This window comes from [Leptolyngbya] sp. PCC 7376 (assembly GCF_000316605.1).
Taxonomy (GTDB): domain Bacteria; phylum Cyanobacteriota; class Cyanobacteriia; order Cyanobacteriales; family MRBY01; genus MRBY01.
The window spans coordinates 3,168,628-3,283,970 of the sequence record NC_019683.1 but is presented as its reverse complement, the minus strand read 5'-3'; the positions used below and the strand labels follow the sequence as shown (position 1 = coordinate 3,283,970).

Sequence of the window (115,343 nt, the reverse complement as noted above, 5' to 3'; positions counted from 1 at the left end):
GTAAAACCCGCAGCTATCCCCTCCGCAATGGCGATGTCGTTTACCTAGCTCCTCCAGAACTCGCCCAGGCCATTAAACTGACCTATCGCTATAAACCACCCATTTGGGTACAACTGATTCGTTACGGGCTGATGGGCACAGGCGGTTTTATCGGTTTTATCTGTCTGCTGTTGGCATGGCAATGGTCAAAATTTCCGCTCAACCCTCTGCCCGCTGGCGTGACTGGTCCCGTTGTGATTTTTGCCAACGATGGTGAGACAGCCATTAATCCAGTCACCACCGATAGCCATCGCGAAATTCAACGACTGAAAGATTTTTCCCCCTATCTGCGCCAAGGCGTTTTAGCTTCCGAGGATGCCCGTTTTTATTGGCATGTGGGCGTTGATCCGATTGGCATTGCCAGAGCCGTCAAAGTTGCCCTCAGCAAAGGGAATGTTTCCCAAGGCGCAAGTACGATTACCCAGCAAGTTGCCCGTAGTTTATTTCCTGCAGTGGGTACAGAGAAAACGGCCAGTCGCAAGCTCCGGGAAATGATTGTTGCCCTCAAGATGGAAACCTTTTTCAGTAAAAATGAGATTTTATCGCTCTATCTGAATAAGGTTTATCTGGGCGTTGGCCAATCGGGTTTTGAAGACGCAGCACAATTTTATTTCGATAAATCTGCTCGCAATATTGATTTGGTTGAGTCGGCAACCTTGATCGCTATGCTGCCTGCTCCCAATGCCTTTAATCCGATTGTGAACCCCGAAAAATCCCGTGAACAACGTAATCTCGTAATCGACCGGATGCATAAACTTGGGATGATCACAGATCAAGAGCAACGCCAAGCAAAGTTAACGCCTATCGAAGATCGCCTCAGTGAGGATGCTCGCCGTGCGTTGTCGAATAATGCCGCCCCCTACTTTTACAGTTATGTGCAACAAGAACTAACGGAATTGCTTGGAGAAGATGCCCTCAAAATGGGCAATCTCTACATCGAGACAGGCCTAGATTTGCAGATGCAGCGCACAGCGGCAAAAGCACTTGAAGATTCCATTGACACAGACGGGGCAAAAGTCGGGTATTCCCAAGGGGCGATCGCCACCCTCAATAGTGACACAGGTGAATTACTTGCAATGGTCGGCGGTAAAAATTATGCCGAAAGCCAATTTAATCGGGCAGTGCAAGCTAAACGCCAACCCGGTTCTACCTTTAAAGTGTTTGGCTATGGGGCGGCGATCGCTGAAGGCATTTCCCCATTCACATCCTTCTCCTGTAGCCCTCTCAATTGGCAGGGACAACAATATCGTGGCTGTGAACGGACTAGCACAGGAACAACTGATATGTTTCGAGGTATTGCCCAATCTGAAAATGCGATCGCCCTCCGAGTAGCTAAAGAAGTCGGCTTAAAAAATGTAATCAGCTTTGCTCAACAACTAGGTATCGAATCAGACCTAAACGCTGCACCCGGTCTGGTTCTAGGAGAAAGCGAAGTTACCGTCCTAGAAATGAGCGGTGCCTACGCCACCTTCGCCAATGGTGGCACATGGCATAAGCCCCATGCCATTCGCAAAATTTATGACAGCAGTGACTGCAAAGGAGCAACTATCGACAGCTGCTACCTGCTCTATGACTTCAGCAAACGTTCTGACTTTCGGCGCGAACAAGTAATTTCCCAGAGCACAGCCCAAACCATGACCCAAATGATGCAGGGGGTTATCCAGAGCGGCACAGCTAAAGTCGCACGTCTTGGACTTGATGAGGCAGGAAAAACAGGCACCACCAATCGCAATGTCGATATGTGGTTTGTCGGCTATGTTCCGTCACAGAAACTCGTTACCGCAGTTTGGCTCGGCAATGACGATAACACGCCAACCCAAGGCAGTAGCTACTATGCTGCAAAACTATGGGGAGCCTATACAAACGCCTCGTTTTGAATGTTTCACTCAATTTAAAGAGAGTTAGCGTTTACCTGTGAAATCTATTCTTCTTCAGACCCTGGCGAAGTATCTAGGAGCTGAGTGGAAACATCATCATTATCATTCCCCGTGTCAACATCCCCAATGGCTCCTCCTAAAGTCATATCTTCATCAATCATCGCTGGGTCGATGAGCGTGATATCAAAAGGATCTTCTTCCTTCGCTATTTTTCCGTAGGAGGCCATCTCACCAACCTCACGGTAACGATAAACGGCATAAACTTGGGGGCCAAAAATGATCTTATCGTCGTGCTTTAGTTCATAAGCAGTCACTTTCTTACCATTGACGATAATGCCATTTGCACTGGTCTGCTGGTACCCATCGCCATCTAGTAAACGGTAGTAAGATTGACCATCATTGTGGAGACAACGCAGGAGTGTCGCATGCAAACGCGAAACAAAATGAGAATCAAGAGCAATACTGCAGTCACTCTTTCGCCCCAAGGTGTATTTTGATTCGGTCAAAGTATATTCCCGCTCACCTTGATCATCATTAACAATGAGGTAGTGGTTATATTTCCGTGAGTTTGAGGCTACGACCATAGGTCAAATTGCGAGAAGGAAGAAAAAAAGTTGTCTTGTCTGAAAAAGCTGACTATAGCAGCCAACTTAAATTGTATTCGACCACGAATCAAATAAATTTTCAGATGTTATTAGGTTTAATCTTACCGGATCTTTAGGGTCCTACCCGCAATATCACAGCAAATAAAGGGTGATCGCAGTTAATATCCCGCCAGTTACCCTAAGCCTCTAAATACACAAAAAATCTGCAACGTACTGATAAATCAACATTGCAGACTAGGTCATTACATAAATATTCAATATCTGACCAACTAACAATACTTGAAGTGATCCCTATCCAAAACGACCGCTAACGTATTCTTGTGTGGCTTGTTCGCGAGGATTCTGGAAAATCACCTCTGTGCGATCGCATTCACCGAGATAACCTTGGCGAGTGCCATCCTCATTGGTCTTCACGTTAAAGAATGCCGTAATATCAGCAACGCGTGATGCCTGCTGCATATTGTGCGTCACGATTACGATAGTGTATTTTTCCTTCAACTGATGAATCAGTTCTTCAATTTTTAATGTTGAAATAGGATCTAATGCCGAACAAGGTTCGTCCATTAGGACAACTTCTGGTTGAATCGCAATGGTACGGGCGATACAAAGGCGCTGTTGTTGACCGCCGGAGAGGGCTAAACCACTTTGGCGGAGTTTATCTTTGACTTCATCCCAGAGAGCAGCTTGACGGAGAGATTGCTCAACAAGCTCATCCATATTGCCTTTATAGCCATTAATCCTAGCGCCGTAGGCAATGTTGTCATAGATCGATTTTGGGAAGGGATTAGGTTTCTGGAAAACCATTCCGATACGACGGCGAACTTCAACTGGATCAACATCTGCGGAGTAGAGGCTGCTGCCATGGTAAGCAATGTCGCCATCTATTTTGAAAGACGAAATCAAATCATTGAGGCGGTTATAGCAACGTAATAGGGTACTCTTACCGCAACCAGAAGGACCAATAAAAGCTGTAACTTGGTTTTTGGGTATGTCTAGATAGACACCTTTAATAGCCAGAAAATTACCATAATAGACGCTTACATTCTGGGTTTGTAGAATATAATCTGTATCGTTTTGCTGATTTGTATTAGTCATTAGGAAGGATTTTGGGTCGTAAAATCTAGAGCGAAAGAATAGATCAAGATGACGGTGCCTGGATTACTAGCAATTGAATGCGGGGAATGAAACGAGTTGCCACAGATATGTTGAGTGTTACTCTCCCGTTTAGATTCAGAACAAATGAAAGCAATATACGAGAAATTTACACTATTAGGTGTATAAATTTTCAGCACATGTATCCTAACAGTGATGAAGCACTACAGACTTTAAGAATAGGTAAATGTACCTTTGAAACTAACTCTTTTTTTATTCTTTGTTAATCAGTTGGTTGACGATCGCCTTTCATCTCGATAGAGAGTGGAAGAAAAGGGCGATCGCCATATCTTTCTGTCAGAGGGTAGGCGAAGAATATTAAAATAAATATAGTTTCTAGAAATTAATGGACGTTTCATGACTGACGTTGCTGTCTCTCGCATCCGAAATTTTTCAATCATTGCCCACATCGACCACGGTAAATCGACCCTTGCGGATCGGATGTTGCAGGATACGCGTACCGTTGCTGTGCGGGACATGAAAGAGCAGTTTCTAGACAATATGGAGCTAGAGCGGGAGCGGGGTATTACCATCAAACTCCAAGCTGCTCGGATGCAATACACCGCTAGAGACGGCAACGAATATATTCTCAACTTGATTGACACCCCCGGTCACGTCGATTTTTCCTACGAGGTATCGCGATCGCTCGCTGCTTGTGAAGGCGCATTATTGGTAGTAGATGCTTCCCAAGGCGTTGAAGCCCAGACCCTTGCGAATGTTTACCTTGCCCTCGACAATGATCTCGAAATTATTCCGGTTCTCAACAAGATTGACCTTCCCGGTGCTGAACCGGATCGTGTTTCCGAAGAAATTGAAGAAGTTGTTGGCCTTGATTGCACAGATATTATTCAAGCCTCTGCGAAAGCTGGGATTGGGATTGAGGACATTCTCGAATCTGTGGTGCAACAAGTGCCGCCGCCAGAAGACACCATCGACAAACCGCTCCGAGCACTTATTTTCGATAGTTATTACGATCCCTATCGCGGTGTAATTGTCTATTTCCGAGTGATGGACGGTGAAATCAAAAAAGGCGACAAAGTCCTTTTGATGGCGTCAAAAAAAGAATATGAAATTGACGAACTAGGTATTTTAGCCCCGAATGAAATTCACGTCGATAGCCTTCACGCCGGAGAAGTAGGTTATTTTGCTGCCTCAATTAAATCTGTAGAAGATGCCCGTGTTGGTGACACAATCACCGCCGCTGTTGAAAAAGCAGAGGAGCCTTTGCCAGGTTATACGGAAGCGAAACCCATGGTTTTTTGTGGGCTATTCCCCACGGATGCGGATCAATATCCTGACCTGCGCGACGCTCTCGACAAACTCAAATTGAACGACGCGGCATTATCTTTTGAACCGGAAACATCGACTGCAATGGGCTTCGGTTTTAGATGTGGCTTTTTGGGCTTACTCCACCTCGAAATTGTGCAAGAGCGTTTGGAGCGTGAATACAATCTCGATCTGATTACGACAGCGCCATCGGTAATTTATCGGGTAACGACCACTGATGGGCAGGTGGTTGAAATTGATAATCCTAGCCAATTGCCTGACCCTCAGAAGCGCGAACAAATTGAAGAGCCTTACATCAAAGTTGATGTGATTACGCCGGAAGAATTCGTCGGGACAATCATGGATCTTTGCCAAACTCGTCGTGGTGTCTTCAAGGATATGAAGTACTTTACAGAGAGTCGCACTAATATTATTTACGAGTTGCCTTTAGCGGAAGTGGTAACAGATTTCTTTGATCAGCTCAAATCCAGAACCCGTGGCTACGCAAGTATGGAATACCAATTGATTGGGTATCGTAAGGGTGAGCTAGTGCGTCTTGATCTGATGGTGAATAAGGATCCTGTCGATTCGCTTGCGATGATTGTCCACCGTGATAAGGCATATTATGTGGGTCGGGCAATGGCTGAAAAGCTTAAAGAACTTATTCCTCGTCACCAATTTAAGATTCCTATTCAGGCGGCGATCGGTTCCAAAATTATTGCGAGTGAACATATTCCAGCGTTGCGCAAAGACGTTCTCGCTAAATGTTATGGCGGTGATATTTCCCGTAAGAAAAAACTGCTCCAGAAGCAGGCAAAGGGTAAGAAACGGATGAAGGCAATTGGTACGGTTGATGTACCTCAAGAAGCGTTTATGGCTGTACTCAAACTCGACCAGTAAAAACCACACAATCATTATTGGTAGTTCGATAAGAAAAGGGGGCGGCGATCGCCTCTTTTTAATATCTATAGTGCATCCCAAGTATCGAAATAATTCTGTTAGAGTAGTGAAGCGATTTTCAATATGAAGTTTTATGTCTAGCTGGCTCGAACACAGTGTACAGATCGAAGTAAATGCCCCCATCGAAACGGTTTGGGGACTTTGGTCTGACCTTGAGCAGATGCCAAAATGGATGAAATGGATTGAGTCAGTTGAGATTTTGGATGAGAATTCAGAGTTATCCCGCTGGAAATTAGCGAGTGGCTCGTTTGAGTTTAAATGGCTCTCCAAAACTCTCAAGGTAGTGCCAAATCAAATTATTCAGTGGGAATCTATCGATGGCCTGCCGAATCGCGGTGCTGTACGTTTTTATGACCGTAAAGCCAGTAGCATTGTTCGACTGAGTATTGCTTACGATATCCCTGGTGTTTTAGGACAGGTGATGGATAATTTGTTTCTCGGAAAAGTTGTTGAGTCAACAATTCAGGCTGATCTCGAAAGATTTAGAGAGTATCTCGAACAAGTGGATGTTCAGTCTGAATCTCTCTCTCTGTAATTGGTTGCTGATCAAAGATTGTCTTGGGAGCATTGCAGAATAGAAGTATGAATTGAGGATGCTAACCCAATGAAATGTCCGGAATGTCAATCTACTCATATCCGTAAGAACACGTGAGTTCGGGATAAGGAATCAAGGTTCTAATCAAGTTTTAGAGAAGGTTTCTTGGGCTGATGACAATAGGCAATGAGACCACAAAGTAGATTGACACAAAAATTGGCGGGAATGCTCAATCTGAGAAATATTCTTCAGGTACGAGCCAGAACTTTGTCACGCCAAAGAAGCATCAGGCGATCGCCTTATCTGCCAGAAATTTATATCGCTACAATTCCAGTGATAGTGATTGTGCTGTTGTATTAATTGGCAAAGATGGTGGCACAAAACTACGCAGCTCTACTCTAATTAATCTAAATCCTATCTTTTCTGAAATTGACTCCATACCAATGCGCCAAAAGGAAATGGGAGAGCATTTGACAAAGATTTATTGATAAATCTAAATTTTTCCGAGATCTTTGCATCTCATGATCGACAGAAAACATATGATTTCTACGTCAATTATGTATTTATTGAAGTGAGTGTTATGCAAGGGAAAAAGCTGCATTTTATAGTCGTTGGTTTATTAGCCGCAACCATGGTTCTTATTCTGTCTATCTTTCCAGATGTTTCTTTTGCCCAGAAAGTGGGTGTAGCTAATAACTACACTGTTACTCGGATAGATGATGGTCCACAGGGTCAGCAGCGAGTTCGTCTCACGTCTTCTTCTAATAAAAAGGATCAAACCAAAACCGCTCAAGTGGGGAATAAGGAAAGGCTGGCTGTTACTCGCAAGTTAGAAGGTAATGGAGATCTTCATATTCCTGATTTTGGAATGTATGCGACAAATCAAGAATGGATTTGTGACTATAAAGAGTATCAAGATGGCTATGACTATGTTGGAGAATTCACTAACTGTACAATGACTATACAGATTCGCGTTTAGTTTAATTCGAGATGCTTAATATTTTAGTTCTGCTTCCATACGAATTGGATTACATATGAAATTAATGGAACTGATCATTTATATCTTTGCTATTTAAGAAATCGCTCCATAAGTTAGCATAGGGAATCAGTTGAATAATCTTTTGTTGAGTCTAGAGATGGAACATATTATCTCTAGGCTTTTTACTTTGCATATGATGTGTTGGGTTAAGTCATTAAACAGTTTGGAGAGGAGTAAATACGGTTAATCCTTTTGGGACACAAGTGAATTCGATGGGGTTTGCTTCTAAGATTTCCCCATCGACGACAAGTTGCTGTGGTGGATCAGTCGTAACTTTGACGCGATCTGTGCGGATACAAATCAAAGCTTCATCTTCAACTTTAGTCTTTACGAGAGCTGAAGCTAATAGCGTTAGAGATGAGTTGAGACCTTGTAAGAGGTTATTGGAAGCCGGGATTGTGACTTCCAGCAGGCCATCATCCGGAATTACGCTCCCAAATCCTTGCGCCATTACCGATGTGGATGGAGCCGCATTTGCCACGGTCACTGCCCCAGTTTTAATATCTAAAACTTCACCGTCTAATTCGATAGTTGCATTGAAATCTTCCTGCGTGAAAAATTGCTGTGCTCCCGACAAAATATAGGCGAGACTACCCAAACGATTTTTGAGTTCGCGGTTGGCATTATTCACCATCCCTGCCTCAAATCCCACGCCTGCCAACAACACCATCGGAATGTCATTACAATAAGCCGCATCCACCTTGCGTGTATTTCCGGCAGCAATGGTTTCACAGGCGCGCTTTAGATTTGTGGGTAAACCCAACGCCACAGCAAAAGCATTAGCCGTCCCGCGCGGTATCACTCCCAAAGGAATGTCTGTCTCTATGGTCACCCCGGCGATCGCCGATACAGTCCCATCACCACCGGAGGCAATAATGCAACCTTGATCATTATTGGCTTGAAGTTTTTGGATAGCTGCAACCGCTTCCTTTGCCTGGTCAACAGGATCAATATCAGGCTTTGTGAAAATCACATGGAGATTAACTTGAGGCTCCAAAATATTGCGAATCTGTGCCAAATCTTGATCTGGATTGCCCTGTCCTGCCACTGGATTGAAAATCAAATATGCTTCCCGACGTTTGGCGATCGCCTGAATCGATAATTCCGCAATAGAAAGGTTTGTGGCGAGGGGAATGTCATAGAGATTGCAAACCCGAATCAAAGCTTGGAGATCCGGCTCATAGGGCTGCGGCGTAAGCGCATCCATCAGAAAAATAACGCCCGCAATTTCCCCAGAAACCACCTTGGCCGCAATCTGCAACACACCACCATTGACCGCAGTGGCTAAACATTCAACTTCTAAACCTGTGGCATTGAGAATCTGTTCCCCAGTATTACCCGTGGCAACAAGTCTGTAACGCCCAAGAATAGACTCATACTTTTTCGCCAGTCCCACCATGTCATTTTTCTTGCTGTCATGGGCAATTAGCGCAACACATATCGACATAAATGCTCTCCTGAATTCTCCCTAGAAAAACATTTTGCGTAGCTTCTGTAATGAATACATGTAGGCATCAGGATGAGAATAGGGAATCGTTAAACCTTTACGATCAAATTCCTTTTTCACCTGTTCATTAATCTCAGCACGAACTTTACCATAGTTATAGTTGTCCACCCAGACTTTTACTTTAAATTCCACGCCGCGATTGGATAATTCTGTAACAACGCATTTTGATTTAGGCTCTTTTAAAATTCGATTCTCTTTTGCAATTACATCCGCAAAAATTTGTTTAGCCTTATCGATACTATCGTCGTAGCTAATCGTAAATTTAAAATCGATACGACTCGTGGGATAAGCAGAGAAATTAATAATATTGTCGTTATAAATCTTGCTATTTGGAATGATAATTTTGCGATTATCTGAGGCCGTTAATGAGGTCGTTAATAAAGATATTTCTTCAACTTCTCCTTCTACTCCTCCGGCTTCAATGCGATCGCCAATCTTAAAGGGACGAAAGATTACTAGCAAAAATCCAGAGGCGAAATTACTGAGGGAACCCTGCATCGCCAAACCGAGCGCTAGACCAGCAGCACCCAAAACAGCGACAAAGGAGGTGGTTGCAATGCCAATTTGTTCTAGAACGACGACGACAAGTAAAGCAATGCAGGCAATATAGGTCAGATTTCCAACAAAGTTGGTAATCGTCATGTCAACTTTTGCCTTCGACATGATTGCTTTAATGAGATTGCGTAGTACTTTGGCAACCAGTAAGCCAATGGCTAAGACAATTAGGGCAACGAGAAAGCGAATGCCGAAATCCATACCATATTTGATGGCTATATCAAGATATTTTTCCACGGTAGTCAGACAATAGGTCGTCCCTAGATTTTACGGGAATGACCAGAGCATAGCGAAAATATTATTTGCAGGACTAATCATATAGTAGATGTCCTAAAATCTAGGTGGCGATCGCCCTCAGCTATAAATAAGCTATGGATATCGTGATAGACAAACATCTTGAATACCAAGAACTAGAGCTTTTTCTCAGAAACAAATTTCCTACTTTGAATTTTTTTCTTCTATATGAAGGTTTGAATGATTGGGATGATGCAGCAGTAGAACAAAGTATTTTTCAATATTCTGAAAATACTGATTTAGATCAAGGCTTAAAATACTGTCTGAGCATATATGTCAAAATCGAACCTTTATTACCACTAATTGAAAACTTAGCTGCAGACATATCACGCCATTTTTATTGTTCTACTGTTTGTGATGCTTCAAGAGTAGTTTTAAAAGAACGAAATGTATTTTATTCTTTACTTTTTGAAAATGGACAAGTGTTTCTAGTGGATGACTATATCTACGAAGAAACAGGACAAGTGACAAAAATCATTGAACTGAACTATCGTCGCCCAGCTATAAATTTCACCTGATCCTGATTAATTTGCTGTATTAAAGAAAAGTTTATGCCGACTCATCTGGCACTAAACCCAGTTGCTGCATCACTTCCAGTAAATTACAGTCATACCACCATTCTGAAATTTTCCCACCAGAAAGACTGAGTAGTGTAAAGTCATGGATTTCCACAACTTTTCCTGTCGGTGGCACACCTAAAAAAGAACCTGTATTTGTGCCTTTTAAAGTTGAGTGATAAACAACCTTATTGCCTTCCACAATCACATCGTGAATAGCATTATGGAGATCTGGAAAACCTTGGAATAAATCAGTATTAAATTCTTTATTCGCTTCCAAACCAACAATTGGCTCTGCTGAACTATTGAAGTGATACACCACATCATCTGCCATTAGCTCATCCCAAACTTCTCGCCAGTTAGGACTTGTCCCCCAACCCTCTGTTGCAAATCGAAGGGCGATCATCCGATTTTGTTCGATAGACATAGCATTCTCTCCTTGATGATTAACGTTGATTGATACGAGCTGATGATTAGGAATAGGGCTGGCGATCGCTGGCACACTCCAGCTGCAGACAAAAGCGACACATATTGCGTAAGCAAAACTAATAAAACCTATATTTCTGAAATGCGCTTTTAGAGCACTATAAAGCCTGTAAATCCAATGTTTTTGACTAAAAATATTCATGCCTGCTTTCTCAATACGCTACCGTATGGCTATAGACTAATAGCTCTGTCGACGAATGTCAATACGCTGCCGTATGGTCAAAAAAAAAGAGAATTCTAAACTTGGTAAGCAAGACTGGATTAACTTGGGATTGAAGGTTCTATCCGAAAGTGGAGTTGCTGCCGTGCGAGTTGAACCCCTTGCGAAGTTACTAGAGGTAACGAAAGGGAGTTTCTACTGGCATTTCAAAAATCGTGCAGAGCTTCTGGATGCGCTTATTGATGCTTGGATTGCGAATGATACGGATGGAATTATTGAACAGGTTGAGCGAGAAAAAGGTGATGCTTCTGCCAAGCTATTACGCCTATTTGAATTGGCTGTCCAAGATGACGGTCAGGTAGAAAATGCAATACGGGCTTGGGCAAGGAATGAACCACAAGTGGCTGTGGTTCTTAAGGATGTCGATCAACGGCGTTTTGATTACACAAAAAATCTTTTCTTAGAACTTGATTTTACTCCCTTTGAAGCAACCACACGTGCTCGCATGGTTTATTATTCTTTAGTTGGAGAATTTACCTTAGGGGCTCGAACTAATCAAGAAGAAAGATTAGCTGAAATTCGATTGCAACATAAAATTCTGACACATAGAGATTTAGATTAAAAAAGTAAAAATTAATTCAAGATTAATAGTCTATTTTTCAAAAAAAGCTCTCTGGAATCAAACTTCCAGAGAGCTTTTAAATGATTGATTTTATCTGTGATGCCAATCTTTTAGAAATTGGTATGGTTGGTGTTAGCTTCTACTAAACGCTGGGTCACTTCAGCCATCGGTAATGCACCAAGTTCTCCCGATGCACGAGTACGAATACTCAAGCTATTCGCTTCTAATTCTTTTGCCCCAGCTACTGCCATGACAGGAATCTTCTGTTTCTCAGCATTACGGACTAATTTGCCGAGGCGATCGCCAGATGTATCAGCCATCGCACGAATACCGAGGGCTTGAAGTTCAGCTGCTTTTTCTTTGGCATAGGGAAGGAAATCGTCACCTACCGCTAAGATTCGAACTTGCTCCGGTGCGAGCCACAGTGGGAAATCTCCTGCATATTCCTCGATGAGAATACCGATGAGACGCTCCAAAGAGCCAAAGGGCGCACGGTGAATCATCACAGGACGTTGGCGATCGCCATCCTCAGAGACATATTCCAGCTCGAACCGTTCGGGGAGATTATAGTCAACCTGCACCGTCCCGAGTTGCCATTCCCGCTCTAGGACATCCTGGAAAATAAAGTCGAGTTTCGGACCATAGAATGCGGCCTCTCCCTCAGCCTCAAAATGCTCCATATCAAGACTAGTCACCGCATTACGGATTGCGCTCTGAGCCTTTTCCCAAACCTCATCCGAACCAATATATTTGTCAGAGTTGGGGTCACGGAAACTCAAACGCGCTTTGAAATTCTTGAGTTGCAGACTCTTAAAGACTGTCAAAATCAAATCGACAACATTAAAAAATTCTTTTTCGAGCTGGTCGGGTGTCACAAACAAGTGCGAATCATCCACTGTAAAACCGCGCACCCGCGTTAGACCACCCAATTCACCGGATTGTTCATACCGATAAACCGTGCCAAATTCCGCCAAACGCATCGGCAAATCACGGTAGGAACGCAATTGATCCTTATAGATTTGGATGTGGAAAGGACAGTTCATAGGCTTCATCACAAAGCCCTGTTCCATTGCCCGCGCTTCATCGTCTTCCGCCATCATAGGGAACATATCTTCGCGATAGTTTTGCCAGTGACCAGACACTTTAAAGAGATCAACCCGTGCAATATGAGGCGTGACAACCCCTTGATAACCGCGCTTAGTTTGCTCGCCCTTGAGGAAATTTTCCAGAGTAGAACGAATTAAGGTTCCTTTCGGAGTCCAAAGAGGAAGACCCGGGCCAACTTGATCAGAAAAAACAAACAGACCGAGATCTTTACCTAGTTTGCGGTGATCACGCTTGAGGGCTTCCTCCTTACGGCGTTTATATTCTTTGAGCTGTTCAGGGGTTTCCCAAGCTGTGCCATAGATGCGCTGCAGCTGTTGATTATTTTCATCACCACGCCAGTATGCACCCGCCACAGACTCTAGGGCGATCGCCTTAGGATTTAGCTCACCAGTCGTTTCTACGTGGGGGCCAGCACAAAGATCCCACCACTTATCTTCGAGATGATAAAGCGTAATTGGCGCTTCCAAACCCTCAAGAATTTCTAGTTTGTACGGCTCATTAATTGCTTTGATACGCTTTTCCGCTTCCTCACGGGAAACCTCTTCGCGCACCACAGGATATTTCTTCTTAATGATCTTGACCATCTCTTTCTTGATGGTTTTGAGATCTTTGTCCGTAAAGGGTTCCTCTTTATCAAAGTCGTAGTAAAAACCGTTCTCTGTCCAAGGACCAATGGTCACCTGCGCATCAGGAAAAATCGTCTGTACCGCCATAGCCATCACGTGGGATGCTGTGTGACGAATACGCTTAAGATTCTCCGACTCACTGGTTTTCGGAAGTTTCATGGGTTCATGTTGATCACCATTCGCTTCAGCCATGCTCGCTTTCACTCCTTGGATATTGGGTCAATATTGTTTTGCAACTTATCCATGGTATCTGCTCGGTGTGCTCTCTACCCAAGATCGTTGCTGTTTTTCCAAGTATTGACTGAAGCTCTAATGATTAGTGTCCCAAGATTCGCCAACGAATCCGATTGAGACGAGAAAGACCTAACGCCGAGACTGCGACCAAAGGACTGTAGAATGTTCTTGAAAAAATCATCAGTCCCACAACGTAGAAATGGTAGTAGACGCTAAGGCACAGGGATTTTCTCTGGAACGGTATCTCAAGGAAAAAAAGGCGATCGTTGAAACCGCCCTCGATCAATCAATCGTGACCGCAGAGCCCGTCACTGTCTACGAAGCGATGCGCTATTCCCTATTGGCAGGTGGAAAACGGCTCAGACCAATTTTGTGTTTAGCGGCCTGCAATATGTTGGGGGGCACAACCGAAATGGCGATGAATACTGCCTGTGCCCTGGAGATGATTCACACCATGTCCCTTATCCATGATGATTTACCCTCCATGGATAATGACGATCTCCGACGTGGCAAACCGACCAACCATAAAGTTTATGGTGAAGATATTGCAATTTTGGCTGGTGATGGCCTTCTCTCCTACGCTTTCGAATATGTCGCTCGTACCCAAGGCGTTCCCGCAGACCGACTCCTACAAGTGGTTATTCGTTTGGGACAGGCTGTTGGTGCAGAGGGTCTTGTTGGTGGTCAAGTTGTTGATCTTCAATCTGAAGGAAAAACGGATGTTTCCATCGAAACGCTGAATTTCATTCATACTCACAAAACAGGTGCACTGCTTGAGGTTTGTGTGACATCCGGCGCAATTCTGGCGGGAGCGGAAAATGCAAAAATTCAGAAGCTACAAAAATACGCTCAGAATATCGGTCTAACGTTCCAAATTATTGATGATATTCTCGACATTACAGCGACTCAAGAGGAGCTTGGTAAAACAGCTGGCAAAGATCTAGATGCTCAGAAAGTGACTTACCCAAGTTTGTGGGGCTTAGAAAAATCTCGTTCGGAAGCACAACGACTAACTGATGAGGCGATCGCCTCCCTAGAAGACTACGGAGCAAGCGCTGCACCCTTAAAAGCCCTTGCTGAATACATTATTAACCGCAAAAATTGAGCCTTACTACCGTTAAAGCACCATGCAAGAACTCAGCTCCGTTTTTCATAACCAGATTTTGATCGTGGCACTGGCTGCCTGTATCAGCGCCCAAATGTTAAAAATTCCTATCGACTTAATTCGCTATAAAAAAGCGGATCTTCGGTCTCTTTTTAGTGCTGGAGGAATGCCTAGTGCGCATTCCGCTCTCGTTGGTGCTCTAGCGACTAGCGTGGGTCAAACAAAAGGGTGGGATAGCGCCGAGTTTGCGATCGCCTGTTTGTTTGCCGTGATCGTTATGTATGATGCCGCTGGAGTCCGCCAGGCCGCGGGGAAACAAGCCCGTATTCTGAATCAGATCATCGAAGACATGTTCCAAGAGCAGGAATTTAAAGAAGAAAAACTCAAGGAGCTTTTAGGCCATACACCAGTACAAGTGCTTGTGGGACTTTCTCTCGGTATTTCTATTGCTTTTCTTGCGAACACCCAGTTTGTGTAGGGCAATTTATTGCTGAAATGCAGGGCTTCTCACTGATTTTAGGATTGTATTTTTGGAAGTTGCAAAGAGGGAAATTGCAAAGACGGAACTATAACTAATATTTTCAACCTGGCATCATCTTTTATTCTTCCGACGAATTTTTTTCTATGAAATACTCTGCGACTGTTTGCCCGAGGGATGATAAACAGGTTAGAAAGTATTCTGGAACTAGGATAGAGCGATGAAGCCTCTGTGGAAATAGAGCCACTTATGAGGTTTAGTGGCAATTAAGTGATGAGTCAAGTCTGTTAAAAGTGGATGAATATATTGGTATCCGTAGCGAGCTAATCCAAGAGTAAAAGAACTATGACGAGGATTAGAGCGCCGTTGTTCCGAAGCAAAGCATACAAGGTAAGGTTTCCAACAGCTATCGTGAAGAAGATTGTCTGTAATAGGGGCTAGGCTATAGCAGCGAAGGAGAAGGTTAGGACATAGAACAGAAGGCTATTCTGATGGCATCGAACAAATCCTCAGTCTTCTTGATGAGCTTACTTATCTCCTTCTTTAACCTCCCCCAAAACTTCTCTATCTTGTTCAGGTGTGGTGAGTAGGGTGGCAAAAATATCACTTCACATCCTGCCTTCGCCACCAATGTTTGTATTCTTTCCTTTGGATGAACACTGGCATTATCCAGAATAATAATTTGACCCGGAATCAACTCTGGCACTAAGCAATCCTCTACCCATTGGCAAACTAAGGCGCTGTTGGCATAGCCCTCAAATACCATCGGTGCTATCTGCCTCTCCCTCTCGCCATCCTCCAATCACGCTAACTCGTTCTGTACGATGACCTAACTTCTCTGCGATAAACCTCTCTGACTTATGGCAGTAGCCATACCCATAATCTAAGGTATTATCAAATCCACTTTCATCGATATATACGAGTCGTTCTTGGACATACTGCTTCAGTTGTGCCACAAATGCTTTTTCTAATTCTTTATCTCTCTCTTGATATCGATAGGCTTTTTTTTCGAGTAAATTCAATTTTCCGTAGAGCTTCACGTCTGGATGCATCACTAATAGACTCTGGCCATTTCTCCGCCATTTCCTTCTGGGTTAGATGCCCATATTTCTCTGCAAAAGCACGAAAAGCATCTAGATCATTAATCTTCGGTTGAGGGCCTCGACGGTAATCTGTCTTCGGAGCGACTGAACCGATTTTCTCTCGTTGTTTCAGCCACAGGTCTAGCGTATTTCGGCTAATACCAAAGAAGCGACAGATATCACTTTTTCGTTCACCTTTATCGAAGGCGGCAACAGCTTTTAGGCGTAAATCAAGACTATGGGGAGCAGGCATGGCATCTATATTTATTGCTTCTATCCTATTCTGTCTTAACCCACTCCTTGCCTGCTATATAAGCCATCACGACCAGTAGAAATATAGCCAAAAATCTGGGTAGGTTGACCCGACTAGCTCAGGGGATGACAAGGAGTTTAAAAGATGTTCTATAGGTGGGATAGAGCAGTGAATCCTTTCTGAAAAGAGAGCCAATTGTGAGGCTTGGTTGCCATTGATTGAACCACAAGGTCGGCTAAAAGTGAATGGAGATATGGAGAACAATAGCGGGCTAATCCAAGAGTAAAAGAACTGTAATGAGAATGAAGTCGTAGCTTTTCTGGAGCTGAACGTACAAAGTAAGGCTTCAAAGAGCTTTTCTCAAGGAGATAACCCGTGAGAGTCGCCAAACTATAGCAGTGGTCAAAAGAGTTAAGACAAGCATCACGAAGAGTCATATCCATCGCATCTCTGAGAGATGGACAGTGTTTGAGCTGCTTTCGAATGCGGCACTATCTCGCTCGACTTCATCGAAAAACTTGATGTTATTCAAAGTCTCTGGAAATGTTAGAGCATTCGATTTGATTGCTGATTCATGACCTCAAATTCGAGGATTTTCCTGTCTCCCAACGCTCATAGATTCATTCCTCTATTCTGCAACGCCGCTTTGGGAAATATTTGATAGTCGCAGTGTCTTTGTCTTCCGGATTACAAGTGACAAATAAATCTGGATAGTAATATAACAATTTTTCCGCTCAACCCGCATCTTGACATCGGCGAAATACACGCTGTAATCAGAATCTCGCAGATGATTCCGGAGCAATAAATATAAATTACCAATGATTACATTGTGTTCGTCGGTCGTTCCGTCCATTGCATAGGCTCCACCATTGATATATTCGTGTTTGATGGAGCTTTCCGCTTCCCATGTCAAATATTCTTCGGGAGTAAGATACTGAAAATCTTTCAGAGCGACCATAGCAAAACTGGGTTTTTCATGTTGCTTTGATTTTAACGGGTGAATCCACAGGATTTTCCTAGATGGCCGCCAATACAGCTCTCTTACTTGCCTATAATATTTAAGAACTTTTAAGCAGTAATGGCGATCGCCCCAATGAGCAAGTCCGATCAAATCCGCATCCGTGGCGCAAGGCAGCACAACTTAAAAAATGTGGATCTTGATTTACCTCGTAACCAGTTAATTGTGTTCACTGGGGTGTCAGGTTCGGGTAAGTCGTCGCTGGCATTTGACACAATTTTTGCGGAGGGACAACGGCGTTATGTAGAGTCCCTCAGTGCCTACGCGCGGCAATTTTTAGGACAACTGGATAAGCCCGATGTCGATGCCATTGAAGGCTTGAGTCCGGCGATCTCCATCGACCAAAAATCAACCTCCCACAATCCCCGCTCTACGGTGGGCACAGTCACCGAAATTGCGGATTATTTACGTTTGTTGTTTGGACGAGCAGGTGAACCCCACTGTCCTAAGTGCGATCGCCCCATTGCTCCCCAAACTATCGATGAAATGTGTGATCGCGTTTTAGGATTGCCTGATAAAACAAAATTTCAATTACTTGCACCTATCGTTCGCCATCAAAAAGGAACCCACAAAAAGACCCTTTCGAGTATTGCTTCAGAAGGTTTTGCCCGCGTACGAGTAAATGGTGAAACCCGTGAATTGAGTGACAGTATCAAACTCGATAAAAATCAACACCACAATATTGAAATTGTTGTTGATCGTCTCGTAAAAAAAGATGGCATTGAAGAACGTTTAGCCGATTCTCTCGCCACTTGCTTAAAGCATTCCGAAGGCACAGCGATTGTCGATTTAGTTGGCACAGATGAGCAAATTATTTTCTCCGAGAATTTCGCTTGTCCCGAACATGGTGCGGTGATCGAAGAGTTATCACCTCGGCTCTTTTCCTTTAATTCCCCCTATGGTGCTTGTTCAGCCTGCCATGGTTTGGGGAGCCACCGACGTTTTTCTGCTGACCTCGTTATTCCCGATCCAAAACAACCCCTCTACGCGGCGATCGCCCCATGGTCTGAAAAAGAAAATACCTATTACTTATCGCTACTTTATAACCTCGGTCAAAACTTTGGCTTTGAGATCCAAACTCCGTGGGAAAAACTCAGCGAAGAGCATCGCGAAATTTTGCTGAATGGTTCCGAAGAATCGATTTGGTTTGAGGAAGAATCTCGTTACGGTTCAGGCAAAGGTTATTATCGCCATTATTCTGGCATTCTCAAGCTCCTAGACCGTAACTATAAAGACACCAGTTCCGATGCAATTAAATCGAAGCTCGAAAAATATTTAGTTAACCAGCCCTGCGAAGTGTGCCATGGTAAGCGGCTAAAACCCGAGGCCTTATCTGTTCGATTAGGACAATACAACATTGATGAGTTAACCAGTGTCTCCATTCGAGATTGTCTCAAACACGTCGATGAACTGGAATTAAGCGATCGCCAAAAATTAATTGGTGAGCTTGCCTTAAAAGAAATCCGTGCCCGCCTGAAGTTTTTACTAGATGTTGGTCTAGATTATTTGACCCTTGATCGCGCAGCAATGACTCTTTCCGGTGGTGAAGCACAACGAATTCGCTTGGCAACACAAATTGGTGCAGGATTGACGGGCGTTCTCTACGTTTTAGATGAGCCAAGTATTGGTTTGCACCAGCGGGATAATGAGCGACTGCTTAAAACATTGCAAAAATTGCGAGACCTCGGCAATACCCTAATTGTTGTGGAGCATGACGAAGACACGATGCGGGCTGCCGACCACATTATTGATATTGGCCCAAAAGCAGGTGTCCATGGTGGTGATATCGTTTTTGCCGGGACATTCAATAAATTTCTCAAAAATAAAAAATCCCTCACGGCAGCGTATCTATCCGGTCAGCGCAAAATCGAAACGCCAGAGGAGCGACGGGAAGGAAATGGCGGCAAGCTTGTGCTGACAAACTGTCGTAAAAATAATTTACAGGGTGTTGATGTAGAGATTCCCCTGGGCAAATTGGTTTGTGTAACGGGGGTTTCGGGTTCGGGTAAATCCACTCTAATGAATGAATTACTTTATCCAGCCTTGCAACACAGCCTCAATAAAAATATTCCGTTTCCGAAGGACTTGGATGCCGTTAAGGGCCTAAAGTCTATCGATAAGGTAATCGTCATTGATCAGTCACCCATCGGTCGCACCCCTCGCTCTAACCCCGCTACCTACACTGGAATTTTTGACCCAATTCGGACTCTATTTGCTGAGGCAGTGGAAGCGAAAACCCGAGGTTACAAAAAGGGTCGTTTTTCGTTCAATGTGAAAGGTGGTCGCTGTGAAGCCTGTTCTGGTCAGGGCGTAAATGTGATCGAAATGAATTTCTTGCCCGATGTTTATGTGCAATGCGATGTGTGCAAAGGTGCGAGGTATAACCGAGAAACTTTGCAGGTGAAATTCAAAGGCTACTCTATCGCTGATGTTCTGAATATGACAGTGGAAGAAGCTTTAGGCGTATTTGAAAATATTACAGCGGCGGCGAATCGATTGCAGACATTGATGGATGTGGGCTTAAATTACGTCAAGCTTGGACAACCTGCTCCAACCCTTTCTGGGGGTGAAGCACAACGCGTGAAATTAGCCTCAGAATTATCGCGCCGAGCTACGGGCAAAACCCTTTATCTAATTGATGAACCAACCACAGGTTTATCTTTTTATGATGTGCACCATTTACTCAATGTCTTGCAACGATTGGTGGACAAAGGCAATTCAGTATTGGTGATTGAACATAACCTTGATGTGATTCGCTGTAGTGATTGGTTAATTGATTTAGGCCCAGAAGGGGGCGATCGCGGTGGGGAGATTATTACAGTCGGGACACCGGAAGATGTAATCAAATGCAAGCGATCTCACACCGCAAAATTTCTTAAGCCACTTTTGTCGTCAGTAGGTGAATGAGGCGATCGCCATACAAGTTTTGAGAGAGGGTTTTGAAATTCTCTGGGATGTACTCAAGAGAAAAGAGTATATGTACTACAGCAAAAGCTCTATGTAATTGCCATTCAATTGAAATATGATAAGGGTGAGCAATCCTTTGCTGAAATGCACCTTAATCAACAATTACTCTTTCTCCGTTGTGACTTTTTCTAAGCTCGTTAAGCACCCAGTTTTCTGTCAATTGGCGATCGCCATTAGTTATATTCTGGCAATAAAATTCAGTGTTAGTTTTGCATCTCTCCCAGGCGAACTAACACCACTTTGGCTGCCAGCTGTGGTTGGTTTAATTGCAATTTTAGAACTGGGCAATACTGCATTAATCGGCATTATTTTAGGCACTTCAATAGAAAACTATTTTGCATTAAATGAACTCTCTCTTGATTTATCTTTCTCTGCAATTCTTATCTTGACTTTAGCCATTGTCTTTAATGAAGCGGTAAATGTCTTTATCTGTGCAACTTGGCTCCGTCGAAGGCATAAAAGTCTGTCTTCAATCTTTCAAACAGTCAAGTCAATATCTGAATTTCTTGGTATTAGCCTGATTAGCTCATCTATCTCAGCATTATTACCAGTATTTTTCTTTTATGTATATGGCATTATTCCTATTAATAATCTCTTGGTCTCTTGGCTCGTTTGGTTTTTAGGAGCAAGCCTAGCCCAATTGATTTTTGTCCCTCCCATTCTTTTCTGGCGATCGCCAAAGGGACAGCAACGAAAAACTGCCATATGGGAAATCATTGTGTTTGTCGGTTTGGCAACGTTAGTTAGCTACTTTGTTTTCTATAAAAACTATGATTTAGAATATTTATTTTTACCACTTCTTGTTGGCTCAGTCTTTCGTTTAGAACAACCATTACCTCAAGTATTAGTTGGTATATTGTCTTTAGTGGGGATATTCGCAACAGTCAATGGTTATGGTTCTTTTGTTGGAGAAACCCCTCATCCAACACTATCATTATTGCTGCTTGAATCTTTTATCGCCGTTTATGCTGTCACTATCCTCATTATTTCCGCTATTCTAAGTGAACGAAAAGCGATCACACAGACATTGCATTCCACCTTGGATTTTCTAGAAGAAAGAGTATTTGACCGCACCTCGAAACTACTCCAAACACAACTGGTTTTAGATACTTTTATTGATACAGCCCCCCTTGCAATGGCGATTTTAGATAAAGATCTGAACTTGATAAAAGTCAATAATTTCCTTGCAGATCTCCAACAAAGACAAGAATCCAACGATGATATTCCAGAATATATAATTAACCCTAAGTTGCACCAGGAAATCGTCTCAAAATGTCAATTGATTTTAGATTCGAAACAGGAAAACATCAATGAAGAAATGTATGTGCCTGATACGAACTCTGGCTCAACTTGGTTGATGTCGTATTTCCCTATTATTGATGAGCAAGGACGTGTTTTTCGAGTAGGGTTTATTGGTTTAGATATTAGTGATCGCAAACGTTTGGAATTAATTTTGCAGAAGCAAGCTCAGCTTGATGGACTGACACAGATTGCGAATCGGCGTAAATTTGATGAAGTTTTAGAACGAGAATGGTTACGGTGTCAACGAGATCAAACTCCTCTTTCCTTGCTGATATTTGATATTGATCATTTCAAAATTTATAACGATACATATGGTCATGTGCAGGGAGATGAGTGTCTGATTCGGATCGCACAAGTCTTAAAAAAACAGATCGGACGGACAACTGATCTAGCCGCAAGATATGGTGGCGAAGAGTTTATTATTCTTTTATCTAATACAGACTTAGACGGAGCTTGCTACATTTCTAAAAGAACTCTTAAAGCGATTCGTGAGCTGAAGATCCCTCATCAAAATTCTCCTGTAATACCATTTGTAACTTCTAGCTGTGGGGTTGCAACTTGTATTCCAAATAAGCATCTAGACATGGCCTATTTAATTGATCGTGCGGATAAAGCGCTATATCAAGCAAAATCTCAAGGTCGGAATCAAGCATTCACTATTGAATCGGAAGAAAATCGTGAAAGTGCTTAAAGCATTTACTTTTTTATAGACATATTGAGAAGAAAGTATGAGTGGAAAATGCTATATTTTGGCTTTGATTGCCGAGTGAGCTGCACAAATATATTTAGTCGAGATTTTAGTGATCTCATTCTCTTCAAAGGTTTGTCGTAATGTCGTAAAAAAGGCTTCTCTTCTTTCTGTAGAAAGCGCGATATAGGGTGACAGTGTTGTTAGTAAACTGAGATATTCTTCTGTTGTATATGAGAGACAAGCAGTTTCTTGTTGGCATTGCAAATCAACAAAATAATTTGATTCAACTAAATGCTCACTAACACTCATGATATTTTGTCGTTGTGTTTCGAAATTCTCATAGTCAGCAAAGCTTGGTAGATACTCTTGATAAATCGGATCAAGATATTGATAGATTTCATATTCTGGCTGCGGGGCAGTGCACCATAGCAAAATGATTTTGCCATTAGATTTCAGAAGATTTGCAAGTCTCTCACAACGAGTTTTTTGATCGAGCCAATGAAATGATGTTCCGGCGATCGCCACATCAAATGTTCTAGAGATATTAGCTGACCATTCCTCAAAGGTTGAGTTGATAATTTCGACGTTAGGAAAGGCTTTAAATCTTTCTATCGCGAACTTACAAGCTGTTGTGTTTGGTTCAACGCAAGTGATTTTGTAGCCACGCTCTACAAAATGTTTTGTGGCATTGCCAGGGCCGCTACCAATTTCTAACAAGTGAGGCTGAGCAATATCGTCAAACTGACGACAGGTTTGATCAATGATTTCGTCGATATAGGGAGCACGATATTTCGCATAGGCAACAGTGCTCTCCGCATACCAATCTTGGCGATTTTCAAGAGGTTGCTCATAAATTTTTTGAAAAAAACGATCAAAGTTTTTCATTTATAGAAAAAGACGATTTAATCATCAGATAAATGCGTCAGTACTTAGTTTACGTAAACAATTTTTCTGTATTTTTGAGCATGACAAATCCTTTAGATCAAAATACTCTTTCGATCGAGAATTTCGGCCTTAAAAGGCATTAATCAACAACAGATTTTTTCAATACTCTCTAAGGTTTGTAATCAACTAGGAGAACACCATTAACGTCATAAACCTGTACAGGAACATTTGTGTTTTTGCTAATTACTTCAAGAGCCTGTTCAAGGGTTGCGATGTGATCTAGGATTCGAATTTTCGCGTCACTATTATTTGTCGCACTCGCTTGAACTGCAGTTTCCTGAACTTGATTGACGTAGGCGGCAGTCAGTCTCACATTGATACTGCGGGCATCGAGGGTAAAGGTACAGATATTCGGATCGCCAGCACAGGTACGGTTGAGATCATTCTCGGCTTGCTTGAGGCGTGTGTACAGCTGCAACTGCACTTGAGAGGTTTCGATCGCTTGGTTGAAACGGGCGATCGCCGGCTTTGCAAGGGAAGCCTGGTAGGTATCGTTGGGCACTTGCTCCATATAGCGAATCGCATTACGCCAGTGGAAAGTCGCCTCTTCCCAGTTCTCCGCTAGCTCGGCATCACGCGCCAACTGGGCAATGCGAATACCTTGGTTGTAAATATCGCGCGCAAAAGTTTCTTTGTCCTGCTGCTCTTTGATATCGCTCATCTGGGGCACATAGCTATCCATCAAAGCCTGAGCTTCATCGTAAGCAGTCGTCCCTTCTGCCACTGTTTCTAATTTTTGAACCGCCTTAGACCAAGACAAATAAGCTTCTTCCCAGCTATCAAGGGACTGAGCAACCCCTTGTTGTACTTGGGCAATTTTGGCATTTTCTTTTGCCTGCTCGAGAACCTCAACGGCTTGTTCTTCTTGAGCTAAGCGTTGGTTAATTGCATTAAGGTTACGCTCGTAAACATCAATTTTACTTTGGGCAAAAGGATGGAAAAAGTCTTGAGGAGGAACTTCGCTGAGTCCGGCGATCGCCCCTTGCCATTGGGTCGCAATTTCAGACCACTTCTCCGCTGCGAACGGTGGGTTTTGACTCATCTGAGCAGCTTCAGAAGCTTTAAAGAGAGAATTGACGACCTGATCAAGACTTGCTGAGAGGTCACGATAATCCTTTAGTCTGCCTTGGGCCTCGGTGTAGCGTGGCGACCAAAATGGAATAGATTCTAATTTTTGTACCGACTCCTCTAGTTGACCTTGAGCCGTGAGAATTTGTTGACCGGAAGGATTACTTTGGAAGGTACTAATTGCTTGGTCACTGAGTTTTTCTGCACGATCCATCGTGGTGCAATTATCGATAACACAGGGGCGACTCAATACATAGAAGGCAGTACCAGAGAAGACTAAGGCTAGACCCGCAGCAAAGGCTAATGTCGCTTTCCCTAGGCGGCGATCGCCCACTTCCTCTTCATAATCATCATCGTCATCATCAAAACCTTCCTCGACTGAAGTAAAGCCTTCAAAACCAATATCTTCTTCATCGTCGTCATAGGCTTCATCTTCGTAATCTTCATCCGTGGTGGCAGCGGTAGCCATTTCAAGACCTTCGTCTGTCGCTGTTTCTTCAAGACTCTCGCCGTCTTCGAGCTCAGAAGCTAGTGCTGCGGGAGCTTCAAATTCTTCAAAATCATCATCGACTTCATCTGATTGCTCAGTTTCAGTTTCTTCAGCCGTAGCTGTTTCAGCAACTGGCTCCTCAGTATCGGTAGGCGTCTGGCTCTGCTCTGTGAGTGTATGGAATGCGTAGGGTTGATTGCTTCCCTCAACACGCAAATACATCAACACTTGATGCTCTTGTAGGACATCGGCTTCCAATAAAAATTGCCGAATCGCTCTAAACACTTTGCGAGGGTAAGGGAAAGCTGGCGCACCGTGCTGCACCAGAACAATCAAAATGCCTTCTTTAAAGACACAGCGCACTTGCATCGGCTGAGTCAACGAGGGCTCAGCATGGAGTCGATTTTGCAGATCCTGCTCAAGGGTATGAAGATTTAGGGAAGAAGCAGCATCGGGCATGACACAGAAAGCCTATGGACTCGAAAGTTTACCTGTAAGTAAAGCTTAAAAAAATAAGATTGTCAAAATCCATCTTACTTAGGCAATGCCCACTTTTAAACGACAATATTTAATGATGATTTAAGTTGCTAATTTTCTTCGGAGTAAGGTGCTAAATTGATCGACAAATTGAGTCAATAACAAAAAACAAACCAAAGTGAACAACACACCTGCATAGTCAAAGCTACTCAATTGCTCCGTGAGCAGTCGTCCTAATCCACCAGCTCCCACCAGCCCAACAATTACCGTTTCCCGTAAGCAAACTTCCCATCGATAAAAGGTATAGGCAATAAAATTCGGCAGGGTTAATGGCACAACGCCATAAAGAAAGACAGAGCTTGAAGGACTACCCAGTTGACTGAGGGCCTCAATCGGTTCACGCTCCAGATTTTCGATTACTTCGGTCATTAATCGTCCCAATACACCGAGGTTATGGAGACCCAAGGCGATCGCCCCCGGTAAAATCCCTGGAAAAAAGACAAATAAGACCACCAAGGCCCAAATTGGTGCCGGAATGCCACGGCAAATTAACAGAATTAATCGACTGAAATACTGAGAACTAATAGCGACAGGCGATCGTCTGGATTGCTGATTCCGAAAAATTTCCGCGACACAAAAGGCCAAGATAAATCCCCCAACACCTGCCAAGGCGATCGCCAAGATCGACATTTCGAGGGTTTGGATACTAAGCCAAAATAAATTTTTGAGTGTTTCTTGATCAACTGTAAATTGAGCCAGTTGAGCTGTGATGTCTTGAATGAAAATGCTTGTTTGTTGCGACCAAAGCCGTGACCAATCTGGGCGAATAAACCAGAAGCCCCAACTGACTAAAGCTGCTGCTCCGCACATTGTGCCGAATAGCCAAGTGCGTTTTTGGACATTAACGCGATACTGTTTTGTATTCAAATCCAATCGACTGGTGCAACCCAGTTTCCGGCGTAGGAAACCACTGCTCCAATCCACCAATGCGTTCAACATAATCAGCGCGTAGAAAAGCGTCCATAGTTGCTCATAGCGGACTGATTGCAAACTGAGAAAGATTTCATAGCCCAACCCTCCAGCCCCAATAATGCCGAGCACTGCCGCCGCTCGCAGGGAACATTCAAATCGATAGAATCCATAGGACAAAAGATTGAATAGCGCCTGTGGGAATAGGCCATAGAGTAATGCCTGAGACGGATGAACACCCGCTAACCGTAAAGCATCGAAACCTTGGCGAGGCGTTTCATCGAGAATCTCAGCAAAGACCTTTGCGACAATGGCACCGAACGGCAGGGCGATCGCCCCCAAAGCGACAAGAGAATCTAATCCCCAAACATTGATCAGAATCAGTCCCCAAACCACTTCATGGATTGCACGGGGAATCGCCAACACCGATCTGATACTTTGCCAAATAATTAAAGACTGCTGCGGAAAGAGTGATTGCCAAACAATCTTTGCACTGAGAAGACCGCCGATAAACCCAAAACTCAAACTGAGAAATGTGCCACAGAGCGCATAAGCAAATGTTGTCAGTGTGGCTGTCGCGACGGTGTTTAAAAAATCGGCACTTAAATCTGGCTGAACACTTGCTTGCAAAAATCTCCAGAGCAGAGCAAAACCATTTCCATTGATCAGCCCATCACCTTGCCAGAAAATATGCCAAAAACTTAAGGCGATCGCCGCCCCAAAAACGTAATATCCCCAAGTCTGCCAAGAAAGTCTTTGCGCACCTGAAACAGAGATTCTAAACATCAATGACGAGATAGGGCGAAGAATATGGCAAAATTATCAACAACAAATTATTAAATACCATTAGGAAACGTTAACATGACTCCCTCTTTAGCAAATTTCTTCTACAGTCTCCTTGCTGGCACTTTAATTGTGGTTATCCCCGCAACAGCATTTCTCGTCTTCGTCAGTCAGCAAGACAAAATCCAACGTTAATATTTGGCTCAAAGCACAAAAAAATTTGATGGGTGGATAACGGTTATCGCTGTCCACCTATTTTGCTGTTGAGATCGCTTAAAATCTTAGAACCGAAGTCGTTAATATAGAAAACAGCGCCAAGGGAGAGGAAACACATGGTTAATTTCGGGCTAAATTCCGCCAGCATTTTGGGAATTGTACTTGCAGCAGCAGGTGCATCTCTGTACTTTTTACGCTCGGTACGCCCTGAACTTTCCCGCGACCACGATATCTTTTTTGCAGCAGTGGGTTTGCTCTGCGGTTTTATTCTGCTCTTCCAAGGATGGCGCCTTGACCCAATTTTGCAATTTGGACAATTTTTATTGTCGGGTTCTGCTGTTTTTTTTGCCATCGAATCCATTCGTCTACGCGGCCTCGCTACAGAACAAGCCCGCCGTAATACACCCATTGTTGATGACGATCGCCCAGTGAGTCGTGTGTATCGCGCTGAGCTGGATCAACTTGAACCTTTCCAAACGGAAGATCGCTATGAACGTCGCTTAAGAGGCTATGAGGAACCGCGTCCGAGCCGTAGCCGTGGCTATGAGGAAGAAACTCCCAAACCGCGCAGTAATCGTAATACTCCCCGTAATCGCCCACCTGCTGACTATGGCGATCGCCCCTCCCGTTCTCCTAATCGTCGTCCTAGTCGTTCTCCCAACCGTCGCCCTTCCCGTAATGATGATTATGGTTACCAAAGCCAAGGCGGCGTGACTGACGTTTGGTCTGAAGATGCTTGGGGTGAAGGCGATCGCCAAACTGAAGCGCCCCCAAGTCGTCCCCGCCGTCCTCGCCCCGATGATGAAGCACCTCCAAGTCGTCGCCCCCGTCGTCCTCGCCCTGATCGCTACGATAGTGCTGCCAACGAAGATGTTGCAACAGTGGATTATCAACCGATAAATGGCGTGAGTTTTGAAGACGATGAGTCGCAAGATTGGGATGATCAAGCGCCTCCTTCAAATGAAGAAAATGATGGCGATCGCCCCGATGAAAATCCCGTTAATTTCGATTATTAGACCCTCTCCGATCCAAACTCTCCAATGATTGCGTGCTGTGTATAGGCGAATTCCGTTTCAGCTATGGCTGACTATTTTGATTCTCAGCCTCGGAGGTTGTTCCTTCGGGAATACCCCTTCAGCACCAGTTACCCTAAATAGTAAATATCATGATGAACAGCCCGCCCTTAGTGGCGATGGGCGTTGGCTTGCCTTCATTTCTAATCGCCATGGCACCAGCGAAGTTTTATTTTATGATTTAACCCAAAAACGCTTTGTCAGCCTGCCTAATCTCAACCAAAAAGGTGCTATTCACGAAAGCCCCAGCCTCAGTCGCACCGGGCGTTATATTGTGTATCTTTCCAGTCCCCAAGGTAAACCCGATATCATCTTGTATGACCGCGCAACTAAACGCTCAGATATTTTGACCCAAGGCTATCGTCACTGGGTTCGTAATCCCCAAATTAGCCCCGATGGTCGTTATGTGGTCTTTGAATCCGCCCGGCGGGGACAATGGGATATTGAAGTTATGGATCGTGGTGTTGCAATCGAACTAGACATTCCCGATGGTGAAGTGATTACCCCATAACATTAGAAAAACTTTTTTGAATGATTTAATAAGCCTATATCTTAGATGTAGCAAGCATTACGGTGTTTTTTTGCTGTGTGATACTAAGCCATTTCTCGGTTGACAGCCCAAAATAACGGAGTATTATGAAACATATCTTAATAAAACGTTCATCTTTCGACCGCCGCTGATAGAGACAGCCGAAAGACGGAAGTAGGGGATATTCCCGAAGGAACGCACATATTGCTTTTGAAAGCTCTCAGGGCTTTTATTTAAATATGAATCCTTCCCTTATCAGTCTTAGTATTGCTGCCTGCGCAATGTGTTGGTGCTTCAATACTAAGGAAGAAATTGTGAAAGTTGCAATGGCTTCTGTCGCTGTATTTGCCGGGTTCCTGGCGCTATGTTATGTGCCTTGGATAATTAAACTCACTATTGTTGCAGTGCCATTAATCCTAGACCGAATAAACCATTGGTCTTCGGATCTCTAGTTCAATCATCCAATAATCCGTAGGCGATTAAGGCGATTAAATTGTTGCAAGCTTTATTCGATTAATTGTCGTTTTCGTGAGCTCTGGGTCAGCTGAATAAGCGTCCAGAGGGCGAATAGGTTGGGAAAAATAAACATGATGCAGGATTGCATGATACCAGTGGGATTATCGATCAGACCTGAGACCAAGCCTGAATACAAATCTAGTGCATCCATCACTAACCGAATCAGCAACACTGTCAAAATTGAATGGAATGTGCGGAAGATCCAAATGCCGAGCACCATACCGACAGCGATCGCCACATATCGGGCAGCAGAATTCAGCATGATAAAAGTACTCGGCTCACCAATATCCACTTGGAAAGCCGCCATCATACCGGTTCCATCAATCAAATTCCATGCGCTAAAAATTACACTCCAGGCGGTTAGATAGGCTGGGGCAATGTACCACCACCACTTCAGTTTGAGTTTCATCGCTAATTTCTCCGAGGTTCTTCTTTAGGCTCGTTGCAAGGGGATTTGAAGTTGGTGAGGGCGGCGCTCTGGTTCATCAAAGGGTGTGCCATCAACGTGTTTGGCACCCATGAATAGCAAGCCATGCTTGAAATACAGCAGATCGTAATCTGTGACGATTTGACCTTCGACGATATTAAATAAGGGAAATTCTTTTTGGAGAATGTCGTTCTTTTGATCGGCAACAAAAGGCTCAATTGTGCCGGGTCGACCGTGATTAAGCATATCCGCAGCCCGTGGATGCAGTGGCGTTACAGCAAAGCCCTTCGACAGAATATAGCCAATATTCCAAGCGCCCTCAGCAATGGGATGGCGATCGCCCCACTCTAAGCTGCCCTGAAATTCAAAAGCCATAAGAGGAAATTCACCATAATTATCGGCATACATCGTGATCATGCCTGTAAATGTTCCCTCATCGTGATAGGTGAATTCCCTCGTGAGATATGTCGGCGAAACTGTTCCGGCACCTGTTCGATCTTCTGTGGGGCGCAATTCTGTCGTCAAACTTTTCCATGTGCCAATAACGTATTTTTTGACTTCTTCTAAGCTTTGAGGTTGAGCAGTCATAAAGGGATGTCCTGAGATTTATCTTCAACGAGAAATCATAACCAAAGAATCTTTTTGTGTTGTTTAGTGACGATGAATCTACGCTATTTCTCTAGATTTAGAAGATCAACTAGTCATCTTTTTGTGATCATCCTTTCTAAAAAGAAAAAATGTGATTTCATAGGGTTTTGAGGCACTAATTACAAAATATTGATTGTGCATGAGCACCAACTCTCCCCACCCAGAACAGGCTTGCCCAGTGACCTATTGTCTAACACATTATTGGCGGAAAATAGAAGCCTATTTTGCTTTTTCTAATTAGCCATGACATAAGGCGGTTTGGGCAATTGAAGCGAAAGATCCAGGGGATTAGCAAGCAAATACTGACTAAACAGTTACGAGAATTAGAGGAAGATCAAATCATTCATCGAGAAGTTTTTGAAGAATTACCTTTACGCGTTGAATACACGCTTACCTCTCATGGAAAAACATTATTGCCTGTGATTCAGTCGATGAGTGATTGGGGTGAAACTCAGTTAAATAAACGAGCAAATTAACAGTAAAGAATGATTATTATCATATTTCGATAAGCTCTTTTTAGATATAGATATTGGCAAAGAAACAGCTAGCTAAAAACTCACTTTTTTAGCTGAATAAAATATTCAATATGCTGTGATTTTAAAAATTGGCGATCGCCACATCATTCCGAACCAGTTAAAAGCTTTAAAATAAATACCAGCATTGCTTTGGGCGCGACACAAACCTATGTTGGATTTGACGAAATTGGCTGGACAACTCCCCGATATGGGTTCCCATCTCCAGCAGCAGGCCAGTGATGGTCGGGAACGAGTGGAGCGAGGTTTGGCTTTATTAGCAACTGCTCAAAAAACTTTTCCAGAGCTACAGCAAAAATATCAGGACTGGGGCGATCGCCTCATTTTTAATTGCGCAGTGCCCTTAGAACCTCTCGATACAAGGGTAATGATTTCTGTGCCGCCCAAAGCTCACACGGTTTTTGCCACAGATGGCTCACAAATTGCTCCATCCCACCACGAAATTGCCTACTGCTATCTGATTAATGTGGGTCGGATTATGCTGCATTACGGCCAAAGTTTGCATCCATTGCTCGACAATATTCCTGAGGTTTTTTATCGCTCCGAAGATTTATATATTTCTCGCAAATGGGGCATCCGCACCGAGGAATGGATGGGCTATTGCCGCACTGCTTCGGAAGCCCAAATGTTGGCGGAGATGGCTTGTAAATGGGTTTTGCCGCCCGGTTCCCATGAGAAAATTCCTAATGTAGCGATGGTTGATGGGTCGTTGGTGTATTGGTTTCTCGAAAATATTCCCCTTGAAGCTCGCGAACGAATTTTGATTCCTGTTTTAGAAGCTTGGCGATCGCTCCGAGAAACGAAAATCCCCCTCATTGGCTATATCAGCTCAACCCGCAGTATTGATGCAATTCACTATTTGCGCTTGGCTGCTTGTCCCCACGAAACACCTGATTGTTCAACCCATTGTCTCGATAAAAATACAGGCGATCGCCGCCCAGAATTTTTAGAGTCATTACCCTGCCAAATCATTGAACCGATGCGAGACAGAACGCTTTGGGAAAACACCTTGCAACCGGGAGAGCGGGGCAGTATTTGGCAGAGCACATCGCGCATTTTGCAGATGTATCCGCCGGAAGATCAAGTTTGTTTCTGTTATGTCCACGTTGGTGCGGAAGTGGCTCGCGTTGAATTCCCTCGATGGCTCGCCGAAGACCCCGAAAAATTAGACCAAACTCTCGGTATTTTATTGGGACAGGTTCATAAAGGTTATGGATATCCTGTGGCGATCGCCGAAGCTCATAATCAAGCTGTCATTCGTGGGGGCGATCGGGCAAGATTTTTCTCACTGCTCGAACAACAAATGGTGAAAGCTGGTTTGAAAAACGTTGGTGTTTCCTACAAAGAAACTCGCAAACGCGGTTCTGTTGCTTAAAGCCAATAAAAATCCCTGCCATAAAACTACAGCAGAGAATATCAAAAATATTTTGTTCAAAAATACTGAATTGAGTCTCTAAACTTTATTCGTACAACCAAGATTGAGTGGAAGGCTCCCAGCTAGCAAGCTCATCTTCGTTGAACCAAAGCGCAATTTCACTTGCTGCAGTGTCAGCGCCGTCGGAACCGTGAATCAAGTTACGGCCGATATCCATACCGAAATCGCCACGGATTGTGCCGGGTGCTGCCTCAATAGGATTTGTTGCACCGATGAGTGTACGAGCGGAAGAAATGACATTCTTGCCTTCCCAAACCATTGCCACAACGGGGGAAGACGTGATGAAATCAACAAGACTACCGAAGAAAGGTCTTTCCTTGTGCACACCATAGTGCTCTTCTGCCAGCTCCTTGGATACAGACACAAGCTTAAGGCCAACGAGCTTAAAACCCTTTGCTTCGAAACGAGAAATAACATTACCAGCCAAGCCGCGCTGAACACCGTCAGGCTTAACCATTACAAAAGTACGTTCCACAATAATCTCCTTATGACTGATACTGAAGCCACCAGTCAGAGTATCACAAGTCTTAACATTCTTTGTTGCTGTACCTAAATCGCCGATGTTTCGGGGAATTTACTCGGTTAATCTGGCGCGTTTTTCTAGGGCGAGGAATTTGGCTTCGAGAGAATCACTAAGTTGATTTTCGGCTTCGAGAGACCACATTGATGCTTCGATATTGGCGATCGCCGGTTCTAATGTGCCCTCTTGAATTTCAGCTTTTAACTTATGCAATTGCTGTTGGGCAACAGCAGACCGGATACGGGCAATGTACATATCCTTCTGCATTTTGATCTGATTTATTTTCGTCTCCAGATCCCGCAAATTTTCTCGAATGCCTTCAATAAAAGTTTGTTGCTCCTGCCCCTGTTGGTTGAGGTTATCCGCTACTTTTTTATAGCTATGGCTACGGGCGATCGCCTCCTTACTCAGCAGCTCATCTCCATAGGTCAAAGCCATCTGAGCACGATTTTGCCAACGTTGCACTGCAATCATTGCTTGTTGTCGCTGACGATCAACCCGTTTAGAACTTGCGACAGCCTGCGCTACAGAACGCCGCATTTGAATTAACTTTTTCTCCATGTCCCAGAGGGTCTGCTCAAGGATAATTTCCGGATTCTCTTCGTCTTGAAACAGCTTATTGATGCCTTGCCGAAATTTTCCGAAGAGACCCATGCTTCGAATCCTCTAACCCTCTGAATCTTCAATCTAACGTATTTTTTCAGACGTTAATTTAGGGCGCGGGTGTTAATTGATGGTGATAAATTTCTGCGGCAATTTGATTCCCCTTAAATTTCTGAACAAGGGACTCTGCTGTATCCGCCGTAGACACCTCTGCCAACTGTACGACACGGCCTGTTGGGAAAGTGCGAACAAATGCATCAGATACTTCACCTTGTGCTCTGGTGAGGGCTTCGGCCGATGTATTGCGGAAAATAACGTAGTAATAACCCACTTTTAGACCATCAGGTGTAACTAATGTCTGGCCGTTAGTTGGTTGTGCTGTCAGTGTTTGGGGAGTGGTAGGAAAGGGATTGACGGGCTGGGGACGGAGGGAAGGAGGTAACAATGCAGAAGCTAAGTTCTCACGACCTGTTGGCGGCACAAGGGTTTCTGGAACCGCACCAGGATTGGGCACAACACTGGGCGTTTGGGGAGCCACACTTTCTGAAGCTGTGGGAGCTGCCTCCGTAGGGGCGATCGCCACCTCTTCATCCGGGTCAACCACACTTAAATTATCGAGACTGAGATCTTGAAACTCTTCAGATGCCAAATTAACTGTAGTCGGTGCTGATGTGGAAACAATCTCTTCTGCACCAACCTCAGCCGCACCACTCGCATCAAGCTCTGTGGCATCCTGAGAAGCAGAAGGATTAAACACATTAGGGAATAAAATCGCAGTTAGCAAACCAATCACTCCGACAATACCAACACCCACGAGAGCCACTTTGATGGGTGTCCATTTTATTGTCTTTGCTTTGTCTTCTTTAGTTTCAGACTCATCTTCTCTTTCTAATGTTTTGAGGAGTTCTTCTGAAGAATCAAGATAATCCTGGGGGAGAACATCGCGATTCTCTAAATTTAAAAGTTCTTTATCAGTCGTATCTCCACCACCTTGTTTCAACGCTTCAAGGACTTGGGCAACCTCAGGAGAATGATTGGCTGGGTTTTCAGGAGTAGGTAACGCAACATCTTCAAAGCTTTGAGATGATGTTGATGGTGAATCAGCGACAACATCCACAACTTTTGACTGTTTCGTTGCATCATCTTCAACCACCGGGGCAGCAGGCTGAGGCAAATGCTCTGGACGTTGACCTGCGGCGATCGCCTGACGACGATACCTTCTGAGCTCAGACTCCAAATCCAACTCCAAATTACCGAGAGCAGATTCTAAAGTGGGGTTAACAGAAATTGCTGAAACAGTCTGGCTCATCCGGGGGCTCCTCTTTAACTTTTAATTCACTAAGTTATCTTTACTTTTTAACTCATTACCCAGTTACTGACTCAGTTTTAATTGCAAAAGACCATACAATATCAACATAAATCAAGCATTGAATGAAGATTTTTCAAGGATAACATCGAAGATATAGCCATGTTTTGGCCGAAGCGAAACACTTCAATGATTGTTAATATACGTATTATTTCTCCTGTTTCAGCTCTTCTCTCATTTCTCTAATACATTTCTCGTAGAGAACGATGACAAGGCACTGTAACACTGTCGCAAGAAAGAATTTCCCCTCTCTTCCCTCTCGATGCTGTAACGCTTAGATAATGACGAACATCTTATTAATTGAAGATACGGAAATTCTACGTATGTGTACTGCAAGAATTCTCCAAAAGGAGCAATTTGCCGTCACCACAGCAGAAGATGGCCAAGAGGGAGTGGCGATCGCCTTAAAAACAACACCAGATCTAATCCTTTGTGATGTCAGAATGCCACGCATGGATGGCTATCAAGTCCTAGAGCAGCTTAAACAAAACCCCGAAACGAGAGCCATTCCCTTCATTTTTCTCTCCGCAAAAGATGCCCGCCAGGATGTTCGGCGTGGAATGTATCTTGGCGCGGATGATTACCTCACTAAACCCTTTAGCCGCAGTGAACTCCTAGAAGCAATCCAATCACAACTAAAAAAACGAGCCGCTATTCAGTCTCACTATAAAGACTATCTCATCCGCCTAGAAGATGCCTCTGCTCTCAAGCAACAGCAAGATGGCGTCACAGGCCTCAACAATATCTATTATCTACAAAATCAATTTAACTTTTTTGTTAATCGGTTCGATAACCAACAAATTCGCAATCCACGACATTCATTTCATTTACCCTTCTGCCTGATCCAACTCGAGCGAAATCAAACAGCAAAACAGATTCTCAGCTTCGAACAATATAATCAGCTTCTCAGTAATGTTGCTGAGAGAATTCAAACAATCCTCGGTAAAAGTGGTGAATTAGCTCTGATCAATGATAACGAGTTTGGCTTACTCTACGACCCCATAGAACAGCAGCAACATGCCAGTTACTTTGCAGAAGAAATTAGTACTTCTTTTGCTGAGCCCTACATCATTGGAACCCAGGAAGTGTTTCTTGATGCTCGCCTTAGCATTAGTTTCTATCCCCGCTCAGGTCATGGACTAGATGAACTTATTCAAGCCGCGAGATCAACATTAAACAACACGGCAAAATTCAACACACAAAAATATTTCTTTGCAGAAGGCGAAAATCATAGCAATAGCCAAAAGCAAGCTTTTATTGAGACAGAATTACATTACGCCCTTGCCCGCAATGAATTAGAAGTTTTTTATCAACCCCAGATCGATCTAGATACAGGTAAAGTCTCTGGCTTTGAAGCGCTATTACGTTGGACACATCCAGAATTAGGGACTATTTCCCCAGTAGACTTTATTCCGATTGCCGAAGAGACCGGTTTAATCCAATCAATTGGATATTGGAGTTTACGCACTGCCACGAGTGAAGTACGTCATTGGCAAAGAAAATATAAAGCGGAGCTCCGTCTTGCGATTAACCTTTCGGGCTATCAGCTTAATCACAAATATATTTGCCAAGATATTTTGAAAATTTTGGCTGAAGAAGATTTTGACCCAGAATATCTGGATATTGAAATTACAGAATCGATTTTGATTGAAGATTTTCAAGAAATCAGTGAAAGGTTAAAACAATTACAACGGGTTGGCGTGCGAATCGCCATTGATGATTTTGGTACAGGATATTCTTCGTTTAACTACACTCGACTGTTCTCTTGGGACATTCTTAAAATTGACCGCTGCTTTGTAAATAATCTTCATAAAAGCAAGGTTAATGCGGCGATCACCAAAGGCCTAATTGAAATGTCCCATGCCCTAGGTTTCCTTGTTATCGCCGAAGGTGTCGAAAACAGCTCAGAATTAGCTGTCCTCAACGACTATGGCTGCGATATTGTCCAAGGATATTTTCTCGGTCGTCCTGTTTCCGCCAAGGTGCTGGAAAAAAATATTTTCCAAAGTTTTGACACAGTCAGCTACTGAAAGTAAGTAGTTTTTTGGTGAAAATAGTCTACTCTCGTTCGAGATTTTTAAGATTTCATTCGGATTTCTCTACTGATCTGAGAAAAAAAACGCTAACCAATCCCTCTGAAAACAAGCTTTTAAGTAAAAAAACGCCACAAAAAGAACCGACTGAAGTAGCAGGCGTTAATTTTTGTAATATTTGTTAATCTTTCTCAGGCAAAGACCTCCACTCCTTTATGCTAATCAGTAAGAAATTTTTTTCAAAGTCTTCTGATATAGCGGAGGTCTGATTTGACAATTCCATTATTACAATATGCCCCATCCACCCAAAACGGTCGGGTAGAGGGATATGATCCCCGAGGCGATGAGCAGTCTTTTATCTTCACCACAGAGAATATCCTTAGCGATATCGACTTAGATGTGCTGATCGATGCTGCGTATCGTCAAATTTTCTTCCATGCATTTAAAGCTGATCGCGAGCAGTTTTTAGAGTCTCAACTCCGCAACGGCCAAATTACTGTCCGTGATTTTATTCGTGGTTTGTTGCTTTCTGAAACTTATCTCGATAGTTTTTACACAAAAAATAATAACTATCGCTTTGTCGAACAGTGTGTGCAACGCGTACTAGGCCGTGATGTTTATGGTGAACGCGAAAAACTCGCTTGGTCAATTGTCATTGCGAAAAAAGGTGTTGCTACCTTTGTTGATGAGCTGCTCAACACTGATGAGTACTTAGAAAACTTCGGTTATGATACTGTCCCTTACCAACGCCGTCGTAGCTTAGCTAGCCGTGCAGAAGGTGACACTCCTTTCAACGTCAAATCTCCCCGTTACGATGCTTACCATCGTGCTCAATTGGGCTTTCCAAAACTTGTTTGGCAAAATGCTGTGCGCCGCTTTCGTGCGCCTGAGCAAGCAGCTAAGGCCGGTGATCCTTCGTTGCCAATGTATGTAAACATGGCGCGTAAAGCGATTATTCCTCAGGTTAATGCTCCTGTTTCCACGGCAAATATCAATATGTCCTCTGTTCCTTACCGTAAGGTCTAATGAATAATAGAGTGCTGTTTTTTTTAATAAAACTTAGTTAGTAAAAGTGCTTTAGTTTTCTAATAAGTTTGCCGCCTTAAATACTATTGATATACTCGTTTGTTTGTCTTTAGTCTTTAATGGCGGTCATTTTTATGTTTTGTTTTAGAATTATGCTGGCAAAGCAGTGAGCTTAGCTACTAGCGAGATATTGCTCTTGCTCAGATTGTTTTGATACTGGTGTATGTCGGATGGGAATCCGGATAATTAATTCTGAGCCAACTTTAGCTGTTGAGTTTACAAATATTTCACCTGCATGGTTCTCTGTGATGATTTGATAGCTAATTGACATTCCCATACCTGTCCCTTCACCAATAAGTTTGGTTGTGAAAAAGGGATTAAAGATTTTTTCTTGTATATCATCAGTCATCCCCTGACCATTGTCTTTAAATCGAAGTTCAATTTTGTTTGGGGCAATAATACCAGTGCTAATAGTGATTTGGTTTGGGGATGCTGTTAGTTCAGCTGTAGAGAGATTGAAGCTAGATTCTTCTAGGGCATCGATGGCATTGTTCAAAATGTTGATAAAGACTTGATTGAGCTGGCCAGGGAAACATTCGATCAAAGGTAATTCGCCGTAATTCTTGATGATTTGGATTGCAGGTCGTCCAGATTCTTCTTTGAGTCGGTGGTTCAAAATAACGAGGGTACTGTCGATGCCTTCATGGATATTGACAGCTTTAAATTCGGCTTCGTCTGTACGAGAAAAGGTACGGAGAGATAAGACAATGTCACGAATTCTCTGGGTACCGAGGGTCATGGAATTGAGGATTTTTGGGAAGTCTGTGATGAGAAAGTTAAGGTCGATCGCCTCGACTTCATCCTCTATTTCTTGATTTGGTGTTGGGTAATGTTCTTGGTAGAGCTTTAGGAGTCTGAGGAGATCTTCGAGATATATGCGAGAGTGATGGATATTGCCGTGGATAAAGTTAACGGGATTATTGATTTCATGGGCGATACCTGCAACTAATGCTCCAAGGCTCGACATTTTCTCTGTCTGAACCATCTGAATTTGCTGCTGTTGTAGTTGTTCGAAGGCTTGTTCTAGCTCCTCGTTTTTTCTGCCAATGGTATTGAGCAGTAAATAGACTTGGCGGATGAGTTGGTTTAGGGAACTGGAGAGGGTTTCAATTTCGTCATCTCCCTGAACGTCAAGGGATTGGTTGAAGTCTTCTGCTTTGGTGACGCGGTGAGAGAATTCGGCAATTTCTGAGATGGGTTTGGCGATCGCCCGACTGGTAATGACGGCGACAATGGCTGCCAAGAGCATTGAAAGACATAGACTCCCTAAAATAATTAGCACACGGATTCTTTCTGCCCGTCGTAAATTATCTTCTGCGAGTTGTTCACGACGTGTAACTTCATCTAAAAAAAGCATTAGCTCTTCAGGATAGTTGACAAAGTTTGAAAATTCTTCGCTCCGGGCTAGCTCCAGTAGTTTTGTTTGGGCGATCGCCAACTCCTCATCTGTCGTTGGTGGCGCGGCTATTATCTCATCTACAAAAACGCGGACTTTTTGCCGGAATGTGGCCAAAATGGCTTCGAATTTCTCCATCGATTCATGCAAACTATCGATGTCTGCAACGAAACTTTGAGATGGTAGATTTAATATGCTTGGCATATGCTCACGGATTGAAGAAGGCTGATGCTCACTAGTCATCTCTTCGTGATGATGATGTTCCTCTTGTTCTGCTGACATCTGTGATTGAGTATCTTCATGGTGAGAATGCTCAGAAGAACCTATGTCGTTATGAAGTTGATGGTGAGCTTCTAGAATCAACTCAATTTCGTCAAGCCGATTAAAAAAAGCTTGGCTCGCTTGTTCAAATTCAGCCGGTTTTGATAAGTAAGGCGATAACTGATTTGCGAGCCGATTACGCAAAATACTAACTTGTAGCTCATTAAATAACTTACGCTCAGTTGTTGCTTCCCGTCTGAGCTCTTGGGCATGTCTTTCATAAGCATCACCCACAGCCAATCCCCCAATAATTCCGGCAAGGGCAACCCCTAGAACCACGGTATAGCCTTTGATAATGCGTCTGCGGATAGCCATAGATTTGCTAGAGAAAAATAGATATGAATGACATTGGGACTCTGTGTTGACTCCAATACATTTGCTATTTGAGATTTTTTATCTCTTTAAATCTGAATCTGTTTTTTGTGCACTGGAATTGATGTAGCGATATTTTGACAAGCTAAGTCTAATTTTCTCTGCTAGCCTTAATGTTTTTTAGACATGTTTTTATCCGTTAAACCAAAAAAAATCTAATAATTCCTTTACTGAGCTAATCCCATAAAAATGTCGCTGTCGCTTGACGTAACGGGTGATCGCCATAAAAAGGTAAGGTAAAACAACAAATGTCAAAACAGCATTTGTCCCATTGATTTTTAACAAAGTAATCGCGATAAAGTATCAAATAATACAAAAGCACCCAAATGGAATCGATACTTTAGCCAAGTACCATTAGGATAATCACTAAATCCTGTACAAAACGTCGTATCCCCCAGCTGCATTAGGTTTATCCCCCATGACTGACGCACCCAAAAAGGTCAAACTCACCAAGATTGAAAAAGCCAAAATTGAAAAACCAGGCTTAGCGATCAAAGACGAAATCGAGCAGTTTGCTCAGTCCGGTTGGGAAGCAATGGACAAAGATGACCTAATTATCCGTCTCAAATTTTTAGGCTTGTTCCACCGCCCTGTCACCCCTGGCAAATTTATGCTGCGGATGCGAACACCCAATGGCATTTTAACCAGCGAGAAAATGCGCGTTCTTGCCGAAGTTGTCAAACGTTATGGCGAAGATGGTAGCGCAGACATTACGACCCGCCAAAACCTACAACTACGAGGGATTCGCCTTGAAGATGTCCCTGATATTTTTCAGAAATTTAATGATGCAGACCTGACAAGTATTCAGTCTGGCCACGACAATATCCGTAACATCACAGGTTCCCCTGTTTCTGGCATTGACCCCGAAGAATATTTTGATACCCGTGAGTTAGCCGATAAGCTCCAAGAGATGATCACCAATGGCGGTGAAGGTAGTCCTGAATTTAGCGACTTACCTCGTAAATTCAACATCTGTGTTGAAGGAGCACCCGATAACTCTTCCCACGTTGAAATTAACGACATTGCCTACGTTCCCGCATTTAAGGACGGTGAATTTGGCTTTAATGTCCTCGTCGGTGGTTATTTCTCAGCCCAGAGAATTGCAGAAGGTATTCCGATTAATGTGTGGGTTCCCCCAGCAGAAAAAGAAGTTCTCGCAGTGAGCCGTGGCATCGTTGCTCTCTATTCCCGTTATGGTGCAGAGGAAGGCTTACGTGGTAATCGTGCAAAAGCCCGTGTTTTATGGCTCGTTGAAGCTTGGGGCGTTGAAAAATTCCGCGCCAAACTCGAAGAAGAAACTGGTTTGACTTTTGCGGAAGCTGCTCCTGAAGATGCATTCACCATGGAAAAGCGTGACCATGTTGGTGTTTATCCCCAAAAGCAAGAAGGATATAGCTACATCGGCCTACACGTTCCGGCTGGTCGATTGACTGCTGAAGATATGTTCGAGGTAGCTCGCCTCGCTGAAACTTATGGTACAGGTGAAATTCGTGCCACGGTTGAAGAGAATTTTATTATTCCCCATGTTAAAAATGAGAACGTTGACACCTTCCTCAAAGAGCCATTACTAGAGAAATTTTCGACGAATCCTTCTACGCTTGTTCGTTCTTTTGTGTCCTGTACAGGTAATCGTTATTGCAATTTTGCGCTTATCGAAACGAAGGAGCAGGGTTTGGCTCTAGCGCGGGAACTTGATGCAGAGTTGGATATTCCCCAACGAGTCAGAATGCACTGGACTGGTTGCCCGAACTCCTGTGGTCAAGCACAAGTGGGTGATCTGGGAATGCTTGGTGCGAAGGCCAAGGTTGATGGCAAGATTGTTGAGGCGGTCAATCTTTATTCTGGTGGTACTGTCGGTAAGGGCGCCAGTCTCGGTTCGATGGTAGAGAAGAAAGTCCCTTGTGGTGAAACACTGAAGGAAAAGGTAAAAGGCATTTTAGTTGAGCAGTTTGGGGCAACGCCAAAGGCTTAGTGACAGCTTCTATAGCTCTTTTCTGAAGATTCAATTCAAATCAAAAAAAATCGGTATTGCCAAGAGAGCCTTACCGATTTTTTATTTTTGTCATAAGAGGGGCGATCGCCATCCAAATTAGCCAGATGCGATTAATGAGAATGACCTTCATGCATATCTGAATGGTCGGTTGGTTTAGGTGTTTTGCTGCTTTCTTCAATCATTTCCATTTGATGATTGTGGGGTTGAAAGAGTCCCATATTTTGCTTGCCAACGGAATATAAACCCATTGATACAGCACCGAGACTCAGGGCTCCCATTGAGACTAATCCGAAGGAAATGACACCCATTGCGACAACACCGATGGAAACGATGCCGTGGGTCGCGACACCAATTGCCACGACACCATGGGCGGAAATCCCGATAGCTACTGTGCCATGCGCGCTAGTACCAATAGATAAAAATTTCTTTTTTTTTGGATCTGTCGCAGTGATACTCTGCTTTTCTGGTGTATTGACAGTCATGAATATCGAAGTGCGAATTTATAAAGTTGCCGTCCAGTATAACCAAGCTAGAAAGATTGCGACGATCGCCCCGATCAAGGTATTGATGATATTGACAACTTCGTTGGTGAGTAGGCCGAATTTTTCTTGAATTGTCGCGCCAATGACGCTCTCAAGGTTAGTGGCAATAAAGGCGGCGATCGCGCACCAGAGGATCCCTAAAATATCGATCATGCCGACACCATAACCCACGACAGCGATCGCCAGAGAAGCAACAATACCAGCTAGGGTTCCTTCTAGGCTTACTGCCCCCTCTGTGCCGGGAGGGACGGGTCGAAAAGTTGTGATTAGGAACGTGCGTTTGCCGTAGGCTTTACCCACTTCGCTGGCAGCTGTGTCGGAAAGCTTGGTACTAAAACTGGCGACATAGCCGAGGAAAAATAAACCTTGCCAAAACTCAGGAACAAATAATGAAGCGAGGGCGCAAATTGTGCCGATCAAAGCTGAACCCCAAACATTTTCGGGGCCTCGCAAACCACCGCGACCTTCGGCAATACCTGCGGCTTCTTTAATATCTTTGCCAATTTTTGTGACGCCAACACCCACTAAAAAGTAGAACATCACTACGACATAACCTTGCCAATTGAGACAACCCCACACTAATACCCCGAGTAGCCAAGCGTGGAGATAGCCCATGGGTGTGAGGAGTTTTTTCGGTGCAATCAAGGCTCCCGCCACCAAGATTGTATTCAGGGTGATCGCCACAAACCAAGGATTTTCGAGCAAAGTCATGGGGAATGTCCGCTAAGAAATTTCCTTCATTATCTAAGGTTTCGAATAACTGCGAAACGGTTGTCCCCAATGTCGCCAACATTCTTTGTTAAAGGGAGATCGCCACCGCAAAATCAAATCCCGTTCGAGGGCAAGTCTCTGAGTTCGGTCGCTCGGTGCTGATACATTAAACGCCATATTTACCGCAAAATCGAGCTTATATTTGCGATGCAGACTGACATAAGCATCAATATAATCTTTACAATCGTGAACCCCTTTCCAGCGCTGCTTAATCGATAATTTTGTCTCGCCCACATAAAGCAATAACGGTACCGAATGATCTAGCACAAAATAAATATTGGCCTCTCCCTCCGTCAATGGGTCAGGGTGATCGCGGTAAAAATCCCAAGGCTTGCGTGGCAGTTCAAATGGGTCTAATTTGTCTGCATTCCAATGAGCTGGTTTTGTGTCCAGCTCAAACAGTAAACTTGTTTGACCTGAGCCTACATTTTTGCGAGCTTGACTCTGAAATTTAGCAATCCGATTTTTCCATGCCACCAGCGTTGACGGACTCATTTCGAGGGTCGGTCGCCGTTCCACTTTGTAGGGATTTTTTGTCTCGGCAACGGAAAATAAATTGAGCTGTTCGTCAGGCATAAACTTGCAAAGTCTGTGGCGAATATCAACGGGCTATTTAGTCTAGCAAAGCTTAAGAATTTTCCCCTTGTAACCTGATAAATTCGAGGGGCAGTCCATCTGGATCTGCGAGAAACATTACCTCATAAATGCGATCGCCGATCATTTGTTGTTGAGGCTTGAGCAAAACTTTAATCGACTCAGTGGATTGCGTTTGGAGCTTAGCGAGCCAATCCGGCAAGCTTTCTGTAAGCTCCGTTAGGTCAAAGGAAATGTGATAGTAGCCGACATAATGCTCATCTCCAAATGCATCAGGAGCTGGCTTCGGTTCTGGAATTTGAATCAGTTCAATACGTCCAAGTTCTCCTTGCAACCAACAGGCGAGGCTATAACCCGTTGTAAATTGCACCTCTGTTGTAAAACCCAATAACCCATAAAAGGCGATCGCCCGATGAATATCCGCAGTACGAATCGAAATGTGGTGCATATTCAAATGATTCCTAATGTGAATGATGCCGAGCGATCGCCTAGATTTTTTTAGTGCTACTAAGCTCTGCTTAATTCGATAAGGGCATATTCTGCTTTTTGCAGAAGAGAATCAATCTGATTTTTTTACACCCCAATGGCTAAAGTTGGCATGTCCCCAAAATTCAACATCGCAGCACTGGGGCGATCGCCCACCACTTGCCAAAGCTTTCGAGGACAAACCACCAGATCTGAATTCCCTAAACAAAACAGCCTAGTTGACAAACTTCAATATCCCCATTGCGGCTTGTCAACTAAAGAGAACGACGTAATGAATTAGAGCGATTGCAGCTCAATCAACTCATTGCCTTCATCCGTGAGCAAGTTATCAAAGGAATCATCATCCATGATCTCGCCTAACGTAGTATCTCCCTCTTCTGCCTTCTCCAACTCCTCATTTTCCTGCTTAAGTTTGCGCGCTTCCAAATCATCTTGGAGCATGGCGAATTCACCGGGAGTTAGCTCAGCTTTAAGATCAATACCTTTTTCCTCAAGCAATTCCAACAACACAGCTTTTTCTTGCAATTCGTTGTGAACGAGAGCTTCTAACTCGCGATATTGTTCCTGTAACTCTTCATACTCTGAACGAGCTAAGGCCATTTGTTGCCACTCCATGCTGAAGCCATCCTGTAGTTCGAAGTTGGCATCAACTTCTTCCTGCATCAGCTCTGTATAGGATTGGGGGTTAAGGATTTCGGCTACTGTCAGCTCTATATCAGACAGTTGAGTGGAAACAAGCTGGTCATCACCTGAATAATCTTGATGTTGATAGCCGTTTTCATTTGTTGGATTTGTCCAAACTTGAATGCGTTCCTTCTCTGGATCAATCATCCAAACTTCAGGAATTTCGAGAAGTGCATATTCTGCTTTCTTGAGCAGGTAGTCAGCGCGATTCTCTTGGACTTCGATCGCTAATATTGGGATTTCGCCAAAGTTTAAAACCGCAGGGCCAGAGCGGCGGCGTAGAACTTGCAATAATTCTGGGGAACAGACTAACAGAGTTGGCACACGGGAGGTTTTAAATCCAGTACGCACACCGACATTAAATAAGGTGACTAAATCTACATCCTCTTGCATCGAGAAATGTTGTTGTAGTTTAAAGAGTAAAAACTGGCAAATTTCATTTCTCGCCATGGTTGGAATGGATTTTTGAATCATGCGTCCACGGTCAAATTCAGAGCGGAGGTCGGTACTTGTGTCTTTGTATGTGGGGTTGGTATCTGTCATGTGTTCACCCAGCATCGGTTAATTCATACGTCATTTTGACATTGAATTTCTCAGACGAAACGACTTATGTGACAAACTTCAATATCTGTTGCAACTAGGTTAAATTTTTAGGGTAAAACGTTACGACTCTGGAGCCATGGCACGCAAAAAAATTGTTTATCAGGAGTTTGGGTCTGCACCGGAAACGGAGACGCCAGAAATTGTTGATCTGCCGCCAAATCAACAAAATATTCGGATTCAATCGACTCGCTCTGGTCGTAAGGGAAAAACGGTGACAGTAATCACTGGGTTTCAGCATGCTCCTGCAACGCTCACGAAGCTCACGAAGCAGCTTAAAAATAAGTGCGGAGCTGGTGGCACATTAAAGGATGGTGTGATTGAAATTCAGGGCGATCGCCGAAAGCAATTATTAGAGTTGCTGACGCAGCAGGGCTATAAAGCCAAGATTAGCGGTGGTTAAATTGGCGTTTTTCTTCGAGGAGCCAACGAATTTGCTTGGAGAAGGCATGCACAGACTTAAAGGGATATACGCGCACAAATTGGGGTTTGAGGTTGCGGAATAGGCTGTAATAGCTATTTTGCTCGTCCTCAAATTGATAGGTTAGGGTGGCCTGCATGGCGATCGCCTCGGGAAGGGTGCGCCAACTATTCACTTCAAAAGACACCGTATTGTCTGGGGTGAGCTGGGGAATACCGCAGAATAAAGCTGGGTTTTCTTCCTTTTCAGTCACTGTGAAGTTCAGATCATGCAATAATCCAAGCCATTTTTCGCGGTAGAAAAACCATCCTTTGCGGCTATAAATACGCTGGGGATAGAGGCGTTCAAAAGGATTACTCGACTGGGGTTGAATGGATTTGTCCGTCGGGATGCTCAGGATAATGTCCCCAAAGTCGGCGATCGCCACCTCACGATAAGGACGCTCTAAAAATAATTCCATTACAATTTCTCCCAGCAATAACCCACGTAATTTCAGGCGTAATTAAAAAAATTTGCTAAATCTGTCTGTCACACAGAACAGGCGATCACCCAAGCTCAACTCTCACTGCAACCAACCACAACATCTATCAATGGCAACGAAGAACTGAGAATAATCAGCCTTTTGTATCAAAATTAACAATTTTGTTGTTTTCCTGAGAAAACCCTTTAGGTAAATTCACAAAAGTGTTACCAACTGATACAAATCCATTGGCCGCAGTTACCATAAAATCAAAATCTCTACACATTTTGAGGCGATAAAAATCTGCCATGGCTCAATTGACTGCTGCTGAAGTACTCGCAAAAATCCAAGCCGATGAACCTCTCGTCAATAGCGAACTCAGCGCCCTTGATCTCAGCGGGAAAACTCTCGACTGTGGCGATTTTACAGGAGCCTATCTTCGCCGTACAAACTTGACAGAGGCCTCTTGTGTCGGCACTAATTTTGCGAAGGCAACCCTGATTTTGGCGCAGCTCAAGCAGTGCAATCTCACTGAAGCTCACCTCGAAGGGAGTATCTTTACCCAAGCCGATTTTACAGAAGCAAACCTCCAGCAAGTAAAGGCTGCTGGCGTAAATCTACAGGGTGCAACGTTATCCCAAAGTATGGGGCGAGGAGGGAATTTCGAACGCGGTAACTTTAGCGAAGTGAAGGCGAGCCAAGCTCAATTTGAACGAGCAAATCTTGTTAAAATCCAAGCTCAAAAAGCTGATTTCACCAGCGCCAATTTAAATAAAAGCAATCTCAGCCGTAGCCATTGTCACAACACAAACTTTACTGAGGCCACATTTATCTCCGCAGATTTAGAGCAGGGAGATTTTACCGAAGCAAATTTCACAAAAGCGAATCTCACTCAAGTTAATGGTATTAATACGGTCTTCCATGAAGGGACTTTCACCGACACTTGTTTTGATAATGCTCAATTAGAACTCGCGAATTTTTGGCGTTCAACTATTACTGGGGCAACCTTTCGTAATGCCTCGCTGTTTAGTGCTTCCCTCGAATATGCCACTCTGACTGATATTGATTTTAGTGGTGCCGATTTACGCAGTGCTGTTTTTTTTAAGTCCAATTTAGAGGGGTCTTGTTTTGACAACTGCCGCTTAGAAGGGGCTATTTTTGGTGATGTGACAGGGTTAACGGCTGAACAAAAAAACTTTCTTAAGCAAAATGGTGCTTTAAATGTGGCTTAGTTTGCCGCTTCATCCTCTGTTGGGGTTGCTTCAGTTTCAGTTTCCGGTTCTGGGGCAACGCTCCACCAAAACATATCGGCGATCGCCTGACCATAGACGGTGAATTCTGGCACTGGATTTAGTAGAACCGTTTGGGTCTTTAGCTCAGCTCCTAAACGACGTTCTACGCGGTCAGGGATGCCATAGCCATAAATCACGTGACCTTGTCCTGCGAGCACGACAACCTGGGTTTCTGGATTGACTGTCCGGAACTCGGCGATCGCCGTGGCCATCGTTTCATCCCAAATCACCTGAGCTGCAAAGAAATTATCAAAATTAAAATTGCCATGCTGACCATGGGCACCGAAAGCACCTTGCACAAAATTGCGGTAGTTGGTGTTGCTGAGGTCAAGCTCACTAATTGGTGGAATATAGATCATATCCTCCGCGCTGAGAGATTCTAAACCTTCGCGAGCCACTTGACTAACGACTTCACCTGGCGCGTTCAGTGCAAGGACAGGAATTTTATTTTCCTGGGCGAACCGCATAATCGGGGCGTAAAGCTCCCACGGAAAGCCCCATAACTTTTCATATTCACTTTGCTCAACAAATTCAGCTTCATTAATCTCGCCAGCAATATAGCGATTTAGCACCTCCTGATACGGGCGCTGGAACATTTCCATACCGATGGCTAAATTTGGGTTCCGCTCATAAAGAGCTTTGATAATTTCTAGCTGGGCTTCATGATCCTGCTCACTATCATGAAGTTCTCCCAAAAAAACAACATCTGCGGCCGCCAAAGGCTCAATCGATTGGGTCGGCATCTGGGGGAGTTCGGGTACTTCCTGAGACTCTGTACTCCGTAATGAACATCCCATTGGGGCGATCGCCAACAGACCACCAAGCATCATCAAACCAATCTGTTGCTGAATTTTCATATGCTTCTGCGAAACGCATCAAAACGATAGTTATTTTTTAAGGGAGGTCTTTAATTTTAAAAATTGGGGCGATTAGATGCAATGTGAAACGTTAATGTGACCACCGCCGCCAACACAATCGAGTTTGCAGTATCACAACCAAATAGAATCAAACTTTCGTAGCTTGTGAGACAAACCATTCCTGCTAGGCCGATTGGAGTACTCAACAACTCTAGAAATTCTGAAATCTGTCCCATAACTTCTAAGAGCTGCAAAAAATATTTCAGGATCGTCATTGCGCTAGCGTGTCTCATCTTTTTTCCTCAGTAATAATCAATCTTTGACAAAAAACTGTGCTCAGCCTACGAGGCTGGTCAGGCGATCGGACAGGATTTGAAACGGAATTTTTCCAATGAAGCTATCGACGAGAGTCTGATCTTCTTCAAGCAAAACAAAATGGGGTACACCACTCACTTTATATGTCGCAATTTCTGACTGCCACTGGGGTTCATCAATATTTAGCATTACAAAATTCACATCCGATGCGAAACGCTCATTTGCTTTAGCGAGGGTCGGAGCCATTGTCTGACAAGTTGTACACCAATCTGCGTAAAACTCGATCAAAGTGGGCTTCTGGTTGGCGATCGCCTCACTGTAGGGCATCGCACCAGCCGCAGCAGTCTGTAAACTCATTAGCCCAGACACCGTTGACAGCGTTTGGGTCCCCTGTACAGGACGAGTCAATAAAAAGGTGGCTCCCATAAAAATGGCAATTAATGCCACGGCGATCGCCCCAAAATTTTGTTTAAAACTGCCCTTCAACAAAATAGATACTCCTTACCTCAAAGCATGTAACAAATCTTAACCCAATTATTGATAGTAATAAACCAGCGCGATGTGCATCACTAACATTACGAAGAAAATACTGACGAAAAAGATGTGACTATTTAGCCAAATCAAGCGGAGATGGCGAATCATAAAACCCTTATTCATCGCCTTACTCATGCCCGGTAACTTACCAAACTGACGGCGAGGCGACTCCAGCACACCCGTTTCAGCTGCAACACCCATCACTGCCGTCAAGGTCACCGCGAAAAAGACCCAGAGAAAGACTGCATTAAAATTCAGACCTGTGGCACCCAGCGTATGAATACCGATCATTGCCAGCATGCCGACCCCAGCGAAAATGTGAGTACTACGCCAAAAATTCATTGAGCCAGGTAGTTTGATCTTTACGAACCAGCTACGGCCCCGTTTTCTGGCCACCAAAATCAGTTCAAATAACGAAAAAACCAGACCAACATAGCCTGTTACTTGCTTGAAAAGTTCTCCGCGTAGCAAACCATACAGCTCCACTGCATTAGCCCGCAACATATCGAGATAGCTACCACTAAACACAAATGGCAATAACAGAAAAGCGGTCAGAAAAGTCAGGCCGATCAGCACCTTGAAAGTAGGCTGTAATTTATTCGGTCGTTTTGGCAGGCGCTTAGGCGTATCTATAGAGTCAGATGTCAACATCGATTCAGAGTTCGCATTATCTTGGTTACGAAAAGAGCTACCCATGAGCTTTGTTATAGTCAAAAAAGAGTTGCCGGAAAGGGTATTTGTTGTACTGAACTTCCCGGCATTACCATCAGCCCTTGATTATTGTCAGATAGTCAAGGGTTTACTTTTTAGGCATCACCTAAAGGGATATTGATAACGACGCCGCCCATTACATCGTTCACTTCGAATACCTTGTCGGGATAACGTTCAAGGTGGACAGGGTGAGTGTTGTGACAGGTTGCACAAGCTTCAGCAACTGCAATGTCGGGATACATCGCGGAGTAGTATTTCTGGCCACCAATTTCTTGATAATCCTTTACTGCTTCGCCAGTTTCAGTCATTGTTGCGAGGGCTGTTTCTTCAAAATCGCCTTTGGGTGCATGGTTATCGTTGATATACCACTCAGAGATGAGGTTGTAAGTGAAGTAACCAGCTTCGTTTGCGATTTCGGAACCTAGGCGGAACATTTGAGCGGGTAGAGGAATACCATCAGTCTGTTGCCAACCTTCAGTTGCTTCAACGTCTAGTACGCCTGCTTCTTTTTCCTTACCTTCAAGGACTTTTGCACGACTAATAACATGCTTGGTATAAGCTGTACGGTCAGCTTCAAGAACTGTATGGATATAGTCTGCAACCTTGGAAGGGTCAATGCCTGCGGGAGCCGAGGCTTCGGGGGTTCCGCCAGCACAGGATACGGCGGTCACTGCCACAGCGAGAATGATGGCGATAAATGCAACTGTCCGAGTCCGGATCGTTGTTAGCCAATTTTCTATGAATGCCATAGTTGTTGGGATCTCCTTAAGTGTTGGAAATGTAGTTGTATTGTGCGGAAGCACAGAGGAGGAACTGAGATGAAAACGTTCGTAGAAGCGAACTCTGGTGTTGATGACTAGTTTCCTGAACGTCGCTTTTCTGAAGCGCGCATCAAGTCAAATGTCTGCATTTCGAGGGTAGGCGGTGCATCGAAATTCGCCTCCACAAGCTCGTCATCAAAAATACTGTTGTAGCTATATTCCACGCCGTGGCAGTTGATACAAACTTCACCGACCATGCGATCGCGCGGTAACAGGTTATAGGTGTTGTTGTGGTTCACGAATGCTGTGGTGCGATCGCCAACTTTTTTTTCATGGCGAGCCATATGGCAAGTGGAACAACTAACTGAATTTGCAGAAGGGCGCGGTAAATTGCGATCTGCATCAAACAGTTCTGCGTGGCGGGAATTTTTGTAGTTGAGAGAATGGTTATCGGCGTGGCACGTAAGACAGGAGTCTACGGCAGCAGGAATCGTGTTGGCAGAGTGAGCATCATGGCAGGTAGCACAACCCATCTGGAGATTGGCGGCTTCCTTATGCATGGGTAACCTCGCCATTGTTGGGTTTAATGCTGATTCGCCTTCTAGTAGACGAATACCATGTTTCCCAAGGAGAAAGGTATCAACTGAATCCTCATGACAACTTCGGCAACTGGCTTTGGGCTGTGCGACAAACTCCTTTGTCTCTTCGTCCTGATGACAACTGGCACAGTTCACATCGTTAATAGCGTGGAGACTCGATTCCCAAAGTTGGGTACTGAGATCAATGTCTTCTTGGGTGGCGGCGATCGCCGGGCTACCGCAACCGAACCAGAGGGCGATAGTTAAAAGACAAACAATAATTAACTTCATGACGCACCTCCTAGAAATTCTTTGCTGAGGTCAGGCTTTGGCGCGGTATCAAGAGTCCAATCAACGGAGTGATCTGGTACGCGCTGCACCGGTAACATTGGCGGTTGACCCATGTTTTGCCGCAAAAATCCAGTGGATATCGTCCTATGGTCGTGATAGTTATGGCAACCTGCCGTCCAGCAACCATCCGGTGTAAAGCCATCATGACTCTTGAGGTCGCCATTAATAATTCCTTCATGGCAAGCCATACAAAGATCTGGCTGGAGGTTCACACCCCGATCAAACATATGGACATGTTCTGCATGGCAGGTGGTACAGGTTAGAGCCTCGATTTTTTCGAGGTCACCTGCCCAGCGCGGATCCCGGAATTTCTTAGTACCGTGGATATCCTGTTCTAGTTCCGCTTCGTGACACCGGGTACATGTTTCATTTGTCACAGGCTTAAAACCCTCATGACAAGAGGCACAAGACGCTTCAAATAAGTAGTGACCAACAGAGGTTTCCCCTGGTATGAAAACTTGCTTCGCGTTGAGGGCAAATGCCGCTGCAAACCAGCCAATTAAAGCTAGACAAGTTGCAATGGTTATAACCTTCAAACTCATCAGCGATCGCCAACCAAACCTTTTCTTCACGCCCTGTGCCATCTCCTAAATCCTTTACCTTTACCCGATTCAGCCTTAAAGCAAAATCAAGAGGTAGAGGATGAGTGTAATGGCACTACCACCAACAACAAAAGGCACAGCACCAGATCCAATATTGCTATCAGGAGCTTCAACCGCAGGAGCTGGGTCGAGAGCAACCTCATCCTGAGAATAATCAGCACCATCGAGCATTACTTCTGTGATTAGCCCATAAGCTTTGACCCATGCTGCTTTTACATCCGGTGTCCAATCCGCGTCTAAATATTGCTCAAACGTTTTTAAGAGCGTATTACCGACTAAAGGATAGTGCTCAGGTAAAGCACCATACTTCACATGGCGTGCCCCAAGACCCTTGAGCGCATCAGTTAACGCACCGGGCTTTTTCAAATTTTCAACAACAAAAACCAAGGATGCTAAAAGCTTCTTGCTCTGCTCCTTAACGTCAGTATTTGCAAATAGAGGTTTTGCTGCAGGGTAGTCAGTGAAAAGATTTTCGTAAAAACTAGAAGCAAATTCTTCCGCCTTGGGCTTTACTTTCTCAAAACTAGATTCAAGTAAACCAACTTGCAAACCAGTCGCTTCATCCACAGAAGTGTCAGGCGTCTCAAGCGCGACTTCGCCTTCGGAATAATCAGCGCCATCGAGCATCACTTCTGTGATCACACCATAAGCATTGACCCAAGCGCCTTTTACTGGCTCTGTCCAGGCATCACCTAAAAATTGCTCAAAAGTTTTGAGGAGTGTATTACCAACAAGGGGATAGTGCTCAGGTAGCGCACCATACTTAACGTGCCTTGCACCTAAGCCTTTTAACGCATCAGTGAGAGCTTCTGGATTTTTTAAATTCTCAACAACAAAAACTAATGAAGCTAAAAGCTTCTTGCTCTGCTCTTTGACATCGGTATTCTCAAAAAGAGGCTTAGCTGCAGGGTAGTCGGTAAAAAGGTTTTCGTAAAAAGAACTCGCAAATTCGTTGGCTTTGGGCTTTACTTGCTCAAAACTTGATTCTAAAAGCTCAACTTGTAGACCAGTATCATTAGATGCGTCAGAAGACATCGACGGTTTTTCCTCTCTTAAAGCAGACCATTTAGTAAAGTGAACTTAGGCAAGAACTTATGCTTATTTTGTTGTGTAAACACGATTAATTAATTGCAGTTAATATTTTTAGTGAGCAACAAAAAAGGTGAATTCACGAAGTTAAGTTAAAGCCAAATTCAACTTATTCAACTTGAATACTCAAACTAAGTGGGCGGCTTCAAGACTTTTGTCAAAAAGACTACAAATAAGAAAAGAAAATAAATCAGTCAATGCTTTTTCTGCATTACTTCATTTTATTCATATAGACTTTCAATAAGGAAGTCTGTATTAGAGCTTCCATCATGACTTAAGTAACGGTATATTTTTGCTTTGAGAATCTCAAGAACTTTCTCTGCCAAGAAATTCGGCACTTTCAGACTGTCTGTTTTATCGGCCAATCAATATAAGAATATTTCTCAATAGATAACTCTGAATACGCTCTAATAGCAAAAAAAGAATTGATCAAATAGGTGGCAACTGTTGCTTTGGATACAGTTTAAGAGGAGCTTGAGATTGCATTTTTTGAATAGTGTTTTGTGTTTTGTGACGGATTTTACTAACTAGATTGATTAAATCATTGATTGTTTAATCACTAGATTTCCGTCCTACGTAAGTATGGGTATAGACTCCAAAATTTTTCGCTTTCTCGGTTCAATTAAATTAGCTGTACCTTTGCTTGGAACGATCGCCCTGATTTTGATTGGTGCGACATTTTATGAATCAAATGTTGGGACACCAACGGTACAAAATTTAATTTATAAAAGTCCTTGGTTTGGGGCGTTAATGTTTTTGCTCGCTGTGAACCTTGGGATTTCGACATTGAGTCGTTATCCGTGGCGTGGTGCTAGAAAAGTTGGTTTCGCCATTACCCACTGGGGCTTGGTCGTAATCATTGCGGGCTCGGCGGCAGTGATTCATTTGAGTACAGAAGGGATGCTGCTTGTGCGTACTGACGGCGGCGCAATTAACCAAATTCGTGTCGAAGGTGAGTTGCTTGAAGTTGCGAATCCCGATGGTACGCAAACCCAGCGCGATATTTTTGTGCGGGAGGATGGCTCGGTTTATCCGGAGAAGATTGGTGATCTTTCACTCATCGGCTACACGGATAATGCTGTAACTTCTGTGCAATTTCAGGATGGTGGCCAGATTGATAATCTGGCGGTAAAAGTCCAGCTCCAGAGCGATCGCATGGGTCAGTCTGTGGAAAGATGGTTGGCGATCGCCCCGTTTGGTTATCAACAGACTGACATTGGCCCTGCGCACCTCGAAATTGCGAAGGCGACCGATGAACAAGCTCTCACAGAGTTATTAAAAGAGCCCACGAGTGAAACACATGAGTTTGGCTTACTGGAAATCGACGGTAAATCTTTCGACGTCCGGGATTCAATCAATCAACCTCTGAATTTATCTAACGGCATTAAAGCGGAAGTGACGAGCGTTTGGGCGGATTTTCGCCTCGATGCGAATAACAAACCGACGTCTGCATCGACTCAATTTAATAATCCCGCACTACAACTCGATCTCAAGCAGGGCGATCGCCAAGCGAAGTGGTTTGTCTTTGCCCAGCCAACCTTTGAGCCAATCCGTTCTGGCGATGAGATTGAACTAGCTGTAAACTACGCTCCCCCCAAACTGCCGCAAACCGACTATTTCCGCATTGTCGAAGCCCCCAATCATCAGCTTTTCTACGCAGCGGCATCTTCGAAAGGGTTTAAATCAGGCGAGTTTACCGCTGGCCAATCCGTCACTCCCGGTTGGGCAGACTTTAAAATTTCCCTTGTGGATCGTTTAGATAAGGCTACTGTGCAGCGACAAGTTGTTCCTGTCGCTCCGGTAAAACAGGGCATGATGGCACAATCTGGTTCCCCAGCCCTCCATGTGGCAACACCCGATGGTCAAGATTTTTGGTTACCTTGGAGTGAACCGACGGATCTCAAAACCGCCGATGGTGATTATTTTGCCGCCTTTACACCAAAGATTTTGCAATTGCCTTTCTACGTCAAGCTAAATAATTTCATCGTGGATCGTAATGAAGGTAGCGAGTCTGTGGCGATGTGGACTAGTAAATTGACGCTCTTCGACGCCGAAACTGATTCAGCCTCTAAGCGTAAAGTTTGGATGAATCACCCCACTTGGTTTATGGGTTGGAAATTAGCACAGGCCTCCTGGAATCCTGGCGATCTCAAGCAATCTACCCTCCAGCTAAAGCGCGAACCTTGGTGGGTCACAGGCTTAACTTGGCTAGGCTCCGTAATGGTCACAGGCGGGATTGTCTCCATGTTCTATGGACGGGCGATCGCCAAAACATTCCGTTCTAAGTCCTTGCCCGATTTACCCGAGGAAGAGGAAGCAGTGAAGCCTCATATTCCAATTTTTGATGCCCTAACATTAAAAAAATCATCCTAAACGCGGCGATCGCCGAATAATAGAACTATCCAGATTTATTTCCCTATACATTCCACCCACGAATCGGTTAAACCATGAAAGCCCCAAACGTGATCAAATTTATTATTGGTCTGTGCCTCGGCTGCGTGCTGCTGTTTTTTCCCTTTACGCAGTTTCAGCCCGATGGACTGGAGTCATTACGGACATTAACAGTGCAGCTCGATGGCCGTAAAAAGCCCCTTGATACTGTTGCCAAGGAAACCGTTGCCAAAATCCACGGTGCGACGAGTTATCAAACTGTTAATGGTGAAAAAGAGGATTATCTCAGCACCTATCTGGAAATGTGGTTTAACACCCGTAACTGGAATGAAGAGCCGTTTGTTTTAGTCAGTTACCGTCCGCTGAAAGAATTAACGGAGCTGGAGCTGGAGCAAAAGCATTTTTCGTTCCAAGAGCTGATGACCAATAAAAAGTTGGCGGCAGTAGTGGATCTCGCCCATGAAAAACAATTTAATGAGCAAGATTTGAATCGTGATGAACGGGAAGCCTTAACCATCGAAGATCGCTTAAATCTCCTCTACAGTTCTGTCGGCGATCAAGGCTTACCGATTGTGCCTCATCCCACCGATATCAAAGGGAAATGGGCAGGCCTTAATAATGCAGATGAACTTTACGATGTTGAAGAATTTGCACCGCTTGTCGCTAATTTTGCGATGATTCAGCAGGCTGTTTTCAATGGTGGTCTTGATCATCTCTCAGCTTTATCTGATATCACAGGTAGTCTGAAAGCTGGGTTACGTAGCCTAAGCCCAGAGATTTATCCAAGCGATTTTGTTCTGGCGCGGGAAACTCACTTTAACCATTTTCATCCCTTTGCGAAGGCTTGGCAGCTTTATGGTTTAGCCTTTATCGCAATGCTCATTAGCCTCTGGGTAAAGCCTTGGAATATTTACTGGAGTGCAATGGGTCTGTTTAGCACAGGTATTGCTGTTCAAACCTATGGTTTTTTCCTGCGAATGCAAATTGCCGGTCGTCCCCCCGTCACCAACATGTATGAGTCGGTAGTTTGGGTCGGCTTCGGTATTGCGGCGATCGCCCTTGCCTTTGAACTGCTTACCCGGAATCGTTATTACATCTTGGCGGCAGCACCTTTGTCGGTGATGTGTTTATTATTGGCCGATAGTTTGCCAGCGGTTTTAGACCCTAGTATTTCGCCCCTAGTACCTGTCTTGCGCGATAACTTCTGGTTGAGTATTCATGTCCCGACGATCGCTCTCAGTTATGCAAGCTTCGCTCTTGCGATGGGATTAGGTCATGTTGCCCTCGGAAATTATCTCTTCACACCGAGCGCCAAGCCACGCTTAAAAATGCTTTCCCAGCTTAATTACCGCGTTTTGCAAGTAGGTGTACTGTTGCTAACTGCTGGCATTATTCTCGGTGGCATCTGGGCGCACTTCTCTTGGGGGCGTTTTTGGGGCTGGGATCCGAAAGAAACTTGGGCATTAATTGCACTGCTCTGTTACTTAGCTCCACTCCACGGACGTTTAGTGGGTTGGATCGGGGATTTTGGCGTTCATGTTGCCAGTATTGTCTCTTTTAATGCAGTTTTGATGGCCTGGTATGGCGTTAACTTTGTTTTAGGCACTGGCTTGCATAGTTATGGCTTTGGCACAGGCGGTTCTGAGCTTTTGATTGCCGGGGTTGTGGGACTAGATCTTTTGCTAGTTCTGATCACTGCAACCAAACATAAAGGCTGGCTCAAACCTTCTGAAACAGAAGCTTTAACCACGGCTGAAAACCCGAATTGAGTCACCTACGACAACAAACCAAATTTTGGAATTGGGGTGCAAGACTGTGCTCCTTTTTAATCTTAGATTTGCAAATCTTGAGGAAAAGACACCATGAAAAGACGTGAATTTTTAAGCTGGGTCGGACTCGGCGCAATTGCAACTTCTCTACCTGTGGCGATTGCCGCCTGTTCTGATGGTGGTGAAACAGAAAGCACAGCCCCTGCGGCTCAAACTGAAAAAAGCCCTGAGGGCGAAAAAGTCGAGATTGATACCACTCCCCGCGAAGATGGTTTTGCGGCGATCGGTACTGTTGAGCAGTTAGATGAAGAAGGGTCTATTTCTAACAAAAACTTCAATGGCGAACAAGTTGCGGTGATCCGTGATCCCGCTGCTTCCGATGCTTTGATTGCTGTTAATGCATTCTGTACACACCAAGGCTGTACTGTTGCATGGGCTGGCGAATCCTTTGATTGTCCTTGTCACGGCTCTAAATTTAGCGAAAGTGGCGAAGTGCTCTCTGGCCCTGCTTCAAAAGAGCTGGGTACATTCACCGCAATGATTGAAGAAGAGCTAGTTTATGTCAAAGTCGCTTAATTGCCTGAGACCTTAAACAATTGAATAGTTTTCAATGATGGACAAATTTGTATTGGCCATCTTTTTTTTTGACGATGTGTGGTGTCAGACAACCAATCGAAATGCCTTTAAGCCAAAGTCCATAAAAAAAGAGTCCACTGAAATATTAATTTCAGGAACTCCCAAATATCTATTTTTTAAATGGTCATTCAACCGTTATGGGTTCTAACGAATCTTGAGGAGTTCAACGTCGAAAACAAGGGTTGCATCGGGAGGAATCACACCGCCAGCACCACGGGAACCATAAGCGAGATCAGAGGGAATAATGAGTGTCCGCTTCGCACCGGGATTCATGGCCATTACACCTTCATCCCAACCTTTAATAACTTGACCGACGCCAATCACGAAAGAAAAGGGTTCATTGCGCTGTCTGGAGCTATCGAATACTTTGCCATTGAGAAGCTTGCCAGTGTAATGAACTGTCACCATTTCACCTTCCATAGGGAAGTCACCTTCGCCAGCAACGTCTTCGGTGTAACGCAAGCCAGAGTCCGTGGTTTTGATCGCGGTGATATCTATGCCCAAAGCTTCTAATTCTTCTTTATTTTCCATTTCTACTGTTTCCTCGGTGGGGTTTGCCGCAATGTTTACAACTTCAACTTCTGATGTGGAGGTGATTTCATCGGCGATCGCCGGCTGACTGCCGATATTAAATACAGCAGAAGTGATGATCATGACGCTACAGATCACGACGATGCCAAAGCTTATCCAGATTTCTCGCATAAATTTTTATACTTTGTTTGTATACTCCTGAAATCTCAAATTCTTATATATATTAACGACCTAACGCCACTGCTTATTCTCTAATTCTCTGACTTGTCGTTCGAGACGATCGATGCGTCCGCGGAGCTCATTCATTTCGGCTTGATTTGGCACACCGAGGTCTTGAAGGACATTGCGAACCTGCCTTTCAAAATAGGCTTCTGCATTGCCCTGTTCCATTTTGAGCTGATTCATCATGTCATCGATCATATTTTTGGCTTGGTCAGGATTAATCGTGCCATCCTTAACCCATTGGTCGCTGGCTTCTTTGACTTTTTCGGCAACAATTGACGTTGTGCCAATGCCAAACATAACCATCTGTTGCAGCCAGTTGTTGTTATCCATGATGTGAGCGTTGTCTTCCTAAAAGTTTGCAACCGTAAGCTAGAATAGCTTAGCTAAATTGAGGGTTGTTCTTTATATTATGCCTGCTTCTTCTGATTCCAATCGTACGGCTTTTGTCACTCGTGTAACGGGCGAAACTGATGTAAAAGTAGGCGTTAATCTCGATGGTACTGGTATATGTAAAGTGCAAACGGGTGTGCCTTTTCTCGACCATATGTTGCACCAGCTCTGTTCCCATGGTCTCTTGGATCTAGAGATCGATGCGAAAGGGGATTATGAGATTGACGATCACCATACAAATGAAGATGTGGGGATTACCCTCGGTCAGGCGATCGCCCAAGCGATTGGAGACCGCAAAGGTATCCATCGTTTCGGACATTTTGTTGCTCCCCTCGATGAAGCATTAGTGCAAGTGGCTCTTGATTTTTCGGGTCGCCCTCATTTGACTTATGGGCTGGAAATCCCAACAGAGCGGGTTGGCACTTACGATACTCAGCTTGTACGGGAATTTTTTGTCGCGATCGTAAACCATACCCAAATGACCATTCATATTCGTCAACTTGATGGCCTCAATTCCCACCACATTATCGAGGCAACATTTAAAGCTTTTGCACGGGCAATGCGGATGGCTTTAGAAATTGATCCTCGTCGAGCTGCAACTATTCCAAGCTCTAAAGGTATGCTCTAAAGTTTTGAAGTTTCATTTGTATTCTATTTGCTCAATTAATGTTGGAATGGTGATGAATTTTGAGTGATCGCCTACATCATTAAATGAGATTGAGCTAATAATAATTTCATACAGAAGATTTTCCCCACTCCAACACAAAGAACACCTGTTCTAGGTTAAGAGCTGGAAAGATCAAATGAATACAATATACTTGTACTATGCCGATACATTTCTCAATTTCTTTGGCAGACAAAACAAGTACATAAATATTGATATTCGCAAAAAAGAAGTGAGAATTGAGGAAAACGTGCAGAAAAAGGCGAAAAAATCAGAAGACGTGATTAAAATAACCCTTAGTAGCAATCCGTTTTCTGTGGAGTCGAAAATAGTAGAATGGCAGTCGCTCCTCGACCTTGGCAAACCCCCGCGCTTCCGGTTCGTCCCCGCAAGCGTAAGGTTGTGCATCGAGGTTCTAGATCTGCAATTTCTGTCGCTCCAGTTTCGCCTCTAAAGGTTGCTCCGTCGGTAAACAAGATGCCGGCACGCGCTCCAAAACTCCAATTTAAACTCCTTGCTATGAGTCAACGGTTTACACAATTTTTGGCGATCGCCAGCATCAGTACAGCGGTAGGATTGTATGCCTGCACTGTGTATAACCAAAAAGTGTGGGGAGACGCCTACGCAAAGTTGGATCGTTTGCAGGACGATGAACGAGGCTTTGTCACTAATAATGAAAGCCTTAAGCAACAATTTATTGAGCAGTCCGAGACACCAGAGACGGAGCTCGTAACACCAAAGCCGGAACATAACGTTTTTGTCCCTGCACCACAATCCGTGAAACTTCGCCCCCAAGCAAAGCCAACTCTTCAACCTATCGATAATCAGACACCCATCGGCTACTAGATCGGAGAGGGCATTACACATTAGTTTGACGAGAAAGAGAAGTATTGCACTAAGATCACTACTGTGTGAAACATTTGTAGTATTTATGTTGATATGACCGTCAACCGAACGCGCCGCCCAAGGTCTAAGCGATCGCAGTCTCCTAATTCTCAGTACCGCCGTAAGCAAGTGATGACACGGCGACACAAGGTGAAGTCTGCACGCATGAATCGACCTAATGCTTTGCGATCACGGTTGATCTTGATTTGGCTTGTCTTTTTCTGCGGGATTACTGGTCTAATCGGTCGAGTACTCTATTTACAAGTATTTGATTATGAGCGTCTCAATGGGATGGTTGAGGAGCAGCAGCAGGTAACGCTTCGTCCTTATATTCCTCGCCGGACGATTGTTGATCGTCATGGTAATGCTTTGGCGATCGACAAAATTGTTTATAGCCTCTATATCCATCCCAACGGCTTTCGGCTACCCAGCAAGCTCAAAGAAAATACACCAGATTGGGCTTCGGAAGATGTCTATCGTTATGTTGCATTTCATCTCGCATCAGTATTGCCTGACCAGGATGTTACTGAGCTAGAGCAAAAACTTCGAAGCAAGGAAAGTGGCATTCTCCTCACTCACCACCTACAGGAAGATATTGCGAAAACAGTGCGGGATCTGCGGTTAGACGGAGTAGAACTCGTTAATCGTTTTGCTCGGTTTTATCCACAGAAAGAAGTTGCCGCCGAAGTGATTGGGTTTGTCGATTTTGACCACATTGGGCAAACGGGAGTTGAGTTTAAGCAAAAGGAATTAATCCAGCGGGCTCCAATTGTTTTGCAGCTCACCCGTTCGGGAAATGGTTCTCTACTACCTGCAAATTTAGAGGCTGGTGTTCTCAAATATGATGATTGGCAACTGAAACTAACTCTCGATCTGACGCTACAACGGGTTGCACGGGAATCTCTCAAAAAGCAAATCAAGGCCTTTGGTGCTAAACGAGGTGCTGTCATTGTGATGGATGTGCATTCTGGGGACTTGCTGACCCTTGCGACAGAACCCACTTACAATCCCAACGAATATTTTTCCTATTCGCCAGAAGAACAAAGCGAACTGTTTAAAAATTGGGTTGTGTCGGATTTGTATGAACCAGGATCAACGTTTAAGCCAATTAACGTGGCGATCGCCCTTGATGCTGGCGTGATCCAACCTGACACCATTGTCTATGATGCAGGCCAAATGACCATTAATACTTGGCCAATTAAAAACCATGACTTTGACCAACGAGGTGGTTATGGCTATGTTGATGCTGCGAAAATTTTGCGCGTATCGAGCAATATTGGCATGATCCAATTAATGCAAAAGCTTAGTGTTGGGGATTACTACGATAAATTACAGGCATTGAAGATCGAAAAAGGAACAGGTGTGGATTTGCCGGGTGAAGCAGATGGTTTTATCAAAAACCGTGAGACATTTACCGCAGGTCAAATTGAAGCCGCCACTAGTTCCTTTGGTCAGGGTTTCACATTAACGCCTTTAAAATTAGTCCAACTCCACGCAGCTCTCGCGAATGGCGGGAAGTTAGTAGAGCCCCGTGTTGTTCAGGGTTTAGTGGATAGTAAAGGGGAATGGCAAACCCTTGAAACTGATGACTCAGAGGAAGAAATTGTCACGTCAAAACCGCCTCAGATTTTTTCAGCTGCTGCCGCAAAAGATGTTGTGGAGATGATGGAAACAGTTGTTGAGGATGGTAGTGGGAAAGCCTCCCGAATCGATGGTTATCGTATTGCAGGAAAAACTGGAACAGCCCAAAAAGCAAAGAATGGTGTGTATTTGGTCGGCAAAAAAATCACAAGTTTTGTCAGTATTTTTCCAGTCGAGAAACCACGCTATGTTGTCATGGCAATCATTGATGAACCCATGGCGAAAAACTCATATGGTAGTACTGTTGCTGCTCCCATTGTTCGGGATGTGCTCGAAGTTCTGATCGCAAAGCAGGCGATCGCCCCGGCCGCGGAACCTGTCACACCAGAATGATCGAAACAAACATACGATACTGTTATTAAGGATTACCCCAACGGAAAACCGCAGCTCCCCAAGACAAACCAGCCCCAAAACCGGAGATCACAACCGTGTGACCAGCCTTAACTTTGCCAGCTTTAATCGCTTCATCTAGAGCAAGGGGAATAGAAGCTGCCGAAGTATTGCCATACTCATGTAAATTCGCAATCACCTTTTCTTGAGGTAGTTTTAGACGCTTTGCAACGGCATCAATAATTCTTTGATTGGCTTGGTGCAAAATTAGCCAGTCAATATCATCGGTCGCCAAATCAGCTCGGAACAATGTTTTTTCAACAACTTCCGGCACTTTGGCCACAGCAAAACGGTAAACTTCCCGACCATTCATTGTGACCGCTTCGTATTGCCCTTGCTGGATGGTGACATCATGTACTAAATATTTAGGATTTGCTTGATAGGAAAGATTTAAGCAGTGGTTTTGGCTACCATCGCTATACATTTCGAAACCGAGAAGCTGATCGACATCATTCCGCTGACACACCACTGCCCCAGCGCCATCACCAAAGAGAACACAGGTCGTGCGATCACCCCAATCTACCCAACGAGATAAAATATCTGCGCCGATCACAACAACATTTTTGAAAGCACCAGTGCGCAGATATTGCGCGGCCGTCACTAAACCAAACACAAAACCAGAACAAGCTGCAGTTAGATCAAATGCAACTGCATTTTTTGCACCAATTAAATGCTGAACCTTGGCTGCACTTCCAAAAAGGTCATCCGGAGTTGATGTGGCAAGAAGCACCAAATCGATCTCTTCAGGATTAAGATTTGCCGAGGCGATCGCCCGTTTTGCTGCAGTAGCTGCTAGTTCACTTAAGCTACTACCTTCTTCCAATAAATGTCGATTACGAATGCCTGTGCGCGTCCGAATCCAATCATCCGAGGTTTCGACTAACTGACTGAGATCATCATTTTTGACAACCGATTGAGGAGTAGCTGACCCACTCCCCGTAATGGCAATACCTGCCCCATCAAATTTCAATGCTCGACTCCCTTACTTCCTCGGAGATGATTCATCTGATAGTAATTCATTAAATGCTTTTTTTCTAATTATCCTTCGTTAGTCACAGCCTGCTTAGCCTGTTTTTGATGCTCTTCTGTATAGCTTTTAATACGCTGAATGACTTCATTATCAATCGCTTCTTTTGCTAATCGAATGGCATTAAAAATCGAAGGAGCCTTAGAACTACCGTGGCTAATAATGCAAACACCTGCGACGCCAAATAGCAGCGCGCCGCCGTGTTCCGCGTGATCAACTCTTTGCTTAATACGTTTAAGATTAGGCCTTAAGATCATTGCGCCAGCCTTACCGCGTAAACCACGAGGTAATTCTTCCTTAAGAATTTGGAGAAGCACTGAGCCGACGGATTCTGCAAATTTCAACAAAATATTGCCGGTAAAACCATCACAGACAACAACGTCAAATTCACCAGAAAGAACATCTCTTCCCTCAGCATTTCCTTTGAAGGGAATCGCCGAATTTCCCATGAGAAGTTCATGGGTTTTGAGAGCAAGCTCATTACCTTTTGAAGGTTCTTCACCAATATTAAGTAAACCAACTTGTGGCTCGTTATTGCCGAGCACATATTTGCTATAAATTGTTCCCATCAAAGCAAATTGCTCAAGATATTTGGGCTTACTATCGACGTTTGCTCCCACATCAAGCACAATCACAGAGCGCTCGGGATCAAGAGTTGGGAATACAGCGCCAATGGCAGGACGGTCAATACCTTTAATACGGCCTAATTTTAAAAGAGCTGCAGCCATCGCTGCACCGGAATGACCTGCGGAAACCACCGCATCCGCTTTTTTCTTGCGCACAAGCTGCATTGCTAGATTAATGGATGCTTTTGGCTTACGGCGGATGGCGACAAGGGGCTCTTCGCACATTTCAACAACCCCTTCTGCCTCAACAATATGCACAAATTCTGAGGGGGTTTTGAGGTGTTGATCTAAACTTTCTTGGATAAGTTTGGGGTCACCAACAAGAAAAATCTCAACGTCAAGTTCTTCTACTGCTCGGATTGCTCCAGCAACAATTTCCTCTGGGGCATAATCTCCCCCCATGGCGTCTATAGCTATTTTTGCGCGTGTTGATGACATGTTGATTTGGAATAAATGCCTTCAACATATTACCAGAAGGCTGATTCGTGCTTTCTGATACCAATGATGGAATTTTCGGTGTTACCATCAGAGGTCACATGGCACATTTTTTCTTTCCTTTGTGTTTTTAAAAGGGTTCATTAATCTCTCATGTTTAAAGCGATCAGTCTCGGTTTTGTTGGTTTTATGGCCAATTTTTTACAGCCAGACGCGCCGCCAGATATTATTCCGTATCGTCCGCTGACTTGGGAAAATACAGCGGTATTTGAACTTAGTTATCAAGATGACCCGACGGTTCAACAAATTGTCGAGCGGTATGTTGCTCAGCTAGGGGAACAGGGAAAATCGGTTAGCCGCCAAGGTATTTGGATTCAGTCACAGTGGTTACCTCTAGCGCAACATCAGGGGAAGGAGGCATTGTCTGCGGCATCTTTGACAAAAGTTGCAACAACTTTAGCTGCAATTAATAAATGGTCTTTAACGCATCAGTTTGAGACAGGGATCTATCGCACAGGATCAATTAATAATGGTGTTTTGAGTGGTGATCTGATTATTGAAGGAGGTAGTGATCCGCTCTTTGTATGGGAAGAGGCGATCGCCCTGGGTAATGCACTGAATAAAGCGGGTATTCGTCAGGTACAGGGAGATCTAATTGTCGTGGGCAATTTTGCGATGAACTATGCAATTGATCCAGTGGTTTCTGCCCAGACACTCCGCATGGGAATGGATCACCGTCTCTGGAATGGAGAAGTGAGCCGCCAATTTAGCACGATGAAAGCTGCGACAACAAAACCTCAGATGTCAATTTCCGGTGGCGTTAAGCGTTTAGAGTCGTTGCCTAGTGATGCGACCAAGATTTTAATCCATAAATCTTTGGTGCTGTCAGAAATTTTAAAACTGATGAATATCTACAGTAATAATGCGATCGCCGAAATGATTGCCCAAAACTTAGGCGGCGGCCCACAAATGGGCAAACAAGTTGCCCAAGACCTTGGCATTCCTGAAAATGAACTCCAACTGATTAATGGATCAGGCTTAGGCGTGGAAAATCGTATTTCTCCAAGGGCAGCAGTGATGATGTTTCAGGCGATTGACCAGTCTATTGACTCTGAAACCTTGGCGATTTCTGATTTATTTCCTGTTGCTGGACGTGATAAACGCGGCACCATGATTGACCGCAAAATGCCCAAAGGAATTATCGCAAAAACCGGAACCCTCAACCAAGTTAGTGCCTTAGCTGGCATGATCCCTACCAGTGAACATGGCGATGTGTGGTTTGCCATTATCAACAATGGCACCTGGGATATCCGTGGCTATCGCAAACAACAGGATCAACTCTTACAAAGCCTTGATGGACATTGGCAATTAACGCCTCTCGCTTCCATGTTGATCGATATTTCCCAAGACTTTTTCGGCAATCCTGACCGCATTGAAATCGTCTCAACCAGTTCTGTCAGCAATACTTCAAGCTCATCGAACTAAGTTATCTGCCATTGATCTCTATAAAAGTCTTTCACAACAAAAAGTCCTCTACTGAATTTAGTAGAGGACTTTGCTCAACAAGCCATTAAAGTTAAGCGACTTGATGGGGACTATTGATATTGGCTAAATGTTCTATCAATGTCTGGTGCGCGGAGAGCGGCCATATCGAATGTTGTTGTCGAAGCCTTTGCTGTTTGATTCAGGCTAGGCACTGATGCCCGTAAAACTTCGGTGAGATGCTCTGTCGTCGAAGCATAGATTTGTGTGACAGCTTTGGGATAGAGACCAATGCCGATGATGGGAATAAGCAAACAAGCAACCACAAATACTTCACGAGGTTCTGCATCAACAAGTGCTTCATGCTCTACAAGCTCCTTGTTTTCTGGGCCATACAGGATTTCCCGCAACATGGAGAGGAGGTAAATAGGCGTAAGAATTACACCGATCGCTGCAAGGACAACGATAATCACTCGGAAAGTTGGACTGTAAGCATCACTGGTGGCAAACCCAACAAACACCATTAACTCGGCGACGAAACCACTCATCCCTGGTAGTGCAAGGGATGCGAAAGAACAGGTTGTCCACATGGCAAAAATCTTTTTCATCTTTTTGCCAACCCCTCCCATCTCATCGAGCATCAGGGTATGGGTACGGTCATAGGTTGAGCCAACCATAAAGAATAGACTCGCCCCAATCAAACCGTGGGAAATCATTTGGAGCATTGCGCCACTGGTTCCCAAATCAGTAAAGGAGGCCATCCCAATCAGCACAAAACCCATATGGGAAATGGATGAGTAGGCAATTTTTCGCTTGAGATTTCGCTGGGCAAAGGATGTAAGGGCTGCATAGACAATATTGACAACACCCAAAATCACCAGCACTGGGCCGAATAAGGCATGGGCATCGGGCAACATCCCGGCATTCATCCGCAGGAGAGCATAGCCACCCATTTTGAGGAGAATTCCGGCGAGAAGCATATGCGCTGGTGCTGTTGCTTCGCCATGGGCATCGGGCAACCAAGTGTGTAAAGGGAAAATAGGCAGCTTAACGCCATAGGCAATGAGCAAACCACCATACAGTAACAGTTGCAGATTAATGCCGATATCTTTGTTGGCGATCGCCGTCATATCGAAGGTGACTGTATCACCGTAGAAGGCCATTGTGAGGGCTGCAATCAGAATGAATAGCGATCCCCCAGCAGTGTAGAGAATAAACTTCGTCGCTGCGTAAAGGCGCTTTTTACCGCCCCAAATGGAAAGAATTAGGTAAACCGGAACAAGCTCAAGTTCCCAAGTGAAGAAGAAGAGGAGCATATCCTGTACTGCAAATACGGCGATCTGACCGCCATACATCAGCAACATCAGGAAGTAAAAGAGTTTTGGCTTAAAGGTGACTGGCCAAGCTGCCAAAGTCGCCAGAGTCGTGATGAAACCAGTAAGCAAAATCAGTGGCATCGAAAGACCATCTGCTCCCACTGACCACCGCAGATCGATCGCCTCGACCCACGTATAACTCTCTACAAGTTGTAAGTCAGGACTACTGAAGTCATACCCAACATAAAAGGCGGCAACAATAATACCAAAATTAATTAAACCGACCGTTAGGGCAAACCATCGAACGGTTTTCCCATCTTTATCTGGAATGATCGGCAACAATAAGGCTGCTGCGATGGGAAATAAAATAATCGTGGATAACCACGGAAAATTTGCGAGATCCATACAAACTCAAAATAATGGCTGTTTTTTCAAAATATGTATTGAAAAAAGTCGTGCTGGGAAATGAGGCGATCGCCAGTCTTCTAGGAATACCAAGCATTCTTGAAGTGGCTAATGGCCTCTGCCCTTACTTGTACCACTCTGAAATTGGGGTGAGCGCCTGATGCCGGGAACTGCAATACTCCTTAACTTTGCCGAGCTGATTCGGTTCACCAGGCACACAAAATAGCGATACTTGGCAGAAAGAGCCTAAAATTTTTTAAATTATTAATTAAATTTTGCGCCACTTTTTTGAGGCCACAGTCTAAGCATCTTTTTCTAGTTCGAAAAAATAAAAATCAGTAGCTTTATGACCACACCCATTCAAGAAATTTCTGTCCAAGCCTTTGCCGAAAAGGTGGCGATCGCCGCAGAATTAGAACAAGATTTGCAGTTTATCGATGTACGAGAACCCCAAGAGGTGGCGATCGCTGTACTTGATGGTTTTCAAACCCTCTCCCTTAGCCAATTTGAAGAATGGTCACCCACAATCTCTGAGGATTTTGACCCCAATACCGAAACTTATGTCCTTTGCCATCACGGCATACGTTCTGCGCAAATGTGCCAGTGGCTACAACAGAACGGCTTTACAAATGTCATAAACATTATGGGAGGGATTGATGCTTATTCCCTACTAGTTGACCGCAATGTTCCGCGCTATTAACCGAAGGAAAAAATCGGCTATACTAACTGCCACAGATTGAGTTCGTTTTTTATAAAAAAATAACTTTTTTTGATTTTCTACTGAGAAAAATATTTATATTTTTTTAAGATTTGCCAAACAAATTACGGGCTTGACTTGTCCTCACCCTATTTATGACTGCTCAGAATATTCTTAATCTCAGACATCAAAATATTTTTCGGGCAACAGTCAATCATTACATTTCTACGGCTGAACCAGTTGGCTCCAAAACGTTAGTCAAAGAATATGATTTTCATGTGAGTTCTGCCACGATCCGTAATGTGATGGGCAAGCTAGAAAAAGCTGGTTTTTTGTATCAACCCCATGTTTCTGCGGGGCGTATTCCTTCGGACTCTGGCTATCGTTTTTACGTCGATGAGTTGGTCACACCTAATGTGAAAACGCGTAAGCAAGTGCATCAGGCGCTCACTCAAAATTCTGATGAGCAGCTTTGGGGGCTAGAGGCGACATTACAAAAAGCAAATCAAATTTTATCCACGCTAAGCGGCTATATTGCGCTGATCACAGTACCTCAGCAAAATTATGCGCGGTTAAGACATTTACAATTGCTTCCTCTCAGCGCAAGCAAAGTAATGGTGATTGTGGTGACTGATATGTTTCAGCCGCAGTCTGTGGCTTTTGAGCTCGAGTATGATCCCGACGAATTAACTCTTCTCGCCAATTTTTTAAATCATCATCTCCAAGGGCGATCGCTGGAAGAAATTTCCCGATTAGATTTAGATGCTTTAGACCAAGATTTTCGCCATTGCGCTGAGCTGTTAGACACCATTTGTCAGACTGTTGCGAAGGTCAATCAAAATAATCTTTCCACACCGATTTTGGTGCATGGTATTTCTGAAGTACTTCGGCAGCCAGAATTTTCGCAGCTAGAGCAATTACAAACGCTGTTGCATCTCATCGAAGTACGCCAAGAACAGCTTTTTCCGGTGATGTTCAACCGTGAAGGTGAGGAAGGAACCACCCTGATTCATATTGGCACAGAAAATCCTCTCGAACCGATGAAAACTTGTGCTCTAGTTTCCGCCAACTATTACCAAGAAGAAGTACCTGTCGGTAGTGTGGGGGTGATTGGGCCAACACGGATGTTTTATGAAAATGCGATCGCCCTCGTAGAGGCAACCGCCGACTATATTTCTGCAAGTCTCACGACCCAGCCAGAATTAGCTTAATGTTTTTCTATCTATAAAAGTCTATAAAAGACCTTCGAGTTGCTGACGAATCCGGTCAAGCTCATCATTTGAAAGATCACTATCACCCTCTTTATCTGGTGAATTTTGGGATGTTTTTTCTTTGTCTGGATAGCTGCCAGATTCTTGCCAATCCGTTTCTGAAACGCTGTTTTCTGGAGGAACCGCTAATTGACCAGAAGCAACGCGCTCATAGGCATAATCAGCACTATCACAGAACTCGATAATGTCTTCATCTTCCATTTTCTCAACAGTTACTGGTGGGAAATCCTGTGCTTCTAACATGAGAGAAAAGCGAATCGCGTCATCTTCGTCTTCAAACATTAAGACCTTGTTGCGATCGCCTTCTTGGAGGGTGTGAATGCCTTCATTATCAGTGCGGGCATTAAACAAAAGTACGTAGACTAAACTCATGGGGGATCTTCTCGCTAACTAACATTTTCTCAAACCGAAAGTTATTGCAAAGATTAAAGCGGGGATTCTGTTTGAGGTGGATTGAATATCATAATCATAAGATGGCGTGGGAGTATTGAAAAACCCAGCCTTTTTTGCATGAGGCAAAACACCGCCATTATTTTCTATCGAAGAATCGAGACCTTTTAACCCATCGTATGTTCGCTCGAATCACTAGTTTTACGAAGCAATGCCAGCCAGCTTAGGAGTTTGCCGTGTCTTATTTTCGTCTGTTATCTGTCACGGTTAGCCTTGGTTTATTGTGTCCATTGACGCCTCTGCTTGCCCAAATCACCTCGACTGCAAATACTACCAATACTGCTGTAACCCAAAATGGTCAAAATTGGGATATTTCTGGTGGCAGTACTTCCGCAGGTGGCAATAACTTATTCCATGATTTTCAGGATTTTAATGTTGGTACGAACCAAAGTGCGACATTTCTCAGTGCGCCAGCTATCCAAAATATTTTGTCGCGAATCAGTGGTGCGAATCCTTCCCTAATCGATGGCCTACTTAGCATCAGTGGGAGTAACGCAGATTTATATCTCATCAATCCCAGTGGAATTGTTTTTGGTGAAAATACCCAATTAAATTTGCCTGCAGACTTCACTGCAACCACTGCAACAGGATTAGGCTTTGGTAGCGCCATATGGTCAGGGCAAACGAATTACAACGAGCTTATCGGGAGTCCTAACCAATTTTTCTTTGATGGCACTGGTGGCATTATCAACGGCGCAGATTTAAAGCTTAATGTGGGAAACCAACTGAATCTTTTTGCTTCACACATTGTCAATACTGGCTCTCTAAGTGCGGAATCTGGAACAATTAATCTCACTGCAGTTCCTGGCACAAATACTCTGAGACTGTCTCAGGCTGGTCAATTACTCAATCTCGAATTTAATAATGGCGCACCAGCCAATGTTGTCGATATTCCTCGCCTCTTGACCGGACATAACCTTGCAACAGGTGTGACTTTAAATGATGGTGCAGTGGAGCTGAGTGAAACTCAAACGCCAGTGACAATGAATTCTGGCAATCTGTTTATGAGTGGCTCAATTGATGTCAGCGGAAACCTTGGTGGCACATCGACTTTATTGGGAAATGAAATCATTCTGACCAGTGCGAATTTAGATGCATCAGGTTTGAATGGTGGCGGCGAGATTTATCTGGGCGGTGATTTTCAGGGACAGGGTTTATTTACGAATGCGAAAAATGTTTTTGTAGATCCAAACTCGACATTCTCAACTGCGGCGATCGCCACAGGAGATGGCGGCCAAGCCATCATCTGGTCAGACCAATCAACACTTTTTTACGGCAATATCGATGCGACAGGTGGTCAGTTTGGCGGTAATGGTGGGTTTGTCGAGGTTAGCGGTAAACAATATCTTGATTTTCAGGGCACAGTGGATCTGCGATCGCCCCTGGGTACCAATGGCACATTACTGCTCGATCCCACTGACATCATCATTTCCGATAATCCGACAAGTCCCACACTAGATTTTATGGATGGTGTATTTGATGACATCACGAATACGCCCTCCAACCTCAATGTTTTCGACCTCCAGTTCCAATTAGAACTTGGCGATATCTTAATTACAACCAATTCGGGGAATGCCGACTTAGGCAACATTGTGGTCGATAGCCCATTTACTTGGTCAAGTGGCAACACCCTCGAACTCGAAGCTGATAATGACATTTTTATTAGAGCCAACATTGTCAGTACTAGTCAGGATGCAACCCTAGTATTAGTTGCTAACAATGACATCAGAGTAGAAGGAATGATTCAAGTTGGTGCTTTCGATAACACCACAATGACGATTGATTTTATTCCGGATGCTGACGGTGATGGTGTTGGCATATATCAGCAAGACCCTAATGCCATTGTCGAAGGCAGTATTCCGTTTGAAGAATCAGACTTTGATGGTGATTTTGGAGATGACGAGTTTGGGGGAGATTTCGGAGATGATGAATTTGGAGATGACTTTGGCGACGATGAATTTGGGGATGATGAGTTCGGAGATGACGAATTTGGGGACGATGAATTTGAAGATGAATTTGGGGATGATGAATTTGGAGATGACGAGTTCGAGGAAGGGGAAGATGATGAAGACTTTGACGAAGACGACGACGATTTTTTTGGAAGCGATTTTGATTATGAATACGAAGATGATGGCTGGAGTGATTATGATGAAGAGCTTGATGCCCTAGAAGATGATTTTTTTGATGACTATGGTGAGCATTTTGGATTAGCCGCAAAGCCAGATACTAATTTTGATGCGGTGCAATCAAAGCTAGCGACAATTCAGTCTTTACTCGATATTGACCCTGCCATTATTTATGTGGCATTTCGCGACAAAGAATCGCGAGGAACAAAACAATCGACGAAACAAACAATTGGTAAAGATAAAGATATTCTCTGGCAATTTGACGACAATGCGCGCCAAAATTATCTTGATATAGATCGAGAGGCTCTTGGTAATGATGAATTAGAGCTTGTTATGCTCACTGCTAGTGGCAAGGTGGTACGTCGTCGCATTGTAGGAAGTAGTCGACAGGAAATTCTAAGAGCAGCAAGGTCATTTAACCGTAGTATTACCAGTCCACATTTAGGGAATACCTATTTGCGATCGGCAAAGTACTTTTATGATTTACTGATCAAACCCCTTGAAGCGGAATTAAATGAAGCTCAGATTGATAATTTGACGTTTGTGATGGATCGTGGGCTGCGTACTTTACCGATAGCAGCTCTTCATGATGGACAGCAATTTGTAATTGAAAAATATAGTGTGGGGATGATGCCCAGTTTCGCATTAACTCAAACGGACTATCTCGATTTACGAGAGAGTCAAGTTTTGGCAATGGGGGCTTCGGAATTTCAACAACAAAATGATTTGCCTGCGGTTCCAGTGGAATTATCAGAGATTGCTGATCGCATTTGGGAAGGGGATGTTTACAGCGAAAATCAATTTACCGTAGATCGTTTACTGGCTGCGCGCGATCGCCAAGAATATGGAATTTTACATCTTGCCACCCATGGTGAATTTTTGCCTGGTAATCTTGCGCGTTCCTATATTCAGTTTTGGGATCAACGGGTGTCTTTAGCGGAGTTACCAAAGCTTCAACTCAATAATCCACCAATCGAATTGTTGGTTTTATCTGCTTGTCGTACAGCTTTTGGTGATCCAAATGCCGAGTTGGGATTTGCTGGTTTGGCGATCGCCTCAGGTGCAAAATCAGCGATAGGTAGCCTCTGGTATGTCAGTGATGAAGGGACGCTTGCTTTGATGACAGAGTTTTATCGTGAGCTCCAATCCCTGCCGATTAAAGCGGAAGCACTCCGCCAAGCTCAATTAGCCTTGTTGAATGGTGAAGTTCAGCGACAAGGAGGAACATTGATTACTCCTGCGGGCCCTATTGATCTGCCAGAAACGTTCTCGCAACTCCAGAGTAATGATCTGAGCCACCCTTATTTTTGGAGTAGTTTTAGTCTGATTGGCAACCCTTGGTAGAAACACTTTGGGAACTGACACACTTTGGCTACAAAGGTCATTAGCAGAGTGTTAAAAATAGATCAATAACAACAGTAACCAACAGAGTGTTCCCTTCGTTGAACGAGTTATTCTAAACCTAATCTGTCTAAATTTACCGTTGTTCATTTGGAACTTTTTAGCCACTTTCACCATCTAGGTGCCTAGGGAGTGAATCTCCTTGGAAAGCAAACTCCTCAATAAGTCTTTGGGCTTACCAAAACAATGACCAAATTTTCTTCTCTTTTTACCCTAGCTGCGGTTGCCAGTGGTGCATTTTTTCTTGCCACAGCTCCGGCGATCGCCCAACCCTCTACATTTACAATTGCATCAAGCGGTTCTGGACTAGATATTTTAGCTAATGGTAAGCCTTTCTCTGGTCAAATTAGCGGCACAGCAGGCGGAACACAGGATAGTACTGGTTGTGGCTGGATGTCTAATAGACCAAACCATACCTTTTCAGTGAGTGCTGACAATATCGTTTCCATGAAAATCCGTGTAACGAATCCGACTGGCGCCACAACCGTTCCCTACACTTTAATGATCAAAAACGCGAGTGACCCAAGCGCTAGTCCTTTCTGTGCGATCGCCGCAGCTGGCATTCCCGCTGAAATTGGTGGTGTATGGAGCCAAGAAGGTAATTATGAAATCTTTGTTGGAAACTTCGAAAGTTCTACAGCTCGTGATTCTTACATCCTCGAGATTTCTAAATAAGCTCATCTTTTGAGTTTCTTTGAGATCTCATTCAATCCACAAAAATCTTTTGAATAAGAAAAACCTCCCAGATATCTGAGAGGTTTTTTAGATCTGTATTGTCGTTTTGAAAGCTTCCCAGAAGATTTGGAAAACTTTATTCGCAAAGTTTTAGCGTTTTACTGCAGGCTCAAAACTAGGAACAACAACATCTGAATTTTGCTTTGTCAAAGTGTTGTAGAGCTTCTCCGTATTGGGGAAGTTTGCCGCAGGAAGAGTTGGGTAGCGACGGTAAGGTACAACATCCTCATTGAAGTTTTCTGCGTATTCCATGCTGTTAACCATTGCACCAATGAAAGCCTTTAGGCCTTCTGCCGCAAGAATTTGGTTATACTTCCGAATCTCCTTCTGATCCTGTGGAGCGCGTCCAAGGAAGTGCTTAGTACCCATCTCAATCACTTTAGTGTTGGGATAAGGAGTATAGAATTCCTTCTGATACAGCTCAGAACAACCTAGAGCTTCGATGAATTCCTTCATCGTGATTTCACGGTTGCCAAGACGACTTTCTAGACTTGTAAATTGAACTTCAACAATGTAGGGGTCAATATCGCGCTCAAAGATCTGGCGATATGCCGCAGCAGTCGCATTCTTGAGCTCAACCTTATTAAAGGTGTCAGTGAGTTTGAATACCTTAACTTGATCTCGCTGAACCGTGACCCCCTGACTGATGCGATCGCCCATGTCTGTGACAGGTAAGTTCTTCGTGCTAGAAGTTCCAAGCTCAATAAAGCGAGGAGTCTTCTCAACTTGCACATTCGCGCCAATATCTTCGCGAATCGCGCCAGGGCGACTTTGACGGAGGGCATAGCCACCAGGCGTCAAGTAACGTTCATAAGGAACAGTATCTTCGCCAAATGCTTCTTTATATTCCTCACTGTCGATGATGGCATCAACCAATGCATAGAAACCTTGTTTGGCGCAGAGATCAAAGTAGCTATTGATTTCCTTGCGACCGTAAGTTGGGCGACCAAGTAGACGACGATGGACGTACTCTACAGCTTTACAAACATAGAGAGAGGTCCAATATGTTTTACGGAAAACATCTGACTTCGCCAAGATCCGAACAAAATCACGGAGTGTAATATCGCCGTTCTCAAGCCTTGCTTCTGCTGAAGTTTGGCGCTGACCATCGTAAACCATCCGACCAAAGACTTGGCGGTAAGCTGCCGCAATCACCTTCTGAGTTTCACTTTCAGAGAAGCTGATACTAGGGTTTGATTTACCAGAAACAGGTAATTCATTATTAAGACGGAAAACCTTTGCTCCGAGAGTCCCAGGATGAGCTGGACGCGCTCCAGGATTGCTAAGCTGATTATTGATGCCGGGGCCACGGTGAATTAAGACGCGACGAGTATCCTTGCTGAAGGGAGCAGGACTACTGCTGGGATTACGAGTTTCTTTCGGGAAAATTGCGCCGAATTGAATTTCTAAAGAGTCGTTACCAGAGCCATATACATGTTGGTCAGGTAGGGGGTTGTTATAGCTCGCGAATGTGGTTAGGAATTGAGGAGCCTTGCGGAAAGGCGCACTGTATTTAAATAGCTCTTGTTGCATGCCCCAATTACGACATTCTTGTGCTTCCTGACCGAGACCACGGATGTAAGGTACAGTCTCTTCTGCGAAATAATCTCCGTACTCCTGCGAATCAATCAGAGCATCGATTAGCGCGGGAAGACCACCATTGGAAACGATGGAGAAATATTCTTGTACCTCTTCACGGGAAGAAGGTCCGCGACCCAAAATATGACGGAACGCCAATTCAAGAGCACGACTGTTAGTGAAAGGCTCATAGAATTGCTTTCGGTAGAGAGGCGATTTTGCAAGACGACGAATAAATTCCTTCATCGAAATGTCGCCATTCTTCACCTGGGACTCAAGGTAAGAAATAGATTGGCTATAGGCGCGAGTGATGTCGCGTTCAAAAACCTGACGGTAAGCAGCCTTAACGACAGAATTTTTCTCAATAGCCGATAAGCCCGGCTTCATGACAAATTTCTGACGATTTTCAGCAGCATTGAAGTAGCTCTGAGGTAACTCTAAGCCCTGCTGATCAGAAGATGGTCTTTGGCGAAGCTTGTTGTTTGGAGACTGGGTTTGAACTTCTGTGATTAGAACGCTGAAGTATTGATTAACAATTCCCTGTGCTTCATTGTCACCACGGAATAAATCGCGGGAAGCAGCAGCCATTTCCTGTAAGGCAACAACCGTTGCGGGAATGGAGCAAGCATTTTCCAAAATTTCTTTAAGACCACGAGTATTCACAACGAGAATACTAGGGTCTCCGGCGATAATGGCATAGGTTGTGTAGCGTAAGAACCAAGCCATATCCCGCAAGGATTTGGTCATGTTGCGGGGACCATAGCGCGAAACACTAATGGGTCGGAAGCCAGCTGGAATTCTACCGCCAGAGGAACCGAGAAATAAACCGCGAACGCCAGAGAAGAGGCTGTCATCATCATTCGCAGCACTAGCACCATCGGCGCTGAATTGGCCTGCGAGATCAAATGATGATTTTTCGTTGGGATCGAATGCTGGTTTTTCGAGATAGGCAAGGGGAGAGCCACCGGTGAAAATCCGGTTCGCTGCCCGAGAAACGATTAACTGGGAACTCTGTTTAATCGCTTCGGCGATCGCCAAACGTTTGAGCCCAGAAGTGAAATAGGTATCAAGGGAGGTCAATTCACCAGTTTCGAGGAACCGATCTTGTTGCTCTGCCTGAGAAATATTAGAGAGAGGAACGGTTTGATATAACTGGGGGCGGGCCAATGAGCTACCACCGCTGGCTCTAATCGTCATGGACTTTCAACTATCTCCAATCAAAATGTTCAATTTATAATGGGCTGTTTGGGAGAAAGTGGGCAGAAGTGCTAGATGGTCTTGTGCGAGCGTTTCTCCCAGAGGCTGTTTTAAAAAATGAGATGTTTATCTATTTGCTAGCTCTTAGAGTAAAACGTTTCAGGTATTGAGAACGACTTTATTAAAAAATATTTCAAAAAATCAATAAAAGCGGGGATCGAAGTTGCACAATGGGCGGCGTCCTGTTTCTCTGGTAGATTATCTTGCCAAATTTTAAGGATTGAGTCGTTCTTTCTCAGATGAATAATTCCGAAGCTCGTCAACAGGCTGTCCGTGAACTTTACAATACCTATCCTTTTCCGCCAGAGCCTTTATTAGACGAGCCACCTCCAGGCTATAACTGGCGTTGGCATTGGCAAGCGGCCTATAGTTTTTGTGCAGGTCGTAAGCCAGCTCGTAACAATCCTCGAATTCTTGATGCAGGTTGTGGAACGGGCGTTGGCACAGAGTATTTACTTCATCTCAATCCAGAAGCAGAAATCTATGGGATCGACCTCAGTGAAGGGGCTTTAGAGGTTGCAGAGAAGCGCTGTAATCAGTCCGGAGTCAGGCAAAATCATCAAGCACCTGTGACATTCCAACGGCTACCGATTGAGCAAGCAGCAGAATTAGAAGGTGAATTTGATCTCATTAATTGCGTTGGTGTGCTCCACCACATGCCAGATCCAGTTCAAGGCATTCAAGCATTAGCCAAAAAAGTGGCACCGGGTGGTTTGTTTCACATTTTTGTGTATGCGGAGTTGGGCCGCTGGGAAATTCAACTGATGCAAGAGGCGATCGCCCTGTTCCAAGGAGAGAAGCGAGGTGATTATGTTGATGGTGTCAAAGTTGGTCGAGATATTTTTGGGAGTCTGCCGGAAAATAGTCGTCTAGTTCAATATGACAAAGAACGCTGGTCTTTAGAAAATCACCGCGATGCTTCTTTTGCAGACATGTATGTTCATCCACAGGAAACGGACTACAATATCCATACTCTTTTTGAACTAATTGACGCATCGGGTCTGGAGTTTGTTGGCTTTTCGAATCCGCCGGTGTGGGATCTAGAACGCTTAGTTGGTAAATCGCCTGATTTAATTGAACGAGCCAAGGGTCTCAGTGAACGTGATCGCTATCGCTTGATTGAGCTTTTGGACACGACCATTAGTCACTACGAATTTTTCTTATATAAACCACCATTCGAAACAACTGATTGGTCTGATGATGATCTTTTGAGTGAGGCGATCGCCGAAGTCCATCCCTGTTTAAATGGCTGGCCGAGCAAAGCATTCTTTGACTTTGACTACCGTCTCACAAAAGTTACAGACGCTGAGTATGACTTTATGTCAGCCTGTGATGGTCAATGTACTATCGCTTCCCTTCTCGAAAATACTGAGTTTAGTTTGGATGATGTGCGATCGCTCCAAAAAAGACAACTCATTATGTTGAGTCTTGCCTAATCTGAAGAATATTAATCTAAAAAAACGCCACTAAAAATCAGCTCTGTCAGCTTAAAGCTTGCAGGGCATTTTTATGGCTTGTTGAAGGATTTGCCGATACTCAATGTTGCTAATCACGTAGGAACCAAACCGCTCTAAGTGAGGGTTTTGCAGCTGGGCATCAAATAACTTAAACCCTTGTGTTCTGAGGTGATTGACGAGTAAAACCATTGCAACTTTTGAGCCATCGGGGATATTAAAAAACATCGATTCCCCAATAAATGCCCCACCAATCACAATGCCTAAAACACCACCTGCAAGGCGATCGCCCTGCCATGTTTCAAAGCTATGGGCATATCCTGCCTTATGCAGTGCAAAATAAATATCCATTAGCTCCGGTGAAATCCAAGTGGTATCTCGATCTGCACAGCCGTGACAAACTTCTTTGAATGCTTGGTTAATGGCTGGCGTAAACTCTTTTTTATTTAAAACACGTCGCAAAGATTTTGGGTAGCGAAAACGCTCATCGAGAGGGATCAAAGTTCGTTGCCGACTTGAATACCAGCCAAGGTTGTCATTATCATCCGACATCAAAAAATACCCTTGGGAATAACCCTCAAGAATGACCGGAATATTAAAACGACTAATCATAGAAACCGTTAGTTGGCAAAGTATTGATGCAGCAGTCGGTCGCCCCAACATTGGGAACAAGTATCAAGATTGTACCCTCTGCGAATTATCTCTTATATGGGGAGCAATGTCTGAACCAGTCACAAAATCTAGATTTTTGTGCAATACCCTGGCTGCTTCCACTGCGGCATCTCGAAAAGGCATGAGTACCAAATCAGCGCCTGCTTTTTGAAGAGGATAGCTTTCTTGCTGTGTGTGACTGGTAAGGGCAATTTTTCCGGTGTAATTGTGATGCTTTAGATGATGGAGCAATTTGAGGCCCATATCTAAACCTGGCAAGGTACTAATAATCCAATAAACTTTATTCAGCGGAAGAACGGCAGGGAACTCCGGATCTTCAGCATCACCGTAAAAGGTCATCACTCCCTGCGATCGCCAAAAATTGACGAGCTCTGGATCAAAATCTACGCCTAATACTTTGACACCTAGTTGCTCTAAATCTTGGATTAAACTGCCTCCATATCGTCCCAAACCAAAGACGATTACATCCAGCTCCTCAAATTCAGTAATTCCCGTGGCATCTTCTTTGTGAGGCATTTTTCGTTCAACCCAATTAAACCAAGGCGAAAATCGTTCGTAAATCAGGCTGGAGCGCAAAATCATATAGGTTGATAGACCCATGGTGATTAAGGCAATTAAAGTAATTAATCCGCTGGTTTCACTAGAAATATGACCTAAACTTACCCCTAACCCTGCCAAAATCAGTGAAAATTCGCTAATTTGCCCCAAGGATAGACTAGTAATAACACTGGTATATTTTTTGTAACCAAGCATTCCGACTAAAGCCATTACCATTATTGGCTTCGTAATCAGAACAAATGCAGACAGAATTAAAGCGGGAAAAAGCTGGTTGAGAAAATCAGTGATTTCGATGTGGATGCCGAGGTTAATAAAAAAGAATAGGAGTAAAAAATCCCGTAAACTCACTAACCGAGGGGCAATAATCAGACGATAAGGTGTGGCTGCGAGGGAAACGCCTGCCATAAATGCACCAACTTCTTTGCTAAATCCTAAAAAATCTCCCACTGAGGCAAGAACGATCGCCCAGGTAATCGCAAAAATCAGGAGCAATTCGGTTGATCGAGCAATGCCATGGAGCAGTTTCGGCAGAATGAATTTTGTGATTAGAGTTAGAGAACCGAGAAAGGCAGCTCCCCGCAAAGAAACGAATAATAATGAGCGTCCTAAACTTTGCTCCCCATCGCCAAATGCCGACAAAATAATCATCAGTAGTACGACAGCAATATCCTGCACAATCAGTACACCGACAGCAATTCGACTATGGAGCGCATCAATTTCTTTTTTATCGGACAATAATTTGACGATAATAATTGTGCTAGAAAAAGTTAAGGCGATCGCCACATAAAATGCAGCGATGGGTGACATTCCCATTACCCAACAAAGTAAGTAGCCGAAGCCTCCCGTCAATGCCATTTGACCCACTGCCGTGATTACTGCTACTGAGCCAACAGCATTAATCTCATTCGGTTCTAGCTTTAGCCCAACGACAAACAGCAGCACTGCGATGCCCAGCTCCGCCAACAACTCCACTTCCTCCGTGCTGCTGACAATCGAAAACCCCGAAGGGCCAATTAAAATTCCAACCGCGATAAACGCCATAATTAATGGCTGCTTTAACCACACGGCGATCGCCCCTAAACTAGAAGCAATGGCAAGAATCACTGCAATTTGAGTAAAGGGGTGGGCTAAATGTGGCATAGAATATCTGCACGACTGGCTGCTCTAAACCGATTGTGACACGCAGTTTTTAGACGATGATTATCCTTACGAAATTGTTTAAATTTCTGCAACTCTCGTAACCACAATGGCAAAGAAAAAGAAAAAAAAAGCCCAACCGAAAGGGGTACGAGGTGGACTACTCGCATCAATTGTTTTTCTTGTTGCTTTTATCGTGTTGCGATATGGTATTTTGCTTAGTATTTTTTTTGGGGCTCTTAGCGGCTTTTGCGTTGGTATTATCCTACGTTGGTGGCAAAGCGACGAAGGAGCTAAAGCAAAATGGCATCCCTTCAGCAAAGTTCAAATCAACCCAAAGAAACGCTATCCTGGCTTAGGGGACATTGGCTCTCGACAAAGTCAGCGAGGTTCTCTTGTTCAGAAACGAAAAAAATCTCCTGAAGGCGAACCCTCAGGAGATTAGAAATACTGTCACAAAACAAAAGAAAAAGGCATTTAACAGCGTCTAGATTGCGCCTGCACTAGCCAACCCAAGAATCGCGCCAACTCCGATGACATGACCTAGGCTTGTAGTTGCCAAAAGTGCGGGAAAACCCATGCCACCAAACATTTCTGGCATTGGTAGTGCGGGGCCTGCAGAAGGATTTTTGATTGTTGCCTTGCCGAGTGCGATCGCCAAGATGTTGCAAATGATCATAACGACTGCAACCTTGGGGCTCCATTCCAATGTGGGAGGCACAGCTGCAGCAAGGGTAAGAACTAAAGACATAAATTCTGACTCCTAAATATTAGGTAGGGGGATTTATAAACAAATTAACGGTGTCGTATAGTATTCAAGTTTTGCTTAGATGTGAACTAATGCCAAATTTACTTAGCAATACTTAGTAATTCCCTAAAGTTAGATGGAGTCATCATGTCTAAGCAGCTGTCCGAACAAGGGCTAACTCGATTTCGTTTTCCTCTGGTTGGACAATCACGGCCTTCACATCAGGCCCAAAGAAACGCTCGATTTTTTCCTGACGTTTTTGCCACTCTTCTAACGAAAATAACGGCGAATAAAACTCTAAAACCAAAGCATACTGACCATCATGGGATTCTTCACGAAGATGATGGAGAGAAGGTCGTTCCTCATCTGTAGGGCTTAAAGCTAAACGCTCCAAAGAATCATCCAGATGACAATCCTGACCATAACGGTAGCGGGTAATATCTTTACGAATTTGTTGCTGTGTATCCGTTGCCTGAGCTTCTCGAAGAGAGAGCACATCATCAGATAAGTCCGAACTATAGGGAGTTGGTTTAATCTCGGCTGCCTTGAGCGCTAAGCCTCCCAACAGAATCGGAACGCCGTAAAACATACCTGCCAAATTAAGCGTTGCATTTCCAAAGCCGTAGGCCGCAAAACCAATAACAGAGAGGATGCCTCCAACGACCAACCCAACACTGCCAAGCGAAATCTTACCGAACATTAAAGATACCCATTAGCTCTAATAAAACTTCACCAATCTTAACATGGCGTTCCTAGGCAGTTGGAAGACTATAGCCACTTTCAGGTGTCGAGGGATCGGAAATCGTTGCCACAAGAGTGTTAATCACATCCTTTGCACTTTTTCCACCAGAGACAATTACGCGATGGGCAAGGACAAAAGGCGCTAAGTATTTAATGTCATCAGTCAAAATGAAATCACGATCGGCCAAATAAGCATAAGCTTGAGCAGCCCTCTGGAGAGCTACTGTGCCTCGAGGACTGACGCCAAGAATGATCCCCTCATAATTACGGGATTTCTGCACAATTTTGACAATATATTCTTGAATTGATTTTTCGACGTGAATCTTTTGCACTTCCGTCTGTAGCTGTCGTACCTCATCAGGGGAAATACAAGGCTCTAACTGTTCAGGTTTGATACGAGATTGGTGCATCTGAAGCATATCTACTTCTTCCGAAAATCCAGGGTAGCCAAGACTAAGAGAGAGAATGAAGCGATCCATTTGCGCTTCTGGTAAGGGAAATGTGCCTTGGTATTCGACTGGATTTTGGGTCGCGACTACAAAAAATGGTTTAGGAACCTGACGAGCCTCACCATCTACTGTTACCTGTTGCTCTTCCATAACTTCAAGGAGAGCTGATTGGGTACGGGGAGTCGCGCGGTTAATTTCGTCTGTGAGTAAAACATTGGCAAAGATTGGACCCGATAAAAATTCAAATTCGCGATTATTAGGGTTCCAAATATTTGTGCCTGTAATATCACTCGGAAGTAAGTCAGGCGTACATTGAATGCGCTGAAATTTACCGTTGACTGAACGGGCAAGGGATTTCGCCAATAATGTTTTACCGACGCCCGGAACGTCTTCGAGCAAGACATGACCGCCGCTCAGCATGGCGACGAGAACAAGCCGTATGGCATCCTCTTTACCGACAATGGTTTTTGAGAGGTTATCGGTCAGGTCACGAACTCGTTCTTTCATTATGTCTAGGTCAGATTAAGTAGTTTTTTGGTGCGATCGCAATCCTGTTTTATTTGGGCTTGCAATTGTTCAAGGGAAGCGAATTTTCGTTCTGGTCGAATGTAGTGTAAAAGTTTAAGGGTTAGGATTTCACCGTAAAGCTGCTGATCATAGTTAAAAAGATGTACTTCGACGGTCGGGTTTTCTGCCTTGGGATCAACAGTTGGACGACAACCAATATTTAGTATTCCCCACTGGTCTTGTTGAAAAGATTGTCCGCAAACCTGCACGCCATACACGCCATATTTTGGCAAGAATTTTGTGCTTGGCAACTCAAGATTAGCTGTGGGAAAGCCAATTTTCCGCCCTAGTTTTTGGCCATGAATCACCTCTCCCTGTAAGCGATATGCTCTTCCTAACATAGCGTTTGCTTGCTCAAGTTGCCCATTCGTGAGGGCTTGTCGAATCGCTGAGCTACTAATGCGATCGCCATCTTCTTTAAATAAAGGTGCGATATTCACTTCGATACCCGATTCGGTGGCGATCGCCCTCAAATCGGTAGAATTACCACTGCGATCTTGACCAAAACAAAAATCGACCCCAATACTAATACTTTCAGTTTTGAGCCTTTTCACTAATATTTCTGAAATAAATTCTCGTGGAGTCAGAGCTGCAAGCTCACGATCAAAAGGCAACAAAATTAATTGTTCAATGCCTAACTGCGAAAGCAATTCTATTTTTTCTGTGAGAGGCGTGAGCAGACGTTTTGGATTACCAGAAAAAAATTCTCGGGGGTGGGGATCAAACGTTACAACAGTTGGACATAATCTTGTCGGCTGTCCTGTGGAGGAATGTCCAATAGCTATTGCTTGGGGTTCTTTATGGGCATAGGCGATCGCCGGCTCGATAACCCACTGATGACCACGATGCAATCCATCAAAATTACCTAAAGCGATACTAGTGGGCGTAACCGCCTCAATGCCCGAAGATACTACCCGCACGTTTCAAAGCCCGAAATATTTCTTTATATTCTATACCGAGTTAAACAGATAGCTTTTCAGAACCCTCTGCCTGGTTCCCTTCTGCTCCGTCTGTAGGATTCAAGACAATGGACATTCCTTCGCGAGCTAAAACTGTATTTGAAAACTCAGAAGCTGCTTCTTCTGCTATTTTGTCGAGAAAATCATCATTATGGAGTGGATCATGATGAAAAATAACTAGTTGCTTTACATTCGCGGCCTTCGCAACCTTCACTGCTTCTTGCCAAGTGCTGTGACCCCAGCCTACTTTGCTGGATTTTGGATCATGGTACTCATTGTCTGTATAAGCAGCATCGATAATCACAACATCTGCATTATCCGCCAGCTTTAAAACCTGGTCATCAATATGATCTGGATAATGTTCCGTATCAGTAATATAAGCTGCTGATATGCCGCGCCAGCTCACACGGTAGCCAACGGCTTCTCCAGGGTGATTTAGCTTTGCGTTCTCAATGACAACATCCCCAATTTCAAGGGACTCACCAATTTCAAGGGAAAAGAATTTCAAATCTGCCTGCATAATCTGTAGCGGTACAGGAAAATTTGGGTGGAGCATTTGGTCATGGAGACGTTGCTTGATAGTGGCACCATTTGGTGCGACGACCCCATAGATATTGAACTTATTGACCTTTACAAAAGCTGGCACAAAAAAGGGGAAACCTTGAATGTGATCCCAGTGGGAGTGGGTGAAAAACATATGAGCTTCAACGGGTAGTTGGCTCATTAGGGATTGACCCAAAACTCTTAGGCCCGTACCACCATCAAAAATCAGACGTTCATTACCTGCCACCATCTCAATGCAAGGTGTGTTACCGCCATACCGAACTGTTTCAGCTCCAGGGCAAGGAATACTCCCACGTACTCCCCAAAAATTTATCTTAAATTGCTGTTTAGAATCGGACATGGGTTAAGTAAACCGCAGGAATTTAGCTTTTATATATTGAGGATATGGAATCAGTATATATAAGGGTTGAATACTGAGTTCTGGTCGAAAGGGTTGGTAGATGTATTTGTATATGATGCAACTATCTGTTTGAAATGATACACCACAAATAAAAAGCTTTCAGGGAGATTTTTGTTATTGGCATTTTTTCTGTGGGAGTGGTGGGTAAACTTGTCTGCTTCTAATGCGCCAATCACGACCCAATAGCCTTCAATATCATGAGTGTAGCAATTCCCTAGACGAGATGTCTGCATACTTTGCACCCTGTAATAGGTGGGTGGGATCGTGATTAATTAAAGAGATTGTCTAGAAAGACATTTTGTAAGAATTGACCAGTTCATACTGTGTGGAGAGTATTAACGACCTTTTGTGTGTAATTCATTGATACGTTCTGCACAAACTTCTGTTGTCGTGGTGAGGGCGGGTTTGGCCACGGTGGAAGGAGGGGCGATCGCCTCACCAATACGCACAGTTATCGCTGCTGGCCGAGGAAAAAGACTACTTTCTTTGAGAATACCTTCCGTGCCAATGAGGCTAATGGGTACTAAAGGAACCTGAGCTTTAGCGGCAATGAGGGCAGCTCCAGATTTTGGGGATGTGATGCGACCATCTTTGGTTCGGGTACCTTGTAAAAAAATACCGACTCCCCATCCAGCTTCAAGCGAGGCTAGTGCTGCACGGATAGCTGAACGATCGCTGGCTCCCCGTCTAACGGGATAAGCACCATAAGTAAGCATGATCTGTTTGAGAATTGGCACCCGAAACAATTCTTCTTTTGCCATAAAGGCGATAGGACGACAAACTGTTGCGGCAAGGATGGGAGGGTCAAAATTACTGGCGTGGTTGCTAACGGCAATGAAACCTCCTTTTTGAGGTACGTTTTCTAATCCAGTTACATGACAACGGAAGTAACTGGATAGGATTGGCTGTACAATTGCCCACTTCAAGGCTCTGTACAAAACTAAGCTGCTTAATGGCTCCCGTTCCTTAGACCGGGTGATCGCCTTACTTTGTTCTTTCCCCATAACACCTCACGACTCTTTCTCAGTTCGGAATAAGCTTATTTAGTAAAGTCTCATGCATTTATGGCAATTTCAAATATGGATTGAGAGAGAACTTGATTTCTTCTTTAAATCTCAACGTGCTTCTAAACATCTTGGACTAGGCAAAAAATCTTATTCTTTACACTTCTGTGATTCGGAATTTATAAAGATCTCATTAATTCAAATATTGTCAATTCTTAATTCGAAATTGATACGGCACAAGCCCAGAATCTTAATTTTGTTTTAATAACTTAGTCCCGATAGTCTTCTGCTATACATTTATTTCGATGCCATGACAAAAAACGATGTTTGAGCTATGAGTGGCAACTGATTGAAGCGTGGACAATCGTCAACGTAAACAATTTCAACGTTTAGTCATTAAATAGAGATTTAGGAAAACTTCAAAACAGCTCTGATTGTCCAGAAAAAAGTAAGTCTAAATACATTTTTCTTAATCAATGACTGTTGTGTGATAGAGCTGAAATCTAAACACTAGAATTACTGATTGTATTGAGCTTTACAGCGACTTGGGATCAGAAAGTGTTAGCTTGTTAGTAATTAATAGAAAACTTACTTTAAATACTTATCCGGTAGAGTTATGGCTCAAATACTTGATCCCCTTCCAGAAGATAAGAACAAAATTTCACTTTGTTGTTATATAAACGCGACGAGCCAAATTCAAGTTGCTCGCATCACAAATATAGAAGACTGGTATTTTGAACGAGTCGTCTTTCCCGGTCAACGTCTTGTTTTTGAAGCGGTATCCCACGCAATTCTTGAAATTCATACCGGTATGATGGCTAGCGCAATTTTGTCTGATACGATCCCCTGTAATCGGCTTGCTTTAGGTAGTGCACCCGAAGTATCTGATTCGAGCGAATCAGATGAGATTATCCCAGTCCTACAGACGGAAGGTGCTGATAGCCCTGTGGCGATCGCCAAATAATTACATTTTTCTAATAGACTTTTCCAAAATTTGAGATAGAAACCGCCTCGATGGCGGTTTTTTTTGTGACTTTTTATCTCTTTCGACAAAACAGATACAATAGAAGGCTGCAAAAATAAATCACTTAAACGCACGTTAACGAAAATACCTATGACATCTTCAATTCCTCTCGTTACAGTTATTGGTGGTGGACTAGCAGGTACAGAAGCCGCTTGGCAAATCGCCCAAGCAGGCGTTCCCGTCGATTTCTATGAAATGCGACCAGTTGAAAAAAGTCCAGCCCATCATACTGAGGAATTAGCAGAATTAGTCTGTAGCAACTCATTTGGCGCTCAATCTAGCGATCGCGCTTCTGGACTATTGCATGAGGAGTTACGCCGTTTAAGCTCAGTCATTATTGCTACAGCAGATGAACATCGGGTGCCAGCTGGGGGAGCTTTAGCCGTTGACCGTGCCATTTTCAGTAAGGATCTCACCCGCAAACTTTCAAGCCATCCCCTTGTCAGCTTTTATCGTCAACCCCTTAATCGCATTCCCAACGAAGGAATTACTGTTTTAGCTACAGGTCCCTTAACAAGCGCCGATCTTGCTAAAGAGCTTCAACAGTTTACGGGCATGGAATATATGAGCTTTTTCGATGCGGCCAGCCCAATTATTGTTGGTGAAAGTATTGATCGCGATGTTGCATTTCTCGCTTCCCGTTATGACAAAGGTGAAGCCGCCTACTTAAATTGCCCAATGAACAAAGAGCAATATCTTCGTTTTAGGGAAGCACTATGCGCCGCCGAACAAGCAGAATTAAAAGACTTTGAACAAGAAAGCGCCAAATTTTTTGAAGGATGTTTGCCTATCGAAGAACTTGGGCGACGGGGAGAAGACACAATGCGTTATGGTCCTCTGAAGCCCGTTGGACTTTTTGATGCTCGCCTCGGCGATTTTCGCGCTCCTGAAAATAAATCGAAAAAACCCTACGCTGTCGTCCAGCTTCGACAGGAAGATAAACAAGGTCAGCTGTGGAATATGGTGGGCTTCCAGACAAATTTGCGATGGGGTGAACAAAAACGAGTATTCCGAATGATCCCTGCACTAGAAAATGCCGAATTTGTTCGGATGGGCGTGATGCATCGTAATACCTTTCTAAATTCGCCCGAACTTCTAGATGCAACCCTACAGTTCACCAAACGCCCAACTCTGTTGGCTGCTGGTCAGTTAATCGGAACAGAAGGATATACCGCAGCTGCAGCTGGTGGTTGGCTAGCTGGAACCAATGCTGCACGTTTAGCCAAAAGCTTATCAACTTTAACTATGCCTAACACCACAATGATGGGAGCTTTATTTGATTTCATTCATTCTGCATCACCAAAGCATTTCCAACCGATGCCACCAAACTTTGGGATCATTCCTGCCTTAGCTGAACGTGTTCGTAGCAAAAAAGAACGTTATGGAGTTTACCGCGATCGCTCTCTAGCAGACTTAGCTTCTTGGCAACTTGAGAATCAATCTTTAGAGGCCGTTGTTCTATAGAAAATTTTCCAGAGCATTTAACCAACTAAATGTTTTGGGTTTTGCTTATAAAGTCAAAATCCAGAGATAAAGTCAGCTATCCTATTCCGAAACTTTGGGAGGGTGGCTGTTTTTCTCTATCTGATCTATTGCAATAATGAATACTTGAATATAACAGGCTTTGGTTTGTTGTTTGTCAAATTAGCTTGCCTAGAAAATAGCTCCCGAAAAATATATATTTTTCGGGAGCTATTTTTGATAAATATCCCATATAAGAATTTGAATCTTATTTTGTCTTCTTGATTGTAAATATTCGCCGGATTTTAAAATGTGAATTCTAATGATGTAGCTGGATTTTATAAAGGTAAAACAATGCTAATTCTATTGACGCCATTGTTTATTCTCTATGCAAAAAGGCATTTTTATGAGGCTGGATTTAAACTCTGCTTAACCTAAAAAACATGATCATTTAAGCTTTAAGTTCTTGCATTATAGAAACTTTCAGAAAAAGCTGTGAGAATGATCACATCTTTGTTTGCATGTGGTATAACCATTCTGAAACGTAAATGAACTCGGTTTTTATTTAATAACTGAGATTGATGAGTAAGTTATAAAGTGATGTACTTAGAAATGGACTTTCTAGTACTTTGCTGTATTTGCTTAATTCAATATATTGTTTGGGTCTAATTAGGCTTGATCTCACATTTTTTAATTGCACACAGAGGATATTATGAAACAGCAAGCCACTCGCTTCCGCGCTTGGTCTTTAGGCCTTTCGAGTTTGGCTCTCATCACAATGCTAGGCGCTTGTGGTGGTGACCAACCTGCTACCGATACTTCTGAAGGTACTGATACAACTGAAGAAACTACTGAAGAAGCTGGTTCTGGGCTTTCAGGTAGTGTTGCTATCGATGGTTCTAGTACAGTTTTCCCTATCACCGAGGCAATGGCTGAGGAATTTCAGAAGGCAAATCCTGATGTTCGTATCACCGTTGGTGTTTCTGGTACTGGTGGTGGTTTCAAGAAATTTTGTTCTGGTGAAACTGACATTTCCGATGCTTCTCGTCCTATCAAAGAGTCTGAAATCGCGCTCTGCGAAGAAGGCGGTATTGAGTACATTGAGATTCCTGTTGCTTATGATGCAATCTCAGTTGTTGCGAACCTCGAAAATGATTGGGCAATGTGCTTAACAACTGCAGAACTCACCAAAATTTGGTCTCCTGATGCTGAGGGCACTATTGATAACTGGAGCCAGGTTCGTGAGGGTTTCCCTGATCAGCCTTTGACTCTCTATGGTCCTGGTACTGATTCTGGTACATTCGACTACTTCACTGATGCAATTAATGGTGATGAAGGTCTCAGCCGTGGTGACTATACTGCCAGTGAGGATGACAATGTTGTTGTACAAGGTGTTGCCCAAGATACTGGTGCTCTCGGTTACTTCGGTCTTGCTTACTTTGAAGAGAACGTAGATCGTCTTCGTGCTGTAGAGGTTGATGATGAAGATGCAGCTAATGGTGAAGGTTGTGTTGCACCTAGTGTGGCAACTGTAGATGACACAACTTATCAGCCTCTTGCGCGTCCTATCTTTATCTATGTGAGCACTGATGCGCTAGAGCGTCCTGAAGTTTCTGCATTTGTTGACTTCTATATGCAGGAAGAGAATGGCAGTCTGGTTTCTGAGGTTGGTTATGTTGCAATGTCTTCTGAAATTTACAGTAAGGCTATAACTCGTATTGAGGAGAAAACTGTGGGTTCTATCTTCGGTGGTGGTTCTACCGTTGGTGTGAAGCTTGATGAAGTTCTCTAGATTCCTAAAATAGTTTGAGGGAGTGGAGCCGATATCTAGTGTGTTGGCGATCGCTCCTTTTTCTGTTTTTGTGGTTCTGCTCTTTCTATGGGAATCTTGATTGGAAGTTTGTCTTTTCTCAAGTTTCCCGCTTCGCTCCTTTTTGTGGGGCGATCGCCTGTCAGATGAAACATTAAGCTATTAACGTTCTATGACCATAAGTCCTTTCCCAAAGTTGGTAAACGCCGATCTTTGGCGAGCCAATCGTACTGCCAGTAAATGGTCACAACGCCTCATTGTAGGTATCTTTGGCCTATTTGCTGTTATTTCAGTATTCACCACATTTGGCATTGTTTTCACCCTTGTGATTGATGCCGCAGGATTTTTCCAAGAAGTTCCTCTGTCTCAGTTTTTAACCGACACAAAATGGACACCATTGTTTTTTAATAAGAGCTTTGGTATTTCTGTCTTGGTCACCTCAACTTTAATGACGACCTGCATTGCACTATGCGTTTCATTACCTTTAGGGTTGTTAGCAGCTGTTTGTCTTAGCGAATATGCGCCCAAAAAAGTACGTAAATGGCTCAAACCAGCCCTTGAGATTCTTTCAGGCATTCCGAGTGTGGTTTATGGTTACTTCGCACTACTTTTTGTGACACCGCTTCTCCAGAAATTAATCCCTGGAATTCAGCCATTTAATGCATTAAGTGCTGGTTTAGTCCTTGGTGTGTCAGTGTTGCCACTGGTTGCATCCCTCAGTGAAGATGCAATTTATGCTGTGCCCGATAGCCTTAGGCAAGGTTCTTATGGTTTAGGTGCAACGAAGCGTGAAACGATTACAAATGTTGTTTTACCTGCCGCATTGTCTGGGATTGTGTCCTCTTTTATCTTGGCAATTTCGCGGGCGATCGGTGAAACGATGATCGTCACTATTGCCGCAGGTCAAAGCACCACCTTAAACTTCAATCCCCTTGAATCCGTGTCGACGATGACTGCATTTATCGTGCAGGTCAGCTTGGGAGATGCAGCAGCAGGTAGTCTTGCCTTTAAAACGATTTATGCCGTCGGTTTAACACTCTTCCTAATTACGCTGAGCTTAAATATTTTGAGCTACTGGTTTGTCCGCCGTTTTAGACAGAAATACGAATGAATACTTCAAAATCCTCTGCACTCGATAATGGCAATAGCTTGTATGATGCCCAACTCAATAAGCGCTATTTTTGGGACAAAATTTTTGCGACGGCAAGCTGGGCAGCTGTTGCCTTTAGCATTCTCGTTTTGATCGTCTTGCTAATTGATGTTGTCCATGATGGCTTGCCACGCCTAGATTGGACTCTGTTATCAGAGTTCCCTTCCCGTCGTCCTGCCGAAGCTGGTTTAAAATCAGCGCTGATTGGCACGATTTGGCTCATGAGTATCACAGCAATTATCACGTTTCCGTTAGGTGTTGGTGCGGGAATTTTCCTTGAGGAATTTTCGACAGATAATATTTTCACCAAAATTATTGATATCAATATCAATAATTTGGCGGCTGTCCCTTCGATTATTTATGGTCTGTTAGGTTTAGAAATTTTTGTACGGGTTCTTGAACCAATCACTGGTGGACGGAGTGTGTTGGCGGGGTCAATGACATTAAGTCTATTGATTTTGCCAATCGTAATCGTCTCGACACGCGAGGCTCTAAAGGCAGTACCGGATAGTCTGCGTCAGGCTGGTTTGGCACTGGGCGCTACAAAATGGCAAGTGGTGCGCGAACAGATTTTTCCTCTAGCATTGCCCGGTATTTTGACTGGTACTATTTTGGCTCTCTCACGGGCAATTGGTGAGACTGCTCCACTGATTACGATTGGTGCCTTGACGTTTATTGCCTTTTTGCCACCTTTGGGTCTCGAAGGTTTACAAACACCGTTTACAGCTTTGCCAATTCAGATCTTTAATTGGGTTTCTCGCCCCCAGACGGAATTCCATACGGCTGCAGCGGCGGGGATTATTGTTTTGATGTGTGTGTTGTTGTTTATGAATGGTACTGCTATTTTCTTGCGGAATAAGTTCCAGAAGTAATCAGAGCGTTAATCAGCTATCAAATATTTCATTTGCAGTACATGCAGTTTTATCCTTCAAGAAATTGGGGGATTTTTTATGGCAAAAATTTTGTTTTAAGGCATTGTCTCGAGTAGCGATCGCCCCCATTGGATTGCCTCATCCTTGGTCTGAATTTCCCCCTCGATATAAGCGACATGAATTTCGGTGAGGAGATAACCAATTTGAGGGCTGGGTTGGAGATCGAGCTGCTGAATTAAGTCTTTGCCCGTGAGAAGAGGTTTGGGGTGAGCAACTTGATCTGTCGGGTCAAAATAACGGCTGAGGAGAGGAGCAAGATGGTGGCTGTCTATGCCATAGGCTTGGGCAACAATAGCCGCTACAGGAAAATGGGTTTTGATGTTTTGAAAGAATAGGTATTGCTCACGGAGGGTCATCGGTTCAGTGGCGATCGCCATTAGCTGCGGCAACACTTCGGCGACTAGTACCACAATCCGTAGCTCTTGACGCGAATATTTAAGCTTAAGAATCGTTTTTTGGGCTGTTTCTGGAGTACTACCAGCAAGGCAAGTCAATTTCGCCCAGTAGAGCCACAAGGGATGCTCTTGAAAGGCTGGAAATTTCGCGGTGAGCTGTTGCCAAATCGGTTGAATACGCTGGAGTGTCACAATATTTTCTTGCGACACGGTTGGTAGCCAATAATTTAAAATGCCGTCTTCATAGGCTGCTTTCAACCAGCGATCGCCTACCGCGTGTTCAAGCAAATAATTCAATTCATGTTGAACTCGTTCTGCTGCAATATTTTCGATTAAAGGTGCATATTCCCGCAATTTCAAGCGGGTTGTCGCATCAATCGAAAATCCAAGCTGTGCTGCCTGACGATAGGCTCGCAACAATCGCAATGGATCATCGACTAAATTTTCAGCCGCTACCATTCGCAAAACGCGATTATCGAGGTCATTTAACCCTTTCAGAGGGTCGATCAGATGATTTGAGCGAATATGGTAGGCGATCGCATTGGCACGATAATCCCGGCGGTAGAGATCTGTTTCGAGACTATGACCTTCCTGCTGCGCAAAATCGAGCGTTCCCTGCGGAAAAACCACTCGTGCAATATTTCGTTCAGGATCGAGCACCACAAATCCCGCTTTATATCGCTGGGAAATTTCCCGCGCCGTCTCCACTGCTCGCTCTGGCAATACAAAATCGAAATCAATATATTGGCTCTGCCGCTGTAATAACGCATCCCGCACAGCACCCCCAACCAAACAAGTTTCCGACGGTAATTCCTCCACTGAAAATGGCAGCGATCGCAAAAAATCAGCCAAACGTTTTTGAGGAGATGCCAGAACCATAAATCTAAAGACCGAAAACTAAAAATTCAGAAAATCAAAACGATTACCGAGAATATCATTCCAACCCCAATTATGGAGTATTTAATTCTCCGCCAGATTCAACACACCGCCAGTTAAAATAAAACCGTTCCGCTAAAATCATGTATCCAATGAAGGATTTTGTTGTAATCACTTTTTATAAATTCTTTGAATTTACCGACTATAAAGAGCAACAACAGCCCATCTACAATTTTGCCGCTGAGCAAAATATCTTGGGTACAATCCTCCTCGCTTCAGAAGGAATTAATGCCACTATTGCTGGCACTGAAACTTCGATCCAAGCCATGTTGGATTTCTTGAGGGGCGATCGCCGGCTAGCAGACCTCACCCATAAAATTTCCACTGCCCAGAAAGCGCCCTTTAAACGCCTTAAAGTTCGCCTCAAAAAAGAAATTGTCACCTTCGGTCAACCTGATGCAAAACCCAGTGAGCAAGTGGGCAAATATATTTCTCCTAGCCAATGGAATGAGCTGATCCAAGATCCCGAAGTTACCCTCGTCGATACCCGCAATGATTACGAAATAAGTATTGGCACATTCCAAGGCGCTAAAAATCCCAACACAAAATCCTTCCGCGACTTCCCCCAATACGTTTCCGAAAACCTAGATCCAGCTCAAAATCCAAAAGTCGCCATGTTTTGTACTGGTGGCATCCGCTGTGAAAAAGCGACATCCTATCTTCTCCAGCAAGGCTTTCAAGAGGTCTACCATCTCCAAGGCGGCATTTTAAAATATCTAGAAGAAGTCCCCGAAGAGCAAAGTTTGTGGGAAGGTGAATGCTTTGTTTTCGATGAACGTGTCACCGTTAAACATGGCCTAGAAGAAGGCGAATATGAATTATGCTATGCCTGCGGCCATCCTATTGATGCAGAAGATAAAGCGACAGAAGCCTATGAAATTGGGATTTCTTGCCCCTACTGTATTGAAGCGCTCACTCCCGAAAGACGTGCCAAATTTGCAGAAAAATGGCAACAACGCCAACAGATGAAAGCCAATGCATAGTAAACCGGCGATCGCTGGTTGTGAAATCCACCACAGAAATCGAGAAATTCTCGACTACAATATTTCTAATCATTTCAAAGCATTCATGACATAGAAACAAACTATTGATGTTTCGAGAGTTAAGAAGCGAAAATGTTTCGTTACTATGTTGACTTTCTAGAGAGCCATTAATTTATGCTCGGAGTCTGTCACTATCGGCATCAATACAAACCAATACCTAACCCTTACAATTTTTAGAAGTATGCCACAACTGCATCTTTCCAACACCAAGAGTATCGAACAAAACCATACACCTCAGGGCACTGTCATGAACCGAGGTCACGTTCAAGGTGGTGGAAATATGCCAGAAATGAATTTAGACGAAATCAACCAGTCCCTCATGGGATTATCCTCACCAGAAATCGTGAGTTGGGCTGCCGAAACTTTTCCGCAAGGTCTGATGATGACCACAAGTTTCGGGATTCAATCAGCGGTTATGTTGCATCTTGTGACCAGTATTGTCCCGGAGATTCCCGTCGTTTGGATTGATACAGGCTACCTCCCGGAAGAAACTTACCGTTTTGCAGAGGATTTAACGACTCGTCTTAATCTCAATCTCAAGGTTTACCAGTCGCCAATGAGTCCTGCGAGAATGGAAGCGCTCCACGGCAAACTCTGGGAGCAGGATGATGTGGAGGCGTTTAATCGCTATGACCATATCCGCAAAGTAGAGCCGATGCAGCGAGCTTTGAAGGAGTTAGGTGCTAAGGTTTGGCTTGCAGGCCTACGTAAAGGCCAGACAGATCATCGTAAGACTCTCGGCTATGTGACAAAGCAAGGAGAGCAATATAAGGTGCATCCGATTTTGACTTGGAATGCGAAGGATATTTATGAGTATCTAACGACCCATGATTTACCCTATCACCCCTATTTTGATCAAGGATATGTAACTGTGGGGGATTGGCATTCGAGTCGTCCGTTGATGGCTGGAGACGAAAGTGAGCGTGATACGCGTTTCCGGGGATTAAAACAGGAATGTGGTTTGCATTTACCCGCGACGTCTGAAGAGGCTCAAAGTTTAGATTCTAGTAGTCTGTAACGACCGCAAAAGAGAGGCAGGTGATCGCCCATCCCAAGCCTGTTTTATCCAGCAAATCTAATTTCAACTTAATACAAATAAAAAAGGGATAGACCAATTATGATCTGTCCCTTTTAATTGAATTTTGAGATATGAATGTTTGGGGTAATGCTTAGAGAGCAATAACCTCAAAGTCTACAGTCGCAGTGACTTCAGGGTGAAGCTTGACTTGCGCCTGATAATTACCAGTCTTGTTGATTTCAGGAATGGTAATGCCACGACGATCAACATCTTGACCAGCCATTGCTTTGATTGTGTCAGCCACGTCTTGGGTGGTTACAGTACCGAAGATCAAGTTGTCTTCACCAACTTGCTTACGAATTGTAAGTTTACCAACGGTCTTGAGTGCCACTTTGCGATCTTCTGCTTCTTTGAGCACAGCAGCGAGACGTTGACGCTCTTTTTCACGGCGCTGCTCAACTTGGCGCAAAATACCAGGGGTAGCGAGGGAAGCAATGCCTTGGGGTAGGAGATAGTTACGGGCATAACCAGGAGCGACTTCTACTAGGTCGCCGTTAGTGCCGAGTTTGCGGACATCCTGATTTAGGACGACCTGTAAACGTTTACTCATAGTAATGTGCGGATATTACAAATAATATTTTGTGTATAGCTCTTGTAGCTCACGAACTTCCAATTCTACAATTTTGATGATTATTTAGGCAAATAGGTTTTATTCTGAAATATTTTGCCAGTTCAATTGGCGATCGCCTCAAAGGAAAAAAACTTAGGAAAACGATTTAATCTAAATGATCGATCGATGCTTTTTTCAGGATTTTCTGAGCATACATTTTTTTGTCAGCTTGTTTTAATAATTCGCGAAGAGTCACATCACAATATTCGTCATAGCTAACATGACCAATGCTTAAAGATAGATTATAAGGGCGTTTCTGGCGTTGGTTGAATTGGGTGATCGCGTTCTCTAGTCGCTGAATGATTAAAGCTGCTTCCTCTTGATTCGCTAAGGTAAAACAGGTAAATTCATCTCCACCCAAACGTGAAATAACATCAGCTTTACGGAAGCAAGCTTTGAGATGCTGCGCCGTATCGATAATGATTTGATCTCCCATCTCGTGACCAAAATTATCGTTGATATCCTTTAAGTTATCGATATCGATAAAAAAGACAGAGAAAGACAATCTCCGTTGTTCCGTCAGTTTTAGCTCCTGCTCTGCCATCAGAAAAAAGCCACGCCGATTATAAAGACCGGTCAGCTCATCAATCAGTGTTAGTCGCTGGATCCGCTTCTCTGCCCTACGCCGCTCTTGTATTTCCTGACGTAGTTGTTTGTTTATTTGATCAAGTTGGTTGGTGCGTTCCTCGATCTGCTGCTCCAAAAAATCTACGAGTTTAAACATTTCATTTTGGTTCATCGCCTCAAGGAGACTAGATTGGGTCAGTAGCCCCACCATTTCACCTTTGTCACCAACCACAATGAGGCGATCACTGCGGGTTTCTTGCATAATCTGTCTTGCATGCACTAGGGAATCTGTCGCCTGAATCAATTGCGGTGAAACAGCCATGACATCCTCCGCTTTAATCTGATGGAGCTCTAAACCGAGAGATCGAAATTGCAAAACATCCTGTTCCGTGACTAAACCAACGGCACGCAGCGCATTCTTCTGTTGTGAGTGGTGTTCCGTAATGACGACAGAACCAATCTTATGCTCTACCATTAGCTGCACTAAATCCCAGAGAGTATCATCCTTCTCTGCCGAGACGATTATTCTGACCATCACCTCATTAACAAAACGGAACCGTAATAAATGAGCAGCCTCAATCAAATGGCGCAATAAACGATGGGTGATAATGCCATAAATATGTCCTTGAGCATCAAGAATGGGTAGATGTCTAACCCGATGCTTTTGCAAAACTTGTGAAATTTTTACAGGGGTAAGTTCTTCCTTACTTAAGTCCATCGTCACCACAGGAGAACTCATGACTGCCCCTAATGTCATTGTTTCCCAATCTCTTTCGTGGAGTAGCAACTTTATTAAATCTCGTTCTGTGACGATACCACTGAGGCGATCGCCCTCCATGACTAAAATACAACTGGATTTATTACTATGAATTTGGGCTTTCGACTGATTCTCCACATCACATAAATTATTTGCATCTGCCATTACCTGCATCGCTTGGGCAAGTTTAGTCGAGGCTGGTAATTGAATTGGGTCTCTCACCAAACACTTCGCAAAAGCATCGTGAGATGTGAAATCGAGCATGAAAGGGAAAGAATGATTAATCGTTATTATCTATCTCTAATAGACTGATTTATAACATAAATATCTGTAAATCATAATCGTTAGAATTGCTGAAACTCTCTCCCTTTCCCATGAAATAGCTAAATATCTAAAATTCAATTACTTTCATAAATAAATTCATGCAAGAGTTGGGGTTTTTAGATGAATATTAGACATAAAAAAAGAGAGGACATAGGTTGCCTCTCTACTGATGACCAGAATGATTGAAGGATGTTAAATGAATGGTTTTGTTATAAAACCCAATACAAAAAAATTTTGTTATTCAGGAATTTTAGTAAGCAAGACCCATGCTGCGAGTAGTCTCTGCACCAAGGTAAACTCGGATACTGAGGAAGTCAGTAGGACAAGCAGTTTCACACCGCTTACAACCAACGCAATCTTCTGTGCGAGGAGAAGACGCGATCTGACCAGCTTTGCAGCCATCCCAGGGAACCATCTCTAGGACATCAAGAGGACAGGCACGGACACACTGAGTGCAACCGATACAAGTGTCGTAAATTTTAACGCTATGAGACATTGAGTGTTAACTCCTACAAGAATGTGTTTTTGCGTATCAGCATTCTGGATTATGGGCTAGTTTACCGCAGGGTTTGAGGGCGCTTCTCGAAATGGTGATATAAGTTTACGTTGCGTTACATCAGTGGTTTTTTGTTGGTATTTTTAATGATCTTTTTGGGATGTTTGCTTGGCCTGGATGGATATTATTCGTCGATTTTCGGTTAGAGAAAGCCTGCTTAATGGCCAATTTTGGACTACTGTTTTTTATAGTTTGTGAGTGAATTTATGCAAGTCCGGTTTAATGCAATAGAGCTTGTGCAGTTGGATGCGCCGCAGTTGTCTCCTTCAATTGCTGAGTATTTGCAGCAGGTGGATCGGATTGTTGGAGTCATTGCGAATCCGGAACTGACAGACAAATTAGGGGAGGATCTGTTTCGTCTACGTATGCAACCGATTGGCTTTTTGGATTTATATAAATTTCAACCGATTGTGACGTTGAAAATTTGGTGCGATCGTCAGAATATTTTGCATATCGAGAGTGTGGATTGTCATCTGAAAGGTTTAGAGCTTTTTATGGAGAGTTTTGAGCTGAATGTGACGGGGATTTTGGCCAGCCAAATTGACCTGGAGGGAAATCCTCAATTGAGTGGTAAAGCAGATTTACAGGTTGGGTTAAAGTTGCCACCACCGCTTTGGTTAACGCCTAAATCTCTGTTGCAATCTACGGGCGATCGCCTACTGAGCGAAGTTTTGCAGCGCATCAAACAACAACTCCTCAAGCAATTAATCCAAGATTATGTCGAGTGGACGGCGATCGCTCCATAGCATTCCTCTAAAATGAAGAACAGCATTCTACGGCATCAGCACGATTCACCTCTAACGGAGCAAAGGAAATTCAGTGGAAATTCGGTTCATTCTTTTACTATTCCTTTGCGGTTCTGCCGTAATCGTGTTCATCTATCTCATTTACAAGTCGATTCATATCATCGAGGAAAATGAAGAGGCGATCGTCACTCGAGTTGGACGGTTTAACCGTATTCTCAAGCCTGGGATGAATGCCATCTTGCCCATCATCGAAAAAATTGCCTTTAAGGAAGGTTTGCAAGAGCGTGTCCTTGATATTCCGCCGCAAACTGTTATTACAAAAGACAACATCTCCATTCGAGTCGATGCAATTATTTATTGGGAAATCTTCGACGTTTACCGCGTTTATTATGATGTTGATGATCTGATGGATTCTCTTGCCAACGTTGTTAAAACAATGTTGCGTTCTAAAATCGGTAGTCTCGAACTCCAAGAAACTTACAGTTCACGAGAAGAAATCAACTCTAAATTGATTAATCAACTTAGTGCGGTCACCAGCAAATGGGGCGTGCGGGTCACCTTGGTCGAAATTCAAGACATTATCGTGCCAGAGCGATTACAAGAATCCCTTGAACAGCAACAAGAAGCTGCCAGCCGTAAGCAAGCAACCCTTGAGGATATTGAGGCCATTACGTTATCAGTAAAAGAATTGCTCAAAATTATTGAGAGTAATCCAGAGGAAGGCGCGGCAATTCTCAAATTTATGTTGGCGCGACAATATATGAATGTCAACGAAAAGATCAGTAAGAGTGACAATACTAAAATCTTGTTTATGGATCCGAAGGTAATGACTGAAGCATTATCAAATCTCTTAGAAGAAGATCTGACGGGTACACAGTAAATAACTGCTGTAAATAGTCGCTTTATCCATAAAAAATACTTATTTTTAGAACTTAAGAGAATCCTTAGCAATTTTTGAGAAAAAAGGCTTTTTTCTAACCACAAAAATTTACTTCTCTTCAGTGTTTGTCTCGCTATGATGAGAGTAAGTTTGATCGATACCCAAGGAGAATTAAATTTATATGGATGTCAAGTTATTGCTAGTCGTTTTGACTGGTCTTTTCACTGTGGCCTGTCTGTTCTTTGGCACCAAAAATGGTTTCTATGATTCGGATGATTACCACGGTAATGGGTCTGCTCACTAGGGTCTGCTCTTTGGGGCGATCGCCACGCTTTTTCCCCAGAAACATTCGACTATCAATCAGGTTAATAAACCCATTACATTGCTAGGATCTATACCATGGAACATTTGCCATGGAGATCCTAGTTTTTTTGAAGACATATGCCGACCGCAACAGCATCTTCTACTAAATCTATACCCTTCTCTTGTTTACCCTATGGCATTGGCCATCATGGGGAAGGCGTCTGTCTCTTGGTACAGATGGGAGATTATCGGGTACTGCTAGATTGTGGTCTGACTAATATCGATCAGTTGGTACAAGAACAGACTGCGGATCACCCATCTAAACCACCAATAGATTTTGTGTTTTGTAGTCATGCTCATCGTGATCATGCAGAGGGACTTCTAAAACTCCAAGAGCTTTTTCCTGAGCTGCCGATTTATGCAAGCTCAGCGACAAAAGCTTTGTTGCCTCTCAATTGGACTGGGCAAGCTTTGTCTTTAGATTCTGTAGAGACATTACCGTGGCGATCGCCTACGGAAATTGCTCCAGGATTAATCATCGAACTTTTTCCCGCAGGTCATTTACCAGGAGCTGCAACAGCTTTACTCACCCTAACAACAGAAAAACGTGATTATACCTTGTTCTATACAGGGGATTTTTCTGTCTCCCATTTCCAACTGGTGAACGGATTATCCGTGGAAGAGTTGCGGGGTTTAAAGCCAGATGTGTTGATTATTGAGGGAAGCTATGGCACGTTACGCCATCCTCACCGTCGACAGCAAGAAAAATATTTTACAAACCGTCTCCTCGAAGCATTAGAAACTAAGCAGTCTGTGATTTTGCCTGTGCCGCGTTTAGGATTGGGGCAAGAAATTTTAAAATTACTGCGCTCTCACCATCAATTCACAGGCAAGAAAATAGATATTTGGGTGGAGGGTAATGTCGCCAAAGCTTGCGATCAATATCTCGATATCCTGCAAGAATTACCGTTAACTGTCCAAAATTTTGCTAAGCACCAAGCTTTATTTTGGGATGATCGTGTTTACCCACGGATGCACCGTTTAAAAGCAAAAGAATACCCTGATCTTAGTCAAGGTCAACACATTATCATTACGGATTACACGAATGACTTCGGGCAATATTGTTCTAACTCTGAGAACACTTGTCTATTGCTCTTACCTGAGCATCCTGGTGTTTGGCTGAATTTTGATGAGCCTCCCCTTGCGGCGATCGCCCCTCAAAAAAACGTTCAGATCGAGACCTATCTTCTTGCCGAACATAGCGATGGACGCAATACGACACAGCTTATCCATAACCTTCGTCCCCAACACATCATCTTTTTCCACGGCTCTGACGATGATTTGAGTAATTTGACGGCCCTCGAAGAACTCCAAAATCGCTATCAACTCCATTGTCCCGCCGCCGGCAGTCTTGTTGAGCTTCCCGTTGGTGAAACTTTTATTCAACCTGCTGTGCCCCAACGCACTGAATATGAAGGGGAAATTAACGACTTAGGCGCATGGGTCACCCTAAGCTTGCCAAATACTATTTGTGAAGATCCTCGCTGGCAAACCTTTGCTGATACCGGTTTAGTTGAGGCTCACTGGCAAGGAGAAGAACTGGTTATTCGTGGCATTAATGAGCGAGAGTTGCTCCGTAGCCAAACTGATCTCGAACGTTTTGCGAACCTCGACTGTTGTATTAATTGTCGTTTCCAGAAATCAATGCGCTGTCAACAGCAAAAATCCCCCTTGTACCGTTTTAAGGTGACACCAGAGGGATATTGCCCAGAATTTGAGGCGATCGCCTACCCGACTAATCTTGATTCTTAGAATCAGGGAAATGCGGAAAAATCTGTTCAGCTTCAGGACAATCTTCCGAAATCGCGATTTCCACATCGATTTTTGGCACAGAAGCTAGTTTTTGCGTGATTGCACCAACACTCTCCAGACGAACAAGCTCTTCCCAAGAAGAAACCTCGTCATCTTCTTCCGTTTCATAGCGAATCGTTAGGATCTCTCCCTCAAACGCCGTGATTTTGGCGCTTTCGATCCAACGCTGTTGATCCCGCAAGAAAATGCAAACTTCCTTCTCATCATTGCAGATCTGATTAATCTTGCGGTGTAGCATAAGCTTCTCCAAGTTTAAAAGTAGAGCGGATTAATATTTCTCTACTAAGCATTGTAGTCAATCTCCCTACACTTTTACAGACTTTTTTTACACGTATTTTTACTTAAAATATCTATTAAATGTTGGCTTACAATCTCTGCATGCTCGACCATTGCCAGATGACCACAATTCTGGATTTCCGTAACGTTTTCTCCCCTCAAGCCAAACAAATGATGAAAGCTCGCCAGATGATAAACGTACTTTAGTTCCATCACCGAATCCTGACTTCCTGCCAAAAAATAAACAGGCTGTTGAAGCTGTGCCACAAGTTGCGGTAACTGATGGACTTCTTTTTCTGTTGTCGTCTCCAATAAAGCACCTAGTGCAGCCTTGCGATCTGCCGCAAAAAAATCGAGTAATCGTTGCTTCCCCCAGCGTCTCGAAAGAGGCTGTTGCACCATTAATCTCGTGAATGGCAGCTCAATAAACGGGACATACATTAGCCAAGGAAAACGATTTTGAATTAACTTTTGACCCGCAGACCGAAATTTCTCAAAATCTTCCTTCAGATAAATTCCACCACCAGAGTTTACACAGACGACTCCTTGTACAACCTCTGCGAGGTTACTTGCTCCGCATATTGCAATACTGCCTCCTAGAGAATGACCAACCAGCCATGCGTTTGTGATGCCAAGTTGAGCTAATAAAACCTGCAAATCTTTAGCGTAATCTTCTAATGTAAATCCCTGAGACGGATACCTGTTAATCTCTTTACAAGTTGCCGCAGATTCTCCGAACCCTCTTAAGTCATAGCTGAGGCAAGGATAAAACTCTGACAATTGTTTGATGACTGGTTCCCAATAGGAACGACTCAATAACCAGCCATGGATAAACACTAATGTTGGTGAATTTTTACTCGCTTCTGTAGACGACGACACTTGTTGTCCTGTCCAGTCATACGTATGCAGAACATCTCGAATTACCGCAGTCGCCATATTACTGTTTTGACCATACCTTCAGTCAGTGGCACATCTACAATTTTAGACAACTGTTCGCCTTCTGTAATTCAAAGAAATAATACAAACCATTACTAACCAAGGAGTCGGTACTTGACGCTCTCGGCAATTCTTTGTCCTAAGTAGTCCGGGATAAGGTTTTCGTTCGGACCTAAGAGATACAGGATTAAGCGAGTTCGTCCTCGCCACACTAGTAAATTCGCATTTACAACAAGTAAGTCTTCCTGCCAGGTTGCGTACATTACTTTATAGAAGAGACCTGGTTGGTTATCTGCTTCGATGAGAAGGGCTGGAAGGTGGAAAACGGGGTCAATGTAAAACTCTGTTTCAACTTGTTCTAGACCCGCATCGAGGTTAAATTCGACGGCTAGCATTTCTTCGACTTCGAAGCGACCGGCTAGAGCTTCACGTATAGCGCGACACACATTGTCAGAGGTCTGGGAAATAAGGGCTTGATTACCGCGGGAGACAACAAGCTTGATAAAGACAAGCATGGGTGGCTTGATCTGGCCGTACAGGCTGAGGCTATGGATTTTGAGACCATAGGCCGCAAGGACACCAAAGATATCACTTAGCAGAAAGGATTGATTGCGATAGGCAAAATGGAGGGCGCTTTTTGTTCCTTCAGGGATGACATCAATAATTGCTTGTTTTGATTTGTAGAGGCGATAGGCGAGCTGGAGATTTTGAAGCTGAATTTCGCTGCTCACAAACTGCTCATAGAACTGAGGGAATGAGCGATTAAACCGCTTGAGAAGATCGAGGGTAGATGGTTTTAACGCCGTTGTCATGTGCTCAGAACTAGGGTGGGTTGCTGCGATGTTTGATCTGGTTTATCTGGCTTAATTACTGGTGTTGTCGGTTAAGACGTGGTTCTATGCTTCAGTTTACCGCATTGATTTGATGGATTATTTGCACTCGAAACCTCCTAAACATAAAGGCCATGGCAAGATGCTACTACTTGTTTCGGATATTCGGTGTAAGATTATCAGGGATATTTATGGTTCGCAGCCTCCTACGACATCATATCTAGGCGATCGCCTCGACTGACAAAAGAATGGGTTTTTTAAAAAGACTACTCAATAACACTGCTGACCAACAAAATACAGATAAGACAGACAGTAAAAGACTGGAGTCGGCGGGGCAACCCCGCATATTTTTTAGTTTAGACCGAGATATCGATCTTTATGAACTCGAAGAATTATGCGACAAAGTCGGCTGGGCAAGAAGACCGATTCGAAAAGTCCGCAAGGCAATTCAGCATAGCTTCCTCGTCGTCACAGTCTGGGAAGTGCGCAACGCTAACCGAAAACGCTTGATTGGCTTTGCTCGTGCGACCTCTGACTGCGCTTTTAATGCAACGGTCTGGGATGTTGTCATCCACCCAGAATTTCAGAGTAAAGGCCTCGGAAAAGGGTTGATGAAATTCATTATTAAGAAATTACGAGAATCAGACATCAGCAATATCACGCTATTTGCGGATCCTCAGGTCGTCGAGTTTTATCGTCGCCTCGGCTTTATCCTAGACCCTGAAGGCATTAAGGGGATGTTTTGGTATCCCAGCTAAAGCTCTGCAACAAAGAAATTTTGGGCAAGGCTTCCAATTAATTATGGACTACGTTATACTGAATCGTCCGAACTACGGGATGTAGCGCAGCTTGGTAGCGCGCCTGCTTTGGGAGCAGGATGCCGCAGGTTCAAATCCTGTCATCCCGACTTTTATTTTTAGACTACGAATTATGGTTCTGCGAGTTTTGCAGTCTATATTTTTGTGCTAAGGTCAAAACCAATTTATTACCCTATACCCATTACCTTTGTGGATGTTGAGTCAATAGGGTTTCTTTTGATTTGGAACTCTCTTTGATTTGCCCCCGTCTGCTTAGGGTAATTGCATAAGATTGCCTGCTTTGTAGAGTAGAGCATTTATTGTCACCTCTGATTTAGAGTTTATCTAACAATCTATTAGTTAGATTTTTTAGATTGGGTTGACCTATAAATATCTGTATTTCTACACGCGCAATTATCTAGCTGTCATTTTTTGAGGTTTTACGTTTATGAAAAGTCTGGTTCGCTTTGGTCGTCAAATGTTATTTGCTGGGGCTGCGATCGCCGGAACAACCATAGGGCTAAGCTTACCTGCAGCGGCATTACCAGAGGAGATGATCCTACAGAAGCTAGAAGCTGTGCCCATGTATATGTTGATCACCGACGATGGACAACCGATTTTTGCCAGTGTGCAAGATGGAGAAAATGGTGAATCCACTGGTATAACAGGCGTATTTGTCAGTCCTTCTGATGCGGAAAATCTTGTTATTGCTCGTCGTGAAGAAGCAAAACAGTTATTGGCAGAAGAACAAGCAAAACCACAACAAGATGTGGCTTTGATTGCGGCTCTAGAAGATCAGTCAGCACTTTGGGAAGAGGCAAACATTCTACCGATTGGTCTGGATCGCATTTATGAGTTTGCCCAGAGTGAAGATGCGGACAATCTCAGTTTTCAGTTTTTCCCCACTCTCAAGCAGGTGCAGAATGCCTCTGAGGTATTAGAGGATGGTCAGACTTTCCCAGGAGTGCCTTTATTCTTTTTATCGGCTCAAGCAACTGATGAGCAAGGGCAACCCATCACCACATTCCCGACAACGCCAATCCTTAATCCTGCTTTAACGCCTAAAACGATTGCAAATTGCGATCAAAATGCTCAAACGCCTGAGGTTGGCGATGATTGCACCATTCCTCAAATTCCTTTGTTTTTCGAGGTTGAGCCTATCCTGACTCAACTTGAAGGTCTAGATAACACTGACAATCTCAGTATTAATGTGATGCCTTTAGAGGTGTTTATCTCTAAACTCGTTAACGAAGATTTGCCTAATGATGAAAAAGACTTTTTACAAAATATGTCTCTCATTCCAGCAGCAGAGTCTACTCAGCTGATCCAGAGCATTCTTGAGAGTGGTGAAGCGCCTCAGTAAGCTAGATCGTGAGATGATGAACATCATTATTTAGCGAATTGCATTGAGCGGATCTTTGGTTTTAATTTCTGGGTCTGAATTAAATCAGTGGCGACAATGGGCAGAAGCTCAGGCGATCGCCGCTGATATTTCTTTGGGGGAAATCAACTGGTTTTTACAGGCTCTCACCTCAGCAACAGCTTTAGATTTGAAATTTGGCATAGGCCGAGAAATTACGAGCCAAGTTAATCTTGCTGAGCTGACTGAACTTTGGCAACAGCGAATTCAAAAACGAATACCTCTACAATATCTGGTCGGTAAAGCACCTTGGCGAAATTTTGAGCTGATTGTGACGCCAGATGTCTTAATTCCTCGTCCGGAAACGGAATATTTAATTGATTTAGCAAAAGATGCAGCTGAACATTCTGATCTAAATTTAGCGACTGGACATTGGGTTGATTTGGGAACGGGCAGTGGGGCGATCGCCCTAGGCTTAGCCGAAGCATTTCCTAGCGCCGAAATTTATGCTGTTGATCAAAGTCAGAAAGCTCTCGATGTCGCCAAGCAAAATGCTGATATTTACAAATTTGCCAACAGAATAAAGTTTTATCAGGGGAGTTGGTGGAAACCTCTGTCTCACCTCGAAGGAAAAGTGATGGGAATGATCTCGAACCCACCTTATATTCCATCCGCAATGTTACCTAGTTTACAAAAAGAAGTTTTTTTTCATGAGCCCCATAGTGCTTTGGATGGTGGCGAGAATGGCTTGGCTGACATCCAAATCTTAATTCACAAATCTCCTAATTATTTGATTTCTGGTGGTATTTGGCTAATTGAGCTGATGAGAGGCCAAGGAAAAACTGTTGCTCAATTTCTTAAAAAAAATGGCTGCTATACACAAATTCAGATAATCAACGATCTCTCTGGTGGTGATCGCTATGTCATGGCAAAAAAAAGATAAATATTTTTTTTATCAGGATTTCTCTGGAAAAATTCAGTAAAACTTAACTTTAAGTTGTGGGCGATCGCCCTTCGAGTGGGAATAATTAAGTTAAGTACCTTTTCTGCTGCTTCGTATTTAGCAACGCGAGTCAAACGCCAATGAATCTCTGGAATTATTTTTTACAACGAATCACCAAAGATAAAGAACAAGGCTTTACTATTCCCCTTATCTTGGGCTTGGGACTTTTCATGCTTGCTATTGGCATTACCTCAATCAAGATGAGCAGCACTAGCGAAATCAACTCAAAGGTTCAGGAAAAATCATTACAGGCTGTCGCAGCAGCAGAAGTTGGATTAGTCCGTTATCAAGAATTACTAAATGCAGACCGCACTCTCGCGACCTACCAAGATTGCATCACTGGGCGAGATGCCAATGGAGCCTGCACCGATACAACTCAGCCAAGTTGGGCTCAGGCAACTAACATCGTTTCTCCAGCTCAATCTGCAACGAGTTGTGCGGGAGGAGGTTCAGGAGTTGGTACAACTTTGAGTACTAGAACAAGCACCGTCCAATGGGAAGATGCAGATTCGGCAGATCCATCAAAAGGTCAATACCGTCTTATTAGTTATGTATACTCTCCCGCAGTTGGTGTTAGCTCTTACGATACTCCCGGTGTTGGAACACTAGTCGTAGAAGGCAGAACTTCTCAAGGGACCTCGGGAGTTACAGATCGAGATGGAACTATTAATACAGGAACCGCGCGTCTTCAAGTAGAAATTCCAATTCTTACAAATAATGCAAACAGTAACTTTAGCTTGCCTGGTTTATGGATGAAGCTGAGTACTCAGGCAAACTTAGAAACCCATAATGTTAATGGAAGTATCTTGCTTGAGAATGCAACCTGTACTGGTGGCGATACCATTCCAAGTAACCTCTCACAAGCCGCTAATATCGCTCAGGAAGCTGGTAGCTTTACTGGGGAAATTACATCAAGTCCAGAACTGATTCCTGACGTTCCTGATCTCCCACCAGCCAATAGTTATACCGAGTTGAGTAGTGGAAGTGATTTGTTTACAACACTCCCTCGTACTGGGGTCACTCCTCCTGATGTCAAATATAACGGGGCCTACCACTACCTTGTTCCTGATATGTTCATGTCAGGTGGAGATTCGATTAATGTTACTCCAGGAGAAAAAGTCGTTATTTATGTTCAAGGAAACATAGAACTCCGTGGTGGCATTAATGACGGTACAGGGTCGACTGTTGATCAAGTTCAAATTTACGGAAATGTCTACGACGCAGCAGATCCAACTACCACTAAATATGGATGTGACGGAACTGTCGGACTAGATTGTCCTACTCAAACATTAAAAGTTAGAGGTACCGCAGGATTTACAGCTTTTATTCATGCCCCCGATGCATGGGCTTGCATTAATGGTGGTGGTGGTAATCCTGCAATTACTGGTGCTGTATGGATTAAACAATGGGTAGGGACGACAACAGACGTTGGTATTCCAGCTGCTTTAGCTTCAAATCTAAACCCATGTTCGGGCAATAACAACAAAACGGTCATCACAACAGAATATCCAGCTGATCTCAGTTCACTTCTAGGTGCTCCGGCTCAGATCCAAATCGAAGAACCTCAACTCTCTCCAACAACATCTTGGGAGAGAATCGAGCGAGATACAAACTAGTACCTAAGAATGAATTCACCGGAGATGCAGCTCAGCTTTATATTAATGTAAATCAGAGTTTAATTGCTTTCGACAGGTAAGCTGATATTAAGTCTAGGGTTCAAATGCGATGCTTATTCAACCTCAAAAAAATGTGCGGCAATCTAATAATTCAAATGAAGAAGGATTTACTCTGATCGAAGTCCTTGTTGGGATTATTATGGCAACTGTTTTTACATTAGTCACAACTCAGGCGATCGCAATTTCGGCCCTTTATAGAGTTAAAGCTCAACGTCAATCTGAAGCCTTACAATGGATTCAGCAAGATTTTGAAGAACTCAAATTTGACGCTCTTACTGCTTTACCCGGTGGAGACTGCACCAATGGCTATGCCCTTGCGTTGGCGTCGTATTTCTCAGGAGACACCATTGCCGCTTTTCCTGAAACACATATTGGGAGTGTAGATTCCTTCATCGATGCTCCAGTCTTACTCAATAAAACGTTTGAAGTTACCCGAACATTTAATGCTTACGAAACTACAGCTCCATTTAATGTTTTGACAGTTTCATACTCTATTACTGACCCAACTAATCCGAATACTGCCACAAATGAAATTGCAACCTTTTACTCGGAGGTCCTGCCAGATGCTGCCTTTTCATGTAACTAAACATCAAAGTCCACAAAAAACACAATATTATCAAACGGGTTTTACTCTGATTGAGGTTTTAGTTGTAGTGTTTCTCATTGCTATTATGTCAGCAATAGTGGGTCCTGGAATGCTGGGATTCTTACAGCGAACAAAAATTTCTTCCGCCCAAAGTGAGGTACTAGGCATTCTCCAAGAAGCGCAAAGAACAGCTGTACGAGGTACTACAAATTGTAATGATACATCTTGTGTGACAACCTGCTCTCTAACCCTTCCAGCTAGCAATAGTCTTGCATCTGCGGCAACAAATAATGTTTTAGTCGTTTCGAGCTCTTGCGCAGCTAGTGGCGATAGAAGTTTAGAAGGCGTTCGAATTCGGCACAATTTTGCATCAGTTAACAGCACCTATGACGGAACGACAACACTTATCGCAGATTTATTTAATTTCAAAGGAACCACGAGTGATTCTTTAACACAAAATGATAGTGAAGGGAAAAAAGATCTAGTTATTGTTTTCACAAGCGAGTCTAGTGAAGCTTTCCAGAAATGTCTTGTTGTTTCAAGTGGTTTGGGTCTCATCAGAGTTGGCAACTATGCCCCTGGTTCAGCGGATGCAGTCCAATCCAAATGCAGTGCAATTAACTCTTAAATTTATTTTTTCATCAGTGTATTTGCGTCGATCTTCTCTCACTTATCGACTATCTATCTAGATTTAAAAACTATGAATACTTTCTCAAATTACTTCGCATCGTTAATTAAGTCCGATAGAAGTAAAGGCTTTACATTGATCGAACTTCTAGTGGCGATCGCCTTAAGCGGCATTGTAATTGTAGGATTAGGAGCTGGAATGGTTGCAGTACTTGGCCGAAGCAAAAGCTCCGCAACAAAAACTGATCTCAAAAATCAACTTAATCGGGCGATCGACTACATCAACGATGATATTAAAAGGTCTCGAGTTGCAGGTCTAAAGCAAACTAACGTAAGCAACGATACTTTAATACTGACCTATTACGAAAATATTAACGACACATCAGGTCATACGATCGAATATTATCTGGACTCAGTAGCCTCTAATGAACCATGGTTAGGACCAAACGTTTTAAGGCGTAAAGTTGATTCAGGAAATTGGCAAGTACTAGTAGACGGATTAACAGATAGAGACTCAACATTCACTTGCTCCTCTTCTAATTTCATTCCAGTAAATTTAGGAGGATTTCAAGCCTGTATTGAAAGTCAGCAAGCTAGTAATGGTAACGATATATATAGGACTACAGTTGCACTATTTGGAGAAGTCTCATCTTCCGAAGTTGTAGAAGTAAGTAGCGCAACGATCTCCCGTAGCGTAACGCCAACAGTTGACCCACCAGTCCTGTCATTCACTCCGGATACAGCTCTTGAGCCGACTATCACATGGGACCCAATTATCGGGGCAACATCCTACTCGATTTATGAGTGTACAACCACTAATACAGCGCTCGCCTGTCCCTTCTCCGATGCTATTTTAACTCCCCTCAATATAAGTGTGACGTCGCCGACTTCTCAGCTTGACACAACAACAGCAGTTGGAGGTGAAAGATCGTGTTATTACGGTGTTACGAATAGTGGCGCCGCATCAAGTCAGGAGAGTGAAGCAGTCTGCACAATTGTTGCTCCATCTGCAGCTCCAAGCGACGTTGCATCGGCAGATCTAATAGTTACTGATGAAACTGTCCCAACCGTTTCATGGACACAAGACTTTACTGCAACCCAATATCAAATTTATCGATGCACCGCTTTAACAGGTCAAAGCTCATGCAGTATCGATGTTAATGACCCCACGACCTATACTATTGTTGATGATTTTGTTGCTTTAACTAGCGCTGCTTTCGACGAAAAAGTTCCTTGGACAGAAACTGAAACACCTAATGACGGAGAAAGATTTTGTTATGGAGTTATCGTTACGAACTCCTTAGGACACTCCAGCATTACGGGAAGCAATACCAAGTGTGGTGCGGCAGTGGTTGGTCAAACGATCAACACTAGCTGGAATATCTCTTTTGTTAACTTTGATACCTCAGCAGTTGAACCACAGGACATTACTTGGGATGAAGTGCCTGGAGCAACAAGATATGAACTTCGCCGATGTACGACTGATGATGGTACTGAGTGTGAACCATCCTCCGGAACAACAGTTCTGGATGACGCAGCTACTGATTTAAGTATTTCTAGTTCGGTAGTATCAGATTACGATGAAAATAACGAACCAGGACCAGCCAAGCGCTATTGTTATGCTGTTCGTGCAAAGGATGATACACAAGCGAGTAACTTTAGTACAAAGCAATGTACAACACCACAGGCAGGAAGTTGCACGCTAAATCTCGTGCCATTTGGTAAAGGCTCTTCTCCATCTTTTGTCTTTACAGATGATCCGGATTTTCGCCAGACGTTGTTAAGTGGAGTAACTGCTAGTAAATTTTCTACAGTAACTTCCGAAAAGCAAAATTTAGGAGCAGGATATGAAATTCTGTTTGAAGTTCAGGAAAATAGCACAGGAAGCTTTGTCGGTGTTCAAGGAAGCAATACAGTCAGTTTACCTTGTGATACTTCTATTAATATAGTCTGGTGGTTCAACGGAGTTGAAGTTGAGGCTCCAGTACTCTCCATAGACCTTACAGACTCAGGTTCACGAAAAGACTATAAGCCTGAAATTTCTTGGAATAGTGTAGCCGAAGCAGACCGCTATGATGTTTATAGATGTACTGAAGCAGGTGCTGATTGTGTTCCATCTAGTACTGATCTCCATACAGCTAATTCAACCTCTCCTGACTTAGAAACGACAAACCCAAGTAATGGATCTCGCTGGTGCTATAGTGTTAAAGCAGTAGATACAGACACCAGTCCATCCACAGAAAGCGCATTTAGTAATGTCTTATGTGGTAATGATAAATAAATAACGTGAGTTCGGGTTAAGGAGTTGGGATGAAATCCCGACAACTTAGCCTGAAACTCCTGTAAATCAAGAGTTTGTTTGGAATTTCATCTATTTGCTGATTCGCAACAAAGCATTTTTATTGAAAATATCGTATTGATTGAGCTCAATCAGTAGGATATTGCATAAAATAATCACTGCTCAATAGAGAACAAGAAGCCTCAAACCCAGATTGGGAGAGACTTTTTTCCTATTGTTCTTATCCCGAACTCACGTTCATTAGAAAAATGCCTGTTGACCGTCGCCATAACGGAAAAATTCTCTATCGCAAACTACTCACAAAGACATTGCGCACGAATAAAACAAGAGGTTAGTTATTGGCGATCATCTAAACTCCGACAAAAACAAAAAATCTCGATTTTATTTAAAACCGAGAGCTTCTATCAAGTTAAATTTTATGGGCAGAGGGGGACTTGAACCCCCACGACCGAAGTCGCCACATTTTGAGTGTGGTGCGTCTACCAATTCCGCCATCCGCCCTTGGGTAAACCTTTGCTACTATAACCTGAATCCTTCATCAGAAGCAAGTTGGAATATTCTTGGGAACCAGACCACTCCCGAATTGCTTGAGCGCGAATTACCGGAACTGGGTGAGTCAGCTGAGCACTCTGATTTTCTTGCAATAATTTACCCAGTTGACTGTGACTCAGGGTTTCATAAGTTTTTGCCTGCTCCATAAACGCATCGAGATTGAGTAATGGTGCAAGACTCGGCGAACCGCCCGCCAACTTCATCAATACTGACATAATGATTCTCGGATCTTGACTCACTAGAAATGCCGCGCGATCGCAACTCAATTCAGCGCAACGCAGCCAAGACATCATTTGTTCTTGCATGGATTGCGCTGCCAGAGTTCCCCAAATGGGAAGAGCATTCGTTGCTAAAACCAACAAATTTGCCATGGTTAGATACACGCCGTGCTCGCATTTGAGATGACCTAACT

Annotated in this window: 107 protein-coding genes, 2 tRNA genes, 4 pseudogenes and 1 riboswitch (2 of these 114 only partly in view); of the genes and pseudogenes, 55 read left to right on the top strand and 58 right to left on the bottom strand. The window is 43.7% G+C overall.

Annotated elements, in window-relative coordinates; translation table 11 throughout:
- Window positions 1-1,916, top strand: partial view of a PBP1A family penicillin-binding protein gene (locus LEPTO7376_RS14785; protein WP_015134970.1) — the 3' portion only. It extends 319 nt beyond the left edge of the window; the window shows 1,916 of its 2,235 coding nt (coding positions 320-2,235); the start codon falls outside the window, past its left edge; its stop codon occupies window positions 1,914-1,916.
- A 44-nt stretch (window positions 1,917-1,960) separates the two neighbouring features.
- Here LEPTO7376_RS14785 and LEPTO7376_RS14780 read toward each other — a convergent pair whose 3' ends face one another.
- Window positions 1,961-2,500, bottom strand: a complete 540-nt coding sequence (locus LEPTO7376_RS14780) for an FHA domain-containing protein (RefSeq protein WP_015134969.1) — start codon at window positions 2,498-2,500, stop codon at window positions 1,961-1,963.
- 312 nt (window positions 2,501-2,812) lie between these two features.
- Window positions 2,813-3,616 carry a phosphate ABC transporter ATP-binding protein PstB gene (pstB, locus tag LEPTO7376_RS14775; RefSeq protein WP_015134968.1) on the bottom strand — a complete coding sequence of 268 codons (804 nt, stop codon included), beginning with the start codon at window positions 3,614-3,616 and terminating at the stop codon, window positions 2,813-2,815.
- 414 nt (window positions 3,617-4,030) lie between these two features.
- Here pstB and lepA point away from each other — a divergent pair, with 414 nt between their 5' ends.
- Window positions 4,031-5,839: a translation elongation factor 4 gene (gene lepA / locus LEPTO7376_RS14770; RefSeq protein ID WP_015134967.1), complete on the top strand. Its 1,809-nt coding sequence runs from the start codon at window positions 4,031-4,033 to the stop codon at window positions 5,837-5,839.
- Window positions 5,840-5,972: 133 nt separating this feature from the next.
- Window positions 5,973-6,434 carry an SRPBCC family protein gene (locus LEPTO7376_RS14765; protein WP_015134966.1) on the top strand — a complete coding sequence of 154 codons (462 nt, stop codon included), beginning with the start codon at window positions 5,973-5,975 and terminating at the stop codon, window positions 6,432-6,434.
- Window positions 6,435-6,574: 140 nt separating this feature from the next.
- Here the strand turns inward: LEPTO7376_RS14765 and LEPTO7376_RS26485 are convergent.
- Window positions 6,575-6,686: pseudogene (locus LEPTO7376_RS26485) on the bottom strand (IS982 family transposase); the annotation flags it as partial.
- A gap of 41 nt (window positions 6,687-6,727) precedes the next feature.
- Between LEPTO7376_RS26485 and LEPTO7376_RS29130 the strand changes: the two are divergent.
- Entirely contained in the window at window positions 6,728-6,922 is a 195-nt protein-coding gene (locus LEPTO7376_RS29130; RefSeq protein WP_160148631.1) for a DUF4174 domain-containing protein, read from the top strand.
- Between the two features lie 92 nt (window positions 6,923-7,014).
- Window positions 7,015-7,413 (top strand): hypothetical protein, encoded by a 399-nt coding sequence (locus tag LEPTO7376_RS14760; RefSeq protein WP_015134965.1) that lies wholly within the window; start codon window positions 7,015-7,017, stop codon window positions 7,411-7,413.
- A 214-nt stretch (window positions 7,414-7,627) separates the two neighbouring features.
- Here LEPTO7376_RS14760 and LEPTO7376_RS14755 read toward each other — a convergent pair whose 3' ends face one another.
- Window positions 7,628-8,920, bottom strand: coding sequence for a methylglyoxal synthase (locus LEPTO7376_RS14755; protein WP_015134964.1), 1,293 nt, complete (start codon window positions 8,918-8,920; stop codon window positions 7,628-7,630).
- Between the two features lie 21 nt (window positions 8,921-8,941).
- Complete coding sequence (locus LEPTO7376_RS14750) at window positions 8,942-9,736, bottom strand: mechanosensitive ion channel family protein (protein ID WP_015134963.1); 795 nt, start codon at window positions 9,734-9,736, stop codon at window positions 8,942-8,944.
- A gap of 170 nt (window positions 9,737-9,906) precedes the next feature.
- Here LEPTO7376_RS14750 and LEPTO7376_RS14745 point away from each other — a divergent pair, with 170 nt between their 5' ends.
- Window positions 9,907-10,347 (top strand): hypothetical protein, encoded by a 441-nt coding sequence (locus tag LEPTO7376_RS14745; protein ID WP_015134962.1) that lies wholly within the window; start codon window positions 9,907-9,909, stop codon window positions 10,345-10,347.
- Window positions 10,348-10,378: 31 nt separating this feature from the next.
- Here LEPTO7376_RS14745 and LEPTO7376_RS14740 read toward each other — a convergent pair whose 3' ends face one another.
- Window positions 10,379-10,813 (bottom strand): ester cyclase, encoded by a 435-nt coding sequence (locus LEPTO7376_RS14740; RefSeq protein ID WP_015134961.1) that lies wholly within the window; start codon window positions 10,811-10,813, stop codon window positions 10,379-10,381.
- 274 nt (window positions 10,814-11,087) lie between these two features.
- Here LEPTO7376_RS14740 and LEPTO7376_RS14735 point away from each other — a divergent pair, with 274 nt between their 5' ends.
- Entirely contained in the window at window positions 11,088-11,654 is a 567-nt protein-coding gene (locus LEPTO7376_RS14735) for a TetR/AcrR family transcriptional regulator (RefSeq protein WP_015134960.1), read from the top strand.
- Window positions 11,655-11,764: 110 nt separating this feature from the next.
- On the opposite strand, the gene thrS is transcribed toward LEPTO7376_RS14735, so the two are convergent.
- Window positions 11,765-13,579, bottom strand: a complete 1,815-nt coding sequence (gene thrS, locus LEPTO7376_RS14730; protein WP_015134959.1) for a threonine--tRNA ligase — start codon at window positions 13,577-13,579, stop codon at window positions 11,765-11,767.
- Window positions 13,580-13,820: 241 nt separating this feature from the next.
- On the opposite strand from thrS, the gene crtE reads away from it, so the two are divergent.
- Window positions 13,821-14,726: a geranylgeranyl pyrophosphate/diphosphate synthase/geranyltranstransferaseCrtE gene (gene crtE / locus LEPTO7376_RS14725; RefSeq protein WP_015134958.1), complete on the top strand. Its 906-nt coding sequence runs from the start codon at window positions 13,821-13,823 to the stop codon at window positions 14,724-14,726.
- Window positions 14,727-14,748: 22 nt separating this feature from the next.
- Window positions 14,749-15,204 (top strand): divergent PAP2 family protein, encoded by a 456-nt coding sequence (locus tag LEPTO7376_RS14720; protein ID WP_015134957.1) that lies wholly within the window; start codon window positions 14,749-14,751, stop codon window positions 15,202-15,204.
- Window positions 15,205-15,667: 463 nt separating this feature from the next.
- Here LEPTO7376_RS14720 and LEPTO7376_RS29125 read toward each other — a convergent pair.
- Both LEPTO7376_RS29125 and LEPTO7376_RS14700 read right to left on the bottom strand, forming a co-directional pair.
- Window positions 15,668-16,539 (bottom strand): annotated as a pseudogene (locus tag LEPTO7376_RS29125) (IS630 family transposase).
- A gap of 628 nt (window positions 16,540-17,167) precedes the next feature.
- Complete coding sequence (locus LEPTO7376_RS14700) at window positions 17,168-17,497, bottom strand: Uma2 family endonuclease (protein ID WP_015134956.1); 330 nt, start codon at window positions 17,495-17,497, stop codon at window positions 17,168-17,170.
- Window positions 17,498-17,632: 135 nt separating this feature from the next.
- On the opposite strand from LEPTO7376_RS14700, the gene uvrA reads away from it, so the two are divergent.
- Both uvrA and LEPTO7376_RS23685 read left to right on the top strand, forming a co-directional pair.
- A complete protein-coding gene (gene uvrA, locus LEPTO7376_RS14695; protein WP_041765644.1) occupies window positions 17,633-20,464 on the top strand; it encodes an excinuclease ABC subunit UvrA in 2,832 nt (943 codons plus the stop codon).
- 178 nt (window positions 20,465-20,642) lie between these two features.
- Window positions 20,643-22,517 (top strand): diguanylate cyclase domain-containing protein, encoded by a 1,875-nt coding sequence (locus LEPTO7376_RS23685; protein ID WP_051188786.1) that lies wholly within the window; start codon window positions 20,643-20,645, stop codon window positions 22,515-22,517.
- A gap of 51 nt (window positions 22,518-22,568) precedes the next feature.
- Here LEPTO7376_RS23685 and LEPTO7376_RS14685 read toward each other — a convergent pair whose 3' ends face one another.
- The 3 genes from LEPTO7376_RS14685 to LEPTO7376_RS14675 all read right to left on the bottom strand — a co-directional run bounded on the left by LEPTO7376_RS14685 (window position 22,569) and on the right by LEPTO7376_RS14675 (window position 27,252).
- A complete protein-coding gene (locus tag LEPTO7376_RS14685) occupies window positions 22,569-23,402 on the bottom strand; it encodes a trans-aconitate 2-methyltransferase (protein ID WP_015134953.1) in 834 nt (277 codons plus the stop codon).
- Window positions 23,403-23,571: 169 nt separating this feature from the next.
- Entirely contained in the window at window positions 23,572-25,479 is a 1,908-nt protein-coding gene (locus LEPTO7376_RS14680) for a hypothetical protein (RefSeq protein WP_015134952.1), read from the bottom strand.
- Window positions 25,480-25,599: 120 nt separating this feature from the next.
- Window positions 25,600-27,252 carry an ABC transporter permease gene (locus LEPTO7376_RS14675; protein ID WP_015134951.1) on the bottom strand — a complete coding sequence of 551 codons (1,653 nt, stop codon included), beginning with the start codon at window positions 27,250-27,252 and terminating at the stop codon, window positions 25,600-25,602.
- Window positions 27,253-27,327: 75 nt separating this feature from the next.
- Here LEPTO7376_RS14675 and psbX point away from each other — a divergent pair, with 75 nt between their 5' ends.
- The 4 genes from psbX (at window position 27,328) to LEPTO7376_RS24875 (ending at window position 29,519) form a co-directional block, all read left to right on the top strand.
- Window positions 27,328-27,444, top strand: coding sequence for a photosystem II reaction center X protein (psbX, locus tag LEPTO7376_RS14670; RefSeq protein ID WP_015134950.1), 117 nt, complete (start codon window positions 27,328-27,330; stop codon window positions 27,442-27,444).
- Window positions 27,445-27,581: 137 nt separating this feature from the next.
- Window positions 27,582-28,481, top strand: a complete 900-nt coding sequence (locus LEPTO7376_RS14665; RefSeq protein ID WP_015134949.1) for a Ycf66 family protein — start codon at window positions 27,582-27,584, stop codon at window positions 28,479-28,481.
- Between the two features lie 37 nt (window positions 28,482-28,518).
- Entirely contained in the window at window positions 28,519-29,049 is a 531-nt protein-coding gene (locus LEPTO7376_RS14660) for a TolB family protein (protein WP_015134948.1), read from the top strand.
- Between the two features lie 144 nt (window positions 29,050-29,193).
- Window positions 29,194-29,269, top strand: a riboswitch (Glutamine riboswitch).
- 37 nt (window positions 29,270-29,306) lie between these two features.
- On the top strand, window positions 29,307-29,519 hold the full coding sequence (locus LEPTO7376_RS24875) for a hypothetical protein (protein WP_015134947.1): 213 nt from the start codon (window positions 29,307-29,309) through the stop codon (window positions 29,517-29,519).
- Window positions 29,520-29,572: 53 nt separating this feature from the next.
- On the opposite strand, the gene LEPTO7376_RS14655 is transcribed toward LEPTO7376_RS24875, so the two are convergent.
- Together LEPTO7376_RS14655 and LEPTO7376_RS14650 are read right to left on the bottom strand one after the other, a co-directional pair.
- Entirely contained in the window at window positions 29,573-29,992 is a 420-nt protein-coding gene (locus LEPTO7376_RS14655) for a hypothetical protein (RefSeq protein ID WP_015134946.1), read from the bottom strand.
- Between the two features lie 24 nt (window positions 29,993-30,016).
- Complete coding sequence (locus LEPTO7376_RS14650) at window positions 30,017-30,598, bottom strand: hypothetical protein (RefSeq protein WP_015134945.1); 582 nt, start codon at window positions 30,596-30,598, stop codon at window positions 30,017-30,019.
- Window positions 30,599-30,882: 284 nt separating this feature from the next.
- On the opposite strand from LEPTO7376_RS14650, the gene LEPTO7376_RS14645 reads away from it, so the two are divergent.
- Together LEPTO7376_RS14645 and LEPTO7376_RS14640 are read left to right on the top strand one after the other, a co-directional pair.
- A complete protein-coding gene (locus tag LEPTO7376_RS14645; protein ID WP_216700246.1) occupies window positions 30,883-31,134 on the top strand; it encodes a helix-turn-helix domain-containing protein in 252 nt (83 codons plus the stop codon).
- 208 nt (window positions 31,135-31,342) lie between these two features.
- The gene (locus tag LEPTO7376_RS14640; protein ID WP_015134944.1) at window positions 31,343-32,566 is read left to right on the top strand and encodes a DNA double-strand break repair nuclease NurA; all 1,224 of its coding nucleotides are present in this window, start codon (window positions 31,343-31,345) and stop codon (window positions 32,564-32,566) included.
- A gap of 85 nt (window positions 32,567-32,651) precedes the next feature.
- Here the strand turns inward: LEPTO7376_RS14640 and ndk are convergent, their stop codons facing one another.
- The 3 genes from ndk to LEPTO7376_RS14625 form a co-directional block, all read right to left on the bottom strand.
- Window positions 32,652-33,101 carry a nucleoside-diphosphate kinase gene (gene ndk, locus LEPTO7376_RS14635; RefSeq protein WP_015134943.1) on the bottom strand — a complete coding sequence of 150 codons (450 nt, stop codon included), beginning with the start codon at window positions 33,099-33,101 and terminating at the stop codon, window positions 32,652-32,654.
- 99 nt (window positions 33,102-33,200) lie between these two features.
- On the bottom strand, window positions 33,201-33,800 hold the full coding sequence (locus LEPTO7376_RS14630) for a PspA/IM30 family protein (protein WP_015134942.1): 600 nt from the start codon (window positions 33,798-33,800) through the stop codon (window positions 33,201-33,203).
- Between the two features lie 58 nt (window positions 33,801-33,858).
- Window positions 33,859-35,058 (bottom strand): hypothetical protein, encoded by a 1,200-nt coding sequence (locus LEPTO7376_RS14625; RefSeq protein WP_015134941.1) that lies wholly within the window; start codon window positions 35,056-35,058, stop codon window positions 33,859-33,861.
- 338 nt (window positions 35,059-35,396) lie between these two features.
- Between LEPTO7376_RS14625 and LEPTO7376_RS14620 the strand changes: the two genes are divergently transcribed.
- Together LEPTO7376_RS14620 and LEPTO7376_RS14615 are read left to right on the top strand one after the other, a co-directional pair.
- A complete protein-coding gene (locus LEPTO7376_RS14620; RefSeq protein ID WP_015134940.1) occupies window positions 35,397-37,145 on the top strand; it encodes an EAL domain-containing protein in 1,749 nt (582 codons plus the stop codon).
- A gap of 273 nt (window positions 37,146-37,418) precedes the next feature.
- A complete protein-coding gene (locus tag LEPTO7376_RS14615; protein WP_015134939.1) occupies window positions 37,419-38,174 on the top strand; it encodes a phycobilisome rod-core linker polypeptide in 756 nt (251 codons plus the stop codon).
- Between the two features lie 172 nt (window positions 38,175-38,346).
- Here the strand turns inward: LEPTO7376_RS14615 and LEPTO7376_RS23680 are convergent, their stop codons facing one another.
- Entirely contained in the window at window positions 38,347-40,266 is a 1,920-nt protein-coding gene (locus LEPTO7376_RS23680; RefSeq protein ID WP_015134938.1) for an ATP-binding protein, read from the bottom strand.
- Window positions 40,267-40,741: 475 nt separating this feature from the next.
- On the opposite strand from LEPTO7376_RS23680, the gene LEPTO7376_RS14605 reads away from it, so the two are divergent.
- Window positions 40,742-42,295 carry a ferredoxin--nitrite reductase gene (locus LEPTO7376_RS14605; protein WP_015134937.1) on the top strand — a complete coding sequence of 518 codons (1,554 nt, stop codon included), beginning with the start codon at window positions 40,742-40,744 and terminating at the stop codon, window positions 42,293-42,295.
- A gap of 131 nt (window positions 42,296-42,426) precedes the next feature.
- Here the strand turns inward: LEPTO7376_RS14605 and LEPTO7376_RS14600 are convergent, their stop codons facing one another.
- The 5 genes from LEPTO7376_RS14600 to LEPTO7376_RS23675 all read right to left on the bottom strand — a co-directional run bounded on the left by LEPTO7376_RS14600 (window position 42,427) and on the right by LEPTO7376_RS23675 (window position 45,936).
- Window positions 42,427-42,798 carry a hypothetical protein gene (locus tag LEPTO7376_RS14600; RefSeq protein ID WP_015134936.1) on the bottom strand — a complete coding sequence of 124 codons (372 nt, stop codon included), beginning with the start codon at window positions 42,796-42,798 and terminating at the stop codon, window positions 42,427-42,429.
- An 18-nt stretch (window positions 42,799-42,816) separates the two neighbouring features.
- Complete coding sequence (locus tag LEPTO7376_RS14595) at window positions 42,817-43,569, bottom strand: TIGR00297 family protein (protein WP_015134935.1); 753 nt, start codon at window positions 43,567-43,569, stop codon at window positions 42,817-42,819.
- 33 nt (window positions 43,570-43,602) lie between these two features.
- Entirely contained in the window at window positions 43,603-44,205 is a 603-nt protein-coding gene (locus tag LEPTO7376_RS14590; protein ID WP_015134934.1) for a hypothetical protein, read from the bottom strand.
- 52 nt (window positions 44,206-44,257) lie between these two features.
- Window positions 44,258-44,671: a VOC family protein gene (locus LEPTO7376_RS14585; RefSeq protein WP_015134933.1), complete on the bottom strand. Its 414-nt coding sequence runs from the start codon at window positions 44,669-44,671 to the stop codon at window positions 44,258-44,260.
- A gap of 314 nt (window positions 44,672-44,985) precedes the next feature.
- On the bottom strand, window positions 44,986-45,936 hold the full coding sequence (locus LEPTO7376_RS23675) for a Uma2 family endonuclease (protein WP_160148468.1): 951 nt from the start codon (window positions 45,934-45,936) through the stop codon (window positions 44,986-44,988).
- Between the two features lie 136 nt (window positions 45,937-46,072).
- Here LEPTO7376_RS23675 and LEPTO7376_RS14575 point away from each other — a divergent pair, with 136 nt between their 5' ends.
- On the top strand, window positions 46,073-46,396 hold the full coding sequence (locus LEPTO7376_RS14575; RefSeq protein ID WP_015134931.1) for a translation initiation factor: 324 nt from the start codon (window positions 46,073-46,075) through the stop codon (window positions 46,394-46,396).
- Here the strand turns inward: LEPTO7376_RS14575 and LEPTO7376_RS14570 are convergent.
- Both LEPTO7376_RS14570 and LEPTO7376_RS26480 read right to left on the bottom strand, forming a co-directional pair.
- The gene (locus LEPTO7376_RS14570; RefSeq protein ID WP_015134930.1) at window positions 46,383-46,874 is read right to left on the bottom strand and encodes a hypothetical protein; all 492 of its coding nucleotides are present in this window, start codon (window positions 46,872-46,874) and stop codon (window positions 46,383-46,385) included. The two genes, LEPTO7376_RS14575 and LEPTO7376_RS14570, sit on opposite strands and share 14 nt — an antisense overlap.
- Before the next feature lie 154 nt (window positions 46,875-47,028).
- Window positions 47,029-47,184, bottom strand: a complete 156-nt coding sequence (locus tag LEPTO7376_RS26480) for a hypothetical protein (RefSeq protein WP_160148467.1) — start codon at window positions 47,182-47,184, stop codon at window positions 47,029-47,031.
- On the opposite strand from LEPTO7376_RS26480, the gene LEPTO7376_RS14565 reads away from it, so the two are divergent.
- Window positions 47,183-48,106, top strand: coding sequence for a pentapeptide repeat-containing protein (locus LEPTO7376_RS14565; protein WP_015134929.1), 924 nt, complete (start codon window positions 47,183-47,185; stop codon window positions 48,104-48,106). The genes LEPTO7376_RS26480 and LEPTO7376_RS14565 overlap by 2 nt on opposite strands.
- Here LEPTO7376_RS14565 and LEPTO7376_RS14560 read toward each other — a convergent pair.
- The 8 genes from LEPTO7376_RS14560 to LEPTO7376_RS14525 all read right to left on the bottom strand — a co-directional run bounded on the left by LEPTO7376_RS14560 (window position 48,103) and on the right by LEPTO7376_RS14525 (window position 53,910).
- Entirely contained in the window at window positions 48,103-49,023 is a 921-nt protein-coding gene (locus tag LEPTO7376_RS14560; RefSeq protein ID WP_015134928.1) for a ChaN family lipoprotein, read from the bottom strand. The two genes, LEPTO7376_RS14565 and LEPTO7376_RS14560, sit on opposite strands and share 4 nt — an antisense overlap.
- Before the next feature lie 56 nt (window positions 49,024-49,079).
- Entirely contained in the window at window positions 49,080-49,316 is a 237-nt protein-coding gene (locus LEPTO7376_RS14555; protein WP_015134927.1) for a hypothetical protein, read from the bottom strand.
- A 43-nt stretch (window positions 49,317-49,359) separates the two neighbouring features.
- Entirely contained in the window at window positions 49,360-49,827 is a 468-nt protein-coding gene (locus tag LEPTO7376_RS14550) for a thioredoxin domain-containing protein (RefSeq protein ID WP_015134926.1), read from the bottom strand.
- 45 nt (window positions 49,828-49,872) lie between these two features.
- On the bottom strand, window positions 49,873-50,568 hold the full coding sequence (locus tag LEPTO7376_RS14545) for a hypothetical protein (RefSeq protein ID WP_015134925.1): 696 nt from the start codon (window positions 50,566-50,568) through the stop codon (window positions 49,873-49,875).
- Between the two features lie 110 nt (window positions 50,569-50,678).
- A complete protein-coding gene (locus LEPTO7376_RS14540) occupies window positions 50,679-51,332 on the bottom strand; it encodes a DUF3365 domain-containing protein (RefSeq protein ID WP_015134924.1) in 654 nt (217 codons plus the stop codon).
- A 107-nt stretch (window positions 51,333-51,439) separates the two neighbouring features.
- Window positions 51,440-52,213 (bottom strand): cytochrome c3 family protein, encoded by a 774-nt coding sequence (locus tag LEPTO7376_RS14535; protein ID WP_015134923.1) that lies wholly within the window; start codon window positions 52,211-52,213, stop codon window positions 51,440-51,442.
- Entirely contained in the window at window positions 52,210-52,857 is a 648-nt protein-coding gene (locus LEPTO7376_RS14530; protein WP_015134922.1) for a cytochrome c3 family protein, read from the bottom strand. The genes LEPTO7376_RS14535 and LEPTO7376_RS14530 overlap by 4 nt, the downstream gene beginning before the upstream one ends.
- Before the next feature lie 33 nt (window positions 52,858-52,890).
- A complete protein-coding gene (locus tag LEPTO7376_RS14525; RefSeq protein WP_015134921.1) occupies window positions 52,891-53,910 on the bottom strand; it encodes a globin family protein in 1,020 nt (339 codons plus the stop codon).
- Window positions 53,911-54,546: 636 nt separating this feature from the next.
- Between LEPTO7376_RS14525 and LEPTO7376_RS14520 the strand changes: the two genes are divergently transcribed.
- The 3 genes from LEPTO7376_RS14520 (at window position 54,547) to LEPTO7376_RS14510 (ending at window position 58,700) form a co-directional block, all read left to right on the top strand.
- A complete protein-coding gene (locus tag LEPTO7376_RS14520) occupies window positions 54,547-56,337 on the top strand; it encodes a cytochrome c biogenesis protein ResB (protein ID WP_015134920.1) in 1,791 nt (596 codons plus the stop codon).
- 74 nt (window positions 56,338-56,411) lie between these two features.
- Window positions 56,412-58,124, top strand: a complete 1,713-nt coding sequence (locus LEPTO7376_RS14515; protein WP_015134919.1) for a cytochrome c biogenesis protein — start codon at window positions 56,412-56,414, stop codon at window positions 58,122-58,124.
- A gap of 93 nt (window positions 58,125-58,217) precedes the next feature.
- Window positions 58,218-58,700 (top strand): Rieske 2Fe-2S domain-containing protein, encoded by a 483-nt coding sequence (locus LEPTO7376_RS14510; protein ID WP_015134918.1) that lies wholly within the window; start codon window positions 58,218-58,220, stop codon window positions 58,698-58,700.
- 204 nt (window positions 58,701-58,904) lie between these two features.
- Here the strand turns inward: LEPTO7376_RS14510 and LEPTO7376_RS14505 are convergent, their stop codons facing one another.
- Both LEPTO7376_RS14505 and LEPTO7376_RS14500 read right to left on the bottom strand, forming a co-directional pair.
- Entirely contained in the window at window positions 58,905-59,462 is a 558-nt protein-coding gene (locus tag LEPTO7376_RS14505; RefSeq protein WP_015134917.1) for an FKBP-type peptidyl-prolyl cis-trans isomerase, read from the bottom strand.
- Window positions 59,463-59,522: 60 nt separating this feature from the next.
- Window positions 59,523-59,846 carry a phasin family protein gene (locus tag LEPTO7376_RS14500; RefSeq protein ID WP_015134916.1) on the bottom strand — a complete coding sequence of 108 codons (324 nt, stop codon included), beginning with the start codon at window positions 59,844-59,846 and terminating at the stop codon, window positions 59,523-59,525.
- A 79-nt stretch (window positions 59,847-59,925) separates the two neighbouring features.
- On the opposite strand from LEPTO7376_RS14500, the gene hisB reads away from it, so the two are divergent.
- From hisB to LEPTO7376_RS14480, 3 genes are all read left to right on the top strand, one after another.
- A complete protein-coding gene (gene hisB, locus LEPTO7376_RS14495; RefSeq protein ID WP_015134915.1) occupies window positions 59,926-60,534 on the top strand; it encodes an imidazoleglycerol-phosphate dehydratase HisB in 609 nt (202 codons plus the stop codon).
- Window positions 60,535-60,906: 372 nt separating this feature from the next.
- The gene (locus tag LEPTO7376_RS23670; RefSeq protein WP_015134914.1) at window positions 60,907-61,416 is read left to right on the top strand and encodes a hypothetical protein; all 510 of its coding nucleotides are present in this window, start codon (window positions 60,907-60,909) and stop codon (window positions 61,414-61,416) included.
- 93 nt (window positions 61,417-61,509) lie between these two features.
- Window positions 61,510-63,429, top strand: coding sequence for a penicillin-binding protein 2 (locus tag LEPTO7376_RS14480; protein WP_015134913.1), 1,920 nt, complete (start codon window positions 61,510-61,512; stop codon window positions 63,427-63,429).
- Between the two features lie 25 nt (window positions 63,430-63,454).
- On the opposite strand, the gene LEPTO7376_RS14475 is transcribed toward LEPTO7376_RS14480, so the two are convergent.
- Both LEPTO7376_RS14475 and plsX read right to left on the bottom strand, forming a co-directional pair.
- On the bottom strand, window positions 63,455-64,456 hold the full coding sequence (locus tag LEPTO7376_RS14475) for a beta-ketoacyl-ACP synthase III (RefSeq protein WP_015134912.1): 1,002 nt from the start codon (window positions 64,454-64,456) through the stop codon (window positions 63,455-63,457).
- Window positions 64,457-64,524: 68 nt separating this feature from the next.
- A complete protein-coding gene (gene plsX, locus LEPTO7376_RS14470; protein WP_015134911.1) occupies window positions 64,525-65,577 on the bottom strand; it encodes a phosphate acyltransferase PlsX in 1,053 nt (350 codons plus the stop codon).
- Between the two features lie 150 nt (window positions 65,578-65,727).
- Here plsX and LEPTO7376_RS14465 point away from each other — a divergent pair, with 150 nt between their 5' ends.
- On the top strand, window positions 65,728-67,059 hold the full coding sequence (locus LEPTO7376_RS14465; RefSeq protein WP_015134910.1) for a D-alanyl-D-alanine carboxypeptidase: 1,332 nt from the start codon (window positions 65,728-65,730) through the stop codon (window positions 67,057-67,059).
- 110 nt (window positions 67,060-67,169) lie between these two features.
- Here the strand turns inward: LEPTO7376_RS14465 and LEPTO7376_RS14460 are convergent, their stop codons facing one another.
- Window positions 67,170-68,777 carry an NAD(P)H-quinone oxidoreductase subunit 4 gene (locus LEPTO7376_RS14460; protein WP_015134909.1) on the bottom strand — a complete coding sequence of 536 codons (1,608 nt, stop codon included), beginning with the start codon at window positions 68,775-68,777 and terminating at the stop codon, window positions 67,170-67,172.
- A gap of 14 nt (window positions 68,778-68,791) precedes the next feature.
- Here LEPTO7376_RS14460 and LEPTO7376_RS26475 point away from each other — a divergent pair, with 14 nt between their 5' ends.
- The 3 genes from LEPTO7376_RS26475 (at window position 68,792) to hrcA (ending at window position 70,685) form a co-directional block, all read left to right on the top strand.
- Complete coding sequence (locus LEPTO7376_RS26475) at window positions 68,792-68,938, top strand: hypothetical protein (protein ID WP_160148466.1); 147 nt, start codon at window positions 68,792-68,794, stop codon at window positions 68,936-68,938.
- Window positions 68,939-69,123: 185 nt separating this feature from the next.
- Window positions 69,124-69,477, top strand: coding sequence for a rhodanese-like domain-containing protein (locus LEPTO7376_RS14455; protein WP_015134908.1), 354 nt, complete (start codon window positions 69,124-69,126; stop codon window positions 69,475-69,477).
- A 152-nt stretch (window positions 69,478-69,629) separates the two neighbouring features.
- A complete protein-coding gene (gene hrcA / locus LEPTO7376_RS14450; RefSeq protein WP_015134907.1) occupies window positions 69,630-70,685 on the top strand; it encodes a heat-inducible transcriptional repressor HrcA in 1,056 nt (351 codons plus the stop codon).
- 21 nt (window positions 70,686-70,706) lie between these two features.
- Here the strand turns inward: hrcA and LEPTO7376_RS14445 are convergent, their stop codons facing one another.
- Window positions 70,707-71,117, bottom strand: a complete 411-nt coding sequence (locus LEPTO7376_RS14445) for a DUF3110 domain-containing protein (RefSeq protein WP_015134906.1) — start codon at window positions 71,115-71,117, stop codon at window positions 70,707-70,709.
- 254 nt (window positions 71,118-71,371) lie between these two features.
- Between LEPTO7376_RS14445 and LEPTO7376_RS23665 the strand changes: the two genes are divergently transcribed.
- Together LEPTO7376_RS23665 and LEPTO7376_RS14430 are read left to right on the top strand one after the other, a co-directional pair.
- The gene (locus LEPTO7376_RS23665; RefSeq protein WP_015134905.1) at window positions 71,372-74,665 is read left to right on the top strand and encodes a CHAT domain-containing protein; all 3,294 of its coding nucleotides are present in this window, start codon (window positions 71,372-71,374) and stop codon (window positions 74,663-74,665) included.
- A 243-nt stretch (window positions 74,666-74,908) separates the two neighbouring features.
- Window positions 74,909-75,397 (top strand): hypothetical protein, encoded by a 489-nt coding sequence (locus LEPTO7376_RS14430; protein ID WP_015134904.1) that lies wholly within the window; start codon window positions 74,909-74,911, stop codon window positions 75,395-75,397.
- A gap of 150 nt (window positions 75,398-75,547) precedes the next feature.
- Here LEPTO7376_RS14430 and LEPTO7376_RS14425 read toward each other — a convergent pair.
- Window positions 75,548-77,836 (bottom strand): annotated as a pseudogene (locus tag LEPTO7376_RS14425) (phycobilisome rod-core linker polypeptide); the annotation flags it as partial.
- A gap of 132 nt (window positions 77,837-77,968) precedes the next feature.
- A pseudogene (locus LEPTO7376_RS29120) lies at window positions 77,969-78,232 on the bottom strand (hypothetical protein); the annotation flags it as partial.
- A 299-nt stretch (window positions 78,233-78,531) separates the two neighbouring features.
- On the opposite strand from LEPTO7376_RS29120, the gene LEPTO7376_RS14420 reads away from it, so the two are divergent.
- The gene (locus tag LEPTO7376_RS14420) at window positions 78,532-79,728 is read left to right on the top strand and encodes a bifunctional 2-polyprenyl-6-hydroxyphenol methylase/3-demethylubiquinol 3-O-methyltransferase UbiG (RefSeq protein WP_015134902.1); all 1,197 of its coding nucleotides are present in this window, start codon (window positions 78,532-78,534) and stop codon (window positions 79,726-79,728) included.
- A 51-nt stretch (window positions 79,729-79,779) separates the two neighbouring features.
- On the opposite strand, the gene aat is transcribed toward LEPTO7376_RS14420, so the two are convergent.
- The gene (gene aat / locus LEPTO7376_RS14415) at window positions 79,780-80,358 is read right to left on the bottom strand and encodes a leucyl/phenylalanyl-tRNA--protein transferase (protein WP_041763637.1); all 579 of its coding nucleotides are present in this window, start codon (window positions 80,356-80,358) and stop codon (window positions 79,780-79,782) included.
- A gap of 63 nt (window positions 80,359-80,421) precedes the next feature.
- Window positions 80,422-82,116 carry a cation:proton antiporter gene (locus LEPTO7376_RS14410; RefSeq protein ID WP_015134900.1) on the bottom strand — a complete coding sequence of 565 codons (1,695 nt, stop codon included), beginning with the start codon at window positions 82,114-82,116 and terminating at the stop codon, window positions 80,422-80,424.
- 106 nt (window positions 82,117-82,222) lie between these two features.
- Here LEPTO7376_RS14410 and LEPTO7376_RS14405 point away from each other — a divergent pair, with 106 nt between their 5' ends.
- Window positions 82,223-82,558 (top strand): hypothetical protein, encoded by a 336-nt coding sequence (locus tag LEPTO7376_RS14405; protein ID WP_015134899.1) that lies wholly within the window; start codon window positions 82,223-82,225, stop codon window positions 82,556-82,558.
- 42 nt (window positions 82,559-82,600) lie between these two features.
- Here the strand turns inward: LEPTO7376_RS14405 and psaK are convergent, their stop codons facing one another.
- From psaK to LEPTO7376_RS14375, 6 genes are all read right to left on the bottom strand, one after another.
- Entirely contained in the window at window positions 82,601-82,864 is a 264-nt protein-coding gene (gene psaK / locus LEPTO7376_RS14400; RefSeq protein WP_015134898.1) for a photosystem I reaction center subunit PsaK, read from the bottom strand.
- Between the two features lie 148 nt (window positions 82,865-83,012).
- A complete protein-coding gene (locus tag LEPTO7376_RS14395; RefSeq protein WP_015134897.1) occupies window positions 83,013-83,561 on the bottom strand; it encodes a DUF2854 domain-containing protein in 549 nt (182 codons plus the stop codon).
- Window positions 83,562-83,613: 52 nt separating this feature from the next.
- Window positions 83,614-84,558 (bottom strand): MoxR family ATPase, encoded by a 945-nt coding sequence (locus tag LEPTO7376_RS14390; RefSeq protein WP_015134896.1) that lies wholly within the window; start codon window positions 84,556-84,558, stop codon window positions 83,614-83,616.
- A gap of 5 nt (window positions 84,559-84,563) precedes the next feature.
- Window positions 84,564-85,538: a bifunctional riboflavin kinase/FAD synthetase gene (locus LEPTO7376_RS14385; protein ID WP_015134895.1), complete on the bottom strand. Its 975-nt coding sequence runs from the start codon at window positions 85,536-85,538 to the stop codon at window positions 84,564-84,566.
- A gap of 40 nt (window positions 85,539-85,578) precedes the next feature.
- Window positions 85,579-86,481, bottom strand: a complete 903-nt coding sequence (locus LEPTO7376_RS14380) for an MBL fold metallo-hydrolase (protein WP_015134894.1) — start codon at window positions 86,479-86,481, stop codon at window positions 85,579-85,581.
- Between the two features lie 395 nt (window positions 86,482-86,876).
- Entirely contained in the window at window positions 86,877-87,545 is a 669-nt protein-coding gene (locus LEPTO7376_RS14375) for a 1-acyl-sn-glycerol-3-phosphate acyltransferase (RefSeq protein WP_015134892.1), read from the bottom strand.
- A 616-nt stretch (window positions 87,546-88,161) separates the two neighbouring features.
- Here LEPTO7376_RS14375 and LEPTO7376_RS14370 point away from each other — a divergent pair.
- From LEPTO7376_RS14370 to pstA, 5 genes are all read left to right on the top strand, one after another.
- Window positions 88,162-88,509, top strand: coding sequence for a DUF1830 domain-containing protein (locus LEPTO7376_RS14370; protein ID WP_015134891.1), 348 nt, complete (start codon window positions 88,162-88,164; stop codon window positions 88,507-88,509).
- Window positions 88,510-88,659: 150 nt separating this feature from the next.
- Window positions 88,660-90,033, top strand: a complete 1,374-nt coding sequence (gene trmFO, locus LEPTO7376_RS14365; RefSeq protein WP_015134890.1) for an FADH(2)-oxidizing methylenetetrahydrofolate--tRNA-(uracil(54)-C(5))-methyltransferase TrmFO — start codon at window positions 88,660-88,662, stop codon at window positions 90,031-90,033.
- 709 nt (window positions 90,034-90,742) lie between these two features.
- Window positions 90,743-91,822 (top strand): PstS family phosphate ABC transporter substrate-binding protein, encoded by a 1,080-nt coding sequence (locus LEPTO7376_RS14360; protein ID WP_015134889.1) that lies wholly within the window; start codon window positions 90,743-90,745, stop codon window positions 91,820-91,822.
- Window positions 91,823-92,012: 190 nt separating this feature from the next.
- A complete protein-coding gene (gene pstC, locus LEPTO7376_RS14355) occupies window positions 92,013-92,951 on the top strand; it encodes a phosphate ABC transporter permease subunit PstC (protein WP_015134888.1) in 939 nt (312 codons plus the stop codon).
- Window positions 92,948-93,862, top strand: a complete 915-nt coding sequence (gene pstA / locus LEPTO7376_RS14350) for a phosphate ABC transporter permease PstA (protein ID WP_015134887.1) — start codon at window positions 92,948-92,950, stop codon at window positions 93,860-93,862. Before pstC ends, pstA begins: the two co-directional genes overlap by 4 nt.
- A gap of 95 nt (window positions 93,863-93,957) precedes the next feature.
- On the opposite strand, the gene LEPTO7376_RS14345 is transcribed toward pstA, so the two are convergent.
- Window positions 93,958-95,196, bottom strand: a complete 1,239-nt coding sequence (locus LEPTO7376_RS14345; protein WP_015134886.1) for a CCA tRNA nucleotidyltransferase — start codon at window positions 95,194-95,196, stop codon at window positions 93,958-93,960.
- Window positions 95,197-95,345: 149 nt separating this feature from the next.
- On the opposite strand from LEPTO7376_RS14345, the gene LEPTO7376_RS14340 reads away from it, so the two are divergent.
- Together LEPTO7376_RS14340 and cysH are read left to right on the top strand one after the other, a co-directional pair.
- A complete protein-coding gene (locus LEPTO7376_RS14340; RefSeq protein WP_041763634.1) occupies window positions 95,346-96,236 on the top strand; it encodes a rhodanese-related sulfurtransferase in 891 nt (296 codons plus the stop codon).
- Window positions 96,237-96,543: 307 nt separating this feature from the next.
- Window positions 96,544-97,314 carry a phosphoadenosine phosphosulfate reductase gene (gene cysH, locus LEPTO7376_RS14335; RefSeq protein ID WP_160148628.1) on the top strand — a complete coding sequence of 257 codons (771 nt, stop codon included), beginning with the start codon at window positions 96,544-96,546 and terminating at the stop codon, window positions 97,312-97,314.
- A 151-nt stretch (window positions 97,315-97,465) separates the two neighbouring features.
- Here the strand turns inward: cysH and rplI are convergent, their stop codons facing one another.
- The 3 genes from rplI to psaC all read right to left on the bottom strand — a co-directional run bounded on the left by rplI (window position 97,466) and on the right by psaC (window position 100,128).
- Window positions 97,466-97,924, bottom strand: coding sequence for a 50S ribosomal protein L9 (gene rplI / locus LEPTO7376_RS14330; RefSeq protein WP_015134883.1), 459 nt, complete (start codon window positions 97,922-97,924; stop codon window positions 97,466-97,468).
- A 166-nt stretch (window positions 97,925-98,090) separates the two neighbouring features.
- Window positions 98,091-99,530, bottom strand: coding sequence for a diguanylate cyclase (locus LEPTO7376_RS14325; protein WP_160148465.1), 1,440 nt, complete (start codon window positions 99,528-99,530; stop codon window positions 98,091-98,093).
- A 352-nt stretch (window positions 99,531-99,882) separates the two neighbouring features.
- Entirely contained in the window at window positions 99,883-100,128 is a 246-nt protein-coding gene (psaC, locus tag LEPTO7376_RS24870; RefSeq protein WP_012307203.1) for a photosystem I iron-sulfur center protein PsaC, read from the bottom strand.
- A 266-nt stretch (window positions 100,129-100,394) separates the two neighbouring features.
- Here psaC and LEPTO7376_RS14320 point away from each other — a divergent pair, with 266 nt between their 5' ends.
- The 4 genes from LEPTO7376_RS14320 to LEPTO7376_RS14305 all read left to right on the top strand — a co-directional run bounded on the left by LEPTO7376_RS14320 (window position 100,395) and on the right by LEPTO7376_RS14305 (window position 103,929).
- Window positions 100,395-100,934 carry a DUF1997 domain-containing protein gene (locus LEPTO7376_RS14320; RefSeq protein ID WP_015134881.1) on the top strand — a complete coding sequence of 180 codons (540 nt, stop codon included), beginning with the start codon at window positions 100,395-100,397 and terminating at the stop codon, window positions 100,932-100,934.
- Window positions 100,935-101,007: 73 nt separating this feature from the next.
- On the top strand, window positions 101,008-101,814 hold the full coding sequence (locus LEPTO7376_RS14315) for an SPFH domain-containing protein (protein WP_015134880.1): 807 nt from the start codon (window positions 101,008-101,010) through the stop codon (window positions 101,812-101,814).
- Between the two features lie 181 nt (window positions 101,815-101,995).
- Complete coding sequence (locus tag LEPTO7376_RS28410; RefSeq protein WP_015134879.1) at window positions 101,996-102,118, top strand: hypothetical protein; 123 nt, start codon at window positions 101,996-101,998, stop codon at window positions 102,116-102,118.
- Window positions 102,119-102,255: 137 nt separating this feature from the next.
- Window positions 102,256-103,929 carry an MBL fold metallo-hydrolase gene (locus LEPTO7376_RS14305; protein ID WP_015134878.1) on the top strand — a complete coding sequence of 558 codons (1,674 nt, stop codon included), beginning with the start codon at window positions 102,256-102,258 and terminating at the stop codon, window positions 103,927-103,929.
- On the opposite strand, the gene LEPTO7376_RS14300 is transcribed toward LEPTO7376_RS14305, so the two are convergent.
- The 3 genes from LEPTO7376_RS14300 to LEPTO7376_RS14290 form a co-directional block, all read right to left on the bottom strand.
- The gene (locus LEPTO7376_RS14300) at window positions 103,913-104,227 is read right to left on the bottom strand and encodes a DUF6679 family protein (RefSeq protein WP_015134877.1); all 315 of its coding nucleotides are present in this window, start codon (window positions 104,225-104,227) and stop codon (window positions 103,913-103,915) included. The two genes, LEPTO7376_RS14305 and LEPTO7376_RS14300, sit on opposite strands and share 17 nt — an antisense overlap.
- A gap of 74 nt (window positions 104,228-104,301) precedes the next feature.
- Window positions 104,302-105,201, bottom strand: a complete 900-nt coding sequence (locus tag LEPTO7376_RS14295) for an alpha/beta fold hydrolase (RefSeq protein WP_015134876.1) — start codon at window positions 105,199-105,201, stop codon at window positions 104,302-104,304.
- Between the two features lie 95 nt (window positions 105,202-105,296).
- Window positions 105,297-106,013 carry a hypothetical protein gene (locus LEPTO7376_RS14290; protein ID WP_015134875.1) on the bottom strand — a complete coding sequence of 239 codons (717 nt, stop codon included), beginning with the start codon at window positions 106,011-106,013 and terminating at the stop codon, window positions 105,297-105,299.
- A gap of 266 nt (window positions 106,014-106,279) precedes the next feature.
- Between LEPTO7376_RS14290 and LEPTO7376_RS14285 the strand changes: the two genes are divergently transcribed.
- The 8 genes from LEPTO7376_RS14285 (at window position 106,280) to LEPTO7376_RS14250 (ending at window position 114,361) form a co-directional block, all read left to right on the top strand.
- Window positions 106,280-106,789 carry a GNAT family N-acetyltransferase gene (locus LEPTO7376_RS14285; protein ID WP_015134874.1) on the top strand — a complete coding sequence of 170 codons (510 nt, stop codon included), beginning with the start codon at window positions 106,280-106,282 and terminating at the stop codon, window positions 106,787-106,789.
- 75 nt (window positions 106,790-106,864) lie between these two features.
- Window positions 106,865-106,938: transfer RNA gene (locus LEPTO7376_RS14280), tRNA-Pro, on the top strand.
- A 338-nt stretch (window positions 106,939-107,276) separates the two neighbouring features.
- Window positions 107,277-108,191 carry a Tic22 family protein gene (locus tag LEPTO7376_RS14275; protein WP_015134873.1) on the top strand — a complete coding sequence of 305 codons (915 nt, stop codon included), beginning with the start codon at window positions 107,277-107,279 and terminating at the stop codon, window positions 108,189-108,191.
- 55 nt (window positions 108,192-108,246) lie between these two features.
- Window positions 108,247-109,131, top strand: coding sequence for a peptide chain release factor N(5)-glutamine methyltransferase (prmC, locus tag LEPTO7376_RS14270; RefSeq protein WP_015134872.1), 885 nt, complete (start codon window positions 108,247-108,249; stop codon window positions 109,129-109,131).
- Between the two features lie 140 nt (window positions 109,132-109,271).
- Complete coding sequence (locus LEPTO7376_RS14265) at window positions 109,272-110,807, top strand: hypothetical protein (protein WP_015134871.1); 1,536 nt, start codon at window positions 109,272-109,274, stop codon at window positions 110,805-110,807.
- 109 nt (window positions 110,808-110,916) lie between these two features.
- The gene (locus LEPTO7376_RS23660; protein WP_015134870.1) at window positions 110,917-111,453 is read left to right on the top strand and encodes a type II secretion system protein; all 537 of its coding nucleotides are present in this window, start codon (window positions 110,917-110,919) and stop codon (window positions 111,451-111,453) included.
- Window positions 111,431-112,081 carry a type II secretion system protein gene (locus LEPTO7376_RS23655; RefSeq protein WP_015134869.1) on the top strand — a complete coding sequence of 217 codons (651 nt, stop codon included), beginning with the start codon at window positions 111,431-111,433 and terminating at the stop codon, window positions 112,079-112,081. The genes LEPTO7376_RS23660 and LEPTO7376_RS23655 overlap by 23 nt, the downstream gene beginning before the upstream one ends.
- Window positions 112,082-112,153: 72 nt before the next feature.
- On the top strand, window positions 112,154-114,361 hold the full coding sequence (locus LEPTO7376_RS14250) for a prepilin-type N-terminal cleavage/methylation domain-containing protein (protein WP_015134868.1): 2,208 nt from the start codon (window positions 112,154-112,156) through the stop codon (window positions 114,359-114,361).
- A gap of 437 nt (window positions 114,362-114,798) precedes the next feature.
- Here LEPTO7376_RS14250 and LEPTO7376_RS14245 read toward each other — a convergent pair.
- A tRNA-Leu gene (locus LEPTO7376_RS14245) sits at window positions 114,799-114,880 on the bottom strand.
- A protein-coding gene (locus LEPTO7376_RS24865) for a M48 family metallopeptidase (RefSeq protein WP_015134867.1) crosses the window boundary here: on the bottom strand, window positions 114,859-115,343 show its 3' portion. The gene runs 391 nt beyond the window's last position; the window shows 485 of its 876 coding nt (coding positions 392-876); the start codon falls outside the window, past its right edge; it ends in the stop codon at window positions 114,859-114,861. The genes LEPTO7376_RS14245 and LEPTO7376_RS24865 overlap by 22 nt, the downstream gene beginning before the upstream one ends.

Bases quoted from the DNA above. Each gene is read 5' to 3' on its own strand.
- LEPTO7376_RS14780 (WP_015134969.1), bottom strand. From the start codon at position 2,500: ATGGTCGTAGCCTCAAACTCACGGAAATATAACCACTACCTCATTGTT.
- pstB (WP_015134968.1), bottom strand. From the start codon at position 3,616: ATGACTAATACAAATCAGCAAAACGATACAGATTATATTCTACAAACC.
- lepA (WP_015134967.1), top strand. From the start codon at position 4,031: ATGACTGACGTTGCTGTCTCTCGCATCCGAAATTTTTCAATCATTGCC.
- LEPTO7376_RS14765 (WP_015134966.1), top strand. From the start codon at position 5,973: ATGTCTAGCTGGCTCGAACACAGTGTACAGATCGAAGTAAATGCCCCC.
- LEPTO7376_RS14760 (WP_015134965.1), top strand. From the start codon at position 7,015: ATGCAAGGGAAAAAGCTGCATTTTATAGTCGTTGGTTTATTAGCCGCA.
- LEPTO7376_RS14755 (WP_015134964.1), bottom strand. From the start codon at position 8,920: ATGTCGATATGTGTTGCGCTAATTGCCCATGACAGCAAGAAAAATGAC.
- LEPTO7376_RS14750 (WP_015134963.1), bottom strand. From the start codon at position 9,736: ATGGATTTCGGCATTCGCTTTCTCGTTGCCCTAATTGTCTTAGCCATT.
- LEPTO7376_RS14745 (WP_015134962.1), top strand. From the start codon at position 9,907: ATGGATATCGTGATAGACAAACATCTTGAATACCAAGAACTAGAGCTT.
- LEPTO7376_RS14740 (WP_015134961.1), bottom strand. From the start codon at position 10,813: ATGTCTATCGAACAAAATCGGATGATCGCCCTTCGATTTGCAACAGAG.
- LEPTO7376_RS14735 (WP_015134960.1), top strand. From the start codon at position 11,088: ATGGTCAAAAAAAAAGAGAATTCTAAACTTGGTAAGCAAGACTGGATT.
- thrS (WP_015134959.1), bottom strand. From the start codon at position 13,579: ATGGCTGAAGCGAATGGTGATCAACATGAACCCATGAAACTTCCGAAA.
- crtE (WP_015134958.1), top strand. From the start codon at position 13,821: ATGGTAGTAGACGCTAAGGCACAGGGATTTTCTCTGGAACGGTATCTC.
- LEPTO7376_RS14720 (WP_015134957.1), top strand. From the start codon at position 14,749: ATGCAAGAACTCAGCTCCGTTTTTCATAACCAGATTTTGATCGTGGCA.
- LEPTO7376_RS14700 (WP_015134956.1), bottom strand. From the start codon at position 17,497: ATGGTCGCTCTGAAAGATTTTCAGTATCTTACTCCCGAAGAATATTTG.
- uvrA (WP_041765644.1), top strand. From the start codon at position 17,633: ATGAGCAAGTCCGATCAAATCCGCATCCGTGGCGCAAGGCAGCACAAC.
- LEPTO7376_RS14685 (WP_015134953.1), bottom strand. From the start codon at position 23,402: ATGAAAAACTTTGATCGTTTTTTTCAAAAAATTTATGAGCAACCTCTT.
- LEPTO7376_RS14680 (WP_015134952.1), bottom strand. From the start codon at position 25,479: ATGCCCGATGCTGCTTCTTCCCTAAATCTTCATACCCTTGAGCAGGAT.
- LEPTO7376_RS14675 (WP_015134951.1), bottom strand. From the start codon at position 27,252: ATGTTTAGAATCTCTGTTTCAGGTGCGCAAAGACTTTCTTGGCAGACT.
- psbX (WP_015134950.1), top strand. From the start codon at position 27,328: ATGACTCCCTCTTTAGCAAATTTCTTCTACAGTCTCCTTGCTGGCACT.
- LEPTO7376_RS14665 (WP_015134949.1), top strand. From the start codon at position 27,582: ATGGTTAATTTCGGGCTAAATTCCGCCAGCATTTTGGGAATTGTACTT.
- LEPTO7376_RS24875 (WP_015134947.1), top strand. From the start codon at position 29,307: ATGAATCCTTCCCTTATCAGTCTTAGTATTGCTGCCTGCGCAATGTGT.
- LEPTO7376_RS14655 (WP_015134946.1), bottom strand. From the start codon at position 29,992: ATGAAACTCAAACTGAAGTGGTGGTGGTACATTGCCCCAGCCTATCTA.
- LEPTO7376_RS14650 (WP_015134945.1), bottom strand. From the start codon at position 30,598: ATGACTGCTCAACCTCAAAGCTTAGAAGAAGTCAAAAAATACGTTATT.
- LEPTO7376_RS14640 (WP_015134944.1), top strand. From the start codon at position 31,343: ATGTTGGATTTGACGAAATTGGCTGGACAACTCCCCGATATGGGTTCC.
- LEPTO7376_RS14630 (WP_015134942.1), bottom strand. From the start codon at position 33,800: ATGGGTCTCTTCGGAAAATTTCGGCAAGGCATCAATAAGCTGTTTCAA.
- LEPTO7376_RS14625 (WP_015134941.1), bottom strand. From the start codon at position 35,058: ATGAGCCAGACTGTTTCAGCAATTTCTGTTAACCCCACTTTAGAATCT.
- LEPTO7376_RS14620 (WP_015134940.1), top strand. From the start codon at position 35,397: ATGACGAACATCTTATTAATTGAAGATACGGAAATTCTACGTATGTGT.
- LEPTO7376_RS23680 (WP_015134938.1), bottom strand. From the start codon at position 40,266: ATGGCTATCCGCAGACGCATTATCAAAGGCTATACCGTGGTTCTAGGG.
- LEPTO7376_RS14605 (WP_015134937.1), top strand. From the start codon at position 40,742: ATGACTGACGCACCCAAAAAGGTCAAACTCACCAAGATTGAAAAAGCC.
- LEPTO7376_RS14600 (WP_015134936.1), bottom strand. From the start codon at position 42,798: ATGACTGTCAATACACCAGAAAAGCAGAGTATCACTGCGACAGATCCA.
- LEPTO7376_RS14595 (WP_015134935.1), bottom strand. From the start codon at position 43,569: ATGACTTTGCTCGAAAATCCTTGGTTTGTGGCGATCACCCTGAATACA.
- LEPTO7376_RS14590 (WP_015134934.1), bottom strand. From the start codon at position 44,205: ATGCCTGACGAACAGCTCAATTTATTTTCCGTTGCCGAGACAAAAAAT.
- LEPTO7376_RS14585 (WP_015134933.1), bottom strand. From the start codon at position 44,671: ATGCACCACATTTCGATTCGTACTGCGGATATTCATCGGGCGATCGCC.
- LEPTO7376_RS23675 (WP_160148468.1), bottom strand. From the start codon at position 45,936: ATGACAGATACCAACCCCACATACAAAGACACAAGTACCGACCTCCGC.
- LEPTO7376_RS14575 (WP_015134931.1), top strand. From the start codon at position 46,073: ATGGCACGCAAAAAAATTGTTTATCAGGAGTTTGGGTCTGCACCGGAA.
- LEPTO7376_RS14570 (WP_015134930.1), bottom strand. From the start codon at position 46,874: ATGGAATTATTTTTAGAGCGTCCTTATCGTGAGGTGGCGATCGCCGAC.
- LEPTO7376_RS14565 (WP_015134929.1), top strand. From the start codon at position 47,183: ATGGCTCAATTGACTGCTGCTGAAGTACTCGCAAAAATCCAAGCCGAT.
- LEPTO7376_RS26480 (WP_160148467.1), bottom strand. From the start codon at position 47,184: ATGGCAGATTTTTATCGCCTCAAAATGTGTAGAGATTTTGATTTTATG.
- LEPTO7376_RS14560 (WP_015134928.1), bottom strand. From the start codon at position 49,023: ATGAAAATTCAGCAACAGATTGGTTTGATGATGCTTGGTGGTCTGTTG.
- LEPTO7376_RS14555 (WP_015134927.1), bottom strand. From the start codon at position 49,316: ATGAGACACGCTAGCGCAATGACGATCCTGAAATATTTTTTGCAGCTC.
- LEPTO7376_RS14545 (WP_015134925.1), bottom strand. From the start codon at position 50,568: ATGGGTAGCTCTTTTCGTAACCAAGATAATGCGAACTCTGAATCGATG.
- LEPTO7376_RS14540 (WP_015134924.1), bottom strand. From the start codon at position 51,332: ATGGCATTCATAGAAAATTGGCTAACAACGATCCGGACTCGGACAGTT.
- LEPTO7376_RS14535 (WP_015134923.1), bottom strand. From the start codon at position 52,213: ATGAAGTTAATTATTGTTTGTCTTTTAACTATCGCCCTCTGGTTCGGT.
- LEPTO7376_RS14530 (WP_015134922.1), bottom strand. From the start codon at position 52,857: ATGGCACAGGGCGTGAAGAAAAGGTTTGGTTGGCGATCGCTGATGAGT.
- LEPTO7376_RS14525 (WP_015134921.1), bottom strand. From the start codon at position 53,910: ATGTCTTCTGACGCATCTAATGATACTGGTCTACAAGTTGAGCTTTTA.
- LEPTO7376_RS14520 (WP_015134920.1), top strand. From the start codon at position 54,547: ATGGGTATAGACTCCAAAATTTTTCGCTTTCTCGGTTCAATTAAATTA.
- LEPTO7376_RS14515 (WP_015134919.1), top strand. From the start codon at position 56,412: ATGAAAGCCCCAAACGTGATCAAATTTATTATTGGTCTGTGCCTCGGC.
- LEPTO7376_RS14510 (WP_015134918.1), top strand. From the start codon at position 58,218: ATGAAAAGACGTGAATTTTTAAGCTGGGTCGGACTCGGCGCAATTGCA.
- LEPTO7376_RS14505 (WP_015134917.1), bottom strand. From the start codon at position 59,462: ATGCGAGAAATCTGGATAAGCTTTGGCATCGTCGTGATCTGTAGCGTC.
- LEPTO7376_RS14500 (WP_015134916.1), bottom strand. From the start codon at position 59,846: ATGGATAACAACAACTGGCTGCAACAGATGGTTATGTTTGGCATTGGC.
- hisB (WP_015134915.1), top strand. From the start codon at position 59,926: ATGCCTGCTTCTTCTGATTCCAATCGTACGGCTTTTGTCACTCGTGTA.
- LEPTO7376_RS23670 (WP_015134914.1), top strand. From the start codon at position 60,907: ATGGCAGTCGCTCCTCGACCTTGGCAAACCCCCGCGCTTCCGGTTCGT.
- LEPTO7376_RS14480 (WP_015134913.1), top strand. From the start codon at position 61,510: ATGACCGTCAACCGAACGCGCCGCCCAAGGTCTAAGCGATCGCAGTCT.
- plsX (WP_015134911.1), bottom strand. From the start codon at position 65,577: ATGTCATCAACACGCGCAAAAATAGCTATAGACGCCATGGGGGGAGAT.
- LEPTO7376_RS14465 (WP_015134910.1), top strand. From the start codon at position 65,728: ATGTTTAAAGCGATCAGTCTCGGTTTTGTTGGTTTTATGGCCAATTTT.
- LEPTO7376_RS14460 (WP_015134909.1), bottom strand. From the start codon at position 68,777: ATGGATCTCGCAAATTTTCCGTGGTTATCCACGATTATTTTATTTCCC.
- LEPTO7376_RS26475 (WP_160148466.1), top strand. From the start codon at position 68,792: ATGGCTGTTTTTTCAAAATATGTATTGAAAAAAGTCGTGCTGGGAAAT.
- LEPTO7376_RS14455 (WP_015134908.1), top strand. From the start codon at position 69,124: ATGACCACACCCATTCAAGAAATTTCTGTCCAAGCCTTTGCCGAAAAG.
- hrcA (WP_015134907.1), top strand. From the start codon at position 69,630: ATGACTGCTCAGAATATTCTTAATCTCAGACATCAAAATATTTTTCGG.
- LEPTO7376_RS14445 (WP_015134906.1), bottom strand. From the start codon at position 71,117: ATGAGTTTAGTCTACGTACTTTTGTTTAATGCCCGCACTGATAATGAA.
- LEPTO7376_RS14430 (WP_015134904.1), top strand. From the start codon at position 74,909: ATGACCAAATTTTCTTCTCTTTTTACCCTAGCTGCGGTTGCCAGTGGT.
- LEPTO7376_RS14420 (WP_015134902.1), top strand. From the start codon at position 78,532: ATGAATAATTCCGAAGCTCGTCAACAGGCTGTCCGTGAACTTTACAAT.
- aat (WP_041763637.1), bottom strand. From the start codon at position 80,358: ATGATTAGTCGTTTTAATATTCCGGTCATTCTTGAGGGTTATTCCCAA.
- LEPTO7376_RS14410 (WP_015134900.1), bottom strand. From the start codon at position 82,116: ATGCCACATTTAGCCCACCCCTTTACTCAAATTGCAGTGATTCTTGCC.
- LEPTO7376_RS14405 (WP_015134899.1), top strand. From the start codon at position 82,223: ATGGCAAAGAAAAAGAAAAAAAAAGCCCAACCGAAAGGGGTACGAGGT.
- psaK (WP_015134898.1), bottom strand. From the start codon at position 82,864: ATGTCTTTAGTTCTTACCCTTGCTGCAGCTGTGCCTCCCACATTGGAA.
- LEPTO7376_RS14395 (WP_015134897.1), bottom strand. From the start codon at position 83,561: ATGTTCGGTAAGATTTCGCTTGGCAGTGTTGGGTTGGTCGTTGGAGGC.
- LEPTO7376_RS14390 (WP_015134896.1), bottom strand. From the start codon at position 84,558: ATGAAAGAACGAGTTCGTGACCTGACCGATAACCTCTCAAAAACCATT.
- LEPTO7376_RS14380 (WP_015134894.1), bottom strand. From the start codon at position 86,481: ATGTCCGATTCTAAACAGCAATTTAAGATAAATTTTTGGGGAGTACGT.
- LEPTO7376_RS14375 (WP_015134892.1), bottom strand. From the start codon at position 87,545: ATGGGGAAAGAACAAAGTAAGGCGATCACCCGGTCTAAGGAACGGGAG.
- LEPTO7376_RS14370 (WP_015134891.1), top strand. From the start codon at position 88,162: ATGGCTCAAATACTTGATCCCCTTCCAGAAGATAAGAACAAAATTTCA.
- trmFO (WP_015134890.1), top strand. From the start codon at position 88,660: ATGACATCTTCAATTCCTCTCGTTACAGTTATTGGTGGTGGACTAGCA.
- LEPTO7376_RS14360 (WP_015134889.1), top strand. From the start codon at position 90,743: ATGAAACAGCAAGCCACTCGCTTCCGCGCTTGGTCTTTAGGCCTTTCG.
- pstC (WP_015134888.1), top strand. From the start codon at position 92,013: ATGACCATAAGTCCTTTCCCAAAGTTGGTAAACGCCGATCTTTGGCGA.
- pstA (WP_015134887.1), top strand. From the start codon at position 92,948: ATGAATACTTCAAAATCCTCTGCACTCGATAATGGCAATAGCTTGTAT.
- LEPTO7376_RS14345 (WP_015134886.1), bottom strand. From the start codon at position 95,196: ATGGTTCTGGCATCTCCTCAAAAACGTTTGGCTGATTTTTTGCGATCG.
- LEPTO7376_RS14340 (WP_041763634.1), top strand. From the start codon at position 95,346: ATGAAGGATTTTGTTGTAATCACTTTTTATAAATTCTTTGAATTTACC.
- cysH (WP_160148628.1), top strand. From the start codon at position 96,544: ATGAACCGAGGTCACGTTCAAGGTGGTGGAAATATGCCAGAAATGAAT.
- rplI (WP_015134883.1), bottom strand. From the start codon at position 97,924: ATGAGTAAACGTTTACAGGTCGTCCTAAATCAGGATGTCCGCAAACTC.
- psaC (WP_012307203.1), bottom strand. From the start codon at position 100,128: ATGTCTCATAGCGTTAAAATTTACGACACTTGTATCGGTTGCACTCAG.
- LEPTO7376_RS14320 (WP_015134881.1), top strand. From the start codon at position 100,395: ATGCAAGTCCGGTTTAATGCAATAGAGCTTGTGCAGTTGGATGCGCCG.
- LEPTO7376_RS28410 (WP_015134879.1), top strand. From the start codon at position 101,996: ATGGATGTCAAGTTATTGCTAGTCGTTTTGACTGGTCTTTTCACTGTG.
- LEPTO7376_RS14305 (WP_015134878.1), top strand. From the start codon at position 102,256: ATGCCGACCGCAACAGCATCTTCTACTAAATCTATACCCTTCTCTTGT.
- LEPTO7376_RS14300 (WP_015134877.1), bottom strand. From the start codon at position 104,227: ATGCTACACCGCAAGATTAATCAGATCTGCAATGATGAGAAGGAAGTT.
- LEPTO7376_RS14295 (WP_015134876.1), bottom strand. From the start codon at position 105,201: ATGGCGACTGCGGTAATTCGAGATGTTCTGCATACGTATGACTGGACA.
- LEPTO7376_RS14290 (WP_015134875.1), bottom strand. From the start codon at position 106,013: ATGACAACGGCGTTAAAACCATCTACCCTCGATCTTCTCAAGCGGTTT.
- LEPTO7376_RS14285 (WP_015134874.1), top strand. From the start codon at position 106,280: ATGGGTTTTTTAAAAAGACTACTCAATAACACTGCTGACCAACAAAAT.
- LEPTO7376_RS14275 (WP_015134873.1), top strand. From the start codon at position 107,277: ATGAAAAGTCTGGTTCGCTTTGGTCGTCAAATGTTATTTGCTGGGGCT.
- LEPTO7376_RS14265 (WP_015134871.1), top strand. From the start codon at position 109,272: ATGAATCTCTGGAATTATTTTTTACAACGAATCACCAAAGATAAAGAA.
- LEPTO7376_RS23660 (WP_015134870.1), top strand. From the start codon at position 110,917: ATGCTTATTCAACCTCAAAAAAATGTGCGGCAATCTAATAATTCAAAT.
- LEPTO7376_RS23655 (WP_015134869.1), top strand. From the start codon at position 111,431: ATGCTGCCTTTTCATGTAACTAAACATCAAAGTCCACAAAAAACACAA.
- LEPTO7376_RS14250 (WP_015134868.1), top strand. From the start codon at position 112,154: ATGAATACTTTCTCAAATTACTTCGCATCGTTAATTAAGTCCGATAGA.